Here is a 91,064-nt window from a genome sequence, read left to right as displayed (position 1 = left end):
ATAACAAGCGTTCTTTGTTAGGCAGAAAACAGCGGAGCCAAGTAGCTCGCTCGTTTCCAAATCGTTACCTATTTAGTTTTACCAACAAGGTAACTTCTTTATTTTCAATAAGTTGTATTTTAAGAATTATCTTAGCTTGCTTTCTGCGTCACTTTACCGTCTCATATGGCACAAAATACAGACCCATGAGCCGCTATTTATTACATAAGAGGCAACGAATTACATTAAAACATTGGTTATCAAGCAATTAAAAAGAAGCCTCAAAACTCGCGTATTTCCACCGAGTGACGATTTCTTTTGAAACAAGGCCCGTCCTGACGAGGCTTTTGTAAAATAACATGATGCATCTTTAACACATTTATCTACACACACTTCATGTCCTAAAACGAAAAAAGAGTTGTCTCGCGACAACCCTTTTACTTTTATACAAAAACATTATGAAATCTATGTAGCGAACAAGATTATTCTAATTGATAATGGTAATTAATATCTTGTATGACGGCGTTGCCGGACTTTCTCAAGTTTGCAAGCGCTATCGTTACTATAGTTATATGAGACTGGCAAGGCCGCTATGCCTTGCGTTTACAATATCGTTCGCACTGACTGCAGATGTCATAGCCCAGCAAGGTGCCGAGAATGAAATCTTCTTCGGGCGTGAGTTGATTGAGCGGACGACCTGCAAAGGTACGTATAGCATCCATACATTCCTTGCGCCCAAAGAACAGATTGATGCGCTTGTTGCCTACAGGCTGAATGAGATAATCAATACCTTGGCGCTCAAGTTTGCATACAGCTTGTTGCTGATAGCGGTCAGGAAAGGTGTAGAGAACCATGTTTCTCACACCCTTCTTGTACTGATAGATCTGCTCGGAGAGCACTCTCAAGTCGGTCGGTACAGCTTCAGTCTGCAGCATGTTGCTTTATTTTAGAGTTCTGGCTGAATTTCCTTCACCCATGCATCAATGCGTTCATCGGTCTTATCGTCCTCGTTAACCTCGTCAAGTGCAAGGCCTACGAAGTGTCCGTCAACGACAGCTTCAGAGTCATCATAGGTGTAACCATCGGCTGAAACCTGTCCAATGACCTTTGCACCAGCCTCTTTCACTGCATTGAAAAGCTCGGCCATACCACCGCAGAAGGTGTCACAATAGCCCTCACTGTCACCGCAACCGAAGATAGCTACAGTCTTTCCACTGAGTCCGGCAGCCTTCAATGTCTTCACACCATCGTACCAATCGTCCTGCATTTCACCTGCACCCCATGTTGAAGTACCGAGAATGAGATTCTGATAAGCACCGAGCTGATCGGCAGAAACTTTGGAAACATCGAAGACATCAGCGTTGTCTACACCGAGTTTTGTTGCAATACGAGAAGCAAGGTCCTGGCAAGTGCCTGTTGAAGAACCGTAGATAATACAAGTCTTATTCATTTTTTAATTCCTTTCTTAGTTTATGCTTGTGAGCATTTTCTATTTGATTGATTACGGTTGCAAAATTAATGGCTTTGCAATTAAGGTGCAATACCTAAAAAGAATGAAATGTATAAAATGATATTTTCACTATTTTTAGGTATTGAAAACAATTGGATTTCTTGATAACTTTGCAGTCGAATAAGTGCAGTGGTGATTGACTTCCTGGATTGTTCATCGAAAAGTGCCTTGCAATCCTTGGCATTCAGCTATTTCATGACACTGGGTTCACAATCAGATAGTCTGCACTTTTCTCTTTATCATAGAACAGAAACATTAAAAGAATAATAATGAAAAGTTGTAAGTTCAGAATGATAACGAGTCTCCTCTTCGCAGGATTGGCATTGCAATCCCAAGCACAGGTTAACGCTATCGACTCCGTAATGAATCATGTAAAGGGTAACAAACTCAGCGTAGGTGGCTATGGTGAGATCGGTTACACACGCGAATTCTTCAGTGACAATCCTTATAAATACAGTCAAGCCGGCAAATATAAGAACGATCCGAGCCATGGAAAGTTTGATATCCCCCATGCAGTTATCTACTTAGGTTACGACTTTGGCAAAGGTTGGACTATGGGAACAGAGATTGAATTCGAGCATGGTGGCAGCGGAAGTTCCTATGAAAAGGAGTACGAAGAAAGCGGAGAATGGGAACACGAGGTAGAGAAAGGCGGAGAAGTTGAGTTAGAACAGTTCTGGATTCAAAAGAGTTTCTCCCGCATGTTCAATCTCCGCGCAGGCCATATCGTTGTACCTATCGGCTTAACGAACGCTTATCACGAGCCATTGAACTTCTTTACGGTCTATCGTCCGGAGGGAGAAGCAACCATACTTCCCTGTACCTGGCACCAGACGGGTATCAGTCTGTGGGGTCATATAGGGCAGGACTGGAAGTATCAACTGCAGTTTTTGGCCGGATTGAATGCCTTGAGCTTCAACCGCGACAATTGGATTAAGAAAGGAGCAAGCTCTGCTTTCGAGTTCGAACCGGCCAACAAGTATGCCGTAGCCTTGCGTATTGACAACTATTCTATCCCTGGTCTACGCCTCGGTATAAGCGGATACTATGGTCACAGCATCGACAATTCACTCGGTCGCGATGCGAATGGAACAGCAGCTAAACTCAAGGGAGCCGTTACCATCGGCTCTGTTGACTTCACATTCAACCGTTTCAACTGGATTGTTCGAGGCAGCTTTGACTATGGGCACTTAGGCGATGCAGAGAAAGTACAGTTACTTCCAGGACGACAGACAAAGACTTCACCTTTCAATCACGACCCTGTCAGCAAGACAGCTATAGCTACAGGCATTGAAGCCGGTTGGGATTTGTTCTCCCAAATTGCCCGTCTGCATCAGGATAATCAGAAACTTTATCTCTTCGGCCGCTACGAATACTACAACTCTTACAAGGCAAGTGGCACACAAATGAAGTTTCCTTACACTGAAAAAAACCGCATTGCTTTCGGCTTCAACTACTATCCAATCAAGCAGATTGTAGTGAAAGGCGAGTATTCTCACCGCTTCTTGAAGAGTGCTTACAATAATGAACCATCGGTTTCTCTTGGAGTTGCCTATGAAGGTTTCTTCCTTTAAGGGTGAAAAAAGAAACGAATAACAAGGTAAGTCTATACCTTTTTAAATAAGAGTAACAAGGAATCTTAACTTAATATACAAACAAAAGAAAAAGATTTTCAAGTATGCCATGCTCTTTGCCATGGTTTGTTCACTGACAACTGCCATGACTTCATGCAGCAGTAATGATGATGACACCCCACAAACCGGCCAGTTAAGCGAGGGCGACAAGTATCTTCAGAAGGTGCTTGCAGCCAATGTTGACAACACCATTAACCCCACTTACAAGGCTTTGGCCGACGGATGTGAGAAACTAAACAATGAACTTGAGGCCCTGACACCAGGTTCAATCACACAGCAACAAGTAGATAATGTATGCAAAACTTTCCTCGAAGCGCGTGCCAACTACGAGGGCAGTGAGGCATTCCTGCTTGGTGCAGCCTCTCACTTCCTTATCGACCACACATCGATTCATGGCCTCTCGGTCTTAATGAACTTTACAATTACCTCAAAGCTGACCACAAATACAAGATTACCGACCAAAGTATTCTCGGCTTCCATGGTATAGAATTCATCCTCTTCCGCGATGGTAAACCACGCAAGGCAGCTGAATTGAACTCACATGACAGCTACAATCAAGACGGTATTGACTTCACTATCTTCAGCGGGACACAAGAACTTGACTATGCAAAAGCCGTTGCTGAAGACCTCCGCAACAGTGTTTATCGCTTGGAATGTTCATGGGATGAGAATGCAAACAAGGAGCATGTGAAAGTTCTCGACGAATTGGAAACCGTCTACAAGACCGATAAAGGCTTCTCTTACGGCTACGAAATGAAGAATGCCGGCGACCCAACCAAGAGCACATACAACACGGTTAAGCTTGCTGTCAGCTCTGTATTGACAGGCGACAACAGTGCAGGTGGTATTGCAGATGAGGTTGGTAACACCAAGATCAACAATCCATTCTCCGGTAAAGACGAAAGTTATATCGAGTCACCTTACAGCTATAACTCCCTCACTGACTTCCAGAACAACATCCACAGCATTGAGAATGTATGGTTCGGCGGTGTAGAAGGCAAGCGCGGTGAATACAGTTTCCACAACTACTTCAAGAAGTATGACGCCAAAGTAGGCCAGCGTGTGGAGACAGCTATCAGCGATGCACTGAAGCAAATCGCTGCAATCAAGTACCCATTCGTTAAGAATATCAAGGATCCTCAGTGCAAGAATGCAATCAAAGCATGCCAGGAGCTGAACGATGCACTTGCTGCAGCCTCTGATTTTGTAGGCAAGAACAACAAGTAAACAACCTATCCGGCATTGCCAATGCAATACATACGGGCATGAAGGAGACGCTTCTTCATGTCCGTATCTACGCATTTTGAAAAACGATACTCTACAAAACAAAAAATATTATGATACAGAAAATGAATTTCGGAAAGCTCTTGCTGCTCGGCACAATGATGTTAGCAGTGACGGCTTGTAGCGACGATGACAACATCAAACCCTACAACCCCAATGAGAACATCGGTAAGAATGTAGGCAATTTCAGTGCTGCCGAATGGTATCCCGGAGGCGAGAAAGGAACCACTTCGAATGAAGAAGGCTGCTACAGCAACCCTGCTCCGGAGATTGAAAACATCGGGTTGTACCAGACTTTCAAGCGCGGAGAGACTTTCTTCGACCACGCATACACCCTCTTTAACCGTCCTTACACGGGTCTTGGCCCTGCATATGTGCGTTCAGGTTGCGAATACTGCCACCCTTCTTACGGTCATGGCAAGCGCCAAAACAAGTATGAAGCCGACCAAATGGGCAATGGATACCTGCTCGTCATCTATCATCCTACGGCAGGAACCGACCCTGACGGCGTGAAATATGCAGCCAACTCATACATCCGTCAGGTAACAGGTATGCCGCAAACCAAGGCAATGTATCCTTTCAAGGCACCTGTTGACGAACGCGGCATCCACATGGAATGGAAGAAACTTTCAGGCACCATGCCCTCCGGTCTGTCTGCAACGCAGTTCCCTGATGGTGAGAAATACGAGCTGACTTATCCCGAAGTAACCATCGAACAGAGTGCTTTCAACACCAATCCGAAGCCTACCAACTATGAAGTCCGACTCGAATCAACGATTGGTATGTATGGCACAGGCCTGCTTGATGCCATTGATCAAGACTCCATGAAGGTGCAGTATGCCCGCGAAGCAGCCAATCCTCACGTGAAACTCAACCCTGGTATGTGGGACACTGCAGCCCAAGATTGGGCAGTTTCGGCATGGTATAAGTTGGCAGACGGCACAAAACGCGTGAAGAAATTCACTTATGCAATGACTCGTGCATCGCTTCTTGACGGCCCAGGTGCCAATGCTATCTGGAACATTACCAACGTTACGCGCAGCGACCGCCACTATCTTTACACCACAGCTGCATGGGCAAAGGCCATGAGTGAAGACGAAAGCGTCATCAAGGAAATTCAAGAACAGGGACAAAAGCCGTCATCTCTGCTTCATCCCTACTACGGAGACGGTACCAAAGCAGGTATAAAGAAGCTTGTGAATGACTTGTTAAGCCTTAACAGTAACAAGCCCGAAACGCACAAAGCCTATAAGAAATACTTCGTAGACATGGCACCTTGGAACGGACAGGAAGAGATGCGGGATGAAGACTACTATGCTTTCGCCGTATGGCATAAGGGACTTGGCGTGCCACAGGCCCGTAATCTCGACTCGAAAGAAGTGCAGCGAGGCAAGCAACTCTTTTATCAGATGGGCTGTACTGCCTGCCATCGTCCTTCATGGACTATCAAAAAGGACAACAGTTGGGTTGATCCCATCAGCCGTAACTATGCTTCTATAGGTCATGGTCTGCCTGATTACAGCGGAACGACTATCTGGCCATACACCGACCTCGTGCAACACAGGCTGTCTATGATAAATGATATCCGCACGGGATGGTGCAGAACGACGCCGCTCTGGGGTCGCGGACTGTCTATTCAAGAGACAGGTGAAGGCTCAAGACTGCACGACTGCCGTGCTCACAACGTGGTTGAAGCCATCATGTGGCACGCTTACAGCAAGGAGAGCGATGCCTTCTTCGCAGCCAACAAGTTCTATCATCTGCCGAAAGCAGACCGAGATGCTGTCGTAGCATTCATCAATGCGATATAGAAAAAAACACACCCAAGCTCTCTAAAACCCACCCCCAACCCCTCCCCAAGGGAGGGGAGGGCGAGCGAGGAAGGGCTTATGATGACGCAATACGATAGCTAATGATGCATGATGTGTTGCGAAATGTTAGTTCGGCGATAGCCAATGATGCATGATGTGTTGCGAAATGTTAGTTCAACGACAGCCAATGATGCGTGATGCATTGTGCATTATGCATTAACAAAAGGGAGAGGAAGCAAGCTTGCAGACGTTTAACCAAGGGTTCGTTGGCTTTCCGAGCCAACGCAAAACGCCTCCAACAGCTTGAAAGATACGGTGAAAATGCGATTGCAGATGCAGGAGGTTGGAATTTCAGTCCATACACCCTGTTTTGTAACACATAATCCATTGACAATCAAATCATTACAAACAGAGTTCTCATATGCGTCAAGTTAGCGTGCAATATGCGTCAAATGACCGTGTCATCTGCGTCAAGTCAGCGGCTGATATGACGCATATGAGAACCTCACTTCATAGGTATTAGTTATTTTACTGTTTTTCTTCATGACTCAACATCATTTCAAATACATTGCATTTACATTTTTCCTGCTCTGCACAACCTTGTTTTCGTGCAGCGATAAAAATGGAGATGACGGTGACAAGACACAGAGACTCACGCTTCAGCAAGTCGTAGAGAACGATATAGACGGCGTCATCCGCGAGCGATATAAAGTGTTGGCAACAAGCACCGACGCCTTTTATAAAGCGCTGTCTGCACTCGAAACGCCTGCAATGACGCAAGAGCAGTTAAACCAAGTGTGCCGACTGTTTCTCAAAGCCCGCGGTACCTATGAAAAGAGTGAAGCCTTCTTCTTCGGTGCCAACGCCCATTTCTCCGTAGATTCTGACATCAATTCGTGGCCTTTAGACCGTCTCCGCTATCAACAGCTCATGGAAAGCAACGACCCACTCGACCGTACAGAAGGCTGGCCTTCAGGCATTGTGGGCTGGCATGGCATTGAATATGTAATCTTCAGAGACGGGAAACCGCGCCCCACTGACGACATCAAACCGCGTGAACTCAAATATGCCAAGACCTTGGCAAGCAATCTCCGACTGCGTTGTTTCCAGCTTCATTGCGGCTGGAATGCCAATGCAGACCCTCGCTATAAGACCGAACTTGATGCGGCAAGTCTGCCTTATCAATCGCCGGAAGGCACCGACTACCGCAGTTATATGCTTACGGCCTACACGCCACAGCGGGCAGCTCAAGTCATCCTTACAGGCGACAAAGGCATGATGGGGCTTGCCGATGAAATGGCACGCACGAAGTTTGGCGAGCCTTTCGAACATCAAGATGCCGACTATATTGAGTCGCCTTACAGCCACACTTCATTGGAAGACCTGCGCGATAACCTGCAGAGCATCAGCAATCTATGGTATGGAAGCCGCAACGATGCCTTTGATGCATGGTTCAAAACGCGCAATCCTGCCATTGCAAAAGCTGTCGGAGAAGCTTTCAACAAAGCGCTTCAGGCCATTAACAGCGTGCCCGAACCCTTTGTAAAGCACTATAATGATGCCGCCGTGAAGCAGGCCATAGAAGCTTTGGAAAACTTAGGAAAACAACTTGAGCAAGCAAACGACTTTATACAAAAACACAATGATTAAGAAAACAGCATTCATTTTCTATATAGTTTTAATTGTAGTGATGGCAGCGGCCACCATTATCGAACACTTCTATTCTACGCCCTTTGCCTCACAATATATATATGGTGCATGGTGGTTCTGCCTGTTGTGGGCATTCTTGGTGGCTGCCGGTGTGGTCTATATCGTAAAGTCCCGCCTGCGAAAATGGAACCTCCTGCTGCTTCATCTCTCAATGATTGTGATACTCCTTGGCGCTTACCTCACCCACACAACAGGTTTCAAAGGCATGGTGCACCTACGGGGTGACCAGCCCACAAACCTTTACACAGAGATGATCTCCATGACAGAAACGCGCACGCATCAGCTGCCGTTCTCTGTCCGTCTCGACCATTTCGACATACAATATCACGACGGGACACAGGCTGCTTCAGACTATACGACCCACTTTGTCATCATCGACGGAGCCGAAACACAACATGCACAAGTGTCGATGAATAAGGTATATTACTACCGCGGCACACGTTTCTATCAAGCCAGTTATGACACCGACAACCACGGAAGTTACCTCAGTGTGAACAGCGATCCCTATGGACTTCCCGTCACATACACGGGCTATGGCCTGCTGTTCTTTTCGCTTTTATGGCTTCTTGTCGACCCTCAAGGAACATTCAGAAAGTTGCTTCGCAGTCCCGTTCTCAGGAAATCATTGGCCACATTGCTGCTGCTTGTCGCATCGTCATCGGCAGTCCACGCCACCAAAGAACGCTTTTCAGCTCCTGTCATCGACCAACCCGTTGCCGAAAAGTTCGGAGATCTCTATATCAACTACAACGAACGCATCTGTCCCTTGCAGACTTTCGCCCTTGATTTCCTAAAGAAAATCTATGGCAAACGAAGCTATAAAGGTGATGATGCCACGCAAGTGCTGATGAGTTGGATATTCTTTGACGATGCATGGAATAGTGAACCGATTGTGCATGTCAACAGTGCAGAGATGCGCGAAACGTTCGGATTGCCCGAATATACGAATGTGAAAGCATTCTTTCAAGACGGAGAATACGTCCTCGGGCAATATGTCTACGACTATCAGCAGGGGCAACAGGATGCGCTTCACAAGGCTTGTGCCGACATGGACAGCAAGCTCCAAATCATCATGTCGCTGCAGAAAGGCACACCACTTGCCCTCTTCCCGCATACGTTTCGTGGTGGACAGACACAGTGGTTTTCACCATTTGAGCTGTATCCCAAACAGCTTCCGAAGAATGATTTCTTATTGATCAAGAGCTATTTTCCGGCACTCTATCAAGCCGTTTCCGGGCGAGAAGACGGCAATGCCATTCAACTCATTGAGCAACTGCGAAGCTATCAGCAGCGCAATGCAGGCGCCTCGCTCCCTACCGACATGCAATTTCGGGCCGAGAAATGCTACAACAGCGTGCCTTTTGCAACGGTTCTTTTCATCTTCAACCTTACATTTGGCCTCATCAGTATGCTTCTTGTGCTCCGCCGGTTGACCACTTCCAAGACGCAACTCTTAGGCCTGCGCCCGTCAATCCTGCATGGATTGCTCATCATGTTGCTTGCTGTTTCATTCCTTGCACTGTCATTTGCCTTGGCATTGCGCTGGATAATCAGCGACAATATCCCTTTAAGCAACGGCTATGAGTCGATGCTTTCCATGGCTTGGTTTGTCATGTTGATTACCCTTGTGACGGCTTTGGCCATGCGATCGCTGCGCTTACTCGTCATCACTTTTGGCTTCTTGCTGAGCGGTTTCTTTCTTTTGGTCAGCCATATCGGTCAAATGGACCCGGCAATCGGCCATATCATGCCCGTATTGAACAGTCCGTTGTTGAGCGTTCACGTGAGTATCATCATGATGAGTTATGCACTTCTGGCCCTCACTTTCATCTGCGGACTCACTGCCTTGACACTCTCTGCACTGCAACACATGCGAGGCTGTCAGCAAACAGCACAGGAACAGTCGGCAGCTTTAATGATATTGAGCCGCATTTTCCTTTATCCTGCCATCACAACGCTTGGACTTGGCATCTTCATCGGTGCGATATGGGCCAACATCAGCTGGGGAAACTACTGGTCGTGGGACCCGAAAGAGACGTGGGCGCTTATCACTTTCATGGTCTATGCGGTGCTTCTTCACCTGCAAAGTGTGCCTGCTCTCCGCACTCCTCAACGCTTCCACCTCTACACAACGATTGCTTTCCTGACGATAGTCATGACTTATTTCGGCGTGAACTACGTGCTTGGAGGCATGCACAGCTATGCTTAGGGAGAGCCTCCCCTACCCCTTCATAACGAGGGGAAAGCCAAAGCAGAGGGCGACAGAGGACATATGATATCGACAAAATAAAACAATTGATGAATAAAGAATAACAGATGATGCCGAAGACAAATACGCAAGAGGTTATTTCCAACTTCACAACACCCCGTCATTCCGGTCGGACTCCCCTCTTTGCTGAGGGGGCTGGGGAGGCTTTTCCAGTAAAAATTGCGGATGAAGCCTCGTTCATCATCCACGCATCCGACCCTTGTGCGCCCTTTACTACACAGCTCCAGGAGGTTATCTCGCGTTACGATGAAATCAAAAACAGGCTGATGCCCGATGCAGAATCCGTCATGAAGCGCTATTTTCTGAGTGATGCTGCCAATCAGGAAGACGAAGTTTATGCCACAGATGAGTCTGACTGTGCCCTCTCCGTAGTACAACAACCACCGCTTGACGGCACGAAAGTCGCCCTCTGGGTTTATCTGTTATCCGGCATCAAGAGGCAGAATTGCACGCATGGTGTATATAGTGTGACCCGTGGTGCCTACGAACACCTGTGGTATGCAGGTGCCGTGGCGAACTCATCAAGTTCAGAACACCAGACCACACGCATTCTTGAAGACTACGTGATGCGCCTCATTGAAAACGAATGTACGTTGAAAGACAACTGCGTTCGCACGTGGTTTTTCGTCAACGACATTGACAACAACTATTCAGGTGTAGTGAAAGCGCGCAATGAAGTGTTCATGACGCAGGGCTTAACGCCCGAAACTCACTACATTTCCAGCACGGGAATAGGTGGTCGGGTGGCCGATTCCAAGGTGTTTGCCACAATGGATGCCTACGCCGTGAAAGGCTTGTTGCCGGGGCAGATGACTTATCTCTATGCGCTTGACCACATGAACCGCACGAGCGAATATGGCGTAAGCTTTGAAAGAGCGACTCAAATTGACTACGGAGATCGCCGACATGTGTTCGTTTCGGGCACTGCAAGCATCGACAACCAAGGGCAGGTGGTCTGGCCACGCGACATCAAACATCAAGTAAAACGCATGTGGGAGAACGTTGAAGCCTTGCTGAAAGAAGCCGAAATGAACTTCAACGATATCACGTTTGCCCTTGTCTATCTGCGTGATCCGTCTGATTATGCTGTCGTTTCAGCCCTCTTCCAGAAGCAATTCCCCAACACTCCACACCTCCTGCTCCATGCTCCGGTGTGTCGACCAGGCTGGTTAATCGAAATGGAATGCATGGCAGTGAAGGCTATCCACAATGAAAGATTTCCCGAATTTTAATGCTTTCATGACTTTTTTGTATCTTTGCTGCGAATTAAAAGAATGATTTAGCAATGAAATTCAATGTGAAGACAGTGTGCGTTATGGTGCTCACCGCACTGATGACTCTTATTTCTTGCGGCTGCAATGACCATGAACCAAATGGGAAAACGACACCGAAACCCGACGTAAAACCTACGGAAACAGTGACGAAATACGTTGGAGGAGACATTTCACTCCTGCCGGAATACGAGAAAGCGGGAGCCATTTTCAAGGACAAGGGGACTGCCGTTGCCCCGCTTGTGCTGTTCAAGAAGGCGGGCTGGAACGCCATGCGACTGCGCCTTTTCGTCAATCCTGACCAATACAAAGGGGCAGATCGCGACCCGAATGCATGCCAGAACTTAGCTTATATCCTGCCTTTGGCCAAACAGATCAAGGCTGCAGGCTTCAAACTTCTGCTTGATTTCCATTACTCCGACACGTGGGCTGACCCCGCAAAGCAATGGACTCCGGCTGCCTGGGCAGGGCTTGACGACAGTCAATTGGCTGCAAAACTCAAAGCTTATACAGCGGAAGTGCTGACGAAGATGAAGCAAAACGGCACAGAACCCGACCTTATCCAGACCGGTAATGAAATCAGTTATGGCATGCTCTGGGGGCAGAATGCAGCCACAGCACGCTATTGTTATCCTTCGTCTCCACAGGAAAACTGGAACCGTTTCACGCAATTGCTGCATGCTGCAACCGCTGCATGCAGGGAGATTTGCCCCAAAGCAAAGATTATTCTGCACACCGAACGCGTGTCAACTACCCAGCAACACGACAACACCAACTATCAGGCACTGCTCAATTTCTATCAGCAGATGCAGTTGGCAAAGGTTGATTACGACATCATCGGCCTCAGCTACTACCCTTATTTCCATGGCCCGATGAGTGAACTCAACGTGGCCATTTCGCGCTTAGAGACCTCGTTCAGCGGTAAAGACATCATGCTTGTGGAGACAGGCTACCCCTACAAATGGCCCGTAGGCGGTTCAACTTTCGACTATACTGCCCAATATCCCTACTCGCTTCAAGGCCAACAGCGCTTCACTGCAGCCCTTATCACGATGCTGAAAACCCACAAACGCGTAACAGGATTATTCTGGTGGTGGCCCGAATACAATGCTTTCAGCACCCAACTCAGCGGTTGGTACAACGCACCTCTGTTCGACAGTACCACCGGAGAGGCCACCCCTGCATTGTATGAACTGAAGAAATTCGCTGAATAACAACCGATATCTTTCGTTTCCTCGTGCCTAATTCTACCATGAGGAAACGAAGGCTATCCATCTTCCTATCGCTTTTTATCTTTCAAGACGGCCGAAAAAGCAGGCCCAAAGCTTTGAGTTCAAAAAGCCACTCCCTATCATTTCCTTTTCTTTTCCTTAGCTTACATCTTTTTGGAAAACTCTGCTCAAACCGCATAGTCAGCCCTCTCATTCTGTTAAATAACATTAAATAATGGGGGGGGTAGACCTTTCATAGTGAAACATCGTTTTATTTCGTACCTTTGCAAACATCTTAGTGATACTACTTAAAGTAAGGTTATCAAACCGAATATTAGGGAAAGAAAAGCAACGCAACTGTAATGCAAACAGACAAGCATGGTAAGAAGAAAATTATTCAAACTCTTTAAACGGATAAGAACGGGAGGATGACGTGCCTTGGGGCAAGTCGTTCATAGGTTTCTTCATTCAGAAAGAATGATGGAAACAACTTTCTAAACTTTTTAGAACATGTAACTTACAAGAGAATACGGTGCAGATTCTGTACCGAAGGAACTTCATGACGGTTGAAAACAACTACGTACAACGAATAGACATGACTGACATTTACACTTATTATGCTGTTCAGACACAGCATTACCAACCTTTCGTTTCCTACCCTAAGCTTATGGAAAGCGACAGGAGAAAGCACAATGTAGCCTCTGCTCCCACATCTCTTTTAGCAGCACTTCTGCCTTGCAGAGGCAGAATATCTATTCCTTGACGGTTTCAATAAGATTAATTTTAATAACAATAATATGATAAGAAGATTATTACTCATTACAATTTGCCTGCTGACCATAGGTATTGCAGAGGCAAAATTAAAGGTATCGACCGAAGCAGACGGCACAGTTGTGCTCACATTAGAGGCTCAGGGAGACATCAATAGAGAGTTTACGGAAAAGGGGTATGCCTCATACGAGGCTTCAGACCTGCTGAAACCGCATCTCAATGCCAAGAAGATGAAGATTGTAACTCCCGAGAATGTCAAGCTGAACGATGAGGACTTGGAGCGCATCACGGGTATGGCTGATGAAGAAAACAACTTCTCAAAGTTGGAAAATCTCGACATGAAAGAGGCTAACGTAGAACATGATGCGACCCTTGTCAAGCTGAATTTCATGGATAACCTTAAGACTTTTACATTTCCAAAGACTACAACAGAGATACCACAATATTGCTTTGCAAATGGAAGTTGTAAGATAGAGCATGTTATTATCCCCGATAATCCGAAACGAAGTGTAACCATTGGAGTGCAAGCTTTCGGCTCATCGCTCAAGTCTATCGTTCTTGGTGCGGTCGATCCCAATGGGGATAGTAAAATAAAATTGCAAGCATTCTTAAATTGTACCAATCTTTATAAGGTCGATTTCCACTTTGGTTGGAAGACAATTGGCACTCAATCGTTCTACGGTTGCAAAGCTTTGAAGCATGTAGTGCTGCCCGAAGGAGTAGAAACAATTAAGAATGGCGCCTTCTCGGACACTGCCATAGAGACTATCCACTTACCAAGTACGCTGAAAAAAATCGAGGCTAATGCATTCCTTTGCCGTAACCTGAAAAGCATAACAATACCGGCCAGCGTAGAATATATTGAAGCTTTCGCTTTCCAAGAAACCGGCTCACTGACCGATGTCTATGTGTTGGGGACAAAGACCAAGGCGGAAAACCAAGCCTTTCCACCTCAAGAAGTTAGTAATTTCATTTGTAACAAGACAACAGAAAAATATCACTTGTCTGATCTCAAACGAGCAAGTAATGGTAAGCCTGTAACTGTATTGCACTATCCCGAGGCTGCAAAAGACGACTATGTCAATAAACATTCTCGGACATTAGGGGGAGAGACAAACAGTGTCAAGACTGAAGAAGGTGACATTATGCCTACACAAGAAGTTGGAAAATACTCCACTGCATCGGGTAACTACGCAGGATGGCAGAACTTTGCAGCAACAACCAAGGGCAAGAAAGAAGAGATTTGGGAAGACAGTGTGCGTGTAGATGACAAATGGTATTCCATGTGCCTGCCTTTCGACATGACCAAAATTCAGTTGGAAAGTGCCTACGGTTCAGAGGTAGAAGTAGTTGAGTTCTCAAAAGCCTACACAAAGAATGAGGGCACAATTAAGTATCTCCACCTTGAATTCAAGACGCCAGTCACAGAGACAAAAGCCCATCATCCCTACATGATACACCCTTCATTGCACGCCGGAACCCAAAAAGGTGTCAAGACAACTATAGTAGGAATCAAGAAGAAAGAAGAAAAAGAGAGCAACCTTGAAACCGTTGTTAAGACAGTGAATGGTATCAATTATAAGTTCATTGGCAATTATACAAAAAACAAGGTCATGCCTGCACCATGCTATTTCTATTACAACGGAGCCGGTGCAACCAATGGAACATTCGCTTCAGGGTTCTATAAACGCACGAAAGTTGGAGGCAAATGGGGGCAATATTCGGCTATTGTCATCCCGTCAAGTGAAGACGGTGTGCACGCCAAAGCCTACACAGTGTTCTATGATGCAGGACATAATCAACCGACAGGTATCGCCAACATCAACGCAGGTTCACAGACTTTGAGCAATGACAAGAGCTTCGGCAACCGCGTGATGAACCTTAACGGCCAGACCGTGCGCCAGGGTTCAGATGCTCTCTCCGGTCTCCCTGCAGGCATTTATATCGTGAATGGCAAGAAATACGTGGTCAGATAAGCGTCATTGCGAATAGCATCAATAGATGAATTCGGCATACAGGATAATGCCAATAAAGGTTTTTCAAAGAACCTTGTAACACAAACAACGACAAAAGTCTTAATGAATTAAAAAGAAACAATAATGAAAAAACGAAGATACACAGCCCCTTTTATCAGGGTCATAGAAACAGAAACAGACCAAACTTTGTGCGCGGGATCGAAAGGAAAATATGATTTGGGAAAAGATGGAAGTCCTAATCACGAGCATGGTAATATCGGTTCAGACGAAAACGAAGATATTCCTGATGTCAACAGTGCCAAAGGTTGGGGTGGTGTTACCGATTGGGAAGATTGGGATTAAATACAAATGAACACTCTCTATATTTATTTTTAAATGGTCTTTCCCTGTGTCGTGCGACAGAAAGGGAAAGCATACAGACGCCGGACATCTTGGGATATCCGGCGCCTTTTCGCTTTCTATATATGCAAAGCCTCCATGAATCGTCTGATCACTTCGGGCTTCCCGGTATGCTTCCCCTGATCTTCTGACAGCTTACACGTGTCATTATAGTAAGGCCAACACTCTGTTATCTTCGATGCAACAAGCTTGATGACGATGTTCATGGGCTCTATTCCTTCGAAATCATTGGTGAAATGCGTGCCTATTCCGAATGAAGGCATGCAGAGATGTTGGGCATATTGCTGGATTTCAATAGCCGTATCAGTGTCTAAGGCATTGGAGAACACCACTTGTTTCGACCGCGAGTCAATACCAAGTGAGCGGTATTTTTCAACGATTTTCAACAGTTGTTCATGGTTATCTCCTGAGTCGATGCGCAGTCCTTTGAACAGATTGGCGAAGTCTTCTGAAAAGTTCAGTGAGAAGATATCCCATCCGAAAGAGTCGTAGAGATAGGTTCCGAGAGCACCGCGAAACGTGTTTCGCCACGCATTCATTGCCAAGTGGTTGGCCATTTGAGGCCCAAACATGCCACCGATAGCGCAGACAAACTCATGAGCCATCGTGCCCACAGGCTGCAGATCGTGGGTCATGGCGATATATACATTGCTTGTTCCGACAAGTCTTCCAGGCCATTTGCAACGCTGTGCAGTATCTTTCAGCGCACTTACCACGGTGTCTTCTGCCTCAAACGAAGCGCGACGACGTGTTCCGAAATCAGAGAATACGCAACCGGCTGCCAACAATCGTTCGGCTTTATGGCATGTCTTGTCATACAAACTCTTGTAATCAAGCTTCGCCGTTTGCCCCGTCATCATGTAGAAAAGCTCGGAGATGATGGCCAAAACCTTTACCTCTAAGAGGATAGTGTCCGACCAACTGCCCTCAAACTCCACGTGAAGATGTCCCGCTTCATCCTGCCATGTCTTCACCCAATCACGTGAGAAACGGTAGCCACGGAGATAGGTAAAGAACCAATGTGGCATGTAACTGCAGCGTCGCTTCATGAAGTCGATCTCTTCATCGGTGATGACTACACCCTCCAAAGCTTCGATCTGACGGTGCAACTCATCGGCAAAGCCCTCGGGATATACTGTGTCGTTGCGGTCGACAAACTGATACTTTACCTGTGCACGAGGATAATTATCAATGACAGCACAGCACATGGAAAGCTTGTAAAGGTCGTCATCGGTGAAGTGATTGATGATTTGTTTCATTATATATTCTTCTCTTTTACTTGCAAATATACGATATTTGCAGAACATACGGCAATGAAACGAGGAATTTTTGGCTATTGCCGTGCATCATTTGCAGGGGGTATATACTCCGGCATATAACAGGGAAACCAACAAATGATAGCTTTAGATAATAGGTGGAAAGCCTCATATTACAGACTTTCCTACCTATCAAAACAGTTTGGAAACATGCTTATTTCTCAAAAGGGAACAGCTTCCAAGGACTCTTCGGGTCATTGATGAGCTTTCTTATAATCTTAGAACTCTGGCCCAAATCATAGCTGTCGGCACCCCAGAGGCAATCACCGATGACATAACTCTTGCCGTAATCCTCCCAGGAAGTGAGTGACTTGTGGGCCTGTTCATCGGCGAAATCAACGTATTCCCACATCTCCTGCTCGCTGATATACTTCGATTCTGCACACATGCGGGCAATGGCTACTAAGCGGGTAGCTTCAAACGCAACACCACCGATACGTGAAAACTCGACCTCATCCCTTACAATTCCCTCTTTGACAAGATTGCCGATATGTTTGAAAGCACGTTCAATCTGCTTAGCACATGCCTTTGCATCGTTTGGATTTACAAAGGTATCACGGAGATATTTCTCTATGGCTTTCTGCTCTTTCAGCTTGAATGCCTCACCGATATTAGGGGAATAGTCTTTCGTGCACGCAATTTTCAGCCCGTTTAAAGCATCTACAGCAGAGTCATGCGTACAGATGTTCCAGTCTTTTTCCAGCCTATCTTCGCGCTCTTCCTTTTCAAGTCCCGTCTTAATGGTATTCAGATAGCCTTTATCAATCACTGCATATACGGCACCCAACAGCATCTTTTGCTGTTGTTCCTTACTCAAGGAAGAGTTCTCATCCATTAGGAAATCTCCCTTAAACTGGCGGAGAAAGCCCCTGATCTTAAAGAAGTAGCGGTAAAGGGTGACGGCAACAACCACTGCGATTACAGCATAGACAATCCATGTAACAACTCCGTTGGAACTTTCGGATGACCCACTGGGCACCCTGACACGAAATCTCAGGGCAAATGCTTGCTGTGAAAGAAAGCCTAACATCGCTATCAAACAGAAAATGATTTTCTTTTTCATAGAACTTATTTCTTTTGTTTAGAATTCGGTTTTTAAGTTTCCTTGTCAGCCATTTACTTACGGCCGACAAGGATTATTCAAAGGTTTCTTTTATTCAATACGTGCTTATTTCGCAAAAGGGAAAGTCTTCCAAGGACTCTTCGGGTTGGTGTACATCTTCTTGGCATGGCCTGCCATTACCTCGAAATAGTTGGCCGTGCCACACCACAGACAGCGTCCGATGATATAACTCTTGCCGAAATCCTCCCAGGAAGTAAGCGTTCTGTGGGCAATTTCATCGGCAGCATCGACATAATTCCACAGTTCTTCTTCAGTAATCCAACCCTCTTCGGCGCACATGCGAGCCACAAAAACGAGTCTTCCTGCATCCCATGCATCCGGACCAATACGTACAAAGTCGTTCTCGTCCTTGATGATTTGCTCCTTCATTAAAGGCTCGACAGACTCAAAAGCAAACTGAACCTGCTCCCAACAGTTGCGTGCCTCCTCGCTGTCTTCAAAAGTATCATTGAGATATTGCTGTATAGCAGGCTTATTCTTCAGCTTCAATGCCTCAGCAACCTGTGGGAAGAAACGGCGCGAACCGGTATTCTTGAAATAGTCCAACATGTCTTTTGCAGTTTCAGAACCCGTGACACCGTAAGCCCGAGACAGCAGTTCCCGTCGTTCTTCTCTGCCCATTCCGGTCTTGATGACATTCATAAAAGAACTCTTTTGGACAGAATAGATTCCGCTCAAGAGCATTTTCCGCTGCTGTTCCTCCGTCAGAGAGGTATCCTTTTCCATACGAAAACTTCCACCGAACATACGAAACAGCATCTTCACTTTCGACCAATGGTTGTATAAAGTAATGAGGAGGAACACACCACCGAAAGCAAGAATAAACCATAATGTAGTGTAACTGCTGCTTACGGGAGCCTCCGCTCGCTTCGCAGTAATCTTGAATGCCTCTGCATACTGCGCCGTGAAGCACAGCAACAGCAGAAGGATTGTTGTTGTTTTCTTTATCATATAGGTAACTTACGATGATGAATTACATTATTTTTTCTTGCCTTTTGCAGCTTTATTCACTACAGGTTTCTCGGGCATCTTGTTCTCCGGACGTTCAAATCCGTCTTTCTTTGCCCGCTCACTCATGGTCTTGATGCGCTTGTCAAGGTCGGGATGAGAAGAGAACATGCGTTTCCACTTGCTGTCTTTCTGGTAACCTGCGTCCTCTTCCAACTTCTTCAGCTTCTCAAACGACAAGGCTATTGCCCAAGGGTTCTTACCGTTCTTCTTCAAGAACTCATAGCCGTAAGCATCTGCATTGCTCTCTTGTTTCTGTGAATAAGTGGCATTCAGCAATGCTTCTCCAAGCTCTCCGAACTGTGAATCTGTAAGCGCTGCAGCCTTACCATTCGTTGAAGAAACACCGTCTTTCAGTGCAGAAGTGAGCAAAGCTGTACGGAACGCATTCTTAGAATCCTTGTGGGCAACGTGTCCGATCTCGTGACCGATGACGCCAAGGAGTTCATCATCAGTCATGATGTCCATTAAAGAAGAGAATACACGCACGCTACCGTCGGCACAAGCAAATGCATTAACGTCGGTAACATAATAGACCTTGAAGTTTAATGGAATGCCTTCAACATTGGTCAAACCCTCTGTAAGCTTCTTCAAACGAATGGCATAAGGGTTGTTGTCGGCACAAACCTGGTTGTGTTGGTCCATCCAATTAATGTACTCTTTTACGTAGTTTGCGACATCAGCGTCGGTCAGTGTGGCAGCTTTTACAGCCTTTGCAGCCCCTCCAACAGCTTTTCCAAGATTAAACTGCGCCATTGCCGGCGTTGTACTCAGCATGCAGAAAGCAGCTACAAGCATGTGTGATAGTGTTTTTTTCATAAAATAATTATGTGTCTTAAAAGTATAAATAATGATACAAAGATATATAAAATACTGTAAAAAACAGGTTCTTTTCTGTTTTTTTTCAAATGTTTAGGCAGCCAAAGTGCATTGCTTTTGTGACTTCGTTCTTAATTTGAAAGTGCAAATGATAATTGTTGTTAATCGTTTTCGGTGACTTGAATAGTCACCGAAAACTCGCAAATCAGCGATACAAATCAGATTTTTCTATACGTTAAGAAATAGAAAAGGGACTTAAATAAAGGCCACGGTGAGCCCTGCCATGACAATACTTACCATTGACATCAGCTTGATAAGGATGTTAAGACTTGGCCCGGAGGTGTCTTTAAAAGGGTCACCGACAGTGTCACCCACGATAGTTGCCTTGTGACTTGCAGAGCCTTTGCCCCCGAAGTTGCCCTCTTCGACCATCTTCTTCGCATTGTCCCATGCGCCACCGGCATTCGCCATGAACACTGCCAACGTAAAACCTGCCGACAAACTACCTACCAACAAGCCCAGAACACCCGCCACGCCGAGCACTATTCCGACAACAATCGGGATAGCAATTGCCAGCAGACTCGGTATAATCATCTCTCTTTGAGCACTCCGAGTGGATATTTCCACACAGCGACCATAGTCAGGTGTGGCCTTACCTTCAAGTATTCCTTTGATTTCCTTGAACTGTCTTCTCACCTCTTCTACCATTGACTGAGCAGCCCGTCCGACTGCCCCCATCGTCAAACCACAGAAGAGGAATGCTGCCATTGCACCGATGAAAGCGCCTACAAGCACCTTGGGATTCATCAGCGTTACTTGGAAAAAGTCCATGAAATCGGGCATTGTTGCCTTCGAAGGATCAAAGGTTTGTCCTGCTGCATCCATGAAATGACGACCTTCTTCCACGGCACGTGCCATGGCAATCTTTATCTCTTCAACATATGAAGCCAATAAAGCTAAGGCTGTCAATGCCGCACTTCCGATAGCAAATCCCTTGCCCGTAGCAGCTGTTGTGTTGCCCAAGGCATCGAGAGCATCAGTACGATGCCTTACCTCCTCGCCCAATTCGCTCATCTCGGCATTGCCTCCTGCATTGTCGGCAATAGGCCCATAAGCGTCGGTTGCAAGCGTAATGCCTAACGTAGAGAGCATTCCGACCGCAGCAATACCGATACCATAGAGGCCATGACTAATCGAATTGGCCTGCATGCTCATGTCGAAACCATTGGCACAAAGGTAACTCAGCAGGATTGCGACAGAGATAACGAGCACTGGAATGCACGTGGAAATCATACCCGTGCCAAGACCTTTGATGATAACCGTAGCCGAACCGGTCTGGCTCGACGCTGCAATCTTCTGCGTTGGGCGGTAGCTTTGCGAGGTATAATACTCTGTTGCCTGCCCGATGATGACGCCTGCCACGAGTCCGCTGATGACAGAAAACGACAGTCCGAGCCAGTTTTCAATGCCTAAAAGATAGAGAATGATGAAAGAAGCTATGGCTATCAGCACCGCACTTACATTCGTTCCGAGTCCCAAGGCATGGAGCAATTCTTTCATTGTAGCCCCTTCTTTCGTGCGGACAAGGAAGATACCGATGAGTGAAAGGAATATACCTACGGCTGCAATAATCATCGGAGCGATGACAGCTCGCAACTGCATGTCGCCGTTCAGAGCAAAGGCTGTGGCACCAAGTGCTGCTGTTGAGAGGATACTTCCGCAGTAGCTCTCATACAAGTCGGCACCCATACCGGCCACGTCGCCCACATTATCGCCCACATTATCAGCAATAGTAGCCGGATTTCGCGGGTCATCTTCGGGGATATCAGCCTCAACCTTGCCCACAAGGTCGGCGCCCACGTCGGCAGCTTTGGTATAGATGCCACCGCCTACACGGGCAAACAGCGCCTGCGTAGAAGCGCCCATACCAAATGTAAGCATAGTTGTCGTGATGGTTATCAAGGCCATATTGCCCTCTTGATATACGCTGCTGAGGACGAAGAACCAAATCGCAATGTCTAAAAGTCCTAATCCAACAACCACAAGTCCCATGACGGCACCACTTCGAAAAGCCACCTTCAAACCGCTGTCCAAGCCCTGTCGGGCTGCATTTGCTGTGCGGCCGGAGGCATAAGTGGCTGTTTTCATGCCGAAAAAGCCCGAGAGTCCGGAGAAGAAACCGCCTGTCAAGAAAGCTACGGGAACCCAAGGGTTCTGGATTTTCAAGGCATATGCCATGAAAGCAAAGACCAAAGCAAGCACTATGAAGACGATACCGACAACCTTATATTGTTGCCGAAGATAGGCCATTGCACCTTTTCGGACATGTTCGGCAATCTCTTTCATCTTCAATGTACCTTCTTCTTCTTTCATCATCGACGAGAAGAAATACCATGCCATGCCTAATGCCACTGCCGAAGCCAATGGTACAAGCCAAAAAACGGTAGGAATGTTCATCATGTGTTTCTATGTTAAGGTAATAAAATTAAACCTGTGTTTTCCTCGCAAATATACGAAGATAAGTCTTTGGTTGTTCGCTTTTAAAGTTATTTAACCATAAAGTAATCCTTCAAACACGGGCTCAACAGCAATCTAATGGAGTATAAATCCGACACGCTTAGCTGTATTCTCTCCTGCCAACACTGGCTCAATAGCAATCTAATGAAGTATAAATCAGCCCGGAAAAGATTGAAGCCTCAGCACATCTTAAAACAAACTGAATAGCAACATGCATCAAATGACGCTGTAACTTGAGTCACTTTACACTGTAACTTGACGCAGATTGCGCGGTAAAATGAATGGAATTACAACGCAATTTGACTGATATTAGAACGTAGCATGTAAGTTGTTGGTTATCAAGTTGGTATCCTGCTGCATGGAACGCCTGTCTTTCGGTATTTCCACTTGCACTTTCACGCACTGCAATTTCCATGCAGCGATGGGCTGACAACGATGGAATGGGGCTCAGAAAATAGTGGAGGAACTGTCGTTTAGGGCTGCATATACCGCTCCACATTGTCGTTGAAGAGAGGGCAGTCGGCCGACTGCGCCTTCCCCTCACGGTAGACAAGTCGGCAGACATGGAGCAGATCGGGCACGTTGGCATGCAGCAACATGATCTGACGTGTCAGGATTTGGGTGGCAAACATGCGCTTCATCAGTGGCGCAGAAAGCCAAACGGGGAGCCGGAACGGGAGCACTTCGCCCCTGTAATGGCGCAAGTTGACGCCCCGACCGGCTACGATCTTCATACATTCGCGCACCGTCAGCACCGCACGGCGCAGGAGATGGGTGCTGTTCATCAGCCTTTCCACACACTCGTCTGCCCGCTTTGGGTCGGCTTCGGCAAGGGCAATGATGGTCGAAATCACGCCGGCATTGATGCTCATATGCAGCCATATCCACTCCAACATGTCGTGGGGGCACTCGCTTTTTATGCCGGATTGGAGGAAAGAACGGGTGATATCGTCGTAGTTTTCGACAGCGGTTCGCTCGCGGGATTCAAGCATAATGTGGTCGAAAACCACGCATTCCAGTCGGCAATCTGCCTTGTTCAGTCGTCCTCCTGCAACGGGATAGCCCAACAGGTAAGGCCTTCCGGTCATGATACGTTCGATATGTTCGCGACTTTCCCATACGCCGCAGAAGAGCAATATCGTTCCTTCGAAGCGGTTGTCGCGAAGGGTTTCGAGTGCTTCTTCAAGGCGGAGGGACGACAGACTGACGATGATGAAGTCGTAACGGCTGCCGGGTGTGGCGCGAGTTATAGGATAATGGTCTTCCGTTTGCAGCCCTTTCTTATCGTTCCGGCCGTCGAGCAACGACACAGAGAGGCTTTCGGTGGCATGGTTCTGCGACGTGGGACGAATGTAATGTGCCACATCGTGCCCGCTTTTCCGTAGGATATAGCCATACGTAGAGCCGATGACACCGAGTCCGAGGATTAATATTTTCATGCGAATATGGCTTTAATGATGATGAAAATTCATGCCGCAAAGGTAGTCATTCGACAAGGAATATCGGGTCTTTCGGCTGGAAAAATAACATTGTTTCAAACAAACAACCGGCCGAAATACCGAAAACCGAGTAATAAAACAAGGTATGCGGGGCAGCTGTGAATTGCTTATTAATAGGTATTGTGAGCCGAAAACGGAAGGCGTATCTTTGCATTTGACAAATCAAACCGTAGAATTTAAAACGCAATCATATGAAAACAAAATGCTTTTTAGGCTTGATGGCACTGCTGTGCACACTTTCCTTGCCCGGTAAGGCGGGCGAACCGGTGGCGAAAAACCGCACCGATGCGAACATCTATGGGCATGTTGTCCAAGCAAAAGACAATGAACACCTGGCCTATGTGACCGTTTCTGTGAGGGGAACCACGCTGACAACCGCCACAGATGCTACCGGTCACTATTACTTAAAGGACCTTCCTGTGGGCAAACATACTGTTGAAGCGAAGGCATTGGGCTATCGAACGGCTACCCATGAGATAGAAATCAGCGCGAATAGTTCGCAAGAAGTGAACTTCACACTCACCGAAGATGCCATCGCTTTGGACGAAGTTGTGCTCACAGCCAACCGCTCACAGACACTAAGGCGCGAGGCTCCGGCCCTCGTAAACGTGTTGGACAGCAAGCTGTTTGACCAAACCAACGCCATGTGTATGGCGCAGGGACTGAACTTCCAGCCCGGTGTACGCACCGAAAACAACTGTCAGAACTGTGGCTTTTCACAGGTGCGTATCAACGGACTTGACGGACATTACAGTCAGATATTGATTGATTCGCGCCCTATTTTCACCTCGCTCAACGGCATATATGGCTTGGAACAAATCCCTTCAAACATGATCGATCGCATCGAAGTGGTGCGGGGTGGCGGCTCAGCGCTATATGGTGCGTCGGCCATCGGAGGCACCATCAACGTCATTACCAAGGAACCTGTGCGCAATTCTGCCGAAGTGAGCCACACAACGACGTCCATAGAAGGAAAGGGAGGCATGGAGAATAACACCACAGCCAACGTCTCTGTGGTGAGCGAAGACGGCAAAACAGGCCTCTATGTCTATGGTCAACACCATTACAGACCAGGCTTTGACCACGACGGAGACGGCTATACTGAATTGCCAAACCTGCGGAATCAGACGCTCGGATTGAGTGCTTTTTACAAGTTTACGCCTTATTCAAAGCTCTCATTGCAGTATCATAACATCAGTGAATTCCGAAGGGGAGGCAACAACTTGGACCTTCCGCCCCACGAAGCCAACATCACCGAGCAGCTCGACCACGACATCAACGGGGGCAACTTGGCCTACGATCTCTCGTCAAATGACTACAAGAACCGCCTGAAAGCCTATTTCTCGTTCAGCAATACCACGCGGAAAAGCTACTATGGTGGCATCGGTGAAGGTTCTTTCGCCGACCGAATTGCAGCGCAAAAAGCCTACGGACGTACCACAGATTTCACTACTGTTACGGGCTTACAATACCTCCATCAGTTCGATAACCTGCTCTTTATGCCATCCGATCTCACCCTCGGTGCAGAGTATAACCATGATGCATTGAAAGACAAAATCATCGGATATAACCATCTACTTGAGCAGAAATCGAGGATTGCCAGCGCTTATTTGCAAAACGAATGGAAGAATAAGACGTGGAGTTTCCTGCTGGGTTGGCGCATAGACAAGCACAATCTGATCCGTCATGCCATCTTCAGTCCGCGCGTGAACCTGCGCTATAACCCCACAGAAAACATCAATCTGCGGGCCAGTTACTCCAGTGGTTTCCGCGCACCGCAGGCATTCGACGAAGACCTTCACGTGGGGTTTGCAGGCGGAGAACGCATCGTTACGCGACTGGCAAGCGGACTTAAAGAGGAGCGTTCACACAGTTTCAGTCTCTCGGCCGACCTTTATCAGACGATAGGAAGCGTGCAAACGAACTTCCTCATCGAGGGCTTCTACACCCATCTGACCGATGTTTTCGCCCTAAGACAGCTCAACACGAAGGACAGCGAGGGTAACCGCGTGCAGGAACGCTACAACGGAAGCGGCGCAAAAGTGCTCGGACTGAACCTCGAAGGAAAGGCAGCTTTCACCTCATGGTTCCAACTTCAGGCCGGAATGACGCTGCAGCAAAGTCACTATGACGAAGAGACGGAGTGGGACGAAGACGCTCCCAAGGTGAAGAAATTCATGCGTACGCCCTCTGCCTACGGCTACTTCACGGCCTCGTTCACGCCACTCAAGAACCTCTCGGCCTCGCTTTCGGGCAACTACACGGGCCGAATGCTCGTCGGACATGCCAAGCACACGCTCGAAGACGGAACCGAAGTAGGGCCCGAAGCTGTCGACACACCGGCCTTCTTCACGCTCAACACGAAACTGGCCTACAACATCCGGCTCTCCGATTACGTGAAGCTGGAGCTGAACGCCGGCATTCAGAACCTCACCAACGCCTATCAAAAGGACTTCGATAAGGGTTGGGGACGCGACTCAGCCTATATCTATGGCCCAGGATTGCCACGTTGTTTCTTTGCAGGAATTAAGATTATCTATTAAATAAAAGACAATATAAAATAGCTGATCTCAATTTGGAAAACACAGCAAGGCCTTTCTCTTCATACTGAAGGGGAAGGCTTTTTATTTCCTGGTTCGGTACATGATCAGGGCAGGATGCACATAAATGAGGGAGCCTGAACATCGTTCTTCTTCTTTGGAAGCATTGTCTTAGCGTTGCAGTTGAAAAGAAATTGATGATATATCACCCATATACGACCTTGTTTTCCCTATTTTTTTGTAATTTTGCAAACGTAAAGTTATTCCTTAATTCATGAATACAGAAAACTTATCTCTTGGGAAAAAGGTCGTTGTAGGCATACAGTTTTTGTTTGTTGCCTTTGGTGCAACCGTCCTCGTTCCAATATTAGTAGGCATTGATCCTGCTACAGCTTTGCTCACCGCCGGACTCGGAACGTTTATCTTTCACTTTGTAACTAAAGGGCGAGTCCCCATATTCTTAGGTTCTTCTTTTGCTTTTATTGCACCGATTAATGTGGCATCAGAGCAGTGGGGATTAGGCGGAGCATTGGCTGGATTGACGGCAGTTTCCGTGGTTTACTTTGGCATGAGTGCCCTTATAAAATGGCAAGGAAGAAAGCTTCTTAACCGTATTTTCCCACCAGTTGTTATCGGGCCGGTCATTATTCTGATTGGTCTTTCACTCTCGGAGACTGCTGTAAACATGGCAAAGTCTGATTGGTTGCTGGCTTTCAGTTCACTGTTCACGGCCATACTCGTGCTCACTTTCGGCAAGGGGCTTATGAAACTCGTGCCTATTATCTCGGGGGTTGTCGTGGGATATATCGTTGCTTTGTGTATCGGCAAGGTCGACTTCTCGGGTGTTGTGGCTGCTTCCTGGTTCTCATTCCCCGTGAAATTCGATACGATTACACATTTCAGTTGGGCACCATTCCTGTATATGCTCCCTGTAGCTATTGCTCCTGTGTTAGAGCACATCGGCGATGTTTACGTGGTCAGTGCCGTGGCAAAGAAGGAGTTTGTGGTCAATCCGGGGCTTCATCGCACCATGCTTGGCGACGGACTTGCCTGCCTTGCCTCTGCATTTTTAGGCGGGCCACCCGAAACAACCTATTCAGAAGTGACGGGTGCCATGTCGATAACCAAAGTGACAAGCCCTGCCGTAATCCGCATTTCAGCTGCGACAGCATTGTTTTTCTCGGTCATCGGCAAGCTCAGTGCCTTGCTTCAGAGCATACCGAAGGCTGTTCTTGGGGGGATTATGCTATTGCTTTTCGGCACGATAGCAAGCGTCGGCATTCAGAACATGATGCAACGTAAAGTCGATATGAACGACACTCGCAACATCATTATCATCTCAGTGATGCTTACCATGGGGCTTGGCGGCGCCGTGCTGTCAAGTGGAAACTTCGCCATTTCGGGCATAGGACTCTCTGCCATCGTGGGAGTTGTGCTGAATTTAGTGCTTCCCAAAATGAAAAAGACAGAGGAGAAGAAAGCAGAATAGCCTTCTTCTTACTTCCCGTCATAAGGGCCGTTGTGCTCTAATTTGGAGGTACACATGGCGGCTGCAAACTTCCCTGACTCTTCAAAATCGGCCCCGAGACTGCGCATGTAGAGGTAACCTGCAGAGTAAGTGTCGCCACATCCCGTGGCATCTACAACCTCCCGTGGCTCATATGCAGGAATTTCATAGAACTTTTTGTCGGCATAGATGAGGCTTCCATAGCTTCCCAACGTGATTACCACCTCTTTCACGCCCAACGCTGCAAGCTGGGTGGCCACCGTGCGTGGGTCTTTCGAGTTGGTGATAACCTCCATTTCGTGTTCGTTGAGCTTTAGAATATCGGTGCAAGAAAGGATTTCTTCCTTGTCTTTCCAATTGACTGCACAGACGTTTTCGCCTCTTACTTCGCGCAGATAGCCTTGTACATCAATCGAAATCCGACCCTTTGCAGACAGATATCTGACTACTTCGGGCGGGAAATCATCGGCCAACAGACTGCCTAAATGAAACACCTTGGCCTCTAAAGGCTGCATTTCGGCCAGCGTAAATGGGTCGGCTTTGGCCAACACTCGCTGTGTTCTTCGGTTACTGTCTGTGCCATATCGGTTTTCAAAATATACACTGTGCAGACTGTCATAACACAGCACATCAATGCCTTCACGACGCATACGGTCGACCTCTTCGCGCGATTCCGAGCCGATTTTCGTCACTAATTGGAATGCAATGTCATGGGGCAGATGGTTGATTCCATGTGCCATATAAAAGGCAGTCCCGCCTGCCATAGAGACAGTTTGACGGGGAGTGATAATCTTGTCACGGGTAATATGCCCGATGCAGCATATATCTTTCATTCGCGATTGATTTTTCTTAGTGTTTACAAAGGTACAAAAAATATCGTAACAGGAAGTCCTTTGTCTTGCTTTAAGCATCTTTGAATTTGTCAACTTCTTTCACATCAGATTTGCAATCGCCTCGAAAAATCATTATCTTTGCCGCAGGGAGAGTGCACAAGTGCTTTCCCTTTTTTCGTGTTATCTTGCGAAAGAGAGGATGATATGCAGCAAATTGCATGGTGTTTTGATATGGAATTGCCTCGCAATTTGTGTCATTTCATCGTGCAATCTGTATCAACATGCGTAGTCAAATGGTGCAGATGATGAAGTAAAGTGAAAGGAATGGCCAGACAACAAGATTGACAAGGCGAAAGAACTCCATTCTCCTTGTCAATCTTTTTGATTATTTTGTTAAATAAACATAAACGAAAGAAACCCTTGGTTTATGCTGTGTAATGAGAGGGAGGCAGGCGAATGAGTCATTGCAGTGGCTTTAAAAGTCGCCGCACTTTCACTGGTAAGGACTGTAAGTAAGGCTTTTTCCCCTTTTAGGGAGGGGCTGGGGTGAGCATTAGGCCTTAGTGAAAGCCTTCTGTTTCTACTTCCCATTCGTCCTTTACCGACTTTCCTGCCTTCATTCCTTTTGCCACAATACGGTTCAATCCGGGTTGAAGCGTAATGTGGAAAGTGCAGAGCGAGATGTCGTTGGGTGTGAGAGCAGGCAACGGTTTGCCGTTGATGGTGAGCGTAACCGACTTACAATTGGAGAACACCCATAAGTCGATATCTCCCTTTTTGCGTTCCGTGCATCGCTTTCCTGCAATATATACCATTGGTTCGGGGTTCCAGTTGGCCTTGTAGAAGTAGTAGGCATCCTTCTTTGTCTTGCGGTCATGCGTCACAAGTCCTTTGTCGTTGATGCCTGGCCGGTCGCCTTCTGTGCGATGAGCAGCACCGAAATCAAACATGTTCCATACGAAAGAGCCCCAGAGGAAAGGCCTGTGTGAGATGATATCCCAATTGCAGATGTGGTAGAAAGTCTGCCAGTTTTCGGGATGCCACCAGCTGTTTGGTTGAGGCTGGATCAGCGAGTCTTGCTGTTGTCTGACGGAGGCGCCGGCTCCATATTCACTCAATGCGATGCAAAGTTGCGGGTACTTGGCATGCATTTCGTCAAGGAATGTGGCTAAGGTTGAGGGCGTAGAGCCATACCAACCGTCGTAACGGTTCCATGCCATCACGTCGGTAATGAAGTTCATTTCGCCCATTTGGTTGCTCGCGCAGGTAGTGAGTCGCGTGCTGTCTTCGGCATGTGCCAGCGTGTTTAGCTCGCGGATATAGTCTGAAGGATTGTCACCTTCGTATTTAAGTTCGTTGAACAATCCCCAGAAACAAATGCTTGGGTGATTGAAATGCTGTCGGATGAGTTCGCAAAGTTGCGCTTTTCCGTTGGCACGAAAACGCTCGCTGTCGACAAATCCCTTGTCGGCATAGCCGCCTGGCCCAACAAATGGGATTTCAGCCCAGGTCACAATGCCTGCCCGATCCATTTGATCGTAGGTGTAGCTTGAATGTGGATAATGGGCCAGACGCACGGCATTGACGCCCATTTCGCGCATCAGTTTCACGTCTTCCCGGATATCTTCCGGCGCGAGGGCATTGCCCACAACGGCTCGGTCTTGATGTCTGCAAACACCATGCAGCTGTAAATGGCGACCGTTGAGGAAGAAACCGCGGGCAGGGTCGACTTTATAATAGCGTAGGCCCAAGGGCTGTTCAACCTCATCGAGCAGTGTTTTACCCTGCCACAGACTCACTTTCACCTTATAAATAAAGGGGTCTTGCGTGCCATTCCATAGATGAGGACGGTGTATGGTGAATGGAATCGTGTGCTTTTCCACCATGGCTTGCGCCTCAAGACGGATGCTTTTCTGTTGTTTGCTGATGGATTTTCCGCCTGAAAACACTTCCACGGCAACCTCTACCTGTTGTGTTTTGTCGGTAGGATTGTCGAGCATGACATCGGCTTTCACGTCGGCCTGCTGTGCATCTACTTTCGTTTGGCGCAGGTAGATGCCTGGCGAAGCATAGTCAAGGGGCGAAATACAGACGTCGTTTGTCAGCAGTAAAGCCACGTTTCTGTATATTCCGCCATAGAAATTGAAGTCGCCCACGAGCGGCATTACATCGAGTTGCTCGGCATTGTTGACGCGGACGAGCAGTTGGTTCTTGGCGCCATAGATGAGTTTGTCGGTCAGTTCGAAGATGAAAGCGCCGTAACCTCCCCGATGTTCTCCAATGTGTTTGCCGTTCAAGAAGAGGTCAGTGGTGGTGTTTGCGCCTTCAAAACGGATGAAGATACGGCGTCCCTGCCATGATGCGGGCACAAAGAGTGAACGGCTGTAGTTGCCTATTCCACGCTTGTAGTCGGGTTTTCCGCTGAGGGCATCAACGGCATTCCAGGTGTGAGGGAGGGCGACTTTATGACCGCTTCCCTTATGCACTTCATGGGAAAAGCGAAACAACCAGTCGTTATTCAGAGGGATAACGGCGCGCTGGGCGCTTGAAATCGTGGTCATGAAGACCAACGAAAGCAGCAGAAACAACCGCTGTATGGAGTTGCTTCTGCTGTGTGTAAAAGAGGTATAGTTGAGCATAAACAATCTTTTTTAAGGGTTATCACGGGTCACAGTGCAGCGATATTGACCGCTGAGCGCTTGGTCATTGGCCGTGAGCGTGATGCGATAGATGCGGTCGCCCCACACCTTAGAGAGTCTCTGGTCGGTCAGTTCAACGGCTTCAACAGTGGGTTTGAACACGTTGGCATCATAGGAAAGCGTGGCTTTTACCTTGTTGATGTGCAGCTTGATGCGTCCTTTCTCGCTGATATCTACGTTTCCCCAAGTCATGAAATTCAGCTGATTGGGAGCCTTTTTCATTTTTAAGCGATAGTCATCTGTAATGACAAGACGGTTTTTCTGGAGCTGATAAGCGCGTATCCAGCTGTCTACGGCAGCATCTTCCGGGTAGGCTTTGGCAATATCTGCAGTAAAGATGCAACGCTTTTCATCGGCACGAACCTGCGTTGCATGATATTGAGTTCCAAAGCTTTCGGGTTGTCCATTGATGATGGGAAGATTGTGATAGTTGCTCTGCATGGTCCATATCGTATAGCGTTCGCTGCTGAAAGTCTTCTTGGTATAGGTGCCCACGCCGGCATCAATCAGCAGAGGAACGTTGTCAATGGCAAGGATGCAGGTGCCCACATCATTATGGTTGTGGCTTTCGTTGTTGTGTCCTCCCTTGGCAGCGAGGAACATATTGCCGGAGCGCATGTAGCAGAACTGGGTCTCAGGATACCACATAAAGCGTGGCGGGCGATAGGTCGTTGTCTCGCTTTTCAGCTTTGGAAGGCTGCGCAGATTTTCGAGTTCTTGATACAGGTCGAGCCAGGTGGAGGGCAGTTTCGGAGGATAAGCCTTCGCACGCATGGCTGCCATAGCCTTCATGACAGGGCTGTTGACGGCGACACCATAGCGATAAACGAGCATCGTATTAAGTTCGTTGGCTCGTGCAGAAGCGTCGGCAAAGTTGACAACCCATTCGTCTCCGATGTATGAAGCAGCGATATATTCGCCCATTTTCTTGATTTGTGGCTGCGAAAAGAAGTTTACTTTACCCCCTGTAATGAGTGACAGGCCAGAGAGATATTCAAAGAGTTTGCCGGCTGCATGACCCCAATAGGAGGGGCCCTCCTCGCAAGCTCCGTCGCTTTTAACGTAGTTCAGGTATTCATCCACAGACTCCATAGATAGACGGATGGCCTTGGTGAGTTCTTCAGGATTGTTTTCCAAGAGCATGAAGCAGAACAAGGCGTTGGCGTTACACCATGGTGTCCAGTTGTTGAGCAGACGGTCTTGTTTGTAATTTCGTGCCATCCACCAGAAGTCATTGCGTTTGAAGAAAGGGTCAAGTTCGCGTCGTTGCAGTTCATAACGCAGTCGGTTGGCGATTATCGGGTCGACTTTATCAAACTCATCTTTCATGAAATAATACGTCCAAGCAAGCAGTTGTGCAATATCTCCTTGACGTAGTTCGAGAATTTCCTCACGATAATCAGGTAATGCCCTGTGGCTTTTCTGGTAGGCAGCAAGGTGGGCAGACTCGGCCCAAGAGGTCATTTCGCAGAAGAAGAACACGCCGTTAATCAAATCATCTACAAAGCGCCCACGTCCTTCTGCAAGTTCAGCTACAAGCAAACGACTCAGCACGTTGATGTTTTGGTTATAGGGTTTTTGCATGGTTGTACGGTTCCCTGACCGTTCATAATCAAGGAAATCTGTGGCCCGGACAACCTGCCATTGATAGTCAAGATAGCGCTCGCCAGCCTCTATAATAGGCTTTTTCTCAGCACCAAGTAAGGTTTCCCAACCTGCACGGTCGGCATATTTTGGATAAGGAACCCACTGTTGATGCATCACAAGTGAACTCTGTATGAGGGCTTCTGAGACGTTGTTTTGTAGTAGATTTCGCTTTTCATAGGCCTGCGAAGTGCACAGAACCGTGAAGAGTAAGCATATTATGAAAATCGTTTTCTTCATCATTTTAGCATTAAATCAAAAAAGATTCCCGCACAGATTCACATCTCGCGGGAATCACCATTCATGTACATATATAACCTAAAACTACCAATCTGGGTTTTGAGTGAGGTTTCCGTTCTTTTCTATTTCGTCTGCCGGTATCGGCCATAGATAGTCACGTTTCGTCACAGAACGTACGTAGCGGAACTTTCCTGTGATATCGGTTTCTTTCCGTTTGTCAAGAGTTTCCAAGAGTTTCCAGCGTTTGAAATCACTGAAACTCCATCCTTCTCCTGCAAGTTCGACAGCTCTTTCATGCTTGATTCTCTCGAATACTTCATCCTTGGTCGTTGCTTTCAGATAGGCAGGCCCACTGTTGATGCCAGGCATCTCGACACTCTTGCGTGCTCTTACCTGATTGATCAAGGCCACAGCTTCGTTCTGATGGCCTAATTCATTCTGACATTCTGCCATCATGAGCAATACGTCTGCGTATCTGATTAGTGGGAAGTTGATAGGTGTGTGAGCGCGGTTGTTGATGGCTCCTCCCATATTTCCCTCGGGAACAAACTTGCGCCAGAGATAGGTTTCATAGTTACCATTGACGCGGATGTAGCCTTTTCCACTCGTAATAGAGGGCGCAATAACAAATTCGCAGTCCTCTTGTGCATTGGCGAACCAGCCGGTATAGTTTGTATAAGGCAAGATTACGGTTGCATTCATGCGTGGATCGCGCTTGCCATACATTTCCAACAGTTTTGCTTTTCCTGCCGGGTAAGCCTTCACTTTGCCTTTCTCCATTGTGGCACGGAAGGTTTTTACCTTGACATTATTATCGGTCTTGATGCCTGGGAACCAATCATCCCAGTCGAAAGGACGCCCATCTTTATATTCATAAGTGTCTACAAAGTGTTGAGAAACCATGACATTGTTCCAGCAACTGCCAAAGGTTTCACGGGCTCCCATGTAGAAACACATCGGCATTCCATGGTCTGTGCCGACTCCCCCCATGTTCTGAATGGCGAAAATCATTTCAGATGACTCGTCACCTCCTGGCTTAAAGAGTCCTGCATAGTCGTTATAAAGCGCGTATTTCCCTGAAGCTACGACCTTCTCAAAGCACTCTAAGGCTTTCTTATACTCTTTGGCATACAGATAAACCTTACCGGTCAATGCAATAGCTGCATATTTTGTAGCACGCCCATAGTTAGCTTTATCCCAAGCTTCAGGCAGTTTATCGGACGCTTCTGCAAGGTCTTTCAATACAAACTCGCGTACCTTTTCAATTGGTTCACGGGGATTTTTCATCTCACTATAGCTTTCGCCGACAATTACCGACTCGTCATAGACAGGCACACCACCGAAGAAATCCATGAGTGTGAAATAGTAAAGCGCACGCATGAACTTAGCTTCAGCCTTGTATTGAGCTTTCAGTTCATCAGTCATCTCACAGCGGTCAACATTCTGTAATACGCCATTTGCACGTGCGATGCCTTCGTAAATACCTTGCCATTTGCCTAATACTTTCCCGTTTTTCACGTCATAAGTACCACGTTGTACAGGCTGATACGATGGTGGGTCATATCCCATAGCGATACCTCCTAAGCCATCCAATGAGAATTGGAGACCGAAAACATCCGGCTCCTGCATTTGACTATAGACAGCCATCATCGCCTCCTTAGCATGCTCTTCGTTCTTATAGAACTGTTTGGAGCTTAGTTGATCGGCAGGAACTCTATCCAGATCGTAGCAGCTATGCAGGGACATTGTCATTGCAATAGCAGCAATCGTTATATATTTGATTTTCATATTATCATGTATTTAGAATGAGACATTCAGACCAATTACAGCCTGTTTCATTGAAGGATATGCCATTCCACTTACTTCAGGGTCGAAACCCTTATACTTAGTGAAGGTAAAGAAGTTCTCCAAACTGCCGTAGATGCGCACCCGTTCGATATGGATCTTTGCAGTCAGTGCCTTAGGAAGCGTGTAACCTAATTGGATATTACGAATCTTTACGAAGCTCTTGTTCTCCAAATAGAAGTCGCTATACTTCGTGTTCTGCTCGTCCTGATATTCCACAAGGCGGGGATATTTTGCATCGGTGCGGCCTTCATACCAGCGTCCATCGGCTATTTCCTTGTTGATTTGGTAACCGTAGCGCACGGTAGGAGTGTTGTATGCCGCATGCTGCCAATACACCTTGGCACCGAATGCGCCCTGTATCAAGGCAGAGATATCAAAGCCTTTCCATGCAGCATTAAGGCTCAAGCCCATGATGAACTTAGGATTGGGACCGTCGCTGACAATCTCTTTATCGTTATTGTCAATGACACCATCACCATTTACGTCCTTATAAAGCAGGTCACCTTTCTTAGGTGTGCCGAAAGCTGCAAATGGATTGACTTTCTTTCCGTCTGCACCTATAGGCGCATTATCAATGATTTCCTGAACGCGTTTCATGTCTTCATCGGTCTGCAAGAGTCTTTCAACACGCAGGAGATACTGAGAATTGATGCTGTGTCCTTCCCAAATAAGGTTTGCACCACTGATAGCCATACCCCCTTTATCCTTGCCTTTGAACTTGTTGACTTTGTTCTTGATGAACGTGAAGTTGGCAGTTGCACCATAACTGAATTCATTCACACGGTCTTGCCAACCCAAAGTAAACTCTACACCTTGGTTGGTTACGGTTGCACTGTTTACCTTTGGAAGGCTTGTTGTACCGTGCACAGCCGGTGCGGGGAGGTCAATCAGGATATCGGTCGTACGTTTATTGAAGTAATCAAACGTTCCCGTCAGTTTGTTTTTGAAGAAACCAAAGTCAAAACCAAGGTCGAATACGTTAGTGGTTTCCCATGATAACTTTTCGTTGGCCAAGGCTGTCTGTGCCATACCTGTCACCATTGTATTGCCTAAAACATAATTCAACGCGCCTTTCTTGCTCGTGTAAAGTGACTGTGAAGCATAGTTACCGACAGCGTTGTTACCCAATGAACCATAAGAAACACGAAGCTTCAGATTGCTTAACTGACCATTGAAAGCACCCTCCATGAACTTCTCTTGATCCATACGCCATGCTGCAGAGAGTGATGGGAAATATCCCCAACGCTTGCTTTTCTGGAAGCGTGATGAACCGTCGGCTCTGAGATTGAACTCCATTAAATAGCGATCTTGCCAGTTAAGGTTAAGTCGGCTGAAGTAAGAACGCATGGCCCATTCAGACAATCCACCGTTAGCGCTGGCCTGACCTGTAGCACCATCGAGCACACTCATGCTCAAGTCAATCAGGTCTTGCTTGGTAACATTGATGTCTTTTGAACGGTAAAGCTCCTGACTGGCACCCAACATGAAGTTCATGGTGAGGTTGTTCTTGAAGTATTTACTGTTGTATCTGAGCACTATATCATTGAAATAGCGTTCTATCTTGCTGTTTTTATTATAGATATTAAACTTCGATTTGGTCGTGTAAGTCTTTTGCTCTGTCTGGAAGTTCCAGCCTTCCTGCACCACAGGCTTACGCATAATGTCCTCGTCGAGCAGTTCATATGAGTAGCTCAATGCCACAGAAAGTCCCTTCATAGGCTTGATTGTGGCAAGGAAACGAGGGTGGAAGTTATTCTTACGGTCGGTTCCTGCCCACTTATATGCACGTATCAAAGGGTTGTTGTTAGCACTCTGTGCGGCGTCTTCCTCATTGTTCATAGCACCAAACCTGCCGTCGGGAGCACGGAAAACCATACCCGGAGTCGTTGCAGAAGTATAGGTGAAGACGTTGTCAATCTCGTTATATCCGGGCTGCATGTCTGATACATAGCCACTCATCTGGAAGCCGATGTTGAGCCATTTGGCTACATCTGCATCGAGATTCAAACGTCCGTTGTATTTCGTAAAGCCTGCATTGTGCATTACACCGGGATTATTCATGAAGCCGAATGAACCATAGAAACGTATCTTGTCTGATCCTCCGGAGACAGAGATGACATGGTTTGTTGAAGCAGAGCTTTTGAAAGTCTCGTCCACCCAGTCTGTATTAGGATACTGCAAAGGGTTCTTACCTGCGTCATTGCGCCATGCATCAATTGATTTCTGGCTGAAAGGAGCTTTCTTCCCACTGTTAGCATAGCCCTCATTAATGAGTTCCATGTAGCGTGCATAGTCTGAAACAGGGGTCAGAGTCTTGCGAATTGACTCGAAAGAAACATAACCATTATAGTCAACCTTTATTTTACCACTCTTTCCACTCTTGGTAGTGATGAGGATAACACCGTTGGCTGCCCGTGAACCATATATCGCTGCAGAGGCTGCATCCTTAAGAACGGAGATCGATTCGATGTCTTGTGGGTTCACAGTATTAATGCCGGCTTCTGATCCATCGATGATAACCAATGGCGCAGCAGAGTTCAATGTGCCTTGACCACGCACCAGAATAGACGCGTTGTCATCACCGGGGCGGTTGTGATTTGAAGTCACCGAGACTCCGGCTGCTAAGCCGGCAAGTGCCTGGGAAACGTTAGTGAGCGGACGACTTTCGGCAAGTTTCGACACATCAATTGACGAAACAGAACCTGTCATGTTTACTTTCTTCTGTGTTCCATAACCAACAACAACCACTTCATTCAGCAGTTTGTTGTCTTCTGCCAAGGTAACATTCAGGGTTTTCCGTCCTCGGAGTTTGATTTCCTGTGTCGTATAGCCTACGCTCGAAACGATAAGCACGGCATCCGCTGATTTCACTTTCAGCGTAAACTGGCCGCTGAGGTCGGTCACGCAGCCGTTAGATGTTCCTTTTTCCATGACCGTAGCACCGATCATTGGGCCCATAGCGTCAGATACATGGCCTGTTACTGTCACCAAATCCTGTGCAGTAGCCATTGGCATTTGGCCGTTCTCGCTCGTCCCTGTCATTGTAGTTCCGGCATGAACTGACATTGAAGTCAATGCAAGCGTAGTACAGAATAGGGCCTTTTTCCAAGGTACATTACTGTTTTTGTTTCTCATAAAGTTAAATAAGTGTTAGGTTAATAATTGGAAAGTCCCAAAAGATTATTACGTTATTTCGGTGACAAATTTAGCATATTAGGACATAATGGAATGGTAAAATTGTTCAAAAGAATTACAAATTTGCACAAAAGCATGTATTTGTTTGAATTTTATGGAATAATGCCTAAAGTTCAGGAGCAAAGCGGTTTCTTCGGAGTTGTCATATGTTTCATACCTTTTAAAAGTTGATACAGCCAATAGAAACCTTTTGATGAACACCCCTGAAGCTTGGCTGAAGACTCATAATGCACTGTCTAAAGCCCAAGATGACACATGGGCTTGCATTATGTTTTTTTAAGGAAAAACTCAAAATAATCAACAAAAACCATTTTTACAAGAGCCAGCGACAATTGGCTTGCACGCTCATCTGCATCATGTTACACAGCAAATCCCATCACTTCACCTTGCATTTTGCATCAGAACACATCGCCATCTGCGTCAAGTTATCGTATAGTTTGCGTCAAGTTGCACTGTGATTTGACGCAGATTGCATTGCGTTTTGCCACAAGACATAAAAAAAGGAAAGCGCGTTGTCACTTTCCCTACGGCAAAGATAATCAATTTTTGAGGCGAATGCAAATCCTGTTTGAATTTGATTGACAAACAGAGTGCTGCAATCTCCGTTTTCATTCATAATCCTTACAAAATCATTCAAAAGTCTTGTTTTTCGGTTACACCTATCTAAATAAAATGTTATCTTTGTGATGTCGTGTGGCAATATCGTTCACACGAGGTTCAGAAAGAATGTAACAAAACCAAATTCCGACATACAATGAAAACATTTCAGCCTATACCTATGGGCCACTTCTCGGTTGCCTTGTCAGCCATGTTCTTGGCAGTGGCATCGTCTGCCCGGGCACAAGATCGCGTTGACAATCGTCCGAACATCATTCTTTTCATGGTAGACGACATGGGCTGGCAAGATACTTCGCTGCCTTTCTGGACCCAACGCACGATGTATAATGACCGCTACGAAACGCCCAATATGGAGCGATTGGCAGCGCGAGGCATGATGTTCAGTCAGGCTTATGCATGTCCGATCAGCTCGCCAAGTCGGTGCAGTCTGATGACGGGAAGCAATGCTGCACGTCACAGAGTGACCAACTGGACATTGGAAAAGAACAAGTCTACCGACCTCAAAGACGACCAATTGACGCTTCCCGAATGGAATTATAACGGCATCAGTGGCGTTGAAGGATGCCGCAACACCTATAGGGCGACCTCGTTTGTCAACCTCCTTCAGGCCTCAGGTTATCACACCATACATTGCGGAAAGGCTCATTGGGGTGCACGGGATACGCCTGGCGAAGACCCACATCACTGGGGATTTGAAGTCAATATCGCAGGACATGCGGGCGGAGGGCCTGCGACTTATCTCAGTGAACGCCACTATGGAAACGCTGACAACCCTGCAAAACAGCACAAAATGGCTATCCCCGGGCTTGAAAAATACTGGGACACAGGCACCTTTCTCACGGAGGCTTTGACGCGCGAAGCACTGAAATCGCTCGACAAGGCCAAGCTTTATAACCAACCGTTCTACCTTTACATGTCTCATTATGCGGTGCATATTCCCATTGATCGTGACCCACGTTACTATGACAAATACCTGAAGAAAGGGCTCTCGGAGAAAGAGGCTGCCTATGCTTCTCTCGTGGAAGGAATGGACAAGAGCCTTGGAGATATCCTTGATTGGCTTGATAAAAACGATGAAACCCGACGCACGATAGTCATCTTCATGAGCGACAATGGGGGCTATGCCACGGGAAGTCAATGGCGCGATCAGCCGCTTTTCACGCAGAATTCGCCGCTTAAATCGGGCAAAGGCTCCATGTATGAGGGTGGAATTCGCGAGCCGATGATTGTCAGTTGGCCTGGAACGGTGAAGCCGGGTTCCGTGTGCAGGCAATATGTGATGATAGAAGATTACTTCCCCACCTTACTTGAAATGGCAGGCATCAAGCATTATAAGGTGCCGCAAAAGGTTGACGGAAAGAGTTTCATCCCATTGCTGAAAGGCACAGGAGACCCCTCCCGCGGGCGCATGCTCGTGTGGAATTATCCCAATGTTTGGGGCAATGTAGGGCCTGGCATCAGCCTGAACTGTGCTATTCGCGAGGGCGATTGGAAGCTCATTTATAACTACAAGACCCACAAAAAGGAGCTTTATGACATTCCTAATGACATCGGCGAAGCGCATAATCTCGCTGCCGAACGCCCGTCAATCGTGAAGAAACTTTCGAAGAAACTCGGCAACTATCTTCGTAAGGTCGCTGCACAGCGCCCGTCAGAAAAGGCAAGCGGCACTCCATGTCCGTGGCCCGACGAAGTAAAATAAGGCCTCATGCGCAGGTAAAATGCCTGCGCATGCCGTCTTTGTTTAGTATTATTGTACGACAGAAAGATATCTGTCAGCATTCAGAACGAAATCTATGACTACCATTTCTCCCTTTGCACGTCCGCTGTATGTGATGCTCAAGCCTGTTGGCGCGGCCTGTAATCTCGCGTGTAACTATTGTTATTATCTTGAGAAATCAAACCTCTACAAGCACCAGCCGAAGCGACAGATGAGCGAAGAACTGCTCGAACGCTTCGTCAAGGACTATATTGAAGCACAGACCATGAATGAAGTGGTCTTCACGTGGCATGGTGGTGAGCCTACTCTTCGTCCGCTTTCGTTCTATCAGAAGGCTGTGGAATTGCAGAAGAAGTATGCCGGAGGCCGCGTCATTCATAATTCGCTGCAGACCAACGGCACGCTGCTTACTGATGAATGGTGCCGTTTTCTGAAGGCGAACAATTGGCTTGTAGGCATCTCTATCGACGGCCCTGAAGCCTTTCATGACCGTTATCGGCGCGACAGTCAGGGCAGACCATCGTGGCAGAAGGTTATGGAAGGCATTCAATTGCTGCAGCATTATGGCGTGGAATGGAATGCCATGGCTGTGGTCAACCGTTATAATGCAGACCATCCGCAGGCTTTTTATCGCTTTTTCAAAAGTATAGGTTGCCAGTATATTCAGTTTACTCCCATTGTAGAACGTAATGTGCAACATGCCGATGGCCGTCATTTGGCATCGATTAATGACGCTACTGATGCGCCTGTTACCGACTTTTCGGTCACTCCCGAGCAATGGGGAAACTTCCTTTGTGGGCTGTTTGATGAATGGGTTAAGCAGGATATAGGTCGCGTTTTCGTTCAGATTTTCGACAGCATGCTGGCCAATTGGGTCGGTGTTGCCCCTGGAACATGTATCTATGCAAAGGAATGTGGCCATGCTGGAGTCATGGAATTCAATGGAGATGTATACTCTTGTGACCACTTTGTGTTTCCTCAGTACAAGCTTGGAAACATCAATGAGCACACATTGATAGAGATGTTATACGGCGAAAAGCAGCGACGTTTCAGCCAACTCAAGTATAACAAGCTCCCCCGTCAATGCAAAGAGTGCCGTTGGGCCTTTGCATGTCATGGTGAATGTCCTAAGAATCGCTTTGTCAACGACCGCTATGGCAATCCCGGTTTGAATTATCTTTGTGCCGGTTATCGCCGTTTCTTCGAGCATATTGCACCCACAATGGACGAAATGAAGAAAGCGTTTACGGTGGAATGAAGCCTCCTTTAATCTGAAAGGAAAAGCTTCATGTCATGAAAAACATCGTTTATTCCGTCCCGTTTCGATAGGCCGAAGGCTGTTGTTGATATCTGTCTTTAAAACATTTGCAGAAATATCGTGGACTTGAAAAACCGTTTTTATAACTGATTTCGGCTATACTGAGGTGAGGGTTCTCACGTAACATCTTCGCCGCCTTACGCAATCGAATTCGCATAATGAATTCATTCGGCGTCTGTCCTGTCAGGTTTTTCCACTTCGTGAACAGGCTTGTACGCGACATTCCCATTTCTCTTGCAAACACATCAACACTGAATTCCGAGTTCATATAATGTTTGTCAATGATGTTCATTGCGCGATCAAGCATCTCTTTATCAAGCGGATTGGAGGCCAACATGTTGGCTTCGGTGTGCGGATGCTCGCCGAATTTGCGTTGAAGCAGGCGTCGGGAGTTGATGAGATTGTTGCATCTTGAAATCAGAAGTTCGTTATTAAACGGCTTTGTTATATAGTCGTCAGCTCCTGTTTTCAGTCCTTCGAGTTCCTGTTCTACGGCAGTTCGAGCCGTAAGAAGCACCACGGGAATGTGGCAAATGGCGAAATCTTCCTTGATAATCTTACAGAGTTCGATACCCGACATATTAGGCATGAGCACGTCACTGATGATGATATCCGGCATTTCATCGCGTATAACTTCGAGTCCTTCCTGTCCATCTACGGCCGTAAGTATGCGATAGTAAGGACTGAGAACCGTCATCAACAGTTGTCGGATGTCGTCATTGTCTTCCACAATCAATATCGTAGCCTCTTCAATTCCTTTCATTTCGCGGACAGGAGGCATGGCATCAGCTTCCAAGACAATGTCAGGTTGAGGCTGAATCGCTTTATCTTCAACGGTTTCCTCTGTCTTCTTGTCTTCTTTCTTCACTTTGATTTCGTCCTCCTTGAAGTGGTCTTTGCCCAAAGGAAGCGTCACGACAAAGGTTGTTCCCTCATTGATTACGGAGTCTACGCTAATGGTTCCGTGATGTTGTTGCACGATGTTCTGGGTCAGATTAAGGCCAATGCCCGTGCCCATTTCAGTTAAAGACTCGAAATCCCGAGCCTGATAGAAGCAGTCGAACACGTGGGCAAGGTCGGTTTCTGCTATGCCTTTGCCGGTGTCGGCGACGCGAAGGATGACCTGTTGGCCGTCACATTCAGTCGTCACATTGACGTTTCCACCCTGCGGAGTGTGTTTCAATGCGTTCGAAATGAGGTTGTTGACCACCTTTCTCATTTGCCTTTTGTCAATCCAAACCTCTGCATCTGTGCCCTCATTCACGTTTAGTGTGACGTCATTGCTATTGGCGTATTCCTTAAACATGTTGCAGATGTTGCCCACAAATGCCGACCAATCCACAGCTTCTACGCAGAGATGGGCCAATGATTGCTCGTGTTTCTTGAAATCAAGCAACTCTGAAATCAGATCGCGCAGCAGGTTGCTGTTGCGGTAGATGCCTTGAAGTTTGTTGTAGATGTCGGCAGTAAACCGCTGGGTATGCAGCAAAGACTCGGCCAACCCGATGATAACTGTGAGCGGAGTCCTGATTTCATGCGACACATTTGTAAAGAAACGAATCTTCGATTGATTGCGTTCTTCGATGTCTTTTGCATGTTGTTGTTCGTATTTCAACGACTCTGCCAACCTGATACGCTTGCGATAGCTGCGTATGAGCCAATGAGCAATAAGGCCGAGCAGTACAAGATAGCCCATATAAGCCCACCAGGAGCGATACCATGGAGGCAGAATGCGGATGCCGAGTCGGGCAACAGGCGATGCCGTTCCCGCCGAGCGCAGTTCTAAGGTGTAGTCTCCCGGGGCCAAATCAAAGAAGTCTATCTTCTTTTGTCGCGTCCCGATGGGGAACCACTGATTGGAGGAACCGACAAGCCGATACTCAAGAGGCTGCGTGTTTGCCCGGATATGGTTGGATGATGCGTATTCAATACTGATGACAGAACGTTCATAACTGAGTTCAATCTCATTGGTGTAGCGCAATGTATGCTTAAGAATCTCGGTCTGATCTCCCGGCAAAATCTCCTGTCCATTGATATAAAGACCGGTGAAACGGAGGTTATATGGCTTCGTCTTCTTGTGCAGGTCGCGTTCCCTGAAGGATACCATGCCACGCACACCACCAAGATAAACCGTGCCCGAACGTGTCACATAGAGGGCATTTTCGTTAATAGTGGCCAACGGAAAACCATTGTCTTTGTTGTAGTTTCGAAAGGTCTTGTGCCGGATGTTGAATACCGAAAAGCCCTGATTGGTGATGAGAAGCAGTTCGTTATTGCTCAAGGAAGAGGGTGCAATGGCATAAACACAGCTGCCTGTAAGCCCTTCGTGCCGACCGTAATTGATGAAACTGTCGTGGCGTTCGTCGTAAAGGTCAATGCCATCGTTGGCAGTTGACAGCCAGATACGCCCCTGACGGTCGGTCATGACGTTATTGATGTTGTTGCAACTGAGGCTTCCCTTGGCCTGAGTTCGCTGGTAATGGCGGAATTTCCCCGTAGAGAAATCATAGCAATAGACGCCGCGCGACTCGGTGGCAATCCACAAACGGCCGTGTCGGTCGATGCAAAGTCCCTGCACGATGCGTAGTTTTTCCTTGGCCAGGAGTGGCGTAAAGGTTTCTTTCTCGGGATCCATCATGACAACACCTTCCTGTGTTGCGATGACCAACTGACGGCCGTGGGGTTTGATATCCCTTACAATATCGGAGGGAAGCGACTTCGGATTGCCTGCCTCATGCCTGTAGCTGCGACTCTTCCCGCTTGAAAGTTCGATGCGGTCGAGGCCTCCAAGGTGAGTTCCCACCCACATCGTACGCCGCGTTTTGTCGAAGAATATGGCCTTGAGATTATTTTGTGTAATCGCAGTTCCGGGCAGGTTATGGTGTGAGAAGACTTGTGTGTGGGGATTATAGATGTTGAGTCCGCCCCCTTCCGTACATATCCAGAGGTTTCCTTTGTCGTCTTCGGTCATGCGCCCCACTATCTGGCTGCTCAGTCCGGGCCTGTTCTTTTCCTGCAAGCGATATTGAGTATAGATTTCATATTCAGGATTAAAGTAGTTCACTCCACCGAAATAGGTGCCCACCCACAGTGTTCCCTGATTGTCTTTGATGATGCTCCAGATGCTCGAATTGGTCAGACTCTTTTCCTGTGTGTTTGCCGTGAAGGTAGAAGAAGCCCCGGTTCGTGGGTTGTAACGCGTCAGACCGAGGTATGTTCCTATCCACATCACGCCCGAATTGTCCTCACAAAAGGTGCGCACGAAATTCGAAACGAGCAGTTTTCCCTTACGAGTGTTGGTGCATTTTCCTTGTGGATCAATCGTCCAGAAGCCGTCGTTCCAGCTTCCTATCCATATTGTTTTGGCATGGTCTTCATAGATCTGGGTGATATATCCCGTTGTAATGGGGTGTGAGAGTCGGCCCGAAGCATAGCAATAGACGCCACTTCCGCGCGTCCCTATCCACATCCGACCGCGCGTGTCAACCGTGATGCTCGTCACGGTTGACTTTGTAGGCAGTGTGATATAGCCTTTGCTGCGTCCCGACTGCCCCTCGACAGTCATGATTTTATGCTTGTCACTGTAGTAAAGTCGGCCGTGATAGCAGATTGCTCCGATGTTGTTGTCGTATTTCAGGGTTTTGAATTGGCGCGTCATCAGGTCGAGTCGGGCTATTCCTTCCGAGCAAAGCAGGTAGAGATTACGGTTGCCATCGCCCGTGATATGCATCACATTGTTGCAGAAAAGGCTTTTCGTGTCAACGCTTTTATTGGTATAAATGCGCAGATGATTACCGTCATAGCAGTTCAATCCCATGCGTGTGGCAATCCAGATGTTGCCATCTCGGTCGGCATAAAGGCTGTTTACAGAGATTTGTGAAAGGCCTTCGTCGGGCGTGAGATGGTCAAATGCAATGTTTTGTGCCCTGTTCTGACCGACAGAAAGTGTCAGCAGAAAGAACAAGACAATATATTTTATGATATGTTTTTGAAAGGAAACCATGGCTACCCGATGTTAGTTTTGGTTAGAGAGTTGTCATTTATATATGTAATGTGTTTGCAATATTCGGAAAAAAAAATGAAATATGCAAGAAAAAGAATTACGAATTAAAGTAAAATCTGTTTGGTATTCCTTGGCTTGCAGGTTTATTCAAAAGGCGTTTCTGTTGTTTTATGTTGTTCATGGCGTAGGGTTCGGCCCTGCTTTCTCAGGCAGACAGCATGATGGGAACGGTCTGTTTTCATCGTGTTTTCCTGACATACGAAAGGTATGTTAATTCTTGTCGCGAATGTTTACAATTGCCTTTATCAGATGAACGCATTTGAAAAGCGGGTTATTCTTTTTCAAAATAGGTCCTGTTTTTCAGGATTTTGCAATGTATTGACAGTCAGGCGGTTATGAAATTTAAGGCAAAACAGGAGTTAAAATCACAGGAGAAAGTGCTGCGATTTGCGTCAAATCACCGCGTATTTTGCATGGAGTTACTGCGCAATCTGCGGCAGAAAGCGAGGTAAAGTGACTGGAGTTGCATGGCAAGGGGATAGAAATGAGAGCATCGAAGCCTTGAAATGGCTTCTCACGCTGACGGAAACGAGGTTTTTGTTTCTATTTGGGCGTGGAGAAAAGTGTTAAAAATGAGGAAGGAAGTTGACAAAAACTAATGCATAATGCACAATGCATAATTCATAATTTGTAATGTTGAATGAGTAGTGTTGAATTGTTGTTAATGCATAATGCACAATGCATGATGCATAATTTAGAAAGGAAATGAGGAGCGGGGAAAGTGGCGTTCTGTTTTAATTCATAGGGTGATATTCTGCCGTTTGCATTTGTTAAATAAGCTGTATATAAGATAAAACTCATTTTTTTGCGTGAGAAAACGGGATTTTTATCTTAAATTTGCGTGAAAATCTAATTTGAATTTAAATGCTATTACTATGCAAGGAAAAACCAAAAACAAACAGGAACAGATACTCTTGAACTTTGAAATAGGTGGAACCCCGGTGGATATTATCCCTTTAGGCGACGGCCTTATCAACGACACTTACAAGGTGATGATGCCTTCGGGAGAGCCGCATGACTATGTGCTTCAGCGCATCAACCATCATATTTTCACCGATGTTGAATTGCTGCAACATAATATTGATGTCGTCACAAGTCACATTCGGGCAAAGCTCGAGGCAGCCGGTGAGACGGATATCGACAGGAAAGTGCTGCAGTTTGTACCTACCAAGGAGGGTAAAAGCTATTATCAGACGGAAGAAGGTGACTTCTGGCGCGTCTCTGTTTTCATTCCACGGACACAGACTTTTAATCAGGTGACACCGCAGAATGCCTATGATTGTGGCCGAACTTTCGGTCGTTTCGAGTCAATGCTTACGGATGTAGAAGAGAAACTCGGTGAAACTATCCCCGATTTCCATAACATGGAGCTGCGCATTCGACAGCTTCGGGAGGCTGTGAAGGCTGATGCTGCAGGTCGTTTGCATGAAGTGAGTGCACTTGTTGACAAGATTGAGCAGCACGCTGAAGCCATGTGCAGGGCTGAAAAGCTTTACCGTGAAGGGCAATTGCCTAAGCGTCTCTGCCATTGCGATACGAAAGTGAACAATATGTTGTTTGATGAGACAGGACAGGTGCTGTGTGTCATCGACCTCGATACCGTCATGCCAAGCTTTGTGTTCTCTGATTATGGCGACTTCCTACGCACGGCAGCCAATGCAACCCGCGAGGATGATCCCGATGTTTCGAAAGTAGCATTGCGCTGGGATGTTATCGAAAGCTTCACGAAAGGCTACATTGAAGGCACTCGCCACTTCCTGACGGACACCGAACGAGACATGCTTCCCTTTGCAATGCAGCTCTTCCCATACATGCAGTGCGTGCGTTTCCTTGCGGATTATATCAATGGTGACACCTATTATAAAACCACTTATGCGGCTCATAACCTTGACCGTGCGCACAATCAATGGCGACTTTTCGAGCTGACGCTTGCGGGAGAAGACCGTCTTCAGCAGTTTGTCAAGACGCTGTAGGAAAGAAGATAAGTCTAAAATGAACATAAAAGATTTCCTCATGTGCATCATGTTTGACACTTGAAACATGGGAATGAAACAAAAAGCCAACACGAAGCGTGTTGGCTTTTTACGGTTATGATGCTGTGAAAGGGTGGCCGTTTGGTGTGAAAGTCACGTGTGGAAAGGCAGGAGAAACTGTGGGTTGTAACGTCAAAGGTCTTTGTATGGATTGTTATTCCATATTCTTACGAGTCTCAATAAGTAGCTTCTTGCCGGCTTGCTCTTTACCTTGTGGATATCTTCTTCTATCATCTCGCGTGGCAATTGCTGTTTCTCCTCCTTACAGTGTTGCGCCCAATAGTATATATCTTCTATTTGGGCAGAGAGGATTTCGTGTCCGCGGTGGTCGTAAATCCATTGCCAATAAGCCCCCATGTCGTAGTTTCGGCGCATCATCTCGTAAGCGAAACGCCCGGCAGGACTTCTTAGTTCGCAGATCATGTTCTTGGGACGAACTTCCTTGTAGCCGTTGATGAGCGGACAAACCTCATAAGTCTGCGACCAAGGATAGGCATCAATGTCACGTGAAGGCGTAGCTATGACATGGTTGGCCACGCGCTTTTGCAGATAGAAACGATGATTTCTGACTTCATATAGCCAGCGAATGGTGTCGGTTTTCGCAATGCAAAACACCTCGAAATGCGTGGCGTCAAGGCGTTGATAGTGGCCAAGAGGATTTTCTAAACTGTCTCTTCGAATACTTGCTTTTATGATATTGGGCTTGCCGGGCATGTGTTTTTCCTCTGCATCCCAATAGCCTAAGTCAAGCTTGTCAAGTCGTTTTCCCTGCGGACTGAACAGATAAAGTTCCACATTTCCACAATGGGTAAATGCTAAGGCATAGTCATCGGCGAAGCGTTGGATAGAAAGAAGAATGTCAGGAAAGGTGTCAATGGCACTGCCTTTCAGCCGATAAACCTGTTCTCCTGAAAGCAGAAGACCATGGTTCTCATCAGCAAAAGGCTGTGGAATGGAGTCCATGATGAGGCTGTCGGGATTGAGATGGAATGCTTGCATGAATGGAATCTCGGAGCGTTGGCAGCTGAGAAGCAGCAGTATCGATAGGAGGAAAAGGGGCAAAAGTTTGGTTCTCATTGTTGTTATGATGTTTGTTGCAAAGATAATGATTATTTTATAAAAGTGTTTTTTCTTTTTGTTTTTTGCTTCTTTCGTGAGAAATAAACTACCTTTGCTATTGAAAACTGCATGCCGTGGCAGCTTGTTTGTCGTGCATGTTCAGTTTGAGGGTTCAATAAAAAAAGTTTCATTTGCCGTTGTTTAACGGCATTATCGTTTCTAAAAATGTTAGAAGTTCTTCAGCCTTACCTTGCCATTACCCTGAAACTTGTTACGGGAATGATTGGCATTTTGGTCTTTCTGCGCATTGCGGGAAAAGTACAAATGGCGCAGATTACCCCACTCGACACCGTGAGTGCATTTGTTATCGGTGCTTTAGTCGGTGGTGTGCTCTACAACCCCGACATGTCGATGTGGCATATCCTGTTTGCTTTGGCCGTGTGGACAGGTTTCAATATGCTCGTAAGATTTTGCATGCGGTCGGCACGTTTGCGTCATCTCATCAAGGGAACAAGTTCTTATTTGGTGCGCGATGGCATCATCAACTTCAAAGCTTTCAAGCGAAACAGTCTTGAAATGGAGCAGTTTCGCCTGCTGTTGCGACAGAAAGGTATCTTCTCAATGTTTGATGTTGACGATGTTTTGTTTGAGACTAATGGCGCCGTTACGGTGCTTTCGACCAACAGAACGCCTCAGTCACATCTGCTGATCAATAACGGTGAGATCGTGGACAGCACGCTCATACAGTGTGATAAAACTAAAAACTGGGTGCTTCGCAATCTTAAGAAGAATGGTTTCGAGCGTCCCTCTGAACTCTTTTGCATGGAGTGGACACCGCGTCGAGGTTTTTATTTTGTCACTTTCAGTGGCGATGTCAGACGTGGAAAAGAGGAAGTCTCGGCCGAAGAGATTGAAAACGAAAATCAAGCTTAAGGGATAAAGCAAAGTGCCAAGGCGCATGTAATGATGCGTCTTGGCACTGATTATAAATTTGTATCTGCTTATTTTTTCTTTGGAGAAGCGGCAGAAAGAGAATTACATCTTGTCTTTCTTGGCAGCTTTCTTGCCCTGTGCTTTCTTAGCTGGACATTTCTTAGCGTCTTTCTTGCAGCATGCGCCTTTCTTATCTGCCTTTTTGCAGCAGGCTCCGGATGTCTTGCAATCTTTCTTGCACGCCATATCACACTCATGTTTTGCATCTTTGCACTGCTTGTCTTTAGTGCATTGTTCTGTCTTCTCGCACTTCTTTTCTGTGCATTTCACAACCTGAGCGTTTGCAAATCCAAATGAAGCAACCACGAAGGCTGCACATAACATAATCTTTTTCATAATCTTTTCTTTTTTAATTCAACGCTGCAAATATACGTTGAAGTAATGAAATGAAGAAAAATATTATTAGAAAATAACATTTTTCACACTATTTTCGTATTATACTTCGAATTAAAAACCAAATATGAAAGATTGCAGTCGTGCAGAAACCATAATGTTGACACATCACCCGGAAGCGCTCCTTGAGTGATGCCCGATGATTTTTAATGCTCAGTCCACCAACAAGATAGTTGACGATAACTGCATTGACGTTTCGCAATGGCAGGTGTTGTTGAGCTGCCGTTTTCATCACTCGGATGCACCAGTCGACGTCGGCAGAGAGTTTGAAATGCAGGTCGTAGAGGTTTTGTTTGGCGATGTCTGTGCGGGCATAAAAGGCCTGATGACACACCAACATGCCACTGCGGAACGAACGCCATGTGAGCTTTTTAGGCGCAGAGAGCCTACGGTGGCGCAGGAAATGGCCATTGTTGTCGACGATATCGGTGTCGCCATAGAGAACACCGGGGAGCGTTTCGCCCTCTCCAACGCAGCCGGCAATATGCTCAAGGGTGTCGGGTGAAGGGAAAACATCACCGGCATTGAGGAATACAAGATAGTCGCCCGTGACCTTCATGATGCCTTTATTCATGGCATCATAGAGTCCGTTATCGCGTTCCGAGGTGAAGATGATGTCGTGGATGCAGTCTTCTTGAGCTTCGTTTTCTTCCATGTAGTGTTTCACCATGCTGACAGTGTCATCGGTTGAAGCCCCATCAAGAATGATATGTTCAAGGTGGGAATAACTCTGATGAAGTACACTGTCGAGGGTTCGCTGAAGTACAGAGGCGGCCTGATAGGTGCAGGTGATGATAGAAAAGCGGATCATAAGTGATAATTTTTAAGGGCCAGCGCCTGGTTGTACACCTCTATATATTTCATGGCAACGGCATGTTGTGAGTAGTTCGTAGCCACTTTGTGTACGGCTTCACGGCTCAAAGCCTCGTGATCGGCCTCACAAAGCACCCAGTGCAGACCTCGGGCGAGATCGTCGGCATCGCGATATTCGGCCACATAGCCATTCTTCTTATGGTCGATTTCTTCGGGAATACCCCCCACTTTGAAGCCCACACAGGGTACACCGCAGGCCATTGCTTCCATGATAGTGTTGGGAAGATTCTCGGAAAGTGAGGGCAGAACGAACACGTCGGCGGCGTTATAGATGTCTACAATCTGTTGAGTGTCATTCACATATCCTAATTTACCCGTGCAGAAATCAAAGACATCACCTATGTTCCCCCTACCTCCGCCGAGCACGGCAACAAAGGTGTTATGCACCATCTCTGGGTGTTCAGCCGCCATTTTGTGGCAGGCGTCAATAAGATAAAATATGCCTTTGTTCTCGTTTGCTATACGTTGGGCGACAAAGAGAATGACTTTCATGTCTAAAGGTAAGTTGATACGCAGTCGCGCTTGCTTTTTGTCGTGTGGTCGGAAGATGCGGGTGTCGATGGGATTGGGGATGGTCTGTATCTGTTGATTGGTCAGGAGAGCACTCTTGCGGACTTCTTTTTCGAGCCATTTACTGCAAGTGACGAATGAAATATCATGGCCCTCAAGCATCGCTTTCTTACGTTTGAACACCTTATAAGATAGATCACGCAGTGAACCGCCGTTGGGGAGAAGTCGGCAGTTGCCGCAGGAGGATTGAAAACGCTGGCAGTTAAGCGTGATATGACAGATGCCGGTGGCAGGCCAGATGTCGTGCATTGTCCACACAACAGGCTTGCCACTGTTGAGTATCTTGCGGATACCTTTCAGTGAAAGTATGCCTTGATTGATCCACGAAAGGTGGATAATATCGGCTTCCTTGAATTCTGACAGGCGCGTAATGTCGGCACCTGTGTTGGCGATATCTATTTCGAAGAGGTGTTTGCGCTTGAAATGAAGGTGCCAGAAGATGCACCAACGTTCCCAAAGAAAACGCAAATGGTTGCGCAGGGTATGGGAGAGGGGCACAACGGTAATGTCGTCTGTGACCTTGTCGCGCACCAACATTTTGGCCTTGACACCGTTATTATTAAGCGCGTCCATCAGTCGGTTGGCAGCTAAGGCAGCCCCTCCCGTGCGCTCACTTGTATTTACAATTAGAACTCTCATTGTCTTTTTGACTATCTTTCTGCAAAGATAAGGAAAAAGTAAAGAAGTGAAAAAGGATAAGCATAAAAAGTAGTTGCAGCTCTATGAGGTTGCTTTGAAAATATAAAATAATAATAGGAAAAGGGCTTGATGATGTATTTTAGGGACTGTTATGGCTTGTTTGGTCTGTTCTTTTATAGCAGATTAAAGGCTGTTTTGACATTGTGTGCGGGCACAATTTGTTGATTTAGGTCAAGAAAAACGGCTTTTCTGCATGAAAAACATGTATTTTGTTGTAGATGTTAGGATAAGGATATACCTTTGCATCATCAAAAGGTTAATAGATTGTTTAGGTTAGTAGTAATAGATTTTAGGTTTTAGTTATTAGGTTTAAGGTAATTTTTAACAGATTGTTTCGTAGATAACAATGGAGACCGTGAGGTTACCATTTGTTTTGAAAGGTTTTTAGTTAAAAATAGATGAAGTCGGAACTCGTGAATGAGTTTCGACTTTTTCGTTTTCTACTCCTTTGAGTTGATGATCTCTTTCAGTAGGAAGTTATAGCACAGCAGATATTTAGTAGAGATAAACATATTGTTTAACAAGCCTAAAAAAGAGAGGTTTTTATCCACAACCTCCCTCAAGTTAGCTCTCAAGCACGTTGCAATTGTATTTACTGAAGTGTACAACCTTGGAACTATTAACGACATGCGCTGTGGCATTATGGGTGCACTTCATGCCATATCTTTAAGTAAAGAAGCAAAAAAGCGCTTTGAGTTGTGAAAGAACTTTACGGCTTCAGCACCTTTTTAAGTCTTACAGAACCAACAGAATTTTATGAAGTTCCTTTAATGTGCTTTGATGACAAGGAGTAAGAAATAAGGGGTAACGTTGAGGCTATCCTTCTTATTAATATAATTTCGCAATAAAAAAACGGAACTCTTTACGGAATACTTAGCACATAACTTATTGGTAAAACCAATGCTTTTTGTTGTCCCAGGCGGATTCGAACCACCACTGACAGAACCAAAAACTGTAGTGCTACCATTACACCATAGGACAATCTGGGCGCAAAGGTAATGTTTTTTTCGACGATTACCAAACTTTTATCTATTTTTTTTACGCTTTATGTGGTACAGAATCAACCAGCAAATACAAAATCAATATCCCAGGATAGGAATCCCTATATGTACAAGTATAACATTCGTTGACAGTACGATGATTCTGTATATCACAATATAAGACGGTATCTCAATAAGGTCTTTATCGGTCTTGTCAAGAGTGGAAAGGGTACATGGGCTGGCATCATGAAATCAAGCTACACTTACTTTGCAATGATTTGGGTGAAGTGGTAACATTCTGTCGTACAGAAACAAACGTGGATAACAGGGGTGGTAGAGTATAGACTTATTTGCTTATGTTCTTTCCTTACTGCATACGGGTTCTTTGAGAACAAGCCCGAGACATTGCCGGTGTATGTGTAAAATCAAAGCATTTATAGCTTTTCTCTATGCAAAACTCTCAATAAGCAACCATATATTCAGCAGAGTAACGATGCCGGCCAATGAATAAAGGAAGATAGCATTAGGCAGACTGTTGGCATACTTGCCCATGACGCGGCGTGAAGAAGTGAGACCTACTTGCAGAAATACCGTGAAAGGCAATTGAACCGATAGGAACATCTGTGAAATAATCAGTCCTTTGAAAGGGTCACCAATAAAGAAAATCAAAAGCAGAGCTATGCCGAGCGACAGCACGATGCCTAAGATGGAGTGAGTATCTTTGGCATTATACGACTCACCGAAAAGGCCCGAGAAGATGCTTCCGGCTGCCATTCCACTTGTGATTGTGCTTGAAATGCCCGCCAACAGTAAGGCTATGGCAAAGATGTTGGCTGCATTGTTGCCTAAAAGTGGCTGAAGCATGGCCTGCGCTTGGGACAGTTCGTCAACATGTTGCCCGTGAGCAAAGAACGTAGTTGCCGCTAACAATATCATTGCTGAATTAATGGCCCAGCCCACAATCATGGAAAACAGGGTGTCTACAAATTCATATTTCAGCATATGTTGAATGCGTTCATCTCCTTTCAGATGTATTTCCCGACTCTGAACAATCTCTGAATGCAGGAACAGATTATGTGGCATGACCACTGCACCGAGCACACTCATGATGATCAACAGCGACCCTTGAGGCACTGAAGGCACAAAAGCGCCTTGCAAAGCCTGCGGCCAATGGATGTCGACAAGAAAGAGTTCATAGATAAACGAAAGGCCAATCATCGACACAAAACCTATGATAGCGCGTTCCATCTTCTTGTAACTGTTAGTGAAGAGCATGATGAGTGTGGCCGCCGTTGTCAGTATTGCACCTGTCGGAATGCTGATACCAAAGAGCATTTGCAACGCGATGGCACCCCCTAATATCTCGGCTAATGAGGTTGAGATGCTGGCTAAAATAGCACTCACTACTATCGGTCGCCCCACCCATTTGGGTGCATATTTCACGGCGGCCTCACTCAGACAGAGGCCCGTTACTATGCCTAAGTGAGCCACGTTGTGCTGTAAGGCAATGAGCATAATGGTGGAAAGTGTCACAACCCATAGCAAAGCATAGCCGTATTCAGAACCCGCGGCGAAGTTACTTGCCCAGTTTCCCGGGTCAATAAAGCCCACGGTGACGAGTAATCCTGGCCCAATATACTTGAAAATATCCAATCCTCCCAGCACATGTGGGTGGTCCTTGCGTTTCAATTCCTTAATGAAATTCTTCATTTCTCCTAATCTTTTTGTGACAAAGTGTTATGGCAAAGATAATATAAGATATGGAAAACGAGGATACATCAGGTCTGAAAATTTTGTTTCCCGTTTATAAATCACTTGTTTTTATGATTAAAAACGGCTATAGTTCTGCCCGAAAAAGCATTCTTGTTGTTATATATACCTAAATGATTGCATTGCTCATGGGCGTGAAAGCAAATAAAAATGGTTTGCGCTCACTGTCGTTGTGACTGCGCAAACCATTCTTCTATGCTTGTAGTGTCAGGGCTTTCAGCCCGGTAAGTCAGGTCTTTCTACTTGCGGACGCGGTTCTCTCCGCCTTTGATAAGATTGGGAGAAGCAAGGATCTCCTTATATTTCGCAGGATTATCAAGCAGTTTTTGAGCCGCTTTAATCTGCTTGTCGTGCTTCAATGTGTACTCGATTGTGCCACGCTGATAATAGTAAATGCTGACAATAGTGCTTGCCAAAGCCTGCATGATGCGGTCACGATTGTAGTCAAGGTCCTTGGCTACGTTGTGCTTCAACTTGTTTTCAATGGCGTCAAACTCTGGCTTTGCGTCGTTATAATAGCCCTCGAATTTCGCTGTTTTCACAAGTTCTTTCAATATCTTCTCACTCACACCGTCGTATTTGAAACCGCTTTTGAGCACGTGTTGCTTAAAGGCTTCATAGTCCTCATCGGTGAGTTCAAATGCCGAAGGGGTTGCTATCGTCGGGTGTTTTGCCACATAGCTGACGATGTAATCAAGCACAGTCTCCGTGGAATCGATAACCGACATGAGATAGGTCTGGATGTTTGATGCCGTGTCGGGCGCTATTTCAAGGTCGGGTTTGATGCCGCCGCCATCGCGAACCTCACGGCCATGCAGAGTGTGGAACACCTTACTGAGCGAGTCGGGCACATGCTCTGTGCTGCCACCACGGTCATGTCGGTAGTTGATAGCCTGAATACAGCGACCGCTTGGAATATAATATTTGTGCGTGGTGAGCTTCATCTTGCCGTTATAAGGCAGGTCGACCGTGGTCTGTACGAGGCCTTTCCCATAGGTACGTGTGCCCATAATGACGGCGCGGTCGAGGTCTTGTAGCGCACCGGCTGTAATCTCACTGGAGCTTGCAGTGTTGTTGTTGACCAGCACAACGATAGGAATGACGGTGTCGATAGGCTCGGCAGTCGTCTTATAGTCGCGGTCAAGACGCTTCACTTTGCCATGGTTTGAAACGATGGTCACGTCTTTCGGCACGAAGAGATTAACGATATTGACGGCTTCACTCTCTAATCCGCCACCGTTATTACGCAGGTCAACGATGAGTTTCTGCATGCCGTTTTTCTTCATTTCAACAAAAGCGCGGCGGAAATCCTTAGAGCAATCCTCGGTGAATTGATTGAGATTGATATATCCGATGCCGCTGTCAAGCAGTCCATAATAAGGCACAGCAGGCATCTTGATAGCGCCACGCGTAATCTTCAGTTTCATGATTTTACCTGTCGACGGACGGCGAATTTTAATCATGAATGTCGTGCCGGCATCTCCCCGAAGATGGTCACTGACAAACTGAGTCGTCTTTCCTTCCATCGAAAGATCATCTATGGAGAGGATTAAATCGCCTTTACGTAGGCCTGCATTTGCAGCCGGCATGTTCTCATAAGGCTCGTCAATGAAGACATTCTTATACTTCGGACTGTAGCGTATCAACGCACCGACACCGGCATATTTTCCTGTCATCAGCATCTTGAGGTCTTTGCCCTTGGCCTGCGGATAGAACTCCGTGTAGGGGTCAAGCGACTCAAGCATAGCATCAACTGCATTGCCGATAACCGTGTCGGCAGGCAGTTTGTCGACATAAAGCAGGTCAAGGTTCTTGTAAATGGCATTGAACACTTCGAGGTTCTTGGCCACGGTGAAGTTATGGTCTTTATCACTTTGCGCGACAACCGGTAGTGAGAGCAGCGCAAAAATATATATCAACAACTTTCTCATAATACGTACAAAAGTAATATATATGGATGTAATAACCACCATTGTAAAGGCTAAAATTGATAAAAAGAGGCGTGAAATGATTTTTTTCTCGAAAATGTTTGGCGTTTAAAAAAGAATATCTTACCTTTGCAAACGCAATTCAGTAATGCTGTTTGCACCATGCTTCAATAGCTCAGTTGGTTAGAGCACCTGACTGTTAATCAGGGGGTCGTTGGTTCAAGCCCATCTTGAAGCGCACGAAAAGGAATTACGAAAGTGATTCCTTTTTTGTTTGTTGCAGTTCCTATAGGTAGAAGTTGTTTCACAGTTATTTGCAGTGCACTCCCCCATTTTGGTTTGGTCGGAATGTAACAAAGTTCATGTTTTTGTTCCTTTTAGGTTATTTTTCTATACAAAAAGCCTTTGAATGTAAGATATTTTATCTATCTTTGTGGCAGAACAAATCGGATATACGTGTGTGAAACATGTGCTTACGGGCGACGATATACGCCTTATATCTTGTCAGTTTGTGGCTATAGCCGTGATGAAAAACATGTAATAACAACGATATTAGAATTTTCTTAACTTTTAAAATTATTAATTATGGAAATTACAGAAGCTGTAAAAACATGCCTTTCCAAGTCATTTAAATTAGACGGGAGAGCTTCAAGAAGTGAGTATTGGTATTTCGTGCTGTTCCAGATCTGCTTGTATTTTGTTGGAATAATCATCCTAAGCTTAAGCGCAGCATTTCAATCCGGTAGCGGACTTGGCATTGTTGGAGGCTTGTTTTTACTCGTTGGTGGTTTATTTTTGCTTGCAACCTTAGCTTGTGTTCCTGCAAGTATCTGTGCCCAGATAAGGAGATTGCACGATGTTGGCAAGCCAAGTGTCTATTGGTTCATTAACCTTGTTCCGTTCGGTGGCTTGGTATTGCTTTATTTCTGCGTTCTTCCGAGCGTTGCTGACAACGAATTCGGCGAGTGCCCTTGCAAATAACAAGCAGGTAAGCAGGTGCTCATCATTGGGCACCTGAATAGCTTTTTATATATTGTTCTTTTGCTTTACCACTGTTTTCTGACTTCACCGGGTGTCTATCCTGTCATCTTTCATCAGTTGTGCAGACTTTTACACGTCTTCATGAAGATAGCAGACAGACTGGCTGAAAGGAGAGAAAACAGTGGTAAATCATTTCAGCGCTTACTTCAAAGCATGCAAGTAAGTCTGCAATATGCGTCATATCAGCGTGTAATCTCAGTCACTTTACAACGCAATATGGGTCACTTTACAACGTAAAGTGACCCATATTAGAAACCATCTTGAATGTGCTTGTAAATCAAGAACTTATCTATCGTTGGTTTGTTGCTTGTAAATGCGTTCGTGAGGTCAACTCCTACATCTTTTCATAAGGAGGAAGCTGACTTCTGAACAGCATGCTTTATGCAAAACTGATGACCGATTGTACAGGCTCGTCTCCGCCCTTTTCATCGTTCTTAGCTACGTGCGCACCTGATGCTAAATTGCGAATTTCCTCCAACATCTGGCGAGTACGCTTGTAAGTTGGAGTGTTTTCAACTGCAAGAATGACGTCTTCGTTGTCGAGATCTTCAGGTCGGAACAGGAAGATATGAGGCCTGCGCTTATACTGATTGTTCTTTCCTATGCTGCCATAATAGTGGCCTCGGCGTTCATCCCGCTCTGCACGGCGTTCCTCTTCCTGTGCGATGCGGTCGGCTTCTTCCTGCGTATGCTTCTTCAGATGCCCGTCCATGCCGTCTACATCCTCAATACCGAAGCCCGTTGCAAGGATAGTAACCTTGACCCGTTTACCCAATTCAGGGTCTATGGCAATTCCCCATTTGATTTCAAAGTCGCTTCCAAACTTCGCCATGAAGTCGTTGACATCGTTCATTTCCTCCATCATGAGGCCCGAATTGTCGTTTTTTTCATTGCAGAAATTAATGCTCAACAAAATCTTCTTGGAGTTGAAGATGTCGTTGTCGTTCAGCAATGGCGAGTTCAGTGCATCGTCGATAGCCTTCTTCACACGGCCTTCGCCTTCGCCATAACCTGTGCTCATAATGGCCACTCCGCCGTCTTTAAGCACTGTCTTGACATCGTTGAAGTCGAGATTGATAAGTCCATGGTTGGTGATTATCTCTGCAATGCTCTTCGCTGCAATGCTCAATGTATCGTCGGCCTTGCCGAATGCATCGAGAACTGTAAGGTCGGGATAAATCTCCCGCAGGCGTTCGTTGTTGATTACCAATAGGGCATCAACGTGCTTTGACATCTCTTCAACGCCGTCGAGCGCCTGATCTATCTTGCGATCTCCCTCAAAACGGAAGGGAATTGTCACGATACCAACTGTCAGAATGCCCAATTCCTTGGATACACGGGCTATGACAGGAGCTGCTCCCGTACCTGTTCCACCACCCATTCCGGCAGTGATGAAAGCCATTTTCGTGCCGTCACTGAGCATATGCTTAATGTCATCAATGGTTTCTTCAGCTGCCTGACGAGCCTTGGCAGGCTTGTTTCCTGCGCCAAGTCCTTCCTTTCCAAGCTGCAGGTGCACGGGAACCGGCGAGTCGTTGAGCGCCTGATTGTCGGTGTTGCAGAGTACAAACGTGACGTCATGAATACCTTCACGATACATATGATTAACGGCATTGCCACCTCCACCGCCGACACCTATCACCTTAATGATGCTGTCAACTTTCTCAGGTTCACCGAAATCCAAGATTGATGATTTATTGATATTATCAGCCATATCGTCTTTATTTAATTGTCAGAACTATGTGTTTATACGATTATTCGTCTTCGGAGATCATCTTTCCAAAGAAACTCTTGAGTTCTTTGAAAATCTTATGAGAGGTGCTGTTCTCTTTCTTTTCCTTGGCAATACGCGCTTCTTCCTCGCGTTGTGCCTCGAGTTCAGCTTCCATTTCGGCCTCCTTGCGGCGTTTTTCTTCCTCTTCTGCTTTCTGTTTCTCAACCTCTGTGCGTACCACTCCGCTACCGGTTGTCTCGTTCAGTGTACGTGGTTTCTGATGCAAGTCAACTGTCGTTGTCGTGGTTTTGGCATCGGGTGCGCTGGCAAAAAGGTCGCTTTTAATCTCTGATCCCGCACAGTTCATGTCGCCTTTTGCCAGAATAGCGAGAACAGTATTCATTGTTCCATCGTGTGCATTGATGCTTTCGTTGGTAGCATTAATGGTTTGTGAGACGAACTTTGCAGTGCGTATCTTCTCTATATGCGTGTGATTGCGGAATGCTGTTTCAATGTTTTTGAGGTTTGATCCGCCACCCGTGAGGATGATACCTCCCAACAGATTGTTGGCATATTCGGCAGGAACCTGAAACCAAACATTCTCAATGACCTCTTCAACACGCGCCTCAACAACTTCTATGAACTTGCGACTTTCAATCTGACGCTCGGCATCTATGGAGAGCATCAGGCTGTTGTCAATGTCGCTGTTGTCGGTGTAAGCACTGGCATATTTAATCTTCATTTTCTCTGCATCGGTCTCTTCCATCTGCAGGGAAGCAATATCTTTCGTGATGTTATTGCCTCCAAGTGGGATGACTGCCAAGTGGCGAAGGATGTTTTTGTAGTAGACGGACACCGTTGTAGTCTCTGCTCCCAAGTCAACAAGCACGCAACCTGACCGTTTCTCGGCTTCACTCAGCACGCTGTCTGCCAACACCATCGGTGCAAGATACATCTCGGCAATGGCTATCCCGGCCAGATCGAAGCATTTATTGAGGTTGCGATAGAATGTGCGATGCCACAGAATATTGAGGAAGTTGCCTTCCAATCGGTTGCATTGAATGCCTACCGGGTCGAGTTGATATTGCTGATCGACCTTGTATTCCTGTGTGGCAGCCTCGAGTATCTCACGGTCTGGATAGCTCATCATACGGTTGGCATCCATTAACTGATTGACCATTTCCTGCGAAACAATGGTATCTGCGGGGAGATCTTTCACGATAACATTGCGCACACTGCGGATAGACTGACCGCCAACACCTACATAAACGTGGGCAATATCAGTCTTGAGCGTAGTTTTCAGCTTGGTAACAATATTGGTAAGACACTGCACCGTCTTGTCAATATTATACACAACACCCTTGCGGATGCACTGTGTAGAGTCTTCTCTGACAACAGCAAGCACGGTGATACTGCCGTCAAGGTTCTTCTTTCCAGCTATACCGGTGATCTTAGTCGACCCCAGTTCTATAGCAACTATAAATTCTGCCATGCGTTATATCTTTATCTATTCAACTTCCGTTTCTTCTTTTCTTTAATCTTCGGAGCACTTTTCTCTGTCTTATCTGCGGACTTAGGTTTCGTGTTTTCAGTCTTGCCCTTTTTCTTGTCAGTCGTAGTTTCAGATTTCTTTGGCTCCGGTTGCTTCGCTTCAGCCTTCTTATTGGTTGGCGCTGAAACCGCAGATTGTTCGGTCTTCTGCCCGCTTTCAGGCTTCTGATCAGTTGCTCCTATGACGTCACTCACGGCCAAAGCCTCATCTACTCCCTCCTTCTCTTCACGCTTTCCGTCCTTTCGTTTACAGATAATCTGATTGTCAAACTCAAGGTTGATGTAGCTGTAACGGTTCCAACCTGCTTGAGAAAGACCGTATTTATAGAACTTCTCAAGGCGTTCCATCTTCTTGTCTACGAAACCAGCTACGGCAGTCTGACGCTTTTTCTTATTCTTGTAATAAGGCAACTGGCCTATATAGATGATATGATTTCCCACACGTGGTATCAGTTCGATACCGAGATCAGGCAATACATTGATTTGTTCTATCTGGTTACACCATAGTTCATTGCTCATCAACTCCTTGCTCAGCGGTGAGATGTAATTGGTGGCAAACCATTTGTTGATGTTACCTGTGGCGATAATCAAATCAGATGTGTAATGCGAATTAGGCATAATGCAGTCGTTATCATCAAGATAATAATCGTCACCATTGGCACCTTTAATTCTCACAACAGGCATGCGCTGAGTCAATGTGATGTTAACATCGCCGGCTTGTGTCTTGTAACACTCCGCAGTCTTTACGAAAGGACTGCCTTTAAGCGTCTCTTCCATCTTGCGAAGATTGACATATTTCATCGGTTTCTCTAATGGATAGAGTTGCTCTTTCTCTAATCTTGCCTTGATTTCACGGGTATTAATGAAGCCATTTGTGGCCTCATCCTGAATGTTGATGTTTACTTTCGTGCACAGACGGGCCGTATCTTCCGGCTTATCAAAGGCCGTAAACGCCAACAACAGATATACTGCAATCAGCATATCTGACGTTACGATGATGGTCTTTTTCCAGTTAATGTGCATTCGGTAAACGGTTCTTATTTCTTACTGTCTATGATTTTTGCAATCTGTGGCACGTAGTTGTCGAGATTTCCTGCACCGAGAACCACGAGAACATCAAAGTCGCGACTCTTCACATAATCGAGAACATCGTCCTTTCGGATGATGGTTTTCTCCACACCCGGCTTGAGATTATCGAATATCAACTTACTCGTGACGCCTTCAATCGGCTCTTCACGTGCCGGATATATCTCTGTAAGAACGACTTCATCAAAGTTACTCAGTGCATCGGCAAACTCATGATAGAAGTCGCGGGTACGTGTATAAAGGTGTGGCTGGAATATAACGGTTATCTTTCGTCCCTTGAACAGTTCTTTCAGACTCCTTGCACTCTGCAGTACTTCCTTGGGATGATGCCCGTAATCTGACAGGAAGACATGCTTGTCATTCTTGATTTTGAAGTCAAATCTGCGGTCAACGCCTGCATATGTCCGCATGCCGTAACGGAGTTCCTCGGCTGTACAACCATTCAATTGTGCCATAGCCATGGCCGCAACAGCATTCTCAATGTTGATAGGTACGGGCTGTCCGAGTTTGATATTCTTGACATTTTCAATCGGAGAAACAAAGTCAAAGCTAATCTCTCCGTTGTCGATTACAATGTTTTCTGCATGGAAATCACCCGCTTCACGGCTGTAGTCATACACCTTAACGCCCTCCTGTACATGCTGTTTCATTTCCAAATCACGGTGAATGATCAGTGCACCACCCGGCTGAATGAGTTCAGTGTAGTGACGGAAGCTTTCGAGATAGGCCTCTTTTGTACCGTAGATGTCGAGATGATCAGGGTCAGTAGAGGTGATAACGCTCATCCATGGACGCAGCCAATGAAAGCTTCGGTCAAACTCATCGGCCTCAATGACCACGTAATCGCTGCTGTCTGAAAGGATATAGTTCGTGCCGTAGTTCTTTGATATGCCGCCCAAGAAGGCATTACAGTCCATGTGACTCTGGTGCATGATGTGTGCACACATTGTAGAAGTCGTAGTCTTTCCATGTGTCCCTGCAAAGCAAAGGCCCTTATGACTGCGTGTCAATGTTCCCAAGACCTGGGCACGTTTCTGGATTTCGAAACCTCCCTCACGGAAGAATTCCAGCTCTTTATGCGTGGCTGGAATGGCCGGTGTGTAGACAACAAGCGTCGACTTGGGGTTCTTGCAGGCATGGGGAATCTCGTCAATATCTTCTTCATAGTGGATCAACATCCCTTCTTTTTCAAGCTGATGAGTAAGGTCTGACGGTGTTTTGTCATAGCCCGCAACGACTTGTCCACGATGAATGAAGTATCTTGCAATAGCACTCATGCCGATACCTCCGGCCCCAATGAAATATACAGCTTTAATATCTTTCAGTTCCATTTACTTTATAGCTAACTTTATAACCTCGTCGGCAATGACGTCGGCAGAGTTCTTTAATCCTAATTTTAATATGTTTTCTTTCAATGATTCCAATTTCTTGGCATCGCCGACCGTATGGAGTGCCGTCTTCAAAAGCACGTCGACGGCCTCGCTGTCCTTGACATAGACAGCCGCATTCCTGTTGACCAATGCCATGGCATTCTTCGTTTGATGGTCTTCGGCCACATTGGGTGAGGGCACGAGTATCACCGGTTTGCCAATCAGACAGAACTCACTGATGCTGCTTGCACCGGCACGACTGATGACCAAATCGGCCGCCTTGTAAGCCGCCCCCATATCACTGATGAAGTCAGTCGCTTTCAGGTTGGGCAGTTCTTCATTCTGCAACCGCTCCTTAATGGCTTCATAATACACCTTACCTGTCTGCCAAATGAACTGCACATCACTCTGTCCGACGAGATCAAGATGCTGCAACATACTCTCGTTGATAGTCCGTGCACCCAAACTTCCCCCCACAAGGAGAATTGTCTTCATGTTAGGATTGAGTCCGAAAGACTCACGTGCCTCTTCAACAGACAGCTTCGAGTCGAGCACGTTCTGTCGAACGGGGTTACCGGTCATAATGATTTTGTCGGCCGGAAAGAAGCGTTCCATGCCTTCATAGGCCACACATATCTTCTCAGCTTTCTTGGAAAGGAGTTTATTCGTAACGCCGGCATAGGAGTTCTGCTCTTGAATGAGGCAGGGGATTCCCCTTTTTGCGCAGACATTAAGCGTCGGGCCACTTGCATATCCGCCTACACCGACGGCTGCCATAGGCTTGAATTGGCTCACAATCTTACGCGCCATGCGCTCACTCTTCCATATTTTGAAGAGCACGACGATGTTTTTCAGCAGATGTTTACGGTCGAATCCACAGATGGGAAGGCCCTTAATCTCATATCCGGCAGCAGGAACACGCTGCATTTCCATGCGTCCTAATGCACCAACGAAAAGGATCTTTGCATTCGGATGCTTTGCCTTGATAGCGTTAGCTATGGATACAGCCGGGAAGATATGGCCTCCCGTACCGCCACCACTGATGATGATTCTCAATTCCTTATCCATTTCTTACGAATTACTATGATATTGCAAAAGTAATCAAAAAAATTAGTTTTACAGCATTTTACACTCTTTTTTCGTTCCTTGGAAAGTGCCTTTTCCTGCCTTGTCAACGCTCAGGCAAGTTTTACTTCATTCACTACTGATTTCACCTTGCCCTGTTCGGGTTCGCCTTTCTTCTTTGCCGAGCGACTCACGCTCAGGATTACGCCGACATAAATGCAGTTGATCATCGTTGAAGTTCCACCCTTGCTGACGAGCGGAAGCGGCTGTCCGGTGACCGGTGCAAGTCCAACGGCCACACACATGTTGAATAGTGCCTGCGTCACAAGCAACAAAGCGAGTCCCATGGCAAGCAAGGCGGGGAAGTTGTTCTCGCACCGACTGGCGATGCGTCCTGTGCGGAAGAGCAGCATAATGTAGAGCACGGCAACGCCAACAGCACCTTCTACGCCTAATTCCTCAATGATAATGGCATAGATGAAATCGGAGAAAGCCTGCGAAAGGAAGTCGCGTTCGACGCTGTTTCCAGGGCCTTTGCCCACCACATTCGATGAAGCGATGGCTATGTTGGCATGAGCCACCTGCGCATCCTTGTCAAGATCGACCTCTGAAGGGGCCACTTCTTCGGACGATGTGAACTTATCAATGCGCGATTTCCACGTGTCGGCACGGTGGAACACTTTAGCCAACATTCCTTCTTCTTTCTTTCCCTGTTCCACCTGTTCGGTCATCTTCTTGTTGGAATTGACATTTCCTCTGTCTGTTCCTAAGAGCATTACACCTGCGAAAACAGCCAGAATGAAAGCCAAGGTTACGCCCAACAGCTTACCTAACTGACGCATGGGGACACGCCCGATGACCATCATCAGCAGGATGACAAGACACAGCAAAGCGGCCGTGGAGAGGTTTTCCAAACCGATAAGTGGCACGATGAAGGCACACACAATGAGGATAAACTTGAACGCATTCTTGTCTGCTCCATGGTCGGTTTGCAGTGCACTGAGTATCTGTGCGGTAGCCAACACGAGCGTTCCCTTGGCAATTTCCGAGGGTTGGAACTGTATTCCGATGAGGCTTACCCAGCGTTGTGCGCCGTTGGTTGACTGTCCCGCGATGAAAACCCAAATCAAAGTGAAAAACGAAATAATCAGCATGAAGGGCGTAAGTATCTTGAAATACTTGCACTTGATGTTCAGAGTGATGACCATACAGAATATACCCATCATCAGAATTCCAAGGTGCTTGACCAATGGAGACATGTAGCTTCCACTTTTATAGGTAAGTCCGGAAGAGGCTGAAAAAACCTCAACGACACTGATGATACAAAGGAAAAAGAAGATCATCCAGATGACCTTGTCGCCCTTGAAAATATTACTAAGCGTCTTTTTGTTCATGATTTACAATATTAAACACCCACTTCAATCTTTGCTTTCCCTATTTCTCTGGCTCAATGAACAGTGACTTTCTGTTTCCCCAAGGAGGAAAGTAAGCGTTTGGAAGCTCGATTGCAGGGGACTGTCGGCTTTGAAAGCCCGCATGTTCTGCCAAGCGTTATTTTATTTTTTCAATCTTCTATAGGCATGGTTTATAATGAGTTAATGTCTGTTTCCTGTTTTCTGTAGATCTCACTCATAACAACCTGACCTTCAATGCATTACATCCCGCGTTTCAATTTGCGTCATTTTACCTCGCAATATGACGCATCTTACCGCCTCATCTGACGCATTTCAGCGTCTGACTTGACGCAAGTTGCAAGCTGATTAACGCCCTTTTATAATTCATAATGCAGCTTCTGTAATTCATAATGCACAATTCATAATGCATAATTAAATTCTCTTAGCTCTTTCTCCCCCTCCTTGAGAGGGGTTGGGGGAGGTTTTTCTTAATGCTTCATTAGCACTTGCAAGCTCGTTCTCCCCTCCTTGGGAGGGGTCGGGGAAGGTTCCCCTTTCGAGAGAGTTAGTGTGTCTCTCATGGGGCGAACCCTATAGTCCTCTCACCAAATCCTTAAACATATTGCCCCGTTCTTCCATGTTATGAAACAGGTCGAAGCTGGCACAACAGGGACTCAAAAGCACCGTGTCACCCGATTTCGCCATTTCATGACAGGCCTCAACACAGTCTTTCATACTGTGTGTATCCTTTACCGGAAGGCCGAGAGCATCGAAGTTGTCATGCAGTTTCCTGTTATCGGCACCGAGATATACAAGTCCACGGCATTTCTTCTTCACGAGTTCTTTGATCGGTGTGTAGTCGTTGCCCTTGTCTTTGCCTCCTAAAATGAGCACGGTCGGCGTCTTCATGCTCTCCAAGGCATACCAGCAGGCATCGACATTCGTGGCTTTTGAGTCGTTGATATACTGCACTCCGCCAACCTTGCACACCTTTTCCAAGCGATGTTCTACCCCCGGGAAATCGCTCAGACTCTTGCGGATGATTTCCTTTTTGATGCCGGCAATGTTACTTGCAAGACCTGCTGCAAGACTGTTGTAGATGTTGTGTTTGCCTGTCAGTGAGAGTGCTTCCTGCTCCATGTTGAACGGAGTGGGATATTCAAGTTTGTAGGTTCCCGCCTCGATGTAGCCGATAGAGCCTTTCTCTTTGAGTTCAGAGAACGGACAAGCATAAGCTTTGATTTCAAACTTCTCAAGCTCTTTCTTAATCACCGGGTCGTCATTCCAGTAGATGAAACTGTCTTCCCGCGTTTGATTTTGAATGATTCTCATCTTCGCATCGGCATAGTTCTCAAACTTAAAGTCGTAGCGATCCAAATGATCGGGCGTGATATTGAGCAGAATAGCGATGTTGGCACGGAAGTCATACATATTGTCCAACTGGAAGCTACTCAGTTCAATGACGTAGTATTCATGCGGATCTTCAGCCACTTGGAGCGCTAGACTCTTGCCTATGTTGCCTGCCAAGCCTACATCGTAGCCTGCTGATTTGAAGATATGATAAATGAGTGAAGTGGTCGTGGTCTTGCCATTACTGCCCGTGATACACACCATTTTGGAATGCGTGTAGCGTCCCGCAAACTCGATTTCGCTGATGATATGCGTGCCCTGGGCCATGAGTTTCTGTATCATCGGGGCCTCCTTGGGAATGCCGGGACTCTTGATAATCTCGTCGGCATCCAGTATTTTCTCTTCTGTATGGTGGCCTTCTTCCCATGCAATGCCATGGGTGTTGAGCAGGCTTTTGTATTTGTCCTTGATCAGAGACATGTCAGAAACGAACACGTCGAAACCCTTCTTCTTGGCTAATACGGCTGCACCGGCACCACTTTCTCCGGCTCCCAATATAACGATTCGGCTCATTTTATCTTATTTTTAATGTGATAATGGTTAATGCTGCAAGGATAATCGTGATAATCCAGAAGCGTATGGTTATCTTTGCTTCATGCTTCGGACTACGCGGACTCTTGAGAAGATATTTGCAGTCAGGGTCAAGTTGGTCGTCGGTGACGCGGAAGTTGTCATGTATCGGCGTGCGTTTGAAGACGCGTTGCTTCATGCCGCGGCGTTTACCAAGCTTGTAGTAGTAGACTTGAATGATGACACTCAGACTCTCAACGAAGAAGATACCGCAGAGTATGGGAAGCAACAACTCCTTGTGAATGATAATGGCACTCACGGCAATGATACCTCCGATGGTCAGTGATCCCGTGTCGCCCATGAACACTTGGGCAGGGTAGGCATTATACCAAAGGAAGCCAATCAGCGCACCGATAAAGGCACACATGAAGACCACAAGCTCTTCGCTTTGGGGGATATACATGATGTTGAGGTAGGCTGCAAACTGTATATGGCTGCTCACATAGGCCAGAATGCCGATGGCTACGCCTATAATGGCCGAGTTTCCGGCACACATGCCGTCCATTCCATCATTGAGATTGGCCCCGTTACTCACTGCCGTTACCACCAAAATGGTCATGATGACGAAGAGAATCCAGCCTGCTGCAACCTTATGTTTACCGCAGAAGCTCATCAGATTGCTGTAACTGAGGTTGTGACCTTTAACGAACGGGATTGTCGTTTTCAAGGATTTGTGGGCTTTGGCACGGTGCTTGACGACCATTTCCTGGCCTTGACGGGCAATGGCTATATTCTCATTCATCTTTACATCGGGCGACATCCACAACACAAGTCCCACGATAAGCCCGATACCTATTTGCCCGACAATCTTGTATTTGCCTTTCAATCCCTCTTTGTCACGGCGGAAAATCTTGATATAATCATCCATTCCACCGAGAAATCCCAACCATACGGTAGTAATAATCATCAGGATGAGATAGACGTTTCGCAGTCGGCCAAGGAGCAGAACAGGCACAAGAATGGAGAGAATGATAATGACTCCACCCATCGAAGGAACGCCAATCTTCTTGACACCAAAGGGGTCTATAGAGGCGTCGCGCTGTGTTTCTGTGATCTGTTTACGCTTTAAGAACTTGATAAACTTCTCTCCGGCCCATGCTGAAATGACCAAAGAGAGAATCAAAGCAAGCAGTGCCCGGAAAGAGATATAGCCCCAAATGCGTGACCCACTGATGCCATATTGTTCGAGAAATCTAAAAAGATAGTATAACATTTTCCTTAAACTTTATACCTTGTTTTTATGCTTTGAAAATTTCATGAAGCACTTCCTTATCATCGAAATGATGCTTCACGCCCTTGATTTCCTGATAGGTTTCGTGCCCTTTACCGGCAACAAGCACCACATCTCCTTTCTGGGCCATCATGCAGGCTGTGCGAATGGCCTCCTTACGGTCGACAATCGAGATGACCTTTCGCATCTGCTGTTCGTTCAATCCCGCGAGCATATCGTTGATGATATCCTGCGGTTCTTCAAATCGGGGATTGTCACTGGTAATGATAACCTTGTCACTTTGTCTGACAGCTTCCTGTGCCATGAGTGGACGTTTGCCCTTATCACGGTTTCCTCCTGCACCACAAACGGTAATCACATGCCCTTTGCCATCAAGTACTTCGTGTATGGCGTTGAGCACATTTGCCAATGCATCGGGTGTATGAGCATAGTCGACAATTGCCGTGAAGCCTTCAGGAGAATGGATAGGTTCAAGGCGTCCGTTGACACTATGCAGCGTACTGAGCACCAAGAGCACATCTTCGGGCTTCTTGCCTAACATGATTGCAGCGCCATAGACTGCCAAAAGGTTGCTGACATTGAACTTACCGATGAACTGAACGCCTACTTCACGGCCGTCAATCTCAAGATACATGCCCTCAAAGTGGCATTCTAAAATGCGGGCACGGAAGTCGGCCAACGTGCGGATTGAATAAGTCTTGACGGTTGCCTTGGTGTTCTGCACCATGATCATGCCGTTTTTATCGTCGGCATTGGTAATGGCAAAAGCATCCTTGGGCAGGCCATCGAAGAAGGCTTTCTTGGCATTTCGGTAGTTTTCGAAAGTCTTGTGATAGTCCAAGTGGTCGCGGGTGAGATTGGTAAAAAGACCACCGGCAAACTTCAAACCGCCGATACGCTTCTGATGAATGGCATGACTTGAACATTCCATGAAGGCATATTCACAGCCGGCTTCAACCATCTTTGCCAAGAGTTCGTTGAGTTCGATGGGGTCAGGAGTCGTGTGGTCGGCTGGCACTTCAACATCATCAATATAGTTGCAGACCGTGGAAAGCAGTCCGACCTTATGGCCGAACTTACGGAACATATTATATAATAAGGTGGCAATGGTGGTCTTTCCATTGGTTCCCGTCACGCCGACCAACTTCAGTTTATGCGACGGATCACCATAAAACAAGGTGGCAACCTTACCGACAGCATCCTCTGTTGATTCCACCTGGATATAGGTGATACCCTCTTGAAGCACTTCGGGAAGGTCTTCACAAAGCACGGATATGGCACCAAGTTCAATGGCTTTGCCGATGAATTGATGCCCATCGACCTGCGTTCCCTTCATGGCAACGAAGAGATGTCCCGTCTTGATGCGTCGCGAATCAATATTCACGCCTGTGATTTCTACGTCATCATTTCCGATAATCTTTATCGGAGTGATGTTTTTGAGAAGTTCGTTTAATTTCATATCTTCTGTATTTCTGTTTTCTTTCTAATCCAAGACAAGCGTTATCCGATCGCCTTTCTTGATGCTATGACCTGGCTCAAGACTCTGTCGGACAACCTTTCCGCGCCCCTGGATAATGGTCTTCACGCCACGACTCTCCAACAGATAAACAGCATCTCGGGCGCCCATGCCCGTTACATCGGGTATATATCTGCCGTTGTTGATAGGCTGGCGTTCTAAAAGAATAGTCTTGTTATCATTCTTTTTCTCTGCCTTACCCCAGATGGGATTGCCGTCTGCGTAGCTCCCTCCCCAGTTCTTATTGGTGTTAATGCCTAAATGTGTGAGCACATAATCGGCAGCAAGGATGTTCCCGGCTTTCACGTCCGGCACTAATACCGAAGAGGCATCGCGGGCATCAGCAACATCCAGTTTCAGACTCTGTGCCATAATGCCCTCTGCAATGTTATGGAAAACGACACCACTCATGCCGCCACCACTCGCAGGAAGACCTGATTTCTGAATACACACAATACAACTGTAGCGTGGAGCATCATCGGGAAAGTAGCCCGCAAAGCTCAACAGATAGTTGGTTCCACCGCTTTTATATCCCTGTGCACCCTTAGACATCTGTGCTGTTCCCGTCTTTCCAGCTACTCGAAATGAGGGAGAACTGGCCTTCTTTCCGAGTCCTTGGCTGACCACATGGTCGAGAATGGTCTGTATTTCGCGCAGGGTCTTTTCCTTACAGATGCTTGCCCGCATCACTTCGGGTGGGAAATCCATGATGACTTCGCCGTTTTTCACCACCTGTTTCACAAAGCGTGGTCGCATCATTCGTCCGTTGTTGGCAATTGCATTATAGAAAGTAAGCGTAGAGATTGGTGGCACCTGAGTTTCATATCCGATGCTCATCCAGGGCAAAGCTGTATGACTCCAGTTCGTCCATTCACCTCGTTCGCTCTTCTTAGGCATGCGTATTCGTGCCGGTGAAGCACCCACTAAAGGAATTCTGAGGTTATCGGCAAGCCCCGTACGATATATGCCACGAACAAACTTTTCGGGGTTATTCCGATAATGATCATCAATAATTCGGCTCACACCGATATTCGAACTGACCATTAAGGTCTGTGGCAGCGTGAGCACACCATAGCCACCTCGTCGCCAGTTATGATCCTTCATCTCGCGCCCATACATAGGCCAGACGCCATTTCCGGTGTCAACACGATAGGTTGTATCTACCACGCCATCGTCTAAAGCCGTCATGATAGAGGCCGTCTTGAATACGGATCCAGGTTCAAGAAGGTCGCTGACAGCATGGTTATGGATTTCCCTGTACTCGCCATCTACGCATTTCTCCATGTTCACAATGGCCTTGATGTCCCCTGTCGCCACCTCCATTACAATGGCAACCCCTACGTTTCCATTAATCAATTTCAGTTCATCGATGACCGAACGCTCGGCTAAATCCTGCATTCCTACATCTATTGTTGTCACGATGTCTGCACCGTCTATAGGTGGAGTATCCATAATATCAAGGAAGCGATTGAGTACTTTCCGACGGTGGATGATACCGTTTGAGCCACGGAGTATAGAGTCGTAAGAAAGTTCCAAGCCAAAACGTGCCGTGTCTTTTGCACCGAACATTGCACCAATCGTACGTCCTGCAAGCGAGCCGTAACTACGTTTTCGAGCATTATACTCCTCGACATGGAAACCGCTCTTGTTCTGAGAAAGATTGAAAACAGGCAGTGCTTTCACCTCTGTATAAGTGTTATAATCTACGCGCTTGCCCCATATGGTCCAGTGACGACTCATCTTTTTCCGTCCTTCTGCAAGCTCCTGCTTGAATGACGAAACAGATTTTTCAGGGAAAATATGGTTTAGTCCCATGCAGATAGAGTCCACTTTGACATCCCAAAGCGAGTCACTCTTAGCATCATGGAGTGCTTTAAAATCCATGAACAGTTTGAACTCTGGCAATGAACTGGCCATCAGTTGCCCGTCACAACTCAAGATATTGCCACGCATTGGCTTTACACTAACGCTGTCTTTCTTTACACGGTCAGCCACCTTTAGCCAGTAATCGCGCTTCGCAGTCATCAAGTATAGCGTCTTACCCACAACCAACACAGCAATCACCGTCATCAAAATGGCGATGGCACTGTATCTCGGCATTACCTTATTACTGTCAAACTTGCTCATTCTTCCGGTACATTTATAATGTAAGGTGGCTGACTCGCTATCTTCAGCACACTGTCTTTATTGTTCTTCAACAACTCCAAAACATGACTTTCTCGGCTTTTTTCGGTCAACTGACTGCTGCTCGAAAGCGCCTTATACTTGGCATCCTGCAATTCATCTTGCAGCTTATCAATCTCGATAAGGTCGTTCTGAACACTGTAACGATTGGCAATATACACAATCAGAAAGGCCGTAATAAGCAGAAACACGCCTATCTGATGTCGTATGGTCTGCGTAGTCAGCACGTCACCGCCAAGGATTTTCTTGAGTGTGAAATGCGAAGCAAACGGCGATTCGTCTTCTGTGGCCTGCTTTGCTATCACTTCTTTCAACGTAGGGCCTTCGTCATCTGTTGATGCAGAGGCTTCACTTTCCACCGCTTCAGAAGCTTTCAAATCTTTTTCCTCATTGTTCTTAGCTTCTTCCTTCATGGTTCCCTGCCGATCAGACAGCTCTTCTTTCGTATTGATTTTATCTTCGTTGTTCATTTCTTTTCTGCAATTCTGAGTTTGGCACTACGGCTTCTGGGGTTCTCCTGTTGTTCATCAGCCGAAGGAACAATCACCTTATTGTTCACTAAATTGAACGGAGTTTCAATCCTTCCATAGAAATCCTGCATTTTTTTCCCCTCTGCATTGCCAGCTTTCATCATGTTCTTCACGATGCGATCTTCGAGAGAATGGTAGGTGATGACACTCAACCGTCCACCCGAACGCAGTAATTCTGTAGCCGATTGCAACATCTCTTTCAGTGCATCCATTTCATGATTGACCTCTATTCTCAAGGCCTGGAAGAGCTTGGCCATATCTTTTTTCTCCCGTTCCCGCTTGAAAAGAGGCTCTGTAGCCTTGAGAAAATCCTGTGTTGTCGCTATGCGTTGCTGTGCTCTGGCCTTTATCAATGCGGCTGCTATACGGCGCGATTGCTTCAGTTCGCCATAGAGATAGAAGAGATTGGCAAGTGCTTCTTCGTTGTAATCATTTACTACATCAGCTGCTGTCAGACCTGCACGCTTATTCATACGCATATCCAACGGCGCATCAAAACGGAACGAAAAGCCACGGCTTTCATCATCGAAATGATGGCTTGAAACCCCCAAGTCGGCCAACAATCCATCAATCTTTTCAACGCCATAATAGCGCATCCAGTTCTTGAGATAACGGAAATTACTGCGCACAAAGGTAAAGCGTGCATCATCAACAAACCTTTTTTCTGTACTGCCTTCACGGTGCATCACGTTCTGTTCTGCATCAGCATCTTGATCAAAACTATACAGATGAGCCTGATTGTCGAGCCGGGAAAGGATTTCACGACTGTGTCCTCCACCCCCAAAAGTGACATCAACATAAATGCCACCGGACTGAATGTTCAGTCCGTCAACACTCGGTTTCAAGAGCACCGGCACATGATAGGTCTCTGCTGTCTTTACCATATTCGGGTTATTCTGTGCTTACGCACGGTCTCTTTCTGTTTATTATCTATCTTCATCCAGCCCCATCAGCGTCTGCAACGCATTGCCGAAGTCGGCAGGTTCGACGAAAGGAGCTTCACTGTTATCCTTACTCCAGATTTCAATGGTATCGTCCACGCCTATGAATTTCAGTTCCTGTTCGATACCTGCAAGTTTCAAATAGCGCTTCGGTATAAGGAAACGACCGTTGGCATCAAGTGTGACTACCTCGGCATCCGACACAAACTGGCGGAAAATCTGCCATTGCATTCTGTCCCAACGGTTGAGCCGTTGTCGCAGAAGGTCAAGCTGTTCGTTCCATACACACTCTGGATAAAGCACAAGACATGACTCAAACACATCCTTACGCAGCACCAGATTTTCCTCGCCCGATGCTTGAAGCACCTTGCGAAAAACGGCCGGCAGAAAGGCTCTTCCTTTGGTATCGGCTTTTGCTTCTATGTTACCTAAAAAACGCATGCGTACCTAATTATAGGCTATTCGGCTTCAAAGATACATAAAATTCTCCACACTTCCCCACTTTTCTCCACTATTTTTTATTTTCTTTCTGATTTCTGAATATATCATCATTCGCATTTGTTTTCCTTCCAACCAAATTTGTTTCTCAAAACATGATGAAATCAATGGTCAAACGTGAAAAATGATTTTTTTTAGCCAAAAAAGTGACTTTTTAGAAAAACTTATGCTATTTTTGCATTGTGTTAGTATGTTGTCAATATGAATGAGAGCATAGAGAAGACCATAGATATTGAGAAAATTCTAAGAGACAAGATGGGAAAAAAGGCACGCTATGTGCCTCGTTTTGTCATATCATGGCTGAAGAAAATCATTCATGAAGATGAGGTTAACCGGTTTCTCTGGGAAAATCGCAAGTTGGAAGGCACCGAATGGCTGACTGCCTGCGTGCAATATCTCGACATGACACTCGACATTGTAGGGGCTGAAAACCTGCCCGACAAACACGATGGAAAGCTTTATACTTTCGTTTCCAATCATCCTTTGGGTGGTCAGGACGGTGTTTCGCTCGGCTCAATCATCGGCCAACACTATGATGGAAAGTTTCGTTATTTAGTCAACGACCTGCTGCTTAACCTCCCCGGACTGAAGCCAGTGAGCATTGGTATCAACAAAACAGGCCGGCAGAGCCGTGATTTTCCACGCATGGTGGAGGCAGGTTTCAACAGCGACAACCACTTGCTGATGTTTCCCGCAGGCCTTAACAGTCGGAAAATCAATGGGGAAATTCATGATCTTCCATGGAAGAAGACTTTCATCACCAAGAGTGTTGAGACCCACAGAGACGTTGTTCCTATTCATTTCAGCGGCCGGAATTCCAAACGTTTCTACCGTATTGCCAAGTTCAGTGATCGTTGGTTGCCGTTCAATTTAGCCATGCTTTTCCTCGTTGATGAGATGTATAGAAATGTAGGGAAGACGTTTCGCATCACGATAGGGAAACCTATTCCATGGCAGACTTTCAATAAGACGAAATCACCGATGGAATGGGCCAAATTCGTCGAAGACCGTGTTTACGGTCTGTCGTTGAGTTCTATTTGAATATAAAATATCGACCAAGAGAAAACAAGAAATGGAAGAAGAGATTATCCAACCTATTGATAAAGCTCTGTTGAAGAGTGAACTTACTCCCGAACGGCAGCTTCGCATGACCAATAAAAGCAACAATGAAATCTATGTTGTGACGGCTCACGATGCACCGAATGTCATGAAGGAGATTGGTCGACTGCGCGAGATTGCTTTCCGTACAGCCGGTGGAGGCACAGGCAAAGCCATGGATATCGACGAGTTCGACACTATGGAAAACTGCTGCAAACAGCTCATCGTGTGGAACCCCGAAGCAGAGGAAATCATCGGAGGTTACCGTTATCTCTTTGGTTCTGATTGGAAAATCGATGCCAACGGGCAGCCAATTCTCGCCACAAGTCACATGTTCCATTTCTCTGAACAGTTCATGAAAGACTACGCTCCCTATACCGTTGAGTTGGGACGGAGCTTTGTTTCGCTTGAATATCAGAACGCACGTGCCAACTCCAAGAGTATCTTTGCACTCGATAACCTTTGGGATGGGCTTGGTGCACTCACCGTTATCAATCCTCAGTGCAGATACTTCTTCGGCAAGATGACCATGTATCCGTCATACATCCGCAAGGGACGCGACATGATTCTCTATTTTCTCAAGAAGCATTTCGATGACAAGGAAAACCTCATTATACCGATAAAACCGCTGAAAATTGAAACTCCTGAGGATGAATTATCAGCCATTTTCTGCAAAGACAACTTTAAAGAAGACTACCGCATTCTCAACAAACACATTCGTGAATTAGGCTATAATATCCCCCCGTTAATCAATGCTTACATGAGTCTCAGCCCCACGATGAAACTCTTCGGCACTGCAATCAACTATGGATTTGGCGATGTTGAGGAGACCGGTATCCTCATTGCTGTCGACGAAATCCTTGAAGACAAGCGTGTCCGCCACATCGACAGTTACGTCAAAGAACATCCCGAAGCTCTTAAAATCACGAGTGGAGCCAACAAAGTGATTTATAAAAACAAGTGAGGAAAACGGTTGGGGTGAGATGAAGCAATGTAAATGACTGGTATTTGCAACAGCTTTTGCATGACTCGAAGAATTGAAATGCAACTTGCTTCTTTATCAGAACCCCGCCGCCTTTCGCTTGTTTGTAAAGCATTGAGCATCAGTATATTGATAAAACAAAAGCGAACTGCGAGATGAAATGCCTGAAGTTACCTTGTCATTTGACTTAGATTACCGTGTGATTTGCATCAAGTTATCGTGTAATTTGCGTCAAGTTGCAGCGCATGATGAATGGAGTTAGAAACTACAGCCTACCGTATTAAATTACCAGTAAATGCTTGCCGTTATCTATCCCTCGGGGTTTGGAAAACAACAATAAATCATAACAATCTCTTCATGACATGCATCTCATTCCTCATCAAGCATACTCTTGCTTTCAGAAGGGGTAAGAGAAACCTCTGGATAGACTTCCTCTGACATCATTCTATACTCTTTCGCGGTAATACCCATACGTCGTTTAAAGAATTTACACAGCGAACTGAGAGATAGAACAAGATGTACCTGATTAAGCATAAGCATTTCTTTCTACAGAAATGATACATCTATTAATCTTATAAAAGTAAATATATGAATTTTTAGAAAGAATAATTATAATAGGAAACTTTTATATATGTTAAAGAAACATATTCTTTGTTTAAATTGCTATTATATAATAATGTTTCTATACCTTTGCATCAAATATTTGGAGAGTCTCTAAAAATAACCAAAAAATTTGAACTGACACAAAATATAACAACACAAAAATCACCTTGGATAGAGGGCAAATATATGGTTACCACACAGTAAATCGGAGATGATACTTGTAGGATAATATAATTGATAATAAATAAAAAGATGAGAGTAAAATCAAATCATTTCAGGATGTTGATTATCGCATTCCTGATGTTGTTGCTACCTAAGCAAGTGGCAGCTTACACAAAGAATGACATTGTTAAACATGACGGTATCATTTATCAAGTGATAAGTGATACGGACAATACATTGTCGTTTGTCGGTACAGAGAAGACAAAGACTGGTGCTGTCAATATCCCCGCAACATGGGACGATGGTCGAGGTATCACTTTCAAAGTTACGAAAGTTGGTGGAAACGAAACCTATAAATGTGAAGAAGTGACAGACATTACTTTGCCTGAAGGAATTACAGAAATCGCCTATGGATCATTTGGCGGTGCAAAACTAAAAACTTTAAAAATTCCAGCTTCCGTCACAATTATATCAACCAATGCTTTCTATAGAGTACAGGAATTACCGAAAGTCACGGTCGATCATTCTAATTCAAAATTCTGCGATGATGGGCATGGTGCACTTTACAGTAAGGATAAAACAGAACTGTACGCTGTTCCTACAAATGCTGACAATATTCCTAATGGGACATACACTGTTGATACAGCTGTGAAGAAGATACATCATTCTGCCTTTATCAATAATTCTAATACACCGGGTATAAAGAAAATCATTTTGCCCCCTCATTTAGAGTTGGTGGAAGCTGACTATCCGAGTTGTGTGCAGTTAAATACTTTGGAAAAATATGAAATGCCTACAGGTGCATCGGGACATTATAAAGTAATTGAAGGTGTACTATTCAAGGATAATGCATTGGTTCAGTATCCTCGCAATAAGCAGGAACAGGACTATCAAGTTCCTAATGGTATAACAGAAATTGCTCCGCGTGCCATTGATGCTTCAAGAAATATGAGGAATATTGATTTGAATAAGGTAACAAAGCTTGGACTCACGTCTATTTACAGTTGCCAAAATTTGGAAACAGTAACTTTGCCTAAAGACCTTCAGGTAGAAGGTACTGCAGGTGCAATTGCCAACTGTCCGAAAATCAAAGAATACAAAGCTGCTAATGACTGCGTAAACTTTGTTGTAGAAGATGGTGTTGTCTACAGTAAAGATAAAACAAGAGTTTATTTCTTCCCTCCGGCAAAGGATATACCTGATGGAAAGTACACAATACTTTCCACTGTTAAGGTTATAGAGAAACTCGCATTTGCAGGTAATAAGAATATTCAGGAATTGACAATACCAAGTAGTGTAACGAATATCAACACACAAGCTTTAAGCGTATTCACTAAGTTGCAAAAGGTTACATTTAATAATCCATCGAATTGTTCGAAGATTGACGGTGGTGCATTTGGCTGGAACTACAAGTTGAAAGAGATTACGCTGCCTTCTGCTCTGACGACATTAGATAAGATTTTTATTGCCTGCAGTGACATGGAAACCATCAATGTGCCTAATGATTCTAAGCTACGGACAATTAAGAATGGTGCACTTCAGCTTACAAAGAACTTGAAGCACTTTAATTTCCAAGGCACTTGTGCCCTTGATACTATTGAAGCGGGAGCTTTCCAGAATTTGGAGCAATTAGAAAGTTTTGATTTTCCTAAAGGGGTGACTACTATTGGTGCCAATGCTTTCAACGGCTGTAAAAAGATGACAACAGCAACATTTAAAGATGATGCTGTCATTCAAACCATTGCAGCTGGAGCTCTTGCGGATTGCGGATTGACTTCCATTAAAATACCGAACAGTGTAAAGACGCTTGAAAAGGAGGCTTTTTATGAGTGCTCTGCGCTCACAACTGTAACGTTATCTAAGAATGTGGATAATATTAGCTCGGAAGCATTTAAGCGTTGTGAGAATCTTACTGCAATCAATGTAAATAAGGATAATACGAAGTACTCAAGTGTCGATGGTTACCTTTTGTCTCATGATAAAAAGGAACTTATTCTCTTCCCTCATGGAAAAGCTAACAAGAACTTCACCCTCTTGCCACCTTCTATTACTAAGATTGGCGATTATGCTTTCTATGATTGCGTAGGTCTGGAGAATGTTGTTATCCCTAATAAAGTTGAAGAAATTGGTGAACGTGCTTTTAGTTTGTGTAAGAATTTGAACACTATCACCTTTCTTTGTGATAAGATGATTGAGCCTGCTAAAATCAATCAGTTGGATAACAAGCGCAGTTTTGATAATGGAACGGCAGGAACAACTGATATGCCAACCAAGATAGATATCTATGTACGTAAAGAATTGCTTACTAAATACAAGGGAGAAAGTTTCTATAGCCATTTCAAGAGCATAAACACCTCCTTTGAGAATGATAATTTGGAGTATCTTCCTGTATCAGCAACCTCTGTTGACCTTCTTGATGTCAAGAAGACCGATTACACCTTTGTCGTACCAGATAAGGTTACACATAATGGTACTACATACGATGTTAGCATGATTGGTGACTATGCTTTCCAAAATACAACCAATGCAGTTCACGAGGTAGTTGTAAAGAAGAATATAGAGTATATTGGTGCAAAAGCGTTCAAAACCAAAATTAATGACAATACATCAACGATTGAGCGTGTGTTCCTCCTTGCTACTAATCCAACGAAAGCTATGCTGAGTACTACTCGATTCGAGTTGGATGAGACAGGAGATGATTACAACGAAGTTGCTTCTACAACAAAGATTTATGTGAAGAAAACTTCACTGGATACCTATAAAAGAGAATGGCATAAGATGGTTTACGATCAAACAAAGCACCATGAAGTTGAAAGCTCCAAGAACTTTGTCGACCAGATAGAATACAAGGTTCCAGGTGTAGAAATCACACACAAGTATGGAACATTCTCACGCGAGTTCGACACAGATTTCAGCGAATACAAGAAAGAAAACCATAGCTGTGACATTGGTGCTTTTGTTGCCCCAGTTTCAGGTATCACACAAGGCCCTGGTGATTATGGTACATCTAAATACAAAGTCCGCATGGTAAGTGTAGATGAAAAGGGTGGCCCTACGGGTGAATATGGCTATGTTCCTGCCGAGACTGGTGTGCTTCTGAAGGTGCTTGACGTTGATAGTACTCCTTCTGGTTTCTTCTATACCATTGGTGAAAAAGACGATCACAAGTATACTATCAGCAATAACATGATGAAAGCTGTTACAGTCAATGAGCAAACTGTTACAAAGGGATCTAATCCATTTTACGTTGTTTCTGCTAACAAAGGTGTCTTTATGAAAGCTCCATCTCCAACATTTGAGATGCCTATACACAAGGCTTATGCAGAGATAACAGGAGTTCCTGCAGGTGCTAAAGTGATGTTCTCTTTCACAGATGACAATTCTTCAACCACCGGTATCGATACAATTGATACATCTTCTTCTGCGACAGATTCCGACAATGCTTACTATAATCTGAATGGTCAGCGTATAGAAAAGCCACAGCACGGAGTATATATTCACGGAGGAAAGAAAGTTATCATTAAATAAGAAAGGAATTAGTTATGAAGAAAAAGAAATATATAGTACCGGCAATAGAGAACCATATTCTCCCAATGGAAAGTCTGATGATGACCGCCAGTCCAGGTGTATCAAATGAAGAGTTTGACCCAGATAACGACAAGGTAGGTGCAAAGGAAAATCCTTTTCTTGGGCCTTCAGAACTCCCACATTACTCCCCTTGGGACGATTAAGGTGGCAGAAATCCATGGCGATGCACACAATAGGTTTATTCTTTACATGGATTGTTGCTATCTTGTATGCATCGTGAGTACTTATTTTCTGATAGGAAGTGTCAGAATATGATACGAGCCCCGAAAGCTATTTCACAGCTTTCGGGGTTTATATTATAAGTGTTTTTGTTAATATTTTATGTTTTGAAGCTTTTTATACCTGCAGATAATGAAATAAAATCAGTGTGACTTTGAAAAACAGATACAAATGATTTTATGGGGTTCGCTCATTTGAAAAGCATTCTTTCTTGCTTTCAAATATGCATTGTCTTCTTTCTTCTTGCAGTTTATTGACGATTGATTAAACTACCAAGTGTTAAAAACAAGACATAAAGTTTACAAAAAAAATAACACTACAGGACACAAACAGCACCTGTAGTGTTATTATCTTTACGATTGCTTTGCTATTCCTTTGCCGTTAACCGGCTGTCAGCAAGCTACGGTCTTCTTAGAAATAATAGGTCAAACCAACCTGCCAAGCATTGGCACGACCGTCTTTTGTCTTGCCGGCCAAAGTCTTCCAAGTGTTGTCAGCAGCCTTATTGAATGTCATTTCTCCCGTCTTTCCACAGGCAATATTATAGTTGGCACTGATCTGGAGATGCTTAACGAGCATCAAACCAAAGCCAAGATTGACACTGAAGTTTGACGTCTTCAATTTCCAGTCGGCAACACCTTTAATGGCATTCAAGTCCTTACTGCCCACATTGAAACCGAACTGAGGGCCTGCAAAGAAGTAAATGCTCGCCGCATCACCAAGTCCAAAGCCGTAACGGGCATTGACAGGAACAACAATCTGCTGCTGTTTCAGGTTCTCATTTCCACCTTCTATCTTTGCTTCACGCTGGTCGTAGAGGGCTGAAACATCCATACCGAGACCTATAACAGGCAGGGTAAACTTCACCGAAGGGCCGAAGAAAAAACCACACCGATTGTCTTCCTTGATCAGAGATTCATCGAAAGACATTCTGGTTACATTCAAACCGCCCTTCACACCAAAATTAATCTGGGCCTTTGACTCCGTTGCAAACAAAGTCACAAAAGCCAAAACGAATAACATCATTGATTTTTTCATACTCTCTAAATTTATATAAGTAAACGGTTCCTACTTTCAATGACGCTGCCTGCGCACTGTAACACGGGCCTGTCCTCCCGAAGAAGAACTGCCGCCTGAACTTGCACGGCGGTTGCTGCGAACACTCGGTGTAGTGCTTTTCGATGCGCGACGATTGGCCGCACGCATCGTCTTAAGCTGTTTGCCACTGAGTTTTGAAATGCTGTCAAGCGAGTCCTTACGTACTTGGTCGCCCCATATATTCTTTTCAAATGAAGCAATTTCCCTTTCAATCCGGCGCTGTTCCTTGCTCAATGCACTGTCGGTCTTGCAATATTGTGCCAAGGTCTGCCCTTGCATATTGGTCGTCTTGTAGATCTTTCCCTTATAGACATTCATCGTGAAGAAATCGTCAAGACTCATCACGGCAGCATTGTTCAGGTTGCTTGTCATAACCGTCTGCTTGGCAAGTGCTGATGCAATATCGTCATATTTCACCCAGAACAGAGGATATTTCGTTGTTCCTTCGCCGAAATCATCCTGTCGTTCCATGACGGGACAAAGGGCCAGAACCTTCGTATGGAAAGTTCCTGTGGCCTGGTCGAAATAGGAACTTTCTTTCAGATAATAGGCTTTTACCTCGGCCGAAGGAATGTCGCTGTTATCTATATGCACGCCACGATCGGTGCGTTCATAGAAGATATGATGGTCGTCAAGGAATGTCAATGGCTTCACTTTTGCATCATCCGTGAACTTCTCATTACCGTCAAGGCGATACTGATAGACGTTGATACCGCCATGGTTTGGACCTGCCATCATGAGTTTGAACAACAACGTGAAGAGGTTCATGCGTCCGTCGGTGGGCTCAACAGGATAGTAGAGTCCGCCATTGGCATTGTCGTTAAGGTTGAGTTCGCGGTAAACATCGCGCCGCCACACAACATCCTCGTTCATCGTCTGCTGCGTGGGATACATGAGTTTAGCACGCATTGTCAGATTATTGGCGTTGCTTTTCTTCATCTTGGCAGCTGCCTCAGCCTTTCGGAGCGGTGATTGTGCCATGCCATTCAAGGAAAAGGCGCCCACCAACAGCACTACATATAATCTTTTCATATTCATCATTATCTTACAATTACTTCCAAAGCGCCCGTCAAAGTGCGGGTAATCCCATCAGGACCAATGGCCTTGACATGACTGATATAGAACCTCCGATTGCGTGAAAGGGCGCGGAATGTTTCGCGTTGGCGGTCAGAGAAGTTTGCTCCGGCCGATGCCACGGGAACTGCATTGCCCATATTATCGAAGAAAACGGTTTCAAAACTCAACACCCGGAAAGGAATATCAAGCAGTCCGTCGTCAATAGCTGCATTGATACCCGATGCTCCCATCAGTGCCGCCTTACTCATTCCACCACCCTTGAAGCGGTTAGTGCCGAGAGCGATATAAGCTGTTGGGTCGGGCAACTTACGCACATGGAACACAAACGGAGGCAGGGTTCTCACCTGTCCCTTGTCGCGTGCGGTGACGTGAATGGTCACATCCTTGCCCACAGCAGCAGGAACAGCAACGAAATGTCCATTGCCTTTAGCAGTCATTGAGCCTCCACTCATCGACACCGAGACAGCATTGGCAGGCACACCTGGCACACTGACGCTCATCGGATTAGGATAACCGGCATACAACACGTTCATCATGTCGGCTGCAACCGTGGCACTATTCGGTGCAGGAATAACGCTATACTTCTGCAAGAAGTTGCGACGAATGATGTCGCCCTTGCGATTTTGCATCAGAATATAACCGCTTATGCTATGCTCACCGACCCCCGATGCCGTGAAACCATACTGCCCATTACGCGCCATGACACGCTGTCCGTTGACGAAAATCTGTGGTTGCAGCGTTGTATCTACGGCAGCCATGACGATGTTTGCATTGAAACGCTCGCCTGGATAGAGTACCGTTTTCTCAGGTATCACGTAGGCACTGAGCTTATTCACACGGATATCTTTCACGTCAATGTTGGAAACTAACGTGTGAAGCACCTCACCTTCGGCATAGCGTACATCGCTCTGAAGCTTTGAAAGCAGTGTAACGGCAGCTGCTACCGGCATATTCTCAAACATATACTCCTGCCAGTTCTTACCTTGAAGACGGGCTTTACGTGGCACAGAAGTCGAGAGATTATCGGCTATGATACGCTTCTGATGAGGGTCATCAACCATTTTCAGAATGCGCTCACGATAGTTGTTGACACGCTGAAAGAGGCTTTTCCCCTGCCCTGTCAACGGTGCAAGCATTACTTCACTGGCTGCATCGAGGTTATCTTTGTTCTCTATATTATAGACATCTCCATTCTTTCCATCGGCTTTTTTGACGATAGCCACCTTGAGTTGTTGGGCAAAATCATAGAGCGAATCACTCATCAGCTTCACCGAAGTGGCCTTTTCAAACCATGCTTTCACTTTCTCCGGGTTCTGCTTCATCTGCATTTCGAAGTCCCGATAAAGTGCAACGTTCTCTTGGGTAGCGTTACCCGTGGTGCGATTCAGACTGTCCTCCACAATTGAAAAGCCGTCCAACACCTCGGTTGAGATGTTGAGTGCAAGCATGGCCAACAAGACAATATACATCAAGTTGATCATCTTCTGGCGCGGAGATATCAGTCTTTTCTTAATAGCCATTATGGTTGTGGAGTTTGATTTGGTGCTGCTGCACGCATGTTGGTAGTCATTGCTTCTATCATGCGGGCATAGATAGCGTTGAGTTGTTCGATATGTCGGGCCAGCAGACGACTCTGCTCGTTGATTTGGTCGATAGTCCCAATCTGCTGACTGGCACTCTTCAGCTGCATTTCATACACCTTAGTGATGCCTGTCAGCGTGCGGTTGAGGTTTTCCATTTCCTCACTATCGCGCGTAAGACGTGTGCTCTGTTCGCCTACCTTTCCTAAAACTTCTGTGAGTTTCTTCAGTTCATCCACATAGTTCTGCTGTGCTTCGGCCATTTCCGGGTCGGCCGTCGTCAGACTTACCTGGGCAACCTGGGCCGTGGCTGCAACGGTTTCAGCTGCTGTAATGACAGGAGCCGGGGCAGGTTTTGCCTGTACAGACGCTGTAACAACAGGCGCTGCAGGGGATATATCCTCATCTTTGCGGGCAAGATACTCCTCGGTTACATGCGTAGGAAGTTCCATTCCGTCGGTCGTTTTGTCGAAAGGACGGTCGAAAGCCGACAGGAAGAACACAACAACCTCTGTGCCCATACCAAGGATTAACCAGAAGTCGGCACCCTCAACATGCACTAACTTGAACAAAGCACCAAGCACAACGATGGCTGCTCCCCAGCTATATGCATAGTTAAGGAACGTTTGACCAGGCACGCTATCCATCCACTTCTGCAGACGATAGACGATATTCAGTTTACTGTATCTTGTCATTTTTTCTTGCTTTTGTTACTGCTTGTCGTATTGGCGAGGCTGCGAACACAGCGGAAGCCAATGTATGAACGTGGATGATTCTGATATTCCCAAGAGCGCCATGCCGAGCGAATGAGACTTTCGGGGTCTTTCCATGAGCCACCGCGCACACTCTTTTTCTTCAGCGCATAGGGGTCTTCTTTGGCGGCATTATAGGAAAGTTGCGGGTTAAGGTCGTTCATTGCATCTACGCCCGACTCTGTATAAGCCGTGCTTGTCCACTCAGCTACGTTGCCGGCCATGTCGAAAAGCCCGTTGGAATTGGCACCATAGATGCCCACCTTGTTTGTAATGAGGTTGCCGTCTTCGGTGTAATTACCGCGATCGGGCTTGAAGTTAGCATAGAAACAGCCATTACCATTCTTCATATCCTTGTTTTCCCAGGGAAATTCATTACCGTTCTTGCCACGTGCAGCATATTCCCATTCGGCCTCAGTGGGCAGCCGATAACGCTGCACATAGCGTGCTTCAGCACCCAATCCCTTCAGCAAATACTCGGTACGCCATGCACAAAAGGCATTCGCCTGCTCCCAAGTGACCCCCACAACAGGGTAATCATTATAGGCAGGATTACTGAAATAGTTGCGCAGATACATCTCGTTGTCGGAGTTCTTGAAGTCGTTCACCCAACAGGTTGTATCGGGATAGATGTTCACGATATACGTATTGAGGAAGTCCCAAGGGCCTGTTCGCCGGCGATCAATCGTCTGACGGACAATCCGTCCCTCGTCATCAACAAAGGCGGTATCCTTTGAAATCATCACAGGTTCATCGTCATCCATGATAATATCCGTGTTGAACGAACGTTCAGCAGGGTTCATCCGATTGCGTCGAAGAGCTGCAGCCGTGTAGTCATAAATCTCATAACGATAGTTCATCTGGCGCCAATCAAGAAGTTTTTCGCCTGTAACAGGATTGATTACATAAAGACTTTCAATGGCACGCTGCTCATCTTCGTTCGGTTTACGCGGCAAAGGCTTCTTCCAGTTGATGCGAGGCGTAATGGCATCTCCATTCTTGTCTTCGGTAATCATATAGCTTTCGTCGCCTGCATAGGCTGGATCGGCCAGACGTGTGCGCAGAATACTGTCGCGCACCCACATCACAAACTGCTTGTATTTGGAGTTCGTGACCTCGGTTTCATCCATCCAGAAGCCGTCAACCGAAATGTCTTTCACAGGCATTTTCTTGCCCCAAAGCGAGTCTTGCTTGTCAAGTCCCATGTGCAGGAAACCGCGATCAACTCTCACCATGCCGTAAGGAGCAGGCTCTGAAAAGGCTTTTCCACCACCAACCCCAACGACTTCACCGCCTCGGCCAGCCATTGACATGGTCTTACCACTGAAGCAAGCCGACATCGTGAAGCTTGCCAACAGCGTGCAAATCCCTATTGTTATTTTGTATTTCATTGTCAGTTGTTATAAAATGCGAACACTTTGATGTTTGTTTCTGCCCTTTTTAGCAAGGTTGACATCCATCTGATAGCCCACGAAAAGCTCATGACTTCCGTTGCCAAAGCTAAGTCCGGAGGTGTAGGCTTCATAGCTGTAGCCCAACACTATGCCATGAAAGGTACCGCCAATGAGGGCAGTAACGGAATTTGTGGGACTATAACTGATGCCGCCATAGAGCATTTTTCCTTCGTGCGTATAGACCAAACGACCAGTTACATCGGCGCGATAGGCCTTGCCGTCTGTGCGCAACAGCACTGAAGGCTTTATTTTCAAGAACGGATTTCTCAGCTTAATATTGTATCCACCGGTCAAATAATAAGTAGGATCAATCTTGAGTTCTTTGACATCACCCATGCGAATTGTCGGCCCATTCAAATGCTGAACCGACGCGCCTACATACCACATACCGCGCATGTAATAGAGTCCGGCACTAAGATCCAACCCATTTCCATTGATATCTGTAGTGGCAAAGGCAGGGTCACCAGTGGTCCCTGGATCAACTTTCGAACCGTCGAAACCTTCATTGAGCAATGCCAATTGCAGGCCTGCACGCAGCTTTCCACCCACCAACTTCAGCTGATGGGCATATTGCAACGCTAATTTCTGATGGGTGAAAAGGCCGATTCTCTCGTTCAAGAACTGCAAACCAACCCCATGATAGCTTCTCATCAGATAGAAAGGCATGTCGGCAGCGGCATACATCGTGCGCGGATTATGCTCAAAACCGGTAAAATTGAGCGCATAGGCAAGGTTGACATTGAGTCTGCTCTCCTTGCCGGCAGCAGCCGGATTGAACGAGGTCTCCATGTCAAAATAATGACTGAAAGCTGCATCATACTGTGCTTTGGCCGACATTGCGACCTGCATCAGCACCATTGCCATTATGATTTTAATCTGTTTCTGCACGATTATATAACGCCTTTTCTTGCGAAATATTGTAGTAAAAATATCAAAGAGTCAGGTGCTCTGTACTCATGAAGCCTATCCATAAAACGAAACCACAACACGGTCAACCCACTATCGGTTGCTGTTTTGCCCCTTCCAATTTATCAGCTAACCCCTCAACAACCTATTCAAACACAAAAAGGCCGCCCTTGTTCAGAGCGACCTTCTGTATTTCAAAGTGCAGACGACTTAATATTCATCGTCATTCCACAGGAAATCATCCTTTGAAGGATAATCCGGCCATATATCCTCGATGCTTTCATAAACATCGCCTTCGTCTTCTATCTCCTGCAAATTTTCAAGCACTTCAAGTGGCGCACCTGAACGAACAGCATAGTCTATCAGTTCGTCTTTTGTTGCAGGCCAAGGTGCATCTTCCAATTTTGAAGCTAATTCAAGTGTCCAATACATCGTCTTATCTTTTTAGTTTATTCACAATTTTGCGTGCAAAAATAGCAAAATAAATCTTATTCACAAGAAAAGATGAAAGTTTTTTCAATTCAATCGTCAATAAAGATTAAAACAAGGTCTGTTCAGAATACTGTCACTCCCCGTTTTTAAGCCATGTAACCCTTATTTTCATGAGCAGTGCGGACATAAGCAAACGGTCATAATATCGGCACAAATAAAACTCGCCTTCCAAACACTCGCAATGTACTGATAAACAAACGGTTACCTAACGAAAGGCAAACGAAGTGGTAAGTCCATATTGAAACAGTTTGCAATTTGCGTCAAACCACCATGCAATCTGCGTCAAATCATCGTGTGTTTTGACGCAGATTACCGCCTATTTTGCGTCAAGTTACAGCGCAAACTGCATGGAGTTACACGGCAGGAGTGCGAAAATCTCAGAAAATATCAGGTGCAGACAGAATAAACAATATGGATATTTGCAGGCGTCCTCAAATATTCAGAGATATAGAGAAAAGCAGATAGGAGACTTTCCCCTTGAAGTTTAGGCCGCCTTGTCGCAAGCGACATCCGAGAATATCACAGAAAATCTTAGAAGACATAAAGGCTGTTAGCATACAAACAAATTCATTTTATTCGATATTCTCAAATTTTCTGAGATATACCGCGAAGCGGTTAGGAGCTTTCCTACTTGCAGTGTAGGCCTCCTCGTCGCAAGCGACATCTAAGAATATCACAGAAAATCTTAGAAGATATAAAGGTCGTTAGCATACAAACAAATTCATTTTATTCGATATTCTCAAATATTCTGAGATATACCGCGAAGCGGTTAGGAGTCTTCCTACTTGCAGTGTAGGCCTCCTCGTCGCAAGCGACATCTGAGAATATCACAGAAAATCTTAGAAGATATAAAGGATATTAGCATACAAACGAATTCATTTTATCCTATATTCTCAAATTTTCTGAGATATACCGCGAAGCGGTTAGGAGCTTTCCTACTTGCAGTGTAGGATTCCTCCTCGCAGGTGACATCTAAGAATATCAAAGAAAATCTTAGAAGATATAAAGGATGTTAGCATACAAACGAATTCATTTTATTCGATATTTTCAAATATTCTGAGATATACCGCGAAGCGGTTAGGAGTCTTCCTACTTGCAGTGTAGGATGCCTCGTCACAGGTGACATCCAAGAATATCAAAGAAAATCTTAGAAGATATAAAAGCCGTTGGTATACAAACAAATTCATTTCGTTTCCTAAGAAGACGCTCTAAGCTCGTGCTCCCCTCCTTGGGAGGGGCTGGGGGAGGTTTCCATTTGTTTCCTAAGAAGATGCTCCAAGCTCGTGCCCCCCTCCTTGGGAGGGGCTGGGGGAGGTTTCCAT

At 46.0% G+C, this 91,064-nt stretch carries 61 protein-coding genes, 2 tRNA genes and 1 pseudogene; 23 read left to right on the top strand and 41 right to left on the bottom strand.

All coding sequences use genetic code 11. The features are described 5' to 3' along the window. Positions 1-569 precede the first annotated feature (569 nt). Positions 570-914: a DUF2023 family protein gene (locus HMPREF2983_RS08895; protein ID WP_004378399.1), complete on the bottom strand. Its 345-nt coding sequence runs from the start codon at positions 912-914 to the stop codon at positions 570-572. An 11-nt stretch (positions 915-925) separates the two neighbouring features. After that, entirely contained in the window at positions 926-1,429 is a 504-nt protein-coding gene (fldA, locus tag HMPREF2983_RS08890) for a flavodoxin FldA (protein WP_070667786.1), read from the bottom strand. Positions 1,430-1,758: 329 nt separating this feature from the next. Between fldA and HMPREF2983_RS08885 the strand changes: the two genes are divergently transcribed. The 10 genes from HMPREF2983_RS08885 to HMPREF2983_RS13835 all read left to right on the top strand — a co-directional run bounded on the left by HMPREF2983_RS08885 (position 1,759) and on the right by HMPREF2983_RS13835 (position 15,768). Continuing rightward, positions 1,759-3,063: a hypothetical protein gene (locus tag HMPREF2983_RS08885; protein WP_018919890.1), complete on the top strand. Its 1,305-nt coding sequence runs from the start codon at positions 1,759-1,761 to the stop codon at positions 3,061-3,063. 109 nt (positions 3,064-3,172) lie between these two features. Continuing rightward, positions 3,173-3,610: an imelysin family protein gene (locus HMPREF2983_RS14425; RefSeq protein ID WP_256374460.1), complete on the top strand. Its 438-nt coding sequence runs from the start codon at positions 3,173-3,175 to the stop codon at positions 3,608-3,610. Continuing rightward, positions 3,508-4,350: an imelysin family protein gene (locus tag HMPREF2983_RS08880; protein WP_256374461.1), complete on the top strand. Its 843-nt coding sequence runs from the start codon at positions 3,508-3,510 to the stop codon at positions 4,348-4,350. The genes HMPREF2983_RS14425 and HMPREF2983_RS08880 overlap by 103 nt, the downstream gene beginning before the upstream one ends. Positions 4,351-4,460: 110 nt before the next feature. Then, a complete protein-coding gene (locus tag HMPREF2983_RS08875; protein WP_070667785.1) occupies positions 4,461-6,218 on the top strand; it encodes a di-heme oxidoredictase family protein in 1,758 nt (585 codons plus the stop codon). Positions 6,219-6,761: 543 nt separating this feature from the next. Then, positions 6,762-7,868 carry an imelysin family protein gene (locus HMPREF2983_RS08870; protein WP_070667784.1) on the top strand — a complete coding sequence of 369 codons (1,107 nt, stop codon included), beginning with the start codon at positions 6,762-6,764 and terminating at the stop codon, positions 7,866-7,868. Continuing rightward, the gene (ccsA, locus tag HMPREF2983_RS08865) at positions 7,861-10,137 is read left to right on the top strand and encodes a cytochrome c biogenesis protein CcsA (protein ID WP_070667783.1); all 2,277 of its coding nucleotides are present in this window, start codon (positions 7,861-7,863) and stop codon (positions 10,135-10,137) included. Before HMPREF2983_RS08870 ends, ccsA begins: the two co-directional genes overlap by 8 nt. 107 nt (positions 10,138-10,244) lie before the next feature. Then, positions 10,245-11,429: a Rid family hydrolase gene (locus HMPREF2983_RS08860; RefSeq protein WP_070667782.1), complete on the top strand. Its 1,185-nt coding sequence runs from the start codon at positions 10,245-10,247 to the stop codon at positions 11,427-11,429. Positions 11,430-11,482: 53 nt separating this feature from the next. Beyond that, on the top strand, positions 11,483-12,682 hold the full coding sequence (locus HMPREF2983_RS08855; RefSeq protein ID WP_070667781.1) for a glycosyl hydrolase 53 family protein: 1,200 nt from the start codon (positions 11,483-11,485) through the stop codon (positions 12,680-12,682). A gap of 794 nt (positions 12,683-13,476) precedes the next feature. Next, positions 13,477-15,426, top strand: coding sequence for a leucine-rich repeat domain-containing protein (locus tag HMPREF2983_RS08850; RefSeq protein WP_246829385.1), 1,950 nt, complete (start codon positions 13,477-13,479; stop codon positions 15,424-15,426). A 123-nt stretch (positions 15,427-15,549) separates the two neighbouring features. After that, positions 15,550-15,768: a hypothetical protein gene (locus HMPREF2983_RS13835; RefSeq protein ID WP_070736586.1), complete on the top strand. Its 219-nt coding sequence runs from the start codon at positions 15,550-15,552 to the stop codon at positions 15,766-15,768. Positions 15,769-15,884: 116 nt separating this feature from the next. On the opposite strand, the gene pncB is transcribed toward HMPREF2983_RS13835, so the two are convergent. From pncB to HMPREF2983_RS08820, 6 genes are all read right to left on the bottom strand, one after another. Continuing rightward, entirely contained in the window at positions 15,885-17,084 is a 1,200-nt protein-coding gene (pncB, locus tag HMPREF2983_RS08845; RefSeq protein ID WP_070667791.1) for a nicotinate phosphoribosyltransferase, read from the bottom strand. Positions 17,085-17,295: 211 nt separating this feature from the next. Beyond that, positions 17,296-18,204, bottom strand: a complete 909-nt coding sequence (locus HMPREF2983_RS08840) for a DUF1266 domain-containing protein (protein ID WP_070667780.1) — start codon at positions 18,202-18,204, stop codon at positions 17,296-17,298. Positions 18,205-18,309: 105 nt separating this feature from the next. Continuing rightward, the gene (locus tag HMPREF2983_RS08835) at positions 18,310-19,215 is read right to left on the bottom strand and encodes a DUF1266 domain-containing protein (RefSeq protein ID WP_070667779.1); all 906 of its coding nucleotides are present in this window, start codon (positions 19,213-19,215) and stop codon (positions 18,310-18,312) included. 27 nt (positions 19,216-19,242) lie between these two features. After that, positions 19,243-20,070, bottom strand: a complete 828-nt coding sequence (locus HMPREF2983_RS08830) for a M48 family metallopeptidase (protein ID WP_371441357.1) — start codon at positions 20,068-20,070, stop codon at positions 19,243-19,245. A 276-nt stretch (positions 20,071-20,346) separates the two neighbouring features. Further along, entirely contained in the window at positions 20,347-22,551 is a 2,205-nt protein-coding gene (locus HMPREF2983_RS08825) for a sodium-translocating pyrophosphatase (RefSeq protein WP_083316772.1), read from the bottom strand. Positions 22,552-23,081: 530 nt separating this feature from the next. Continuing rightward, positions 23,082-24,047: a ketopantoate reductase family protein gene (locus tag HMPREF2983_RS08820; RefSeq protein ID WP_070667778.1), complete on the bottom strand. Its 966-nt coding sequence runs from the start codon at positions 24,045-24,047 to the stop codon at positions 23,082-23,084. Between the two features lie 251 nt (positions 24,048-24,298). Here HMPREF2983_RS08820 and HMPREF2983_RS08815 point away from each other — a divergent pair, with 251 nt between their 5' ends. Next, complete coding sequence (locus HMPREF2983_RS08815) at positions 24,299-26,650, top strand: TonB-dependent receptor (RefSeq protein ID WP_004373369.1); 2,352 nt, start codon at positions 24,299-24,301, stop codon at positions 26,648-26,650. A gap of 271 nt (positions 26,651-26,921) precedes the next feature. Continuing rightward, positions 26,922-28,136, top strand: a complete 1,215-nt coding sequence (locus HMPREF2983_RS08810) for a uracil-xanthine permease family protein (RefSeq protein WP_004378139.1) — start codon at positions 26,922-26,924, stop codon at positions 28,134-28,136. Between the two features lie 8 nt (positions 28,137-28,144). On the opposite strand, the gene HMPREF2983_RS08805 is transcribed toward HMPREF2983_RS08810, so the two are convergent. The 5 genes from HMPREF2983_RS08805 to HMPREF2983_RS08785 form a co-directional block, all read right to left on the bottom strand. Beyond that, entirely contained in the window at positions 28,145-28,987 is an 843-nt protein-coding gene (locus HMPREF2983_RS08805) for a PfkB family carbohydrate kinase (protein WP_070667777.1), read from the bottom strand. Between the two features lie 560 nt (positions 28,988-29,547). Further along, complete coding sequence (locus HMPREF2983_RS08800) at positions 29,548-31,626, bottom strand: beta-glucuronidase LacZ4 (RefSeq protein ID WP_070667776.1); 2,079 nt, start codon at positions 31,624-31,626, stop codon at positions 29,548-29,550. A gap of 12 nt (positions 31,627-31,638) precedes the next feature. Next, positions 31,639-33,573 (bottom strand): heparinase II/III family protein, encoded by a 1,935-nt coding sequence (locus tag HMPREF2983_RS08795; protein WP_210400374.1) that lies wholly within the window; start codon positions 33,571-33,573, stop codon positions 31,639-31,641. A gap of 81 nt (positions 33,574-33,654) precedes the next feature. Continuing rightward, on the bottom strand, positions 33,655-35,358 hold the full coding sequence (locus HMPREF2983_RS08790; RefSeq protein ID WP_070667775.1) for a RagB/SusD family nutrient uptake outer membrane protein: 1,704 nt from the start codon (positions 35,356-35,358) through the stop codon (positions 33,655-33,657). Positions 35,359-35,370: 12 nt separating this feature from the next. Next, entirely contained in the window at positions 35,371-38,553 is a 3,183-nt protein-coding gene (locus tag HMPREF2983_RS08785) for a SusC/RagA family TonB-linked outer membrane protein (protein ID WP_004377865.1), read from the bottom strand. Between the two features lie 814 nt (positions 38,554-39,367). Here HMPREF2983_RS08785 and HMPREF2983_RS08775 point away from each other — a divergent pair. Further along, positions 39,368-40,933, top strand: a complete 1,566-nt coding sequence (locus tag HMPREF2983_RS08775) for a sulfatase (RefSeq protein WP_070667788.1) — start codon at positions 39,368-39,370, stop codon at positions 40,931-40,933. Positions 40,934-41,027: 94 nt separating this feature from the next. After that, on the top strand, positions 41,028-42,209 hold the full coding sequence (locus HMPREF2983_RS08770; RefSeq protein ID WP_070667773.1) for an anaerobic sulfatase-maturation protein: 1,182 nt from the start codon (positions 41,028-41,030) through the stop codon (positions 42,207-42,209). A gap of 49 nt (positions 42,210-42,258) precedes the next feature. Here HMPREF2983_RS08770 and HMPREF2983_RS08765 read toward each other — a convergent pair whose 3' ends face one another. After that, positions 42,259-46,272 (bottom strand): two-component regulator propeller domain-containing protein, encoded by a 4,014-nt coding sequence (locus HMPREF2983_RS08765; protein WP_070667772.1) that lies wholly within the window; start codon positions 46,270-46,272, stop codon positions 42,259-42,261. Positions 46,273-47,207: 935 nt separating this feature from the next. On the opposite strand from HMPREF2983_RS08765, the gene HMPREF2983_RS08760 reads away from it, so the two are divergent. Continuing rightward, positions 47,208-48,305: a phosphotransferase enzyme family protein gene (locus HMPREF2983_RS08760; protein WP_070667771.1), complete on the top strand. Its 1,098-nt coding sequence runs from the start codon at positions 47,208-47,210 to the stop codon at positions 48,303-48,305. A gap of 192 nt (positions 48,306-48,497) precedes the next feature. On the opposite strand, the gene HMPREF2983_RS08755 is transcribed toward HMPREF2983_RS08760, so the two are convergent. Further along, positions 48,498-49,442, bottom strand: a complete 945-nt coding sequence (locus tag HMPREF2983_RS08755; protein ID WP_246829384.1) for a hypothetical protein — start codon at positions 49,440-49,442, stop codon at positions 48,498-48,500. 207 nt (positions 49,443-49,649) lie between these two features. Here HMPREF2983_RS08755 and HMPREF2983_RS08750 point away from each other — a divergent pair, with 207 nt between their 5' ends. Then, a complete protein-coding gene (locus HMPREF2983_RS08750; RefSeq protein WP_018920992.1) occupies positions 49,650-50,357 on the top strand; it encodes a DUF421 domain-containing protein in 708 nt (235 codons plus the stop codon). Positions 50,358-50,459: 102 nt separating this feature from the next. Here HMPREF2983_RS08750 and HMPREF2983_RS08745 read toward each other — a convergent pair whose 3' ends face one another. From HMPREF2983_RS08745 to HMPREF2983_RS08730, 4 genes are all read right to left on the bottom strand, one after another. Further along, positions 50,460-50,753 (bottom strand): hypothetical protein, encoded by a 294-nt coding sequence (locus HMPREF2983_RS08745; protein ID WP_004378649.1) that lies wholly within the window; start codon positions 50,751-50,753, stop codon positions 50,460-50,462. Between the two features lie 88 nt (positions 50,754-50,841). Continuing rightward, positions 50,842-51,621 carry a glycosyltransferase family 2 protein gene (locus tag HMPREF2983_RS08740; protein ID WP_070667769.1) on the bottom strand — a complete coding sequence of 260 codons (780 nt, stop codon included), beginning with the start codon at positions 51,619-51,621 and terminating at the stop codon, positions 50,842-50,844. Then, the gene (locus HMPREF2983_RS08735) at positions 51,618-52,892 is read right to left on the bottom strand and encodes a glycosyltransferase family 4 protein (protein WP_070667768.1); all 1,275 of its coding nucleotides are present in this window, start codon (positions 52,890-52,892) and stop codon (positions 51,618-51,620) included. Before HMPREF2983_RS08735 ends, HMPREF2983_RS08740 begins: the two co-directional genes overlap by 4 nt. 970 nt (positions 52,893-53,862) lie before the next feature. Beyond that, positions 53,863-53,933 (bottom strand) — tRNA-Gln (locus HMPREF2983_RS08730). Between the two features lie 126 nt (positions 53,934-54,059). Here HMPREF2983_RS08730 and HMPREF2983_RS13570 point away from each other — a divergent pair. Next, positions 54,060-54,273 (top strand): annotated as a pseudogene (locus HMPREF2983_RS13570) (transposase); the annotation flags it as partial. 106 nt (positions 54,274-54,379) lie between these two features. On the opposite strand, the gene HMPREF2983_RS08725 reads toward HMPREF2983_RS13570, so the two are convergent. Further along, entirely contained in the window at positions 54,380-55,642 is a 1,263-nt protein-coding gene (locus tag HMPREF2983_RS08725) for an Nramp family divalent metal transporter (RefSeq protein ID WP_070667767.1), read from the bottom strand. A gap of 299 nt (positions 55,643-55,941) precedes the next feature. Beyond that, complete coding sequence (locus HMPREF2983_RS08720; RefSeq protein WP_070667766.1) at positions 55,942-57,633, bottom strand: S41 family peptidase; 1,692 nt, start codon at positions 57,631-57,633, stop codon at positions 55,942-55,944. Positions 57,634-57,794: 161 nt separating this feature from the next. Between HMPREF2983_RS08720 and HMPREF2983_RS08715 the strand changes: the two genes are divergently transcribed. Both HMPREF2983_RS08715 and HMPREF2983_RS08710 read left to right on the top strand, forming a co-directional pair. Continuing rightward, positions 57,795-57,868 (top strand) — tRNA-Asn (locus HMPREF2983_RS08715). 347 nt (positions 57,869-58,215) lie between these two features. After that, positions 58,216-58,611, top strand: a complete 396-nt coding sequence (locus HMPREF2983_RS08710; RefSeq protein WP_070667765.1) for a DUF805 domain-containing protein — start codon at positions 58,216-58,218, stop codon at positions 58,609-58,611. Between the two features lie 439 nt (positions 58,612-59,050). Here HMPREF2983_RS08710 and ftsZ read toward each other — a convergent pair whose 3' ends face one another. From ftsZ to mraZ, 13 genes are all read right to left on the bottom strand, one after another. Then, positions 59,051-60,385, bottom strand: a complete 1,335-nt coding sequence (ftsZ, locus tag HMPREF2983_RS08705; protein ID WP_004373541.1) for a cell division protein FtsZ — start codon at positions 60,383-60,385, stop codon at positions 59,051-59,053. Positions 60,386-60,425: 40 nt separating this feature from the next. After that, complete coding sequence (ftsA, locus tag HMPREF2983_RS08700; RefSeq protein WP_070667764.1) at positions 60,426-61,877, bottom strand: cell division protein FtsA; 1,452 nt, start codon at positions 61,875-61,877, stop codon at positions 60,426-60,428. An 11-nt stretch (positions 61,878-61,888) separates the two neighbouring features. Next, positions 61,889-62,959: a cell division protein FtsQ/DivIB gene (locus HMPREF2983_RS08695; protein WP_070667763.1), complete on the bottom strand. Its 1,071-nt coding sequence runs from the start codon at positions 62,957-62,959 to the stop codon at positions 61,889-61,891. 14 nt (positions 62,960-62,973) lie between these two features. After that, positions 62,974-64,353: a UDP-N-acetylmuramate--L-alanine ligase gene (gene murC / locus HMPREF2983_RS08690; protein WP_004378184.1), complete on the bottom strand. Its 1,380-nt coding sequence runs from the start codon at positions 64,351-64,353 to the stop codon at positions 62,974-62,976. Beyond that, on the bottom strand, positions 64,354-65,460 hold the full coding sequence (murG, locus tag HMPREF2983_RS08685) for an undecaprenyldiphospho-muramoylpentapeptide beta-N-acetylglucosaminyltransferase (protein ID WP_004373545.1): 1,107 nt from the start codon (positions 65,458-65,460) through the stop codon (positions 64,354-64,356). Between the two features lie 110 nt (positions 65,461-65,570). Beyond that, positions 65,571-66,851, bottom strand: a complete 1,281-nt coding sequence (locus HMPREF2983_RS08680; RefSeq protein ID WP_004378183.1) for an FtsW/RodA/SpoVE family cell cycle protein — start codon at positions 66,849-66,851, stop codon at positions 65,571-65,573. A gap of 591 nt (positions 66,852-67,442) precedes the next feature. Beyond that, entirely contained in the window at positions 67,443-68,774 is a 1,332-nt protein-coding gene (gene murD / locus HMPREF2983_RS08675) for a UDP-N-acetylmuramoyl-L-alanine--D-glutamate ligase (protein ID WP_070667762.1), read from the bottom strand. A gap of 1 nt (position 68,775) precedes the next feature. Then, a complete protein-coding gene (mraY, locus tag HMPREF2983_RS08670) occupies positions 68,776-70,044 on the bottom strand; it encodes a phospho-N-acetylmuramoyl-pentapeptide-transferase (RefSeq protein ID WP_004373551.1) in 1,269 nt (422 codons plus the stop codon). A gap of 25 nt (positions 70,045-70,069) precedes the next feature. After that, positions 70,070-71,521, bottom strand: coding sequence for a UDP-N-acetylmuramoyl-L-alanyl-D-glutamate--2,6-diaminopimelate ligase (locus HMPREF2983_RS08665; RefSeq protein ID WP_070667761.1), 1,452 nt, complete (start codon positions 71,519-71,521; stop codon positions 70,070-70,072). 24 nt (positions 71,522-71,545) lie between these two features. Continuing rightward, positions 71,546-73,705 (bottom strand): penicillin-binding protein, encoded by a 2,160-nt coding sequence (locus tag HMPREF2983_RS08660; protein WP_070667760.1) that lies wholly within the window; start codon positions 73,703-73,705, stop codon positions 71,546-71,548. Next, complete coding sequence (locus HMPREF2983_RS08655) at positions 73,702-74,232, bottom strand: FtsL-like putative cell division protein (RefSeq protein WP_070667759.1); 531 nt, start codon at positions 74,230-74,232, stop codon at positions 73,702-73,704. The genes HMPREF2983_RS08660 and HMPREF2983_RS08655 overlap by 4 nt, the downstream gene beginning before the upstream one ends. Further along, positions 74,229-75,176 carry a 16S rRNA (cytosine(1402)-N(4))-methyltransferase RsmH gene (gene rsmH / locus HMPREF2983_RS08650; RefSeq protein ID WP_070667758.1) on the bottom strand — a complete coding sequence of 316 codons (948 nt, stop codon included), beginning with the start codon at positions 75,174-75,176 and terminating at the stop codon, positions 74,229-74,231. Before rsmH ends, HMPREF2983_RS08655 begins: the two co-directional genes overlap by 4 nt. 42 nt (positions 75,177-75,218) lie before the next feature. Further along, positions 75,219-75,674 (bottom strand): division/cell wall cluster transcriptional repressor MraZ, encoded by a 456-nt coding sequence (gene mraZ, locus HMPREF2983_RS08645; protein WP_018920554.1) that lies wholly within the window; start codon positions 75,672-75,674, stop codon positions 75,219-75,221. A 258-nt stretch (positions 75,675-75,932) separates the two neighbouring features. Between mraZ and HMPREF2983_RS08640 the strand changes: the two genes are divergently transcribed. From HMPREF2983_RS08640 to HMPREF2983_RS08625, 4 genes are all read left to right on the top strand, one after another. Continuing rightward, positions 75,933-76,772, top strand: coding sequence for a lyso-glycine lipid O-acyltransferase GlsA (locus HMPREF2983_RS08640; protein WP_004373563.1), 840 nt, complete (start codon positions 75,933-75,935; stop codon positions 76,770-76,772). 31 nt (positions 76,773-76,803) lie between these two features. Next, positions 76,804-77,793: a glycine N(alpha)-acyltransferase GlsB gene (locus HMPREF2983_RS08635; RefSeq protein WP_070667757.1), complete on the top strand. Its 990-nt coding sequence runs from the start codon at positions 76,804-76,806 to the stop codon at positions 77,791-77,793. A gap of 873 nt (positions 77,794-78,666) precedes the next feature. Beyond that, positions 78,667-82,104, top strand: a complete 3,438-nt coding sequence (locus tag HMPREF2983_RS08630) for a leucine-rich repeat domain-containing protein (RefSeq protein WP_070667756.1) — start codon at positions 78,667-78,669, stop codon at positions 82,102-82,104. 14 nt (positions 82,105-82,118) lie between these two features. After that, a complete protein-coding gene (locus tag HMPREF2983_RS08625; RefSeq protein ID WP_070667755.1) occupies positions 82,119-82,307 on the top strand; it encodes a hypothetical protein in 189 nt (62 codons plus the stop codon). Positions 82,308-82,794: 487 nt separating this feature from the next. Here the strand turns inward: HMPREF2983_RS08625 and HMPREF2983_RS08620 are convergent, their stop codons facing one another. The 7 genes from HMPREF2983_RS08620 to HMPREF2983_RS08590 form a co-directional block, all read right to left on the bottom strand. Then, positions 82,795-83,421, bottom strand: coding sequence for a porin family protein (locus HMPREF2983_RS08620; protein WP_070667754.1), 627 nt, complete (start codon positions 83,419-83,421; stop codon positions 82,795-82,797). A 36-nt stretch (positions 83,422-83,457) separates the two neighbouring features. Next, the gene (gene gldN / locus HMPREF2983_RS08615; RefSeq protein ID WP_070667753.1) at positions 83,458-84,522 is read right to left on the bottom strand and encodes a type IX secretion system ring subunit PorN/GldN; all 1,065 of its coding nucleotides are present in this window, start codon (positions 84,520-84,522) and stop codon (positions 83,458-83,460) included. Continuing rightward, on the bottom strand, positions 84,522-86,078 hold the full coding sequence (gene gldM / locus HMPREF2983_RS08610; protein WP_070667752.1) for a type IX secretion system motor protein PorM/GldM: 1,557 nt from the start codon (positions 86,076-86,078) through the stop codon (positions 84,522-84,524). The genes gldN and gldM overlap by 1 nt, the downstream gene beginning before the upstream one ends. Next, positions 86,078-86,833, bottom strand: coding sequence for a type IX secretion system motor protein PorL/GldL (gene gldL, locus HMPREF2983_RS08605; protein WP_070667751.1), 756 nt, complete (start codon positions 86,831-86,833; stop codon positions 86,078-86,080). The genes gldM and gldL overlap by 1 nt, the downstream gene beginning before the upstream one ends. Beyond that, positions 86,830-88,281, bottom strand: coding sequence for a T9SS ring complex lipoprotein PorK/GldK (locus tag HMPREF2983_RS08600; protein WP_070667750.1), 1,452 nt, complete (start codon positions 88,279-88,281; stop codon positions 86,830-86,832). Before HMPREF2983_RS08600 ends, gldL begins: the two co-directional genes overlap by 4 nt. A 9-nt stretch (positions 88,282-88,290) precedes the next feature. Beyond that, positions 88,291-89,232: a PorP/SprF family type IX secretion system membrane protein gene (locus HMPREF2983_RS08595; RefSeq protein ID WP_070667749.1), complete on the bottom strand. Its 942-nt coding sequence runs from the start codon at positions 89,230-89,232 to the stop codon at positions 88,291-88,293. Between the two features lie 228 nt (positions 89,233-89,460). After that, positions 89,461-89,682, bottom strand: a complete 222-nt coding sequence (locus HMPREF2983_RS08590; protein WP_004373526.1) for a DUF2795 domain-containing protein — start codon at positions 89,680-89,682, stop codon at positions 89,461-89,463. Between the last annotated feature and the right edge of the window lie 1,382 nt (positions 89,683-91,064).

Origin of the sequence: Prevotella sp. HMSC077E09, from assembly GCF_001814685.1 — a bacterium.
In the GTDB taxonomy this organism is placed as follows: domain Bacteria; phylum Bacteroidota; class Bacteroidia; order Bacteroidales; family Bacteroidaceae; genus Prevotella; species Prevotella oris.
This window is presented reverse-complemented; position numbering and strand designations above follow the sequence as displayed.

Bases quoted from the DNA above. Each gene is read 5' to 3' on its own strand.
- HMPREF2983_RS13835 (WP_070736586.1), top strand. From the start codon at position 15,550: ATGAAAAAACGAAGATACACAGCCCCTTTTATCAGGGTCATAGAAACA.
- HMPREF2983_RS08850 (WP_246829385.1), top strand. From the start codon at position 13,477: ATGATAAGAAGATTATTACTCATTACAATTTGCCTGCTGACCATAGGT.
- ftsA (WP_070667764.1), bottom strand. From the start codon at position 61,877: ATGGCAGAATTTATAGTTGCTATAGAACTGGGGTCGACTAAGATCACC.
- HMPREF2983_RS08630 (WP_070667756.1), top strand. From the start codon at position 78,667: ATGAGAGTAAAATCAAATCATTTCAGGATGTTGATTATCGCATTCCTG.
- fldA (WP_070667786.1), bottom strand. From the start codon at position 1,429: ATGAATAAGACTTGTATTATCTACGGTTCTTCAACAGGCACTTGCCAG.
- mraY (WP_004373551.1), bottom strand. From the start codon at position 70,044: ATGTTATACTATCTTTTTAGATTTCTCGAACAATATGGCATCAGTGGG.
- HMPREF2983_RS08895 (WP_004378399.1), bottom strand. From the start codon at position 914: ATGCTGCAGACTGAAGCTGTACCGACCGACTTGAGAGTGCTCTCCGAG.
- HMPREF2983_RS08770 (WP_070667773.1), top strand. From the start codon at position 41,028: ATGACTACCATTTCTCCCTTTGCACGTCCGCTGTATGTGATGCTCAAG.
- HMPREF2983_RS08785 (WP_004377865.1), bottom strand. From the start codon at position 38,553: ATGAGAAACAAAAACAGTAATGTACCTTGGAAAAAGGCCCTATTCTGT.
- HMPREF2983_RS08740 (WP_070667769.1), bottom strand. From the start codon at position 51,621: ATGATCCGCTTTTCTATCATCACCTGCACCTATCAGGCCGCCTCTGTA.
- HMPREF2983_RS08860 (WP_070667782.1), top strand. From the start codon at position 10,245: ATGATGCCGAAGACAAATACGCAAGAGGTTATTTCCAACTTCACAACA.
- HMPREF2983_RS08805 (WP_070667777.1), bottom strand. From the start codon at position 28,987: ATGAAAGATATATGCTGCATCGGGCATATTACCCGTGACAAGATTATC.
- HMPREF2983_RS08760 (WP_070667771.1), top strand. From the start codon at position 47,208: ATGCAAGGAAAAACCAAAAACAAACAGGAACAGATACTCTTGAACTTT.
- HMPREF2983_RS14425 (WP_256374460.1), top strand. From the start codon at position 3,173: ATGCTCTTTGCCATGGTTTGTTCACTGACAACTGCCATGACTTCATGC.
- HMPREF2983_RS08875 (WP_070667785.1), top strand. From the start codon at position 4,461: ATGATACAGAAAATGAATTTCGGAAAGCTCTTGCTGCTCGGCACAATG.
- HMPREF2983_RS08635 (WP_070667757.1), top strand. From the start codon at position 76,804: ATGGAAGAAGAGATTATCCAACCTATTGATAAAGCTCTGTTGAAGAGT.
- murG (WP_004373545.1), bottom strand. From the start codon at position 65,460: ATGGATAAGGAATTGAGAATCATCATCAGTGGTGGCGGTACGGGAGGC.
- pncB (WP_070667791.1), bottom strand. From the start codon at position 17,084: ATGAAACAAATCATCAATCACTTCACCGATGACGACCTTTACAAGCTT.
- HMPREF2983_RS08765 (WP_070667772.1), bottom strand. From the start codon at position 46,272: ATGGTTTCCTTTCAAAAACATATCATAAAATATATTGTCTTGTTCTTT.
- HMPREF2983_RS08885 (WP_018919890.1), top strand. From the start codon at position 1,759: ATGAAAAGTTGTAAGTTCAGAATGATAACGAGTCTCCTCTTCGCAGGA.
- HMPREF2983_RS08735 (WP_070667768.1), bottom strand. From the start codon at position 52,892: ATGAGAGTTCTAATTGTAAATACAAGTGAGCGCACGGGAGGGGCTGCC.
- HMPREF2983_RS08725 (WP_070667767.1), bottom strand. From the start codon at position 55,642: ATGAAGAATTTCATTAAGGAATTGAAACGCAAGGACCACCCACATGTG.
- HMPREF2983_RS08640 (WP_004373563.1), top strand. From the start codon at position 75,933: ATGAATGAGAGCATAGAGAAGACCATAGATATTGAGAAAATTCTAAGA.
- gldM (WP_070667752.1), bottom strand. From the start codon at position 86,078: ATGGCTATTAAGAAAAGACTGATATCTCCGCGCCAGAAGATGATCAAC.
- HMPREF2983_RS08710 (WP_070667765.1), top strand. From the start codon at position 58,216: ATGGAAATTACAGAAGCTGTAAAAACATGCCTTTCCAAGTCATTTAAA.
- mraZ (WP_018920554.1), bottom strand. From the start codon at position 75,674: ATGCGTTTTTTAGGTAACATAGAAGCAAAAGCCGATACCAAAGGAAGA.
- HMPREF2983_RS08755 (WP_246829384.1), bottom strand. From the start codon at position 49,442: ATGAGAACCAAACTTTTGCCCCTTTTCCTCCTATCGATACTGCTGCTT.
- HMPREF2983_RS08830 (WP_371441357.1), bottom strand. From the start codon at position 20,070: ATGCTTGTAGCTGCTTTCTGCATGCTGAGTACAACGCCGGCAATGGCG.
- HMPREF2983_RS08815 (WP_004373369.1), top strand. From the start codon at position 24,299: ATGAAAACAAAATGCTTTTTAGGCTTGATGGCACTGCTGTGCACACTT.
- HMPREF2983_RS08835 (WP_070667779.1), bottom strand. From the start codon at position 19,215: ATGATAAAGAAAACAACAACAATCCTTCTGCTGTTGCTGTGCTTCACG.
- HMPREF2983_RS08680 (WP_004378183.1), bottom strand. From the start codon at position 66,851: ATGAACAAAAAGACGCTTAGTAATATTTTCAAGGGCGACAAGGTCATC.
- gldN (WP_070667753.1), bottom strand. From the start codon at position 84,522: ATGATGAATATGAAAAGATTATATGTAGTGCTGTTGGTGGGCGCCTTT.
- HMPREF2983_RS08750 (WP_018920992.1), top strand. From the start codon at position 49,650: ATGTTAGAAGTTCTTCAGCCTTACCTTGCCATTACCCTGAAACTTGTT.
- HMPREF2983_RS08800 (WP_070667776.1), bottom strand. From the start codon at position 31,626: ATGCTCAACTATACCTCTTTTACACACAGCAGAAGCAACTCCATACAG.
- murD (WP_070667762.1), bottom strand. From the start codon at position 68,774: ATGAGCCGAATCGTTATATTGGGAGCCGGAGAAAGTGGTGCCGGTGCA.
- HMPREF2983_RS08665 (WP_070667761.1), bottom strand. From the start codon at position 71,521: ATGAAATTAAACGAACTTCTCAAAAACATCACTCCGATAAAGATTATC.
- HMPREF2983_RS08600 (WP_070667750.1), bottom strand. From the start codon at position 88,281: ATGAAATACAAAATAACAATAGGGATTTGCACGCTGTTGGCAAGCTTC.
- HMPREF2983_RS08855 (WP_070667781.1), top strand. From the start codon at position 11,483: ATGAAATTCAATGTGAAGACAGTGTGCGTTATGGTGCTCACCGCACTG.
- HMPREF2983_RS08695 (WP_070667763.1), bottom strand. From the start codon at position 62,959: ATGCACATTAACTGGAAAAAGACCATCATCGTAACGTCAGATATGCTG.
- rsmH (WP_070667758.1), bottom strand. From the start codon at position 75,176: ATGGTAAAGACAGCAGAGACCTATCATGTGCCGGTGCTCTTGAAACCG.
- murC (WP_004378184.1), bottom strand. From the start codon at position 64,353: ATGGAACTGAAAGATATTAAAGCTGTATATTTCATTGGGGCCGGAGGT.
- HMPREF2983_RS08590 (WP_004373526.1), bottom strand. From the start codon at position 89,682: ATGTATTGGACACTTGAATTAGCTTCAAAATTGGAAGATGCACCTTGG.
- HMPREF2983_RS08870 (WP_070667784.1), top strand. From the start codon at position 6,762: ATGACTCAACATCATTTCAAATACATTGCATTTACATTTTTCCTGCTC.
- ccsA (WP_070667783.1), top strand. From the start codon at position 7,861: ATGATTAAGAAAACAGCATTCATTTTCTATATAGTTTTAATTGTAGTG.
- HMPREF2983_RS08720 (WP_070667766.1), bottom strand. From the start codon at position 57,633: ATGAGAAAGTTGTTGATATATATTTTTGCGCTGCTCTCACTACCGGTT.
- HMPREF2983_RS08825 (WP_083316772.1), bottom strand. From the start codon at position 22,551: ATGATGAACATTCCTACCGTTTTTTGGCTTGTACCATTGGCTTCGGCA.
- HMPREF2983_RS08655 (WP_070667759.1), bottom strand. From the start codon at position 74,232: ATGAACAACGAAGATAAAATCAATACGAAAGAAGAGCTGTCTGATCGG.
- gldL (WP_070667751.1), bottom strand. From the start codon at position 86,833: ATGACAAGATACAGTAAACTGAATATCGTCTATCGTCTGCAGAAGTGG.
- HMPREF2983_RS08840 (WP_070667780.1), bottom strand. From the start codon at position 18,204: ATGAAAAAGAAAATCATTTTCTGTTTGATAGCGATGTTAGGCTTTCTT.
- HMPREF2983_RS08795 (WP_210400374.1), bottom strand. From the start codon at position 33,573: ATGATGAAGAAAACGATTTTCATAATATGCTTACTCTTCACGGTTCTG.
- HMPREF2983_RS08810 (WP_004378139.1), top strand. From the start codon at position 26,922: ATGAATACAGAAAACTTATCTCTTGGGAAAAAGGTCGTTGTAGGCATA.
- ftsZ (WP_004373541.1), bottom strand. From the start codon at position 60,385: ATGGCTGATAATATCAATAAATCATCAATCTTGGATTTCGGTGAACCT.
- HMPREF2983_RS08745 (WP_004378649.1), bottom strand. From the start codon at position 50,753: ATGAAAAAGATTATGTTATGTGCAGCCTTCGTGGTTGCTTCATTTGGA.
- HMPREF2983_RS08660 (WP_070667760.1), bottom strand. From the start codon at position 73,705: ATGAGCAAGTTTGACAGTAATAAGGTAATGCCGAGATACAGTGCCATC.
- HMPREF2983_RS08775 (WP_070667788.1), top strand. From the start codon at position 39,368: ATGAAAACATTTCAGCCTATACCTATGGGCCACTTCTCGGTTGCCTTG.
- HMPREF2983_RS08820 (WP_070667778.1), bottom strand. From the start codon at position 24,047: ATGAAAATATTAATCCTCGGACTCGGTGTCATCGGCTCTACGTATGGC.
- HMPREF2983_RS08790 (WP_070667775.1), bottom strand. From the start codon at position 35,358: ATGAAAATCAAATATATAACGATTGCTGCTATTGCAATGACAATGTCC.
- HMPREF2983_RS08625 (WP_070667755.1), top strand. From the start codon at position 82,119: ATGAAGAAAAAGAAATATATAGTACCGGCAATAGAGAACCATATTCTC.
- HMPREF2983_RS08620 (WP_070667754.1), bottom strand. From the start codon at position 83,421: ATGAAAAAATCAATGATGTTATTCGTTTTGGCTTTTGTGACTTTGTTT.